Below are 115343 nucleotides of genomic sequence, written 5' to 3' on the forward strand. Positions count from 1 at the left end.
CGCCGGGGTCCCGTCGGAGGCCCCCGCGGCGCGCAGCAGTCCGGCGGTCGCCTGATCGGTCACGACGATCACGAGCACGCCGCGCGCCGCGACCTGCCGCACCTCGCCGAACCAATCGCGCGGATCGCCGCCGTGCCGCTCGGGCGAGGTCAGCACGAGCGCCTCGACGCCGTCGCGCAGCAGCGCCAGCTCGCTGAGCAGCCGGATGCGCGCGGCAGCCGGCAGCGCCCGCATCGGCGTGCGCGCGTGGTCGGCGAGGCCGTGCTGGGTGAGCACCGCATCCACGGATCGTCGGCCCGAGCGCAGACCTGCGAAGGCGAGCTCCTCGGCCACGACCGTGCGCACGGCGACGCCGGGGCTCGGCTCGCTCGTGCCGGGGGTGTCGACCAGGGCGACGCGGCGGCGCAGCGCCGCGGTGTCGTCGTCGCCGTCGATCAGCACGGCGCCGTCGGTGGGCTTGAGGCGTCCGCCGAGCAGCAGCGAGAGCAGCTGCGGACGCTCGGCCGTCTCGACCGCCACGGCGACGGGGGCGGCCGGATGCGCGGACGACGTCGCGGCGACCAGATCGAGTGCGGGCACCTCGGCGCCGAGTCCGGTGCCGAGGGCGAGGTGGCGGGCGGCGATCCTCATCGGGCGGCTCCTTCGGGGGCGGTGCCGGAGGCGTCGGCGGCCGCGGCGTCGGCCACCACGTCGATCGCGACGGTCGGCGGCCACAGCGGGTCGACGCGGGCGGGCGCTGCCACGAGGTCGGGGTCGGCCGCGATGAGCTCGGCGGCGTCGCGCCAGCCGAGGCCCGCGGTCGTGAGTGAGAGCGAGACGACCAGGCGGCGGCTCTCGGCGTCGGACAGCCCGTCGCGCACGCTCGCCGCGAAGACCGCGAGCGCGGCGTCCTCGACCAGCCGCGCGAGCAGGGGAGCGGGGATGTCGTCGCGCAGACGCCCGGCGGCGGCGCCCTCGTCGAGGGCCTCGGCGATGCGGCGGCGCAGCGGGGTGAGGGCCGCATCCACGATCTCGGCGCGGGGGCCGCGCACCGTGGTGACGGCCATGACGCGCACGCCGGCGATCTCATCCCAGGCGCGCACGGCGATGAGTGCGAGGCGGCGCACCGGGTCGGCCTCGTCGACGCTCGCGATCGCGGCGACGACGCGCTCGCTGCCGCGCTGGGCGAGGGCGTCGAGCAGGGCGTCGCGGTTGGGGAAGTGGCCGTAGACCGTGCGGCGGGTCAGGCCGGCCTCGGCGGCGATGGCCTCGAGCGAGGCGCCCGGCTCGCGGTTGAGCAGCACGCGGGCGGCGTCGAGCAGCGCCTCGCGGTTGGCGGCCGCGTCGCGGCGCGGGGCTCGGTTCTCTCTCACGACGCCCATCGTACGATCTTGCACACCATTGTGCAAGATAAGCGGATGCGTCGCGCGAAGTCGAGCGCCGCGCATCCACCCGCCGAACCTGGACGCGCGGTCACCGGCCCGAAACACGAGCGTTGATAGGGTGGGGTGTAATCCCTCCGAACGAATGGGAGATCGGCATGCCCGGAATCGTGCTCATCGGCGCTCAGTGGGGAGACGAGGGGAAGGGCAAGGCCACCGACCTCCTCGGCAGCCGCACCGACTACGTCGTCAAGTTCAACGGCGGCAACAACGCGGGCCACACGGTCGTGGTCGGCGACGAGAAGTACGCCCTGCACCTGCTGCCCAGCGGCATCCTCACCCCCGGTGTCACGCCCGTCATCGCGAACGGCGTCGTCGTCGACATCGCCGTGCTGTTCCAGGAGCTCGAGGCCCTCTCGAGCCGCGGCGTCGACGTGTCGAAGCTGCTCGTCAGCGCCAACGCGCACGTCATCACGCACTACCACCGCACGGTCGACAAGGTCACCGAGCGCTTCCTCGGCAAGCGCCAGATCGGCACCACGGGTCGCGGCATCGGCCCCGCCTACGCCGACAAGATCAACCGCGTCGGCATCCGCATCCAGGACCTGTTCGACGAGAACATCCTGCGCCAGAAGGTCGAGGGCGCCCTCGACCAGAAGAACCACCTGCTGGTCAAGGTCTACAACCGCCGGGCGATCGAGGCGAACGAGATCGTCGACGACCTGCTGAGCTACGTCGACCGCCTCGCGCCGATGGTCGCCGACACCGGTCTGGTGCTGAACCAGGCTCTGGATGCGGGCAAGACCGTGCTGTTCGAGGGCGGCCAGGCGACCATGCTCGACGTCGACCACGGCACCTACCCCTTCGTCACCTCGTCGAACGCGACCAGCGGCGGAGCCGCGACCGGCTCGGGCGTCGCCCCGACCCGCTTCGACCGCGTCATCGCGGTCGTCAAGGCGTACACGACGCGCGTGGGCGCCGGACCGTTCCCGACCGAGCTGTTCGATCAGTGGGGCGAGTTCCTCAGCGACCGCGGCGCCGAGTTCGGCACCACGACCGGCCGCCGCCGTCGCACCGGCTGGTACGACGTGCCGATCGCCCGCTACTCGGCGCGCATCAACGGCGTCACCGACTTCGTGCTGACCAAGCTCGACGTGCTCACCGGCCTCGAGACCATCCCGGTCGCCGTCGCCTACGACGTGGATGGCGTGCGTCACGACGAGCTTCCCGTGAACCAGAGCGACTTCCACCACGCGAAGCCGATCTACGAGGAGTTCCCCGGCTGGAGCGAGGACATCTCGGGTGCCCGCGCGTTCTCCGACCTGCCGAAGAACGCGCAGGACTACGTGCTCGCGCTCGAGGAGCTCAGCGGCTCGCGCATGTCGGCGATCGGCGTCGGCCCCGGCCGCGACGCGATCGTCGTGCGCCACGACCTGCTCGACTGAGGCGCGTCGGGCCCGGCGCGGGTCCGCGCGTGCGCCGTCTCGCCGGGCGTCTCGCCGGGCGTGCGTGCGCGCGCGCCGTTGCGGATGCGGCGCGTGGTCGAGCCTCTGTGCGGCTTGGCGGTGCGCTCCATCCGAAACTGCTGACGCCGACCGGCGTCCTTGCGTGGATGGCGCGGCCCGGACTCGTCGATGCACGGATCGTCTCGCGTGCGCCGTTGCGGATGGGGGACGTGTTCGAGCCCGAGGGGGGCTTCGCGGTGCGCTCCATCCGAAACCGCTGACCGCGAGACGGGCCAGTGGATGCGCGGTGGCCCGCCGCGCGATTCGCGCGCCCGGCGCATCCCTCGCCAGGATGGACGGGTGACCGCGACCCGCCCCGCCCCGACCGTGCTGACCGGCCGCTTCGTGCGGCTCGAGCCCTTCGACGCCGACGCCCACACCGACGGGCTGTTCGCGGCGCTGGCGAAGCCCGAGGTGTTCGCGGGCGGCTTCGGCGGCGGCCCCGCCGGACTCCCCGCCGATCGCGCGGCCTTCGGCGACTGGGTCGCGGGCTACGGCAACGCGGACAACGCGCGCAAGTTCGTCGTGCGCCTGGTCGGCGGACCCGACGCCGACACGATCGTCGGCGCATCCACGCTCGGCGACCTCGACGAGCACCGCGAGGAGACGCAGCTCGGCTGGACGGGCTATGATCCCCGCGTCTGGGGGACGCAGGTGAACCCCGAGACGAAGCTGCTGCTGCTCGGGCACGCCTTCGCCAGTGGATACGGGCGCGTGCGCATCCAGGCCGACAGTCAGAACGAGCGCTCGCGGGCGGCGATCCTCAAGCTCGGCGCGACCTTCGAGGGCGTGCTGCGCCGTGACCGCGTGCGCGCCGACGGCACCTTCAGCGGAACCGCCGTGCACTCGATCCTCATCGACGAATGGGATGAGGTGCGCACCGGTCTCGAGCAGCGCCTCGCCCGCTTCGACGCCCCCGTCGCGCTCGGCTGAGCGGGCGGCGACCGCAATAGGCTGACCGCATGCTGCGCCACGTGCTGATCTTCACCCTCAAGACCGACGACCCGGCCGAGAAGGCGGAGCAGATCGCCGAGATCCGCACCCGCCTCGTGGGGCTGATGGACGTCATTCCCGAGATCAAGCGCATGGAGGTACCGGCCGACTCGACCGGCATCGACCGCAACGGCGACTTCGCGATCGACTCCGACTTCGACGACGAGGAGGGGCTGCGCGCCTACGTCGTGCACCCCGCGCACGTCGAGGTGGCGCAGTTCATCGGCTCACTCGTCGCGAGCCGCGCGGCGATCGACTTCACGGTCTGACCCGCGCCGACGGCGAGTGGATGCACGGCTCCCGCCGCGCACCCCGCCCGAACGCAACTCAGGAGAATCGCCCCGATCCCGCACGTTCGGCGGCGGATCCGGCCGATTCTCCTGAGTTGTGAACGTGCGCCGCGGGCGCCGCGCCTCAGCCGCGCGCGGCCGTGAGCTCGGCCACGAGCGAGCGGGCGTTCGGCTCCCACCCGAGCTCGCTGCGCGCCTTCGTGCCGCGGGCCTGCTGGTCGAGCAGCAGCGCATCCGCGAAGGCCTCGCCGAGGCGCTCGTGCGCCGACTCGACCGTGCCGGACGTCACCGAGCCGGACGAGCCGACGATCGCCTCGCCGAGCTCGCGCACCGTCGGGTTCTGGCCGTTGGCGCCGATGTAGGTCGTGTGTCCGTCGCTGCGCTCGAGCGCGATGACGTAGAGCTCGGCGAGGTCGCCGACGGCGACGGTGGTCCAGTGCTGCTCGCCCGAGCCGATCAGCTCGAGCGCGCCCGACGCGTCGCGCGGTCCATCGGCGAGCAGCGACGGGATGCCGTGGCCGCCGGGGCCGTAGACGATCCCGGGCGCGATGAGCGTCGCCTTCACGTCGGAGCCGAGGATGCGTCCCTCCGGCCCGGCGCGCCAGGCGGTGATCGCGGGCGGGTTCTGCGCGTCGTCCTCGCTGATGTCGGCGGCGGAGCCCCAGACCCAGATGCCGCCGGTGTGCACGTAGGGCTTGTCGGTCGGTCCGAACGCGGTGATCACCGCATCCACGACCGCGTCGTCGAGGGCCGGGCCGGCGTTGTCGGTGGCCAGGTGGATCGCGCCGTCGACGTGGCGCAGCTGCGCGCCGAGCCAGTCGCGGTCGGTGAGGTCGCCGATCACGGCGGTGGCGCCGGCGGCCGAGACCTTGGCGGCGGACTCGCTGCTGCGCACGACGGCGACGACCTCGTGGCCGGAGTCGAGCAGGGCGGCGAGGGTGGCGGTTCCGATGAGGCCGGTTCCCCTGGTGAGCAGGACGCGCATGGTGTTCCTTCCGTTGCGTACCCGAGGGGCAACGGGATGCGCGGCCGCGCGATTCCCGTGCGTCGCCGCGTGACGGGGTCGGGGCCGGTCAGCGACGGCGCATCTCGACCGTCGCGCCGCTCGGGCGTCATCCCCGCGGACGAGGCCCGGGGGATGACGCGCGCCGCCGAGACCCGACTCGGCGCCGACGCGGGCGGGTGTGCATCCGCGTGGGATGGGGGCATGACCTCACCGATCAGCTCCCCGGAACCCGGACTCGCGGCGACCGCACCGTCCGCGCCTGCAACGGCGGCCGCGGCCGCGCCCGCGCCGTCCGCCCCCGCCGTACCGCCCGCCGACCTCTACCCCGTGCTCACCGCGCGCGGCCTGCACAAGACCTACGGCCCTACGGCGGCGCTCGCGGGAGTCGACCTCGAGGTGCGCCGCGGCGAGTCGATCGCGATCATGGGCGCCTCGGGATCGGGCAAGACGACGCTGCTGCACTGCCTGGCCGGCATCGTCGTGCCCGACCTGGGCGGCATCCGCTTCGCCGGCCCCGGCGGATTCGTCGAGATCGCCGGGCTGCCCGAGTCCGAGCGCTCGCGGCTGCGGCGCGAGGCGTTCGGCTTCGTGTTCCAGCAGGGGCTGCTGGTGCCCGAGCTGACGGCGATCGAGAACGTCGCGCTGGCGCTCATGGTGGGCGGAGTGCGCCGCGCCGCGGCCGAGCAGCAGGCCGCGGCCTGGCTCGCCGACCTCGGGCTCGCCGGACTCGAGCAGCGCCGCATCGGCCAGCTCTCGGGCGGGCAGGCGCAGCGCGTCGCGATCGCCCGCGCGGTCGTGACCGGCGCCCCGGTGATCTTCGCCGACGAGCCGACCGGAGCCCTCGACTCGCACACCTCGCGCGAGGTGATGGATGCGCTGCTGCGGATGACCGTCGACTACGGCCGCACCCTCGTGGTCGTCACCCACGACGCCGACGTCGCCGCGCGGTGCTCGCGCACCGTGCACATGCGCGACGGGCGGATCGTGGCGGCGGACGCCGCCCCCGCCGCGACCGCCCCCGCCGCGGCCGCCCCCGCGTCCGGGGCCGGCCGATGATCGCCCGCCTGACCTGGATGCTCGCGCGCCCAGGCCGCGCCGGGCTCGGCCTGACCTTGCTGCCGATCGTGGCCTTCGCGGTCGTGACGACCCTGCTGCTGACCGTGATCGGCGGGGCCCAGACGCTCTGGACCCTCGACAACGACCTGCAGGCGATCTACCAGCTGCTCACCGTGGTGGCGCTCGCCCTGCTCGTGGTCCCGCTGCTGTCGCTCGGCGGCGCGGCCGCCCGGCTCGCGGCCCGGCGCCGCGACGACCGCCTCGCGACCCTGCGTCTGCTCGGCGCGAGCTCGGGCACGGTCGGCGCCGTCGCCGTGCTCGAGTCGGGGGCGCTGGCGCTGGCCGGCGCGCTGCTCGGCGGAGTGCTGTCGCTCGCGGTCGCCCCGCTCGTCGGGCTCATCCCCTTCGCCGGCGCTCCGCTCGGCGCCGCGAACGTGCTCGTGTCGCCGTGGGGGGTGGTGCTGGTCGTGGCCGGCATCGTGCTCGTCGCGATCCTGTCGGCCGTGCTCGGACTGCGTCGCGTGGTGCTGTCTCCGCTCGGCGTGCGGATGCGCAGCGACGCCCCGAAGCAGGGCTGGATCGCCGTCGCGGTCGGCGTGCTCGGCATCGCGGGCGCCTCGTTCGCGTCGTCGGTGCTCGGCGCGGCCGGGTCGGTGGTCGTGATGATCGTGCTCGCCGGGGCGGCGTTCGCGGGGGCGCTCGCGCTGATGAACCTGGTCGGACCCTGGCTGATCGCCGTGGTCGCCCGCCGGCGCGTGCGCAGCGCATCCACGCCGGAGCGGCTGCTGGCGGCCCGCGTGATCCTCGAGTCGCCGAAGGCCGCGTGGCGGCAGGTGAGCGCGAGCGCCACCGCAGCGTTCGTGGCCGTGTTCGCGGGCACCGGGGCGGCGCTGCTGAACCTGATGAACGCGGGGGATCTGCGTGATCAGGATGCGCTGCTCGCGCTCGACATCCGCACGGGCGTGATCGTGACGGTCGTGGGCACGTTCCTCATGGTCGCGTGCGCCGTCGGCGTGACGCAGGCCGCGACGATCCTCGACCGCGCCGAGGTGAGCCGCAGCCTCGGGCACCTCGGCGTGCCGCTCGCGGTGATCGAGCGGGCGCGGGTGGGCACGGTGCTCGTGCCGCTGCTGACGACGTCGATCACGTCGGCGGTCGTGGCCGCGGTCGTCGTGCTGCCGCTCGCCGGTCTCGCTCTCGTGCTCGCGCCGGTGTCGGTCGGGATGATCGTCGCCGCCCTGCTCGCGGGCCTCGGGCTCGTGCTGCTCGGACTCCTCGCGACCCGCCCCCTGCAGAGCCGGGCCCTCGCGACCGAGCCGCGCGTCGCATCCTGAGCCTGCTCGCTAGGCTCGGGGCATGACGGATGCGGTGCCCACTCCCGATGAGAACGCCGACGCCGAGCGCGCCGCGGCCGAGCGCGCCGACGCCGAGCGCGTCGAGGCGATCGAGCAGCTGGCCGGCATCCGCCTCTCGATCGACAACATCGACGCGGCGCTCGTGCACCTGCTCGCCGAGCGGTTCAAGTTCACGCAGAACGTGGGCCGGCTGAAGGCGAAGCACGGCCTGCCGCCGAGCGACCCCGAACGCGAGCGCACGCAGATCGCCCGCCTGCGCGAGCTGGCGCTGGCGGCGCAGCTCGACCCCGCCTTCGCCGAGAAGTGGTTCAACTTCGTGGTGGCCGAGGTCATCCACCACCACGAGCGGCTGCAGGCGGAGGCCTGAGCGGCGTCGCGGCGCGCGCGGCGACAGCGACACCTGACGACCCCGTCGGCTTCGGCCGGCGGGGTCGTCCGCGTGTCGGCGGCGGGCGCGCGCCCATGTCGGCGGCGGATGCGACGGTCATCCCGAGTTCACGGATGCGGGCTTGCGCGTTCATTATTCCGCGGCGTATATTCCACATGGAATAACCGAGAAGGGGCATCCATGTCCGAGCTGACACCGCTCGCGATCACCGCACTCGCGCTGCTGCGCGAGCACTCGATGCACCCCTACGAGATGTTCCAGCTGATGGTGCAGCGGCACGACGACCGCCTCGTGAAGGTGCGTCCCGGTTCGCTCTACCACACGGTCGATCGCCTGGCCCGGCAGGGTCTCGTGCGGGCGACCGGCACCGAGCGCGCGGGCAACCGACCCGAGCGCACCACCTACGAGATCACCGACAGCGGGCGCGCGGCGCTCGCCGACCGGCTCGCCGGCCTGCTCGGCCAGCGCGTCGAGGAGTACCCGCTGTTCCCCCTCGCCCTCGCCGAGGCGCACAACATCGAGGCCGACGAGGTCGCTCGTCTGCTCGAGAACCGCCAGCTCCAGTCGCGCGAGCGGCTCGAGCAGCTGCGCGGCGGTGTGCGCAAGCTCGGCGCCCGCGAGGTGCCCGAGGCCTACTGGATCGACGTCGCCTTCGCGATCCGGATGGCCGAGGCCGAGCTCGACTGGCTCGACGGCCTGATCGACCGGCTCCGTTCCGGCGACGTGGCGTGGGACCACCACGACGTCGACTGGAACCCCTTCGACCCTGACTTCACCCGACTCATCAAGGACACACCATGACCACCACCCCTGGCGCCCCGTCCGGAGCTCCCGGCGGCCCGGCCGCCCCCGGCGCGCACGGCGCCGCCATCGCCAAGCCCTGGCCCGCGCTCTGGTCGCTCGTCGTCGGCTTCTTCATGATCCTCATCGACACGACGATCGTCTCGGTCGCCAACCCGAAGATCATGGAGGGCCTCGACACCGACATCAACGCGGTCATCTGGGTCACGAGCGCCTACCTGCTCGCCTACGCGGTGCCGCTGCTCATCACCGGCCGCCTCGGCGACCGCTTCGGACCGAAGAACCTCTACCTGGCCGGCCTGACGGTCTTCACGCTCTCCTCGCTCTGGTGCGGCTTCGCCGGCAGCATCGAGATGCTCATCGTGGCCCGCATCGCGCAGGGCCTCGGCGCCGCGCTCATGACGCCGCAGACGATGGCCGTGATCACCCGCATCTTCCCGCCCGACAAGCGCGGTGCGGCCATGGGCATCTGGGGCTCGGTCGCCGGCGTCGCCACGCTCGTCGGCCCGATCCTCGGCGGCGTGCTCGTCGACGGCCTCGGCTGGGAGTGGATCTTCTTCATCAACATCCCCGTCGGCGTGATCGGCTTCGTGCTGGCGATGCGCTTCGTGCCGAAGCTCGACACCCACCAGCACAGCTTCGACATCCTCGGCGTCGTGCTCAGCGCGATCGGCATGTTCTTGCTGGTGTTCGGCATCCAGGAGCTGGGCAGCGACGATCTGTCGACCGGCGCCAAGTGGGGCATGATCGCGGGCGGCATCGTGGTGCTCGTGCTGTTCGTCGTCTGGCAGGCGCTGAACCGCAAGGAGCCGCTGCTGCCGCTGAAGCTCTTCCGCGACCGCAACTTCTCGCTCGCGAACGGCGCCATCACGGCCGTCGGCTTCACGGTGACCTCGCTGTCGCTGCCGCTCGTGTTCTTCTTCCAGGTCGTCTACGGCTTCAGCCCGACGCAGTCGGCGCTCATGCTCGTGCCGATGGCCGTCATCTCGACCGGCCTCGCGCCGTTCGTCGGCCGCCGCCTCGACACCATGAACCCGCGCAACTTCGCGATCATCGGAACCGGGCTGCTCTCGGTCGCGCTCTTCCTCTACTCGTGGATGCTCGGCCCCGACGTCAGCTGGGGATGGCTGCTCATCCCGAGCGCGATCATGGGCGTCGCGAACGCCTTCATGTGGGCGCCGATCTCGAACACCGCGACCCGCAACCTCGCCCCGCAGCAGGCGGGCGCCGGATCGGGCGTGTTCAACACGACCCGCCAGATCGGCGCGGTCATCGGCTCGGCGTCGATCGCCGCGCTGATCGAGTCGCGTCTCGCGGCCGAGCTGCCGGCGATGCCCGGCGGCGGGCAGTTCAGCGAGGCCAGCCTCGGCAGCGGCGCCCTGCCCGATGTGCTCAAGGAGGGCTTCACGAACGCCATGTCGCAGGCTCTGCTGCTGCCGGCGTTCGGGGCGCTCGTCGCCGCGCTGGTCGTGGTGTGGTTCGCCAAGCCGAAGCGCCGCGAGGGCTGGGGCGCCGGTGCCGGCAACCGCACCGGATCGCTGTCGCTGACGGATGCCGCGGTCGAGACCGCCGGTCAGCCGGTCGTCGGCGGGGCCGGCGCGGCCGCCGCCGGAGCCGCCCCGGTCGAGGCGGTCGAGGCCGTCACCGGGTCGCACGACCTGACGAGCAAGGGCTGACGGCACGCACCGATCGGCCGCGGCTGATCGGGCGCGACTGATCGCCGCCCATGTGAGCGGGTGACTCAGGAGGGCGCGGGGCCTGCGGGTTCCGCGCCCTTCGTCGTGCCGCGGCGACGCGGCGCAGGCGATCACCCCCTGTTCCGGGGGAACACGGATAGCCGGGTGAGGCATTCTCGGAGTACTGTTCCGCGCATGAGGCCCGCGTGCCGGTCGACCCGACGACCGCTCGCGCTGCTGATCGCGGCGTCCCTCGCGTTCGCGTCCACGGCAGCCACGAGCGTGATGCTCAGCGCCTCGGCCTACGCCGAGGCCTCCGACGGATCCCCCGATTCCGTCGCGACGCCCGAAGGCGTCTCCCCCGATTCCGTTCCCGCGACCGACGGCACCGCCGCAGCTGAGGCGCCCGCGGGCTCTGCGGGCGCGCCCGCCGAGCCCGCTCCGCCCGTCGATCCGCCCGCGCCGACGCCCGCACCCGCGGCCGACACGCCCTCGGATCAGCCGGGGGCGTCCTCGCCGGGACAGGGCCCGAGCGAGGGCACCTCGTCGACCCCGCCGGCGGGTGGTCCGAGCGGTCCGAGCGCACCGAACGGCACCGTCGACGCGCCCGCGCCGACCGCACCCCTCGCACGGTCGTCCGAGCGCGCCGCTGCCGCCGCGGACGCCGCCGAGCTGCTCTCGAGCGACTCGACGCTGCAGGTGCTCGGCATCCACGACGCCCCCGGCGCGACGCTCTCGCCCGCCTTCGACCCCGCGACGACCTCCTACACGCTCACCCTTCCGCCGGGCACGAGCGAGTTCGTGATCGAGACCGTCGCGGCCGACTCGTCCGCGTCGATCACGGTCGGCGGCGCCGGCAGCGGCAGCACGAACTGGCAGTACGTTCCCGTGCCGCTCGGCATCACCGACGTGCCCGTCGTCGTGAACGCTGCGGACGGCACGGCGACCACCTACGCGGTGCGGGTGAACCGCATCCCCTCGGCGGATGCGGCGCTCGACTCGCTGCACATCGCCCCGGCCGGGCTGAGCCCCGCCTTCGATCCGACGGTGTTCGACTACACGCTCGCGGTGCCGTGGTGGGAGAGCTTCGCCTGGGTCGACGGCGAGGTCATCGCCCCGGGCGCGAGCGTCGAGCTGGCGGTGTCGAACGAGGTCGTCGCGAGCGGACGCTTCGTTTTCGCGGCGGTCGATCTCGGCACCGGCGACACGGAGGTCACGCTGAGCGTGCTCGCGCAGGACGGCACCACGGCGCTGACCTACCGCATCACGATCACGCGCGAGAAGCAGCCGACGTCCGGCCCCTCGGGCGCCCCGAGCGGGAGCCCGAGTCCGAGCGGCCCGCCGAGCGTGCCGCCGTCGGAGGAGCCGAGCGAGCAGCCCAGCGAGGAGCCGAGCGAGGAGCCGTCCGAGGAGCCCAGCGCGACGCCGAGCCCGAGCGCTTCGCCCAGCCAGGGCGTCGACGCGAGCGAGGTGACGCCCGACGACGACGCGACGCCGTCGGTGAGCGGAACCGCCGCCGGCACCGATCCGAGCCGCGCGCGATCGACACTCGCCGCGACCGGCGTGAACAGCGACCGGATGGGCGTGATCGCCGCGGTGCTCGCGCTCGCGGGCGCCGTGCTGGTGCTGGTCCCCTGGCGGCGGCGCGCGATCGAGAGCCGACGCGCCGCGGACGGCGCCGACAGCCGCGACGCCGACTGACGCATCCACCTGATCGCGGGGGATTCCGGGCGCCCGAACGGCCTGGAATCCCCCGCGCGGAGCAGGCTCCGCAGCAGCGTCGGGGGTACGACGCCGCCGTCGCGCGCGATTGGATGCCGCCGGTCGCGCGAGGGTGACGGCGTGGGCGGCCGATGCCTCGGCCCGCCGTCGTCGACGACGTCCGCCGGACCCGATCCGTGCGTCGTCGTCATCCCGCCGCGACCGTCTGGAGGGCGGTCGGGCGGTGGTCTGTGGAGTTGTGGTGTGGTCCGGCGCCGCGGCTGGGCCCGCGACGCCGGGGTCGGTGGGGAGGCGCGGCGCCGGCCGCGCATCCCGGATCAGTGGCCGGCGGCGCGGTGCGCGGTCACCTGGGTCTGGGTCAGCGCGGTCGAGTAGACCGCGGCGCTGTCGATCGAGCCGACGAAGCCGCCGACGGCCGGGGCGCCCGGCCAGCCGCTGATGTTGTCGAGGCCGACACGCCAGAAGCCCGTCGTCGCCTCGGAGGTGAGGTACGTCGTGTTCGATGCGACGAGCGCGCCGTCGACGTAGAGCTTCATGCCGGTGCCGGTCAGGCCGAGCTGGCTGCCGTCCATCGTGGCGACCACGTGGTGCCACGCGCCGTCCTTGAGCGACGCCGTGCCGGCGATCGTCCTGTACCCGCCGTTGTAGGTGCCGAAGACGATCTGGCCGTTCGTGTTCAGGTAGATCATGCGGTCGTAGGAGCTCGAGGTGCCCGTCTGCGAGTTGCCGAAGCCGAGGATGCGGCCGCCGGTCGAGGTGGTCGGCGCCAGGATCCAGGCCTCGAGGCTGTAGACGTAGGGGGTCGCGTTCGCGGTCGCCGACGTCGGGTTCACGCTGCCGGAGCCGTTGAGCGTGACGTACGACGAGGTGCCGCTCGTGCAGCTGCCGCTCGTGCGGGTGACGTTCGTCGTCGAGCTGAGCGTGCCCGTGCGCGCGTTCGCGCCCGAGTCGGCGGCGGTCGTTCCGCTGCCCTCGTTGAAGCGCCACGAGAAGGTCGGCGAGTCGAGCACCGCCGCGCTGCCGGGGACGCCCGCGCACCAGTCGTTGCCGACGGCCTGCGCCACGAGCGTGTTGGTCGGGTTCGCGGTCGGAGTGGCGAAGGCGGCGTGCGCCTGGCCGGCGACGAGCATCCCCGTCGTGGTCAGCAGCACGGCGATGCCGACGGCCAGGCGGGCGGTGGCGCCACGGCGGCGACGGCGCGGACGGCTCATCGGCACGTCGTTCTCGTCGCGACGGCGGCGCAGGTGGCGGTCGCAGCCGGCGAGCGCCACGAGCGCGATGACGCCGAGGGCGGCGGCGGCATCGAGCATCCAGCGGTGCTCGGCGGTCCAGACGATGGGCAGCGCGACCATCGGCGCGCGCAGCACGGCGACGCCGTGGATGGCGGAGCGGGTGACCGACGACGAGTCGGCATCGGGGTTCGCGTCGCCCTTGGTGAAGTACTGGCCGTCCTCGACCCGCACGAGACGGTGCATGCGCAGGCGGCCCTCGTGGTCGGGGTCGTCGACCAGGATCACGCGGCCGGGAACGAGCTCGCTGGTGCTGACCGGCATCGAGACGACGACGTCGCCGGCGAAGAGGCGGGGCGCCATCGAGTTGCTCATGACGGTGGTGCTGGTCAGGCCGAAGAGCGAGGGCACCGCGGTCCAGAGCAGGGCGCCGACGATCGAGAAGATGATCGTGCGGGCGAGGGTCGCGAGCACGAGGCGGGTCCAGTCGGCCCAGGCGATCTGCCGGCGCTCGGAGCGCACGCGCACGGCGGCGACCGGGAGGGCCGCGGTGCTCGGTGCGCTGGTCATGGTGTCCTCGGGTGGATCGGGTGGTGCGTTCAGGTGCGGTGCAGAGGTGGCCCGCGCGGCGACAGGGGTGCCGCGCGGGCCGGCTGGGACGAGATGGGTCCGGTGCCGGATCGGGATGTCGGCAGGCCGGGTGAGGGAGAGGACCGGGACGGGTCCGCTGCGCTGATCTCCTCCGCATCCGCCGTCTCTCCCGGGCGGCGGATGCGGAAGGAGTGTCAGCGGGTCCGGCGGCGACCTCCCTCTGCGTCGCCGGACCCGGTCAGAACAGGGGTCAGCTGTTCTGGGCCTCCCAGGTGAAGCCGAGCGCGGCCGTGCCGCCCTGCGCCGAGTTCGGCGTTCCCGACTGCACCGTGTAGGTGAACTGGTAGGCGCGGGTCTCCGAGGCGGCACCCGTGGTGGTCCAGCTCGAGACGCCGTTCGAGTAGCTGCTGTAGCTGCTCGCGAAGTTGGCGAGCGTGCCCGAGTAGACCGACGAGCCGGTCGCGAGCGGGGTGAAGCCGGTGCAGCTGGCGTTGGTCGCGCCCGAGCCCTGCGTGATCGTGAGGTCGATGTAGCTCGAGAGGCCGTTGGTCGTCGCCGACGCGGTGCCGTAGAGCTTGACGAGCGAGGCGAGCGAGCCGGTCGAGGTGACCAGGATGCACTTGGTGCCGGTCGAGCCGGGCTTCAGGTTGGTCGCGGTGAAGAGCGCCGTGTTGCTGTCGTCATCGGTCAGGGCGACGGTGCCGGCGGTCCAGTTATTGGTCGGGTTCGAGGTCGTGGCCGAGAAGGCCGAGTACGACCCGCCGGCGACGGCGGCACCCGAGATGAGCACGGCGGCCGGGACGGCGATCCACGCGGCCAGCTTGGCGGCGCGGCGGGTGGGACGGGCGATGTGACGGGACATGGTTCGGTTTCTCCAGATGGTCTATGTCGGGCCGGGAATGGGTTCGATCCGTTCGGCGGCTCGATCCCCCAGTGTTCTGCTCGGCCGATAATCCCCCGGTCGAGTAGCACGACGATCAAGTTATCTGGTGAGTCGATAGTCGGATAGGTGGATAGTGTCCCCAGTGAGGGGGTGATCTCCCGTCTCGCCCGTGATCACGGGGATCTGCTGTGTCAGAGTGAGAGCACGAGGGCGCTCCGCGACCCTCGGCGAGCTTCTGGCCGACAGCCGTCGGCGAGATCATCCGAACTGCATACGTCACCGGAGGGGACCCATCGTGAGCGACGCATATGCGATCGACGAGACTGAGGGCGCGACGCCCCAGCTCCATCTCGTCGACGCCGAGAACGGCGAGCAGCACGCCATCGGCGACGTCATGAACGCCTTCGCGGTGCTGCGCTTCCAGAACGCGCGGCTCATCACGAACCTGGCGGCGAGCTGCGGCATCACGCCGACCGACTTCCGGGCGCTGTTCTTCATCGCCGGCTCCGACGAGGTCACGCCCAAGCGCGTCGCCGAGCACCTCGGCTTGACCACGGGCGCGATGACCAGCCTGGTCGACCGCATCGAGGCAGCCGGGATGCTGACCCGCTCACCGCATCCCAGCGACCGTCGCAGCTACCTGCTCGAGATCACCGAGGCCGGGCAGGCCGTCGTCGACCGCGGCGGCGCGATCTACGCCGACGCCTTCAGCTCGGCGATCGCCCCCGGCGACCTCGAGGCCGCGCACCGCTCGTTCGCCGGACTGTCGCGCACACTCGGCGCCGCGGCGGACCGCCTGGCCTGAGCCGCCGGGCGGCATGCCGCCCGGATCGCGCGGCCCGAGCTGAGCGCTCAGGGCCGCGCTGCCGTCAGATGCGGGTCAGGCGAAGGTCGCCGACACCGTCGTCCACGCGTCGCGCAGCTCGCTCACCGAGGCCGAGAAGAGACCCTGCACCTCGAGCTCGCCCTCGCCGCGACCCGCGCCCGCGTCGGTCACGCCGATGCGCAGCACCGGGAATCCGCGACCCTCGCACAGGCGCGTGAACTTCACGTCCTCCTCGCGCGGCACGGCGACCAGCACGCGGCCGGTCGACTCGCTGAACAGGGCGGTCGCCGCATCCACGCCGTCGCGGGCGATGAGCTCGTCGAGGAACACGCGGGCGCCGACGCCGAAGCGCAGCACGCTCTCGGCCAGCGCGATCGCGAGCCCGCCGTCGGCGAGGTCATGCGCGGCGTTGAACAGACCCTCGTGCGCGGCCGCGGCGAGCAGCTCGCCCAGTTCCTTCTCGCGGGTCAGATCGACCTTCGGCGGGCGACCGCCGAGGTGGTCGTGGATGCTGCCGGCCCACGCCGAGCCGTCGAGCTCGAGCGCGGTCGTGCCGAGCAGGTAGAGGTTGTCGCCCGAGTCCTGCCAGCCCGAGGGCACGCGACGCGCGACGTCGTCGATCGTGCCGAGCACCGCCACGACCGGGGTCGGGTGGATCGGCACGTCGCCGGTCTGGTTGTAGAAGCTGACGTTGCCGCCGGTGACCGGGATGCCCATCTCGAGACAGCCGTCGGCGAGACCCTCGACGGCCTTCGAGAACTGCCACATCACCTCGGGATTCTCGGGGCTGCCGAAGTTCAGGCAGTCCGAGACGCCGACCGGGGTCGCTCCGGTGACGGCGACGTTGCGGTACGCCTCGGCGAGGGCCAGCTGCGCGCCCTGGTACGGGTCGAGGTAGCAGTAGCGGCCGTTGGCATCCGTGGCCACCGCGAAGCCGAGACCCGACTCCTCGTCGACGCGCACCATGCCGCCGTCGTCGGGGTAGCTGAGGGCCGTGTTGCCGAGCACGTACTTGTCGTACTGGCTCGTGATGAAGCTCTTGTCGCCCAGGTTCGCGCTGCCGAGCAGCTGCAGCACCTGCGCCTTGATCGCCGGGCCCTCGGTCGGGCGCGCGAGCAGCGCCGCACTGTCGGCGTTCACCGCGTCGAGCCACTTCGGGTAGACGACCGGGCGCTCGTAGACCGGGCCGTCGACCGCGACCGTGCGCGGGTCGACATCGACGATGACCTCGCCGCGCCAGTCGATGATCAGGCGACCCGTGTCGGTGACCTCGCCGAGCACGCTGGTCTCGACATCCCACTTGCTCGTCACCGCGAGGAAGCCCTCGAGCTTGTCGGGCGACACGACGGCCATCATGCGCTCCTGGCTCTCGGACATGAGGATCTCCTCGGCCGTGAGCGACGGGTCGCGCAGCAGCACGTCGTCGAGCGAGATGCGCATGCCGCCGTCGCCGTTCGACGCGAGCTCGCTGGTCGCGCACGAGATGCCGGCGGCGCCGAGATCCTGGATGCCCTCCACGAGCCCCTGCTGGAACAGCTCGAGGCAGCACTCGATGAGCACCTTCTCGGCGAAGGGGTCGCCGACCTGCACGGCCGGGCGCTTCGTCGGGCCGCCCTCGGTGAAGGTGTCGGAGGCCAGGATGCTCGCCCCGCCGATGCCGTCGCCACCGGTGCGGGCGCCGAACAGCACGACCTTGTTGCCCACGCCGCGCGCGTTCGCCAGGTGCAGGTCCTCGTGCTTGAGCACGCCCACGGCGAGCGCGTTGACGAGCGGGTTCGCCTGGTAGATCGGGTCGAACCAGGTCTCGCCGCCGATGTTCGGCAGGCCGAGGCAGTTGCCGTAGAAGCTGATGCCGCTCACGACGCCGGGCAGCACGCGGTGCGTGTCGGGGTGATCGGCCGCACCGAAGCGCAGCGCATCCATGACCGCCACCGGACGCGCGCCCATCGAGATGATGTCGCGCACGATGCCGCCGACGCCGGTCGCGGCGCCCTGGAACGGCTCCACGTAGCTGGGGTGGTTGTGGCTCTCGATCTTGAACGTGACCGCCCAGCCCTCGCCGATGTCGATCACGCCGGCGTTCTCGCCCATGCCGACCATGAGGTTCTTCTTCATGTCGTCGCTGACCTTCTGGCCGAACTGGCGCAGCCAGACCTTTGACGACTTGTAGGAGCAGTGCTCGCTCCACATGACCGAGTACATCGCCAGCTCGCCGCTCGTGGGGCGGCGGCCCAGGATCTCGCGGATGCGCTGGTACTCGTCGTCCTTCAGCCCGAGCGCGCCGTAGGGTTGCTCCTTCTCGGGAGTCGCGAGCGCGTTCTCGACCGAGTCGGGGGCGGGGATGGCGGGGGCGGTCGAGGTGTCGGACACGCGACGAGGCTCCGTTTCGCAAGGGGAGGCGCCCGCCTGCGCGGACCCGCCCATCCTACCGGCGCGGCCGCCCGCCCTCCGGCCGCGCGCTCGCGCCCTGCGCGGGTCCTGTGCAGGGCGCGAGGGTGGCCACGAATGCACACGACGCGCCGCCGGCGCCGTGCATTCGCGGCCACCCGCGCCACTCGGGTTCTCGAGGGTGGCCAGGAATGCTCGCGACGCGCCGTCGGTTGCGGTCATTCGCGGCCACCCTCGTCAGCCGTGAGTTCGAGGGTGGCCAGAAAAGCTCGCGGCACGCCGGGCGAAGCGGTCATTCGTGGCCACCCATGGGTGTCGTCGATCGGAGATCGACGATCGGCGGGACGAGTGCCAGCAGTCAGGCGCGGGAAGCGCGCAGCGCCTTCTCGATCGACAGCACCGCAGGCGTGGTCGCCGGATACAGCTGCCGCGTGCGGAACCGCAGCACTCGATACCCCGCCTCGGTCGCCCGATCGAAGCGGATGATGTCGCGGTCGTACTGGACCGGATCGGTGCGGTGCTGGTCGCCGTCGTATTCCGCGACCACCCGGTGTCGTCGCCAGATCAGGTCGAACCGGCCGATCTCGTCGCCGACGGCGTCGTGCAGCATCCCGTTCAGCTCGGCCTCGGGGAGTCCCGCTCGCACGGTCGCGAGCCGAAGGCGGGTCTCGGCAGGAGAGTCGCTGCCCTCGCGCACCAGATGCATCGCCCGCCGCGCTCGCGCCGAGTCGGGCGTCCGCGCTCGCCGGACCGCCGAAGTCAGATCGGCGAGCGGCACCCAGGGGCGCGGATCGTCGGGCTGCTGGACGGGCGGGTCTCGCACGAGAGCGTCGCCGACCGCGACCAGATCGTCGAGGTCGAGAACGCTCGCCAGTTCGAGGAACAGCCGGATCGGCTCGCTCACGGGGATGCCGTGTCGCAGGATCGCGCGATCATGCGCGGAACGGTGGCCGATCACGCCCGGCCTGCGGGTGCGGTTGCTCTCGATGGGTGCGCTGACGTGGATGGGCGGGCCGGCTGATTCGAGCCAGCTCGGCAGTGGGAGCGGCCACAGACGCGCCGCGGTCGAGTGGCTGAAGCGGTCGCCGACGCGGAGTGCGGGAAGCAGATCGACCGCGGTGTCGACGTCGCGCCACATCGGGGCGCGAATGCCGTGATGAGGCCGGTCGAGGTGCCGAGCATCGCGCTCACGCCGACTCAGCCCGGATCGCCGGGCGTCGCCGACCGAGAATGCGGTCTGCTCGAGCGGATCATCTCGTCGCATCGCCCCAGCATCCGAGTTCGCGAATCGGCTCGCGCCGTTCATCCACAGCCCTCTCGAGAGTGGCCACGAATGCACGCGACACGCCGCCGGCGCCGCGCATTCGTGGCCACCCTCGCAGCGCAGGCCTCGAAGGGTGGCCGAAAACGCAGGCGACACGCCGCACCAATCGCGCATTTGTGGCCACCCTCGGAGTGCCGGCGTTCGAGGGTGGCCACGAATGCATGCGACGCGCCGGGGACGCCGTGCACGAGTGGCCACCCTCGGGGCCGGATCGAGCGCGCGGCGGGGCGCAACCCCGGGCGCGTGAACGTCACGCACGGGGCTCATGGAGGAAACATGAGCGTCACACGTCGCTCGTACCCTCAACGGGGGTAGTCCGCCCGTGCGGCCCCCAGTACGACACCCGTCAAACCCCTTCCGTTAACCCCGCGTTCGGGGGACTCTGGCTGTCTACTCAGGAATCCCCGAATCCCTCCCAAGGAGAGTCATGCCATCGCTCCGTGCCGGTGTGCTGAGAGGTGCGGTCGCATCCGCTCTCGGCGCCGCACTCGTCGCCTCCGCGGCCCTCACCGCGACCCCCGCCCTCGCCAGCACCGACGGCACGGGTGTCGTCATCAACGAGGCCTACCTCAAGGGCGGCAGCGCTAACGCGCCGTTCAACAAGAAGTTCGTCGAGCTCTACAACGGCGGGGATGCGGCGGTCGACCTCAGCACCTGGTCGATCCAGTACCGCAAGGCCGACGGCACCGGAGCGGCGACCTCCTCGATCGGGCTCACCGGCACGATCGCCGCCAAGGACTACTACCTGGTGCAGTTCAACGGCAACGCCGCGACGGGATCCGCGCTGCCGGGCTTCGACCAGGACGGCGGGGCGTTCCAGCCGAGCGGCACCAACGGCACGCTCTTCCTCGCCAAGACGGCGACCCGGGTCGACCCGGGCACGGGTGCCGTCGCGGCGAACGACCAGATCGCCGACCTGATCGGCTATGGCACGTCGGCGACCTTCGAGGGAGCGGCCGCGTCGACTGCCAACTCGAACTCGATCCAGGACGCGATGACGCGTTCGGTCGACCACAAGGACAGCGACAACAACGCCGCTGACTTCACCGCGGTCACGACCCCGACCCCGCAGAAGTCGGGCTCGACGGGCACGCCGACCGACCCGACGGATCCCACCGACCCGACGGACCCCACCGACCCGGGCACGCCGACCGACCCCGGCGCCCCGACCGTCACCGCGATCGCCGACATCCAGGGCGCCGGCGACACCTCGCCGCTGAACGGCCAGACGGTCACGACCCAAGGTGTCGTCACCGCGACCTACGCGACCGGCGGCTTCAACGGCTACACGATCCAGACCGAGGGCACGGGCGGCGCGCTCGACCTCGCGACCCACACGAAGTCCGACGCGATCTACGTCTACTCGTCGAGCACCGTCGGCAGCGTCGCGATCGGCGACTTCGTGCAGGTCACCGGCGCCGTCAGCGAGTACAAGGGCTCGACCGATGCGCGCAGCCTCACCGAGATCACGGTGGCGAGCGCATCCGGCCTCACCAAGCTGACGACCACCCCGAAGCCGGTCACCCCGGCGACGGTGGGTCTGCCCCGCACCGACGACCAGCGCGAGTCGCTCGAGAGCATGCTCGTGCTGCCGCAGGGCGACTTCACGGTCAGCAACACCTACTCGACCAACCAGTACGCCGAGATCGGCCTCGCCTCGGGCACCACCCCGCTGATCACCCCGACCGAGATCGCCCGCCCCGGCACCGCCGACTACACGGCCGCGGTGGCCGAGAACGCGGCCCGCGCGGTCACGCTCGACGACGGCGCGAGCATCAACTTCCTCGGCTCGACCGCGAACAAGAGCATCGCGCTGCCGTGGCTGACCGCCTCGAAGCACATCAGCGTCGGCGCGGCCGCCACGTTCGCCTCGCCGGTGATCTTCGACTGGCGCAACAACACCTGGAAGTTCCAGCCCACGACGCAGCTGCTCGCCGGCGCGACCGAGCCGGCCACGTTCAGCGACGTGCGCCAGGCCGCGCCGAAGACGCTCACGGGCGACGTGCGCATCTCGAGCTTCAACGTGCTCAACTACTTCCCCACCACGGGCGCCGAGCTCGACTGCGCCTCGGGCTACACCGACCGCGCCGGCAACAAGATCACCGTGAACAGCTGCGGTGATGCGGGCCCCCGCGGTGCCTGGGATGCGGCGAACCTGAAGCGCCAGCAGGACAAGATCGTCACCGCGATCAACAAGCTGACCGCCGATGTCGTCTCGCTCGAGGAGATCGAGAACTCGGTCAAGTTCGGCAAGGACCGCGACTTCGGCCTCAAGACCCTGACGGATGCGCTGAACGCGGCCGCCGGCACCGACGAGTGGGCTTACGTGCCCTCGCCGGCCGCCGACAAGCTGCCGGCCGTCGCCGACCAGGACGTCATCCGCACCGCCTTCATCTACAAGAAGGCCACCGTCGAGCCGGTCGGCGACTCGGTCGTGCTCGTCGGCGACAGCGCCTTCGTGAACGCCCGTCAGCCGCTCTCGCAGGAGTTCAAGCTCAAGGGCGGCGCCGACAGCACCGCGTTCCTGGCGATCGTCAACCACCTGAAGTCGAAGGGCTCGGGATCGGGCGCTGACGCCGACCAGGGCGACGGACAGGGCGCCTCGAACCAGTCGCGCATCAACCAGGCCACGTCGCTCGTCGCCTTCGCCAAGTCGCGCCAGGACGCCACCGGCGTCAAGCGCGTCTACCTGCTGGGCGACTTCAACGCCTACAGCAAGGAGGACCCGATCAAGGTCCTCGAGGATGCGGGCTACGTCGACCAGGGATCGAAGACGGGCAAGCACTCCTACTCGTTCAGCGGACAGAGCGGCTCGCTCGACCACATCCTCGCGAACACCGCGGGTGATCTGGCCGTGACCGGCGCCGACATCTGGAACATCAACTCGGGTGAGTCGATCGCCTACGAGTACAGCCGCTACAACTACAACGCGACGAACTTCTACACGGCCGACCAGTACCGCGCGAGCGACCACGACCCGGTCATCGTCGGACTGTCGCTGAAGGCCGCGCCGATCAAGCTGAACCTGCTGAACATCAACGACTTCCACGGTCGCATCGACAGCAACACGGTGAAGTTCGCCGGCACGATCGAGCAGCTGCGCGCCGCGGCCGGAGCGGGCAGCACGCTGTTCCTCTCCGACGGCGACAACATCGGCGCCTCGCTCTTCGCCTCGTCGTCGCAGCAGGACCAGCCGACGATCGACGTGCTCAACGCGCTCGGCCTGCAGGCTTCGTCGGTGGGCAACCACGAGTTCGACGGCGGGTTCAGCGACCTCACCGACCGCGTGATCGGCAAGGACAAGGCGAACGCCGGATGGGCGTACCTCGGTGCGAACGTCTACAAGAAGGGCACCACGACCCCGGCGCTCGACGAGTACAAGATCCTCGACGTCGCGGGCCTCAAGGTCGGCGTCATCGGCGCGGTCACCGAGGAGACCCCCTCGCTCGTCTCGCCCGACGGCATCAAGGACATCGAGTTCGGCGACCCGGTCGAGGCGGTCAACCGCGTCGCGGCGCAGCTGACCGACGGCGACGCCGCGAACGGCGAGGCCGACATCCTGATCGCCGAGTACCACGAGGGCGCCGGCTTCGGCACCCCCGAGGGTGCGACCATCGAGAAGGAGATCGCCGACGGCGGCGCCTTCGCCGACATCGTGACCAAGACCTCGGCGAAGGTCGGCGCGATCTTCACCGGCCACACGCACAAGCAGTACGCGTGGGACGGCCCGGTTCCCGGATCGACGACCGGTCAGACCCGCCCGATCATCCAGACCGGCAGCTACGGCGAGAACATCGGCCAGGTCGAGCTGACGATCGACGGCGACACCCACGCGATCACCTCGTACACGGGCAAGAACGTGGCCCGCACCACGACCGACGACGCGACGCTGGTCAGCCAGTTCCCGCGCGTCTCGGCCGTCAAGACGATCGTCGACAAGGCACTGGCCGACGCGAAGGTCATCGGCAGCCAGGTGATCGGCTCGACCACCGCCCCCATCACGACCGCCTACACCGGCGGCGCCTACACGAACGGCGTCTACACCGGAGGCACCCGTGACGACCGCGGCAGCGAGTCGACGATCGGCAACCTCGTGGCCGACTCGCTCGTCTCGAGCCTCGGCTCGGCCGACCGCGGCGCCGCCACGATCGGCGTCGTGAACCCGGGCGGTCTGCGCTCCGACTTCCTCGCCGCGGGCGACATCACCTACGAGCAGGCCAACGCGGTGCTGCCCTTCGTGAACAACCTGTGGACCACGACCCTGACCGGTGCGCAGTTCAAGACCGCGCTCGAGCAGCAGTGGCAGACCAACGCCGACGGCACGGTCCCCTCGCGGGCCTTCCTGAAGCTGGGTCTCTCGAAGAACGTGACCTACACCTTCGACCCGAGCGCCCAGCGGGGATCGCACATCACGAGCATCCTCATCGACGGCAAGCCGATCGACCCGGCCGCGAACTACCGCATCGGATCGTTCAGCTTCCTGCTCGCGGGCGGCGACAACTTCCGCGTGTTCGCCGACGGAAAGGACACCAAGGACTCCGGTCTGATCGACCGCGACGCCTGGATCTCCTACCTGCAGGCTAACAAGCCGGTGTCGCCCGACTTCGCGCGCCGCTCCGCGGCCGTGACGGGTCTGCCGACCGGCAGCCTGGAGCAGGGCGCCCAGTACCCGCTCTCGATCTCGGGTCTCGACCTGACCTCGCAGGGCAGCCCGGCGAACACCTCGCTCGAGATCAGCTTCACCGGCTCGAAGCTCGCGGCGCAGTCGGTCGCCGTGGCGAACGGGGCGGCGACGCCGACCGTGACGGTGCCGAACGACGTGACGGGCGCATCCACGCTCACGATCGTCGCGAAGACCAGCGGCACCACGATCCGCATCCCGGTCGAGATCGCGAAGCCCGCGGCGACGACGGTCGACCTGAACCTGCTGAACATCAATGACTTCCACGGTCGCATCGATGCCAACACGGTGAAGTTCGCCGGCACGATCGAGCAGCTGCGCAAGGCCGCCGGCGAGGAGAACACCCTGTTCCTCTCCGACGGCGACAACATCGGCGCCTCGCTGTTCGCCTCGGCCTCGCAGCAGGACCAGCCCACGATCGACGTGTTCAACGCGCTCGGCCTGACCGCCTCGGCCGTCGGCAACCACGAGTTCGACCAGGGCTACGCCGACCTCACCGGTCGCGTCAAGAACGCGGCGAAGTGGGACTACCTGGGCGCCAACGTCTACAAGAAGGGCACCACCACCCCGGCGCTGCCGGAGTACAAGATCGTCGAGATCGACGGCCTCAAGGTCGCCGTGATCGGCGCGGTGACCCAGGAGACGGGCACGCTCGTGTCGCCCGCCGGCATCGAGGGTCTCGAGTTCGGCGACCCGGTGGATGCGGTCAACCGCGTCGCCGGCCAGCTGACCGACGGCGACCTCAGCAACGGCGAGGCCGACGTGCTGATCGCGGAGTACCACGAGGGCGCCGGCTTCGGAGCCCCCGAGGGTGCGACGATCGAGCAGGAGATCGCCCGCGGCGGCGCCTTCGCCAAGATCGTGACGCAGACCAGCGCCAAGGTCGCGGCGGTGTTCACCGGCCACACGCACAAGCAGTACGCGTGGGACGGCCCGGTCCCCGGCGTCGAGGGCAAGACCCGCCCCGTGCTGCAGACCGGCAACTACGGTGAGAACATCGGCCAGGTCGTGCTGACGATCGATCCGAGCACCAAGTCGGTGCAGTCGTACACGGCGAAGAACGTCGCCCGCACGACCACGGCGGATGAGGCGCTCGTCGCCGAGTTCCCGCGGGTCGCCGAGGTCAAGACGATCGTCGACAAGGCCCTCGCCGACGCGAAGGTCATCGGCAGCCAGGTGATCGGCAAGACCACCGCCCCGATCACGACCGCCTTCATCAAGGGAGCCCGCGATGACCGCGCCAGCGAGTCGACCCTGGGCAACCTGGTCGCCGACTCGCTCGTGTCGAGCCTCAGCTCGGCCGATCGCGGCGGTGCGGAGATCGGCGTCGTCAACCCGGGCGGTCTGCGTGCGGACCTGCCGGCCGGCGACGTCACCTACGAACAGGCCAACGCGGTGCTGCCCTTCGTGAACAACCTCTGGACCACGTCGCTCACGGGCGCCCAGTTCAAGCAGGTGCTCGAGGAGCAGTGGCAGACCAACGCCGACGGCTCGATCCCGACGCGTCCGTTCCTGAAGCTCGGCCTGTCGAAGAACGTCTCGTACACCTACGACCCCGCCGCCGCGCAGGGCTCGCACGTGACCGCGATCTTCGTCGACGGCGAGCCGATCGACCCGGCGGCGAGCTACCGGATCGGCACGTTCAGCTTCCTCACCTCGGGCGGAGACAACTTCCGTACGCTGGCGAAGGGCACGGCTGCGCGTGACTCCGGTCTCCTCGACCGCGACGCCTGGATCTCGTACCTGCAGGCCAACAAGCCGGTCTCGCCCGACTTCGCCCGCCGCTCGGCGGTCGTGACCGGCGCACCGACCGGCCTGGTCGCCCAGGGAACCGCGTTCACGCTGAACGTCGGCAACCTCGACCTCACCTCGCAGGGCAGCCCGGTCAACACCGAGCTCACCGCCACCTGGCCGGGCTCGGCCGCCGCGCCGCAGACCTTCGCGGTCGCGAACGGGGCGAGCACCGCATCCATCACGGTTCCGGATGACGTCTTCGGCGCGACCCAGGTCGTGCTGACGGCGAAGGAGAGCGGCACGACGGTGCTGGTCCCGGTCGAGGTGCGCGAGGTCGAGATCGGCCAGCCGTCGCAGCCCCCGGTGGGCGCCGACGACAGCGCGCTGACGATCGACCTCGAGGGCAAGATCACGATCTCGGTGGGCTCGGCCGCGCCGGGCGCGACGATCACGATCTCGCTGGGCGCCCAGTGGGCCGGCAAGTGGGTCTCGGCCTGGCTGCACTCGACCCCGATGTCGCTCGGCGGCTGGCAGCAGGTCGCGTCGGACGGCACCATCCAGGTGACGATCCCCGCCGACGCTCCGGCCGGTGCGCACCGCATCGCGGTTCAGGATGCCGACGGCAACGTGATCGGATGGTCGGCCATCACGATCACGGCTGCCGACCCCGGCACCGGTGGCGGCACGGGCTCGGGCACGGGCTCGGCGGGCGGCTCGAACGCCACGGCCTCGGGCTCGCGCGGCCTCGCCGCGACGGGTGTCGACGGCTCGGCCGGCGTGCTCGGCGCCCTCGCCCTGCTGCTGGCGGGTGCGGCCCTGGTGGTCGTGCGTCGCCGCCGCGCGGAGGCGCAGCGCTAGGCGGTCGCCTCGCGCGACACGCAGCACGAGGCGGTCCGTCCCTGCGGGGGCGGGCCGCCTCGGCGTTCCGTCCGGCGGGCGACGGCGCTCGCGGTCCTGCGCCTGAGCGCCGTGTTCCGAGCGGGTGAACATCCCCTCCGCAATCCCTGAACCGCCAGCGTGAGCCGCGGGGCGTTTCCTAGCGTGGGTGTCGATGCCCGACACGATCAGCCCTCTCGCCGCGTCCGCACCCTCCGCTCTCGAATCGCTCGTGGCCTCCGCCGCCTCCGCACCCGCTGCCGCCCCGCTCGCCGCCGCGATCCCGGTGCCCGGCTGGTGGGCCTTCGCGATCGCCGTCGTCGTGGCGATCGTGCTGGCGGTGATCGTGACGCTCGTGCTGACCGTGCCGGTGCGTCTGCTGGCGCGTCGTCGCCGCTGGGAGCCGACCGCGCTGCGCGGCATCCGGCGCCCGTTCCGCATCCTGCTGCTCGTGATCACGCTGTGGATCGCCGTGCAGGTCGCGTTCCCCCTGCGCGACGTGGTCGCCACGATCGAGCACGGGATGCTCATCCTCGCGATCGCCACGACGGCCTGGCTGATCGGCGGCATCGTCGGCGCGGCGCTCGGCGGAATCCTGGCCCGCTACCCGACCGACGTCGCCGACAACCGCCTGGCCCGCCGCATCCAGACCCAGGTGCTGCTGCTGCGGCGCATCGTCGTCGTGGTGCTCGTGATCGTGGCGGCGGGCGCGATCCTGCTGACGTTCCCCGGCGTCGAGGCGGTCGGCACGAGCCTGCTCGCCTCGGCCGGACTGGTCAGCGTCGTCGCCGGCCTCGCGGCGCAGTCGACCCTCGCGAACCTGTTCGCGGGCGTGCAGCTGGCCTTCTCCGATGCGATCCGCGTCGACGACGTCGTGGTCGTCGAGACGCAGTGGGGGCGCATCGAGGACATCACCCTGAGCTACGTGGTCGTGCACCTCTGGGACGACCGCCGGCTCGTGCTGCCGAGCACGTACTTCACGACCACCCCGTTCGAGAACTGGACCCGGCACAGCTCGGAGCTGCTCGGCGGCGTCGAGTTCGACGTCGACTGGAGCATCAGCCCGACCGCGATGCGGAAGGAGCTCGACGCGATCCTCGACCGCACCGAGCTGTGGGACGAGCGCACCAAGGTGCTGCAGGTGACGGATGCGACCGGCGGCGTCGTGCGGGTGCGCGTGCTCGTCTCGGCCCGCGATGCGGGGGAGCTGTTCGACCTGCGCTGCTATGTGCGCGAGCAGCTCGTCGAGTGGGTGCGGCACAGCGATACCGCCGGGCTGCCGCGTCAGCGGGTCGAGATGATCGACCACGCCCCCGCGCGGCGGCGCGAGGTCGGCACCGACACCGGCGGGCTGTTCACCGGCTCGGAGGATTCCGAGCGCCGTGCGCTGAGCTTCACCCAGGCGATCCCGCTGCCGGACCCCGCCGACGTCGAGGCGGATGCGGCGGAGCGTCGCTGAGGCGGCGAACCGCGCCAGTCGCGCCGAGCCGCTGAGCGGTCAGCGCCGGATCAGGCGTTCGCGAGCGTCTGCTGCAGGATCGAGGTGAAGAAGCGCAGGCCGTCGACGCCCGAGCGCATCGCCGCATCCGTGTCGGGGCCGAAGCCCGCCTCGACGGCGTGCTCGGGGTGCGGCATGAGCCCGACGACGTTGCCGCGCGCGTTCGTGAGGCCGGCGATGTCGTTCAGCGAGCCGTTCGGGTTCGTCTGCAGGTAGCGGAACGCGACCTGGCCCTCGCTCTCGAGGCGCTTGAGCGTCTCGGCGTCGGCGATGAAGCCGCCCTCGCCGTTCTTCAGCGGGATCGTGATCTCCTCGCCCGCGGTGAACTGGTTCGTCCATGCGGTGTCGGCGTTCTCGACGCGCAGGCGCTGATCGCGGCAGACGAAGTCGCCGTGGTCGTTGCGGATCAGCCCGCCGGGCAGCAGGTGCGACTCGACCAGGATCTGGAAGCCGTTGCAGATGCCGAGCACGGGCATCCCCGCGTTCGCGGCGGAGACGACCTCGGTCATGATCGGCGACTGCGCGGCGATCGCGCCGCAGCGCAGGTAGTCGCCGTAGCTGAAGCCGCCGGGCAGCACGATCGCCTCGACGCCGTCGAGGTCGTGGGCCCCGTGCCAGAGCGCCACGGGCTCGCCGCCCGCGAGGCGCACGGCGCGCTGCGCATCCCGGTCATCGAGCGAGCCGGGGAAGGTGACGACGCCGATGCGCACGGCGATTACTCCGCGACCCGCACGCTGACGACGTCTTCGATGACGCCGTTGCTGAGCAGGTCGTCGGCGAGCTCGCGGGCCTCGGCGAGCACGGCATCCGTGACCTCGTCGACCGTCAGCTCGAAGCGCTTGCCGATGCGCACGCCGCTGAAGTGGCTGCGACCCTGCTTGCCGAGGGCCGTGGCGACGGCCTTGCCCGCCGGGTCGAGCAGTTCGGCCTTGGGCATGACCTCGACGACGATGGTGGGCACAGATCACTCCGTCAGTTCAGGGCAGGGGGATGCGCCCATCCTACCGGCGCGGCGGCGGTGCGCTGAGCGCGGCGGCGATGCCCCGGGCGAGACGCGCGTAGCCGGCTGCATCGGGGTGGAAGCGGTCGTCGGGGGATGCGCTGCTCCCGTCGATCCCCGGGGCGAGCACCGCGCCCCACGTGCGGCAGACGCGGGCCGCCGCCCGGCGGAGCCCGGCGGCGTGCGCGCCGAGCGCGAAGCGCAGCGGCTGCGGCAGCACGGCGAAGCGCTCGAAGTGCGGCGGCGTGACCACGCACACCCGCCGCCCGAGCCGGCGCGCCTGCAGGGTGCGCACGATGCTCGTCAGGTCGCGGGCGAAAGCGCGCGTGGAGCGCAGCTTCATCGCGTCGTTCCAGCCGACGAGCACGACCACGGTGTCGGCCGAGCTCGCGGACGCCCGGTCGAGGAAGTCGGCGCGGATGTCGGCGGCCGTCGCGCCGTTGCGGCCCAGGGCGAGCGCACGGGTGGATGCGGGCGCCGGCGCATCCCCGGCAGTGGTGGTGCCGTCGATCGGTTCGAGGCCCAGCTCCCGCGCGAGCGCCGCCGGCAGCGCTTCCGCGCCGTCGCGCACCCCCGTGCCGACGGCGGTGGAGTCGCCGAGCACGAGCAGCGCGAGCGCGGGGTCGGCGAGCGCGCGCGCATCCGGTTCGCTCAGCGGGGCGGCGAGACGCGGGGTGGATGCGCTCAGCCGACGCCCCTGCGCCACGACGACCGGCGCGAGCAGCGCCGCCCAGAGTCGCGTCACGCTAGTCCTCCGGGTCCTTCACGGGCTCGATCGGGTCGGAGACCGCGAGCGACCACACCGCCACGCCGTGCAGGTCGCGCTGCTGCGCGAGCTTGACGCGCAGGGCGAGCGAGCGCGCATCCGACCACCACATGACCGTGCCGTCGGGCAGGGTCGCCGTCCACTCGCCGATCTTCTCGTCGAAGGTCGCGACCGCTCCCGCCTCCTCGACGAAGCGCCGCGCCTGCGTGGTGCTGACGGCCTTCGCGCCGACCGGGCCGCCCCAGCGGTAGCCGTAGCCGGCCACCCCGAGCTGCACCTGCTGCGGGTCGACGTGCTTGAGCAGCGCGTTCAGCACCTTGCGCTGCCAGACCAGATCGCCGACGGGGCCGGGGTCGTCGGGCGCCCACGGCCCGTGCAGGTCGTAGGCCATCAGCGTCAGGTGGTCGAGGCTCTTCGCCAGGCGCTCGACGTCGAAACCGCGGTCGCGGTACCCGGCCTTGCTGCTCGCGGTGGCGATCGCCGCATCCAGCCGCACGTCGGGTCCGACGGCCTCCCGCAGCTCCTCGGCGAACTCGGCGTAGTCGTCGGCCAGATCGCCGTCGATCGACTCGATGTCGAGCATGATGCCGCCATCCCAGCGGTACTCGTCGACGTCGTCGGCCAGCTGCTCGGCGACCTTCTTCCGGTTGGCCGCCGACGTGAGCATCTGCTCGGCGAGGCCGCGGCTGAAGCCCTCGCCGGGCCGGGCGTTGATCACGAGCAGCTGCGCCGGGATGCCCAGCTTCTTCGCGCGGTCGCGCTGCGCCAGCACGGCCTCGTTCGGCTTGTCGACGCCGGCACCGCCCTCCTGCAGGTGCACGCCCTGGATGCCCAGCAGCTGGATGCCGTCAGCGCTCTTGTCGATCAGGTCGACGTTCGCGTAGTCCGGCTGGAAGGCCAGCATCTCGAAGCGCGGGGCCGCGATGCCGCACCCCGACAGCACCAGCAGCACCGCGGTCGCCGCGGCGGCGATCAGGGTCGGGCGGGCGGCGCGGCGGCGTCGGATCGGCACTCGTCCATCGTGACCCACGCGCCGGACATCCCGCGCAGATCGCGGGCGATCCGGAGCATCGGCCTTCGCGGGCCGTCCGATCGCGCCGCCTCCATGGCGCCTCTGTGACGCCGCGTTGCGTCATGTGACGCGACCAGGTGCGGGCCCGGGATGCGCGACCTAGAGTCGCACGCACACCGCACGACCCGCATACCGCGACCGCATCGCATCCGCCCGAGGAGGAGAGCATGACCCCCAGCAGCATGACCGGAGTCCTGCCCATCCAGCAGGCCGTCGCGAACGCGTCGCCGAGCGCCTGGCGCGACGGGCTCGTCGTCGAGGCGCGTCAGGGCGAGGTCGTCGTGGCCGCGCTCGACGGCGCGCTCACGACGCTCGCCACTGCGGTGCTGCCCGCGCTCGGCGAGCCGGTCGCGTTCCACCCGGTGGCCGAGCTGCTCGCGGTCGCGGGGGTGCGGTACCCGGCGCGCGCCGCGGGCTAGCCGTCCCGCGACGGTCCGCCCCGCTCAGCGATCGCGGCGGGTGGCGCTCAGCAGCGCGCCGAACAGCAGACGAGCCCGAGGCCTCAGGCCATCGAGCTCATCATCTTCTGGCAGCTGGCGACCATCGCCTCGCACGCCATCATGCAGATGCGGCAGTGCTCGTGCATGTCGGCGTGCATCCGGCACTCGGCGGCGCAGGCCTCGCCCATCGTCATGCAGGCGGTCATCATGGCCGACATGGCGCCCATGTCGTGACCCATCGGCCGCATCATCATGCGCATCATCGTGGTCGCGACATCCGCCATGTTCGAGCACATCGACGAGCAGCGGCCCATGTCGTCGCCCATGTCGGCGTCGGCGCACATGGTCGCGGCCATCGCGGCGGCCGAGCACGCCTCCATGCACTCCTGCATCGCCATCATGTCCATGCTCATGGCCATGTCGGTCTGGGGCATCGACTGCATCATGTCGCTCATCATGCTCATCGGGGTTCTCCTCACGGTCGTGGTGCTCCCGCCGACCGGGGGAGTCGATGCCCCGAACGCTACGCAGTGCGGGCTCGACCCGCCAGACCCCGTCGTCGAGCCCTCAGTGGATGCCCACCCCGGCATCGCGTGCGCTCAGCGCTCGCGCGCGCGACGTCGACCGGGTGCCGACCCTGAGGCGCCCGCGCCCGCTCAGACCGCGGCGTCGGCCGCCACGACCCGGATCGTGTTCGCCCACGGGTCGTCGAAGCTGACCGACCGCCCGTCGTCGCGGGCCTCGACGCCGAAGTGCCGCATCCGCTCGCTCAGCTCGCCGACCGCGTCGGCGCCGGGCACGACGATGTCGACCCGCCCCAGGCCCAGGGTCGGCTGGCGGCGGCCCGCGCCCTTGCTGTTCCACACGTTCATCGCCATGTGGTGGTGGTAGCCGCCGGCGCTCACGAACAGCGCCTGGTCGCCCAGCTCGGCGGTGGTGTCGAAGCCGAGGCGGTCGACGTAGAACTCGCGGGCGGGCGCGATCGACCCGACCGAGAGGTGCACGTGGCCGATCGTGGCGTCGCCGATTCCGGGCGTCGCGAGGCCCTGCTCGGTGAGGTGCTGCTGCAGGAAGCGGTTCGGGTCGAGGTAGAGGGTGTTCATCTCGACGCGGCCGTGGGTCCAGCTCCACTCGCTGCGGTCGCGATCCCAGTAGAGCTCGACGCCGTTGCCCTCGGGGTCGTCGAAGTAGAAGGCGTTGCTGACGAGGTGGTCGCTCGAGCCGCGGAAGGTGTCGGGATGCCGCTGCGCGACCCCGTAGACGGCGGCGGCGAGGGCGGCCTGCGAGTCGAACAGGATCGCGGTGTGGAACAGCCCGGCCTCGCGCGGCCCGGCGTGCTTGAGTGCGGGCGCGTGGTGCAGCGTCAGCAGCACGCGGTCGCCGCGGCCCAGGTCGACGCGGTCGCCGGCGGCGCCGATCAGGTCGAGGCCGACGGCGTCGCGGTAGTACGCGGTCATGGTGTCGAGGTCGGCGACATCGAGGGTGACGGCGCCCATCGCGGTGTCGGCGGCGAGGCGATCGAAGGTCATACGCGACGCAACCTCGATGCGTACGCATTGATTCCCGGATGCGTGCTGCGAGCATCCCGGTCGACCCGACCCGACCCGACCCGACCGCCCGCCGACGCGACAGGGGCGCCGCGGCCGAAGCCGCCGACGCCCCTGTGTCTCCCGCTCGGGTCGAGCGGAGCCGAGATCAGCTGAGCTTCGTCTCGTAGGTGATCGCGCCGTCGTCGCCGATCTTCAGCGTTCCCAGCATGTTGATCGAGCGCACGTCACCCGACGAGGTCCCGACGCCGGCGGCGCTCGAGGCGTCGGCCGTCACGCTGAAGTGGCCGTTGAACAGGCTGACGACCGAGAAGCCCTCGCCGTCCCAGTCGCCGATGTCGGGGTCGGGACGCTCGACGACGGTCCACTTGATGTTCGTGTAGGTCACGCCCGGCGTGCCGCGGATGCTGAAGCCGCATCCGCCGGTCGGGGTGAGCGAGCCCTGGTCGAAGCACGACTGGAAGAACGCGTCGATCGCCTTGTCGGCGGCCTCGACACCCGAGTCGCTCAGCGCGACCTCGAGGTTCGCATCCAGGCCGCTCACCCCCGCCGAGATCGTGCTGAGGCCCTTGACCTCGACCTTGCCGGTCTCCCACTGCAGCAGGTCGACGCCCTTGCCCTCGTAGTCGAAGGTGTAGGTGCCGGGCAGCGAGACGAACTCGTAGTCGCTCGTGGTCGCGTCGTCGTCCGACGGCTTCAGCTCCTTGCCGTTGACCGTGAGCTTCAGGTTCGACGGGCCCGAGGCGGTCGCCGTCACCGTGGGCAGCGAGTCGCCCGCGACGACGTAGTTGTCCCAGATGAAGTCCTTGCCCTTGGCGGTGACCTTGAACGTCTCGGTCGAGCTGTCGCCGCTCTTATAGTTGACGCGGGCGGTGACGGTGGTGCCGCTCGTGCGATTGATCGAATACGACGAGACCTGGCCCTCGGCCTTCTTGTACACGTCGTCGTCGATCAGGGTGAGGTCGCCCTCGGGCTGCGGCGACATCGTCTTGACCGCGGCCTCGGCCTGGCCGGCCTTGAGCTTGTCGAGGAACGCGCTGACCGCGCTCGCGGGCGAGTGGGTCGCGTTGCCGACGTTCACGACGACGACGGCCGCCACGATGATCAGGATGAGCGCGGCGCCACCGGCGATGAGGCCGACGAGCAGCTTCTTCGACGACTTCTTCGCCGGCTGCGGCTGGCCGAATCCGGGCTGGCCGGGCTGGCCGGGGCCGCCGTTCCATCCGCCGGCGCCGGGAGCACCGGGAGCGCCGGGCGCGGTGGCGTAGGGCTGCTGGCCGGTGGTGTTCTGGGCGTACTGACCCGCCGTGGCTCCGGCGGCGCCCGCGGCGCCGTAGGCGCCGGCCTGGCCGTACTGCGCCGTGGCGGCGTTCGGGTCGGCGTTCTGCACGGGATGCTGCGGGCCGGTCTGCTGCGGAGCGGCGGGCTGGCCATACTGCGGCTGGCCGTAGGCGGGCTGCTGACCGTGCTGCTCGGGAGCGCTCGGAGCGGGCTGGCCGGGCTGCTGGCCGTACTGCGCCGTCGGCTGTGCGCCGGTCTGGTTCGGCTGAGCGTAGGGCGAGGCCGGCTGCTCGGGCTGCTGCGGCGCCGCGGGCTGCTGCGCCGACCAGCTCTGCTGCGGCTGCTGCGGGGCGCCGTACTGCGGGGCCCCGTACTGCTGGTTGCCGTACTGCTGGCCGCCGTACTGGGGCGAGCCGTACTGCGGTGCGGCGGGCTCCTGCGGCTGCGGCGACTCGGGCTGCGCCGCCGCGGCGCCGCCGCCGTCGACGACGGGCTGGTCGCGGGTGCTCACGTCCGACGGCGAGAAGTCGTCGGCGGGACGCTGGGGCAGGCGGGCGGTCGTGGGGCGATCCTCGGGGGGCAGGTCGTCGTCAGACGGCTGCACCGGCGGGTCGCTGGGCTTGTCGGTCATGAGAGATCCCCTTCCGGCGCCATGGGGTGGGTGTGCAGAACGCGCCGAGACTCGGTTGCCCTCGCACTCTAGCCTCGTGAGGAGAACTCCGACACGGGGACGACTCCCCATTAATCGGAGCGTTACGCGGGGGCGATGTCGCGATCCCGCGCGGCTCAGCCGGCGAGGCGCTCGATCAGCTCGCGGTAGCGCGCGGCCGTGCGCTCGACGATCTCAGCGGGGAGCATCGGAGGGGTGCCCTGCTTGTCCCAGTGGGCCGAAAGCCAGTCGCGCACGATCTGCTTGTCGAAGCTCGCGAGACGGTCCGGTCCGCCGGCGGCCCAGCCCGCCGCATCCCAGTACCGGCTGGAGTCGCTCGTGAGCACCTCGTCGGCCAGCACGATCTCGCCGGTCGCGGCGTCGCGGCCGAACTCGAACTTGGTGTCGGCGACGATCACGCCGTGCTCGCCGGCGAGCTCGGACGCGGCCGAGAAGATGCGGACGCTGAGGTCGCGGATCGCCGTCGCATCCGCCTCGCCGACCAGCTCGACCGTGCGCTCGAAGCTGATGTTCTCGTCGTGCTCGCCCATGGGCGCCTTGTAGGCGGGGGTGTAGATCGGCTCGGGCAGGCGGTCGCCGTCGCCGAGGCCGTCGGGCAGCGGGATGCCGCACACGGTGCGGGACTGCTGGTACTCGACCCAGCCCGACCCGGTGAGGTAGCCGCGCACGACCGCTTCGATGGGGAACATGTCGAGCTCGCGCACGAACATCGCGCGCGCGGCGACGTCGGCCGGCAGGTCGGCGGGCAGCCCGGCCGGGTCGAGGTGGTTCGGCACGTCGAGACGCGCGAACCACCAGCGGCTCAGCTTGGTCAGCTCGGCGCCCTTGCCCGGGATGCCGGGCTCGAGCACGAAGTCGAAAGCGCTGACGCGGTCGGTCGCGACCACGAGCATCCGGTTCGGATGGGCGTCGTGGCGGTAGAGGTCGCGCACCTTGCCGGAGTAGACGTGAGCCCAGCCGAGTTCGGCGAGGCGCGGGTCGCCGCCGGTCGGGATGACAGCGCCCGCGTCGGCCGTGCCCGCGCCGTCGCTCACTGCGCGACCCGGGCCGCGATGTCGGTGCGGAAGTGCCCGCCCTCGAGGTCGAGGCGGCCGAGCGCGGCGTAGGCGCGCTCGCGCGCCGCCGCGAAGTCGGCGCCGCGGGCGACGACGCTCAGCACGCGCCCGCCGGTGGCGACGTACTCGCCGTCGACGAGCGTGGTCGCCGCGTGATCGACCGTGACGCCCTCGGGCAGCTCGGCCTCGAGCGCCGCGAGACCGCGGATCGGGCGACCCGTGATCGGGTTCTCGGGGTAGCCCTCGCTGGCCAGCACGACCGTGACGGCGACCTCGGGGCTGAACTTCGGATACGGCAGACGGCCGAGGCCGCCGGTCGCCGCCGCCGTGATGAGCTCGGCGAGCGAGCTCTCGAGGCGCGGCAGCACGACCTGCGTCTCGGGGTCGCCGAAGCGGGCGTTGAACTCGATCACGCGGATGCCCTCAGCCGTGATGATGAGGCCGCAGTAGAGCAGACCCACGAAGGGCGTGCCCTCGGCCTCGAGCTGGCGCACGGTCGGGAGGGCGACGCGATCGACGACCTCGTCGACGAAGTCGGCCTCGCTCGGCCAGCGGTCGCTGAGCCACGGCAGCGGGGAGTAGGCGCCCATGCCGCCGGTGTTGGGGCCGGCATCCCCGTCGAAGACGCGCTTGAAGTCCTGCGCGGGGCTGAGCGGCAGCACGTCGTGGCCGTCGGCCAGCAGGAACAGCGAGACCTCGGGGCCCGACAGGTGCTCCTCGATCAGCACCCCGCCCTGCTGCAGGTAGAAGGAGGCGTGGTCGATCGCCGCCTGACGGTCGTCGGTGACGAGCACGCCCTTGCCCGCGGCGAGGCCGTCGGCCTTGACGACGTGCGGGGCGCCGAAGCGGTCGAGGGCCTCGGCGACCTCGTCGATCGTGTCGGCGTGCACGGCGCCGCCGGTCGGCACCTGAGCGGCCTGCATGATCCGCTTCGCGAAGCTCTTCGAGCCCTCGAGCGCGGCGGCCGCCTTGTCGGGGCCGAAGACGGGGATGCCGTAGCGGCGCAGCGCGTCGCCGACGCCCGCCACGAGCGGGGCCTCGGGCCCGATGACGACGAGGTCGACCTCGGAGTCGCGGGCGTAGTCGGCCACGAGGCGGCCGTTCGACGCGTCGAGCTTCACGGTCTCGACGAGCGCCGCGATGCCGGCGTTGCCGGGGGCGGCGATCACCTCGTGGGCAGGGCCGTCGGAAGTCTGGTCACGCAGCAGGGCACGCACGATCGCGTGCTCGCGCGCCCCGGAGCCGAGAACGAGGATTCGCACCGGCACAGCCTAACGGCGCACGCCGATACGCTCGAACCCATGAGTGATGCGCGGGGCTCGCACGTGCGGGCGCCCGAGACCTGGCTGCTTCTCGTGCACACCGAGGGGGCGTCGTCCGACCGCAGCCGGCCCAAGACGCTGCAGCCGTGGTTCGCCGGGCATCGCGCCTTCCAGGCCGGGCTCGTGGACGACGGTCTGCTCGTGGCCGCGGGATCGCTGCCGGGCGCCGACGGCGAGGAGCTCACGCTCGTGCGCGGCATCGACGGCGCCGCGCTGCTGGCCCGCGCCCAGGCCGACCCGGCCGTCGCCGAGGGGCACCTGCGCGTCGAGGTGCGCCCCTGGGTCGTGGTGCAGTCGGCGCTGCCGCGGCTCGACTGAGCCGGCACGGGGCAGTGGATGCGCATCCACCGGGCTAGCGTGGACGCATGGCTCGAGCCCGCATCACCGCCTCCGACGGCGAGGCCGCGGTGCGCGCCGTGACCGCCGCTGCGACTGCCGCCGACGGCGCGGACGCGGCGCCCGTCGAGCGCGACACCACGGCACTCGCCGTGCGCTACCTGCTGCAGCTGCTCGCCGACACGGCCCCGGGCAACAGCGTCGAGGTGCGCGTGCCGCCCTTCGGCGCGACCCAGGCGATCGAGGGGCCGCGTCACACCCGCGGCACGCCGCCCAACGTGGTCGAGATGAGCGCATCCACCTGGATCGCCCTCGCCACCGGGGCGCAGAGCTGGGATGCGGCGCTCGCCGCCGCGGAGGTCTCGGCTTCGGGCTCGCGCGCCGACCTCACCGAGGTGCTGCCGCTCGCCTGGGGCGGCTCCGCCGTCTGATGGGCGACCGCGCGTGGTCAGAGCGCCCAGCGCGGTCGGCGACAATGGAGGCGTGACCGACCCGCGCGACGACTCCAGCCCGGCCGAGCCCGCGGCTCCCGCCGAGCAGCGGGTGCGCATCCGCCGGGCTCCGAAGCTCAGCGTGTTCATGGGTCTCGGCGCCATCGTCGGCGTGCTGGTGTCGCTGATCCTGACCAGCACGCAGAAGGCCGACCCCTCGGTCGGCTTCGCCGCCACGGCCGGCTACTTCGCGATCTACGGCGTCACGCTCGGCGTGCTCGTCGGCGCGATCGTCGGCCTGATCGCCGACCGCGTCTCGCGTCGTCGCGCGCACTACGTCGTGGTCGAGCACGAGGTCGTCGACCTGCCCGACGAGGCGGACGAGGAGCCCGCCCTCGACGCGACGGCGGCATCCGCGACTCCGACCTCCGCCGAGATCGAGCCCGGAACTCAGGCCGACCCGGCATCCGGGACCGAGCCCGCCGCCGACTCCGGCGACGAGCCCCGCTCCCGCTAGGCCGCGCTCGCCGTCCAGTCGCCGTTGTAGGCGGCGATGTGGATGATCGACGGGCCCGCCACGAGGGTCACCGTCTTCGACACCGAGTCGATCTCGTTGAGCAGCAGCTCGTGGTCGCCGGCCGTCGTGACCTGCTCGACGATGAAGTTGCTGTCGCCCGTGTACTCGAGCGCCCAGTCCTCGCCGGCGCCGTCGTAGGCGAACACGATGTCGCCGCGGCCCGATGCGGGCAGCGCCGCGGGCTTCGCGGTCGAGATCGGCGAGATCGTGACCGTCCAGGTGCCGGTGGTGCCGGAGATCTCCAGGGTGTCGGACTGGCTGCCGTAACTGCGGGTGCCGTAGACCGAGGTGCCGTGGTACTCCCCCTGGCTCGACATGACCTCGTCGACGTAGTTGCCCGCGTCGTCGTAGGTCGCGGCCTGCAGCAGCCGGTCGCCGTCGTAGTCGATCGTCACGAGACCCGAGTGCGCCTCGTCGGGGATGTCGATGGTCGCGTCGCCGATGCCGGTCTGGGTGATCGGGGTGAAGTCGCCGAAGGTGTCGGCGAGGCTGCCGCCGTTGAAGTCCGGTCCCTGGCCCGGCGTCGAGCCGGTGTAGGGGCTGCTCGACGAGGTGTAACCGGGATCCTGGTCGGGCAGCGACCCGATCCAGCTCGAGAACCCGACGGTCCACAGGATCGAGGCCGTCATGCCGAGCACGCCGAGCACGGTGCCGACGATCGCGAGCGAGCGGCGGAAGCGCAGGCGGATGATGCCGATCACGCCGAACACGATCGCGAGCAGGGCGGGCAGCCCGGCGACGAAGTGCACGAACGGGATGACGCCGGTGACGATCGCGATGATGCCGCAGATCAGCGCCGTGAGGCCGAGCCACGAGCTCTCGCCCGAGCCGCGCGAGGCGACCGCGTAGGCGGGCATGGGGTACGCCGTCGGGGCGACGCCGCCGTAGGGCGAGCCGTAGGCGCCGCGCGCTCCGTAGGGAGCGGGTCCGCCGGGCGCACCGTAGGGGTTGCCGGCCGCGGAGCCGTACGGGCTGCCGTAGGGCGCGGGCTGTCCGGGGGCTGCGGCGTAGGGCGAGGCTCCGGATGCGCCGCCGAGGTACGGCGGGCCGCCGTAGCCGCCTGGGGCAGTCGCGCCGCCGCCGTATCCGGGGACGTAGGGGCTGCCGGCCGCGGCGCCGGCGCCGGAGCCGCCCGACGTCGGCGCCGCCGACGCGTCGTTCTCGGCATAGGGATTCGGGCCGGGATCGCGTCGTCCGGGCGCGGGCGCTCCGGTCGCGGGGCCCTCGGCGGGGGCGCTCGCGCCGTAGCCGAAGCCCGGCGGGGCGAAGCCGGGCGTGCCGGCGGCGTCGGCGGGCTGGCCCGGCTGACCGGGCGAGGGCGCGGGAGCGGCGGGCGCGTCGTACGGCGAGCGTGGGCGCACGATCGTCGGCTCGGGCTCCGCAGCCGCGTCGGAGCCCGGGGGCGTCACCGGCGGACGGAACTCGGCGTCGTCGTTCGCGCTGCTGTCGGGCATCCCGCTCCTCGTCTGCCGGCGGACCCGCTGCCGCATCCGCCCGGGCCGATGCCGGGCCGGCGCGAGGCCGCCGAGTCGACCCTAGGCAATGCCGCCGACGGGCGCGATGGTGAGTGCTCCCCGAGTTCGGGGGCGCGCATCCGGAGCCGGCTCAGCTGAGCTGGTTCGCCTCGACCCACTCGAGGTACTCGGGGGTGACGGTGCCGGTGATGTACTCGCCGGTGAAGCAGCTCTTCTCGAGCGCCTCGATGTCGGAGCCCTCGAGGATGGCCGACTCCATGTCGGCGACCTCCTGGTAGATCAGGTTGTCGGCGCCGAGCTCGAGCGCGATCTCGGGGATCTTGCGGCCCGAGGCGACGAGTTCCGCGCGGCTGGGCATGTTGATGCCGTAGACGTGCGGGTAGCGCACCGGCGGGGCCGCGCTCGTGAAGGTGACCGAGTTCGCGCCGGCCGCGCGGGCCATGTCGACGATCTCCTTCGACGTCGTGCCGCGCACGATCGAGTCGTCGACGATCAGCACGTTCTTGCCCTGGAACTCGCTCGACATCGCGTTCAGCTTCTGCTTGACGCTCTTCTTGCGCTGCTCCTGCCCCGGCATGATGAAGGTGCGGCCCACGTAGCGGTTCTTGTAGAAGCCCTCGCGGTACTCGATGCCGAGCTTGCGGGCCACCTGCATGGCCGCCGGGCGCGACGAATCCGGGATGGGCATGACCACGTCGATGTCGCCGGCCGGGGCGTGCGCCGCGATCGTGTCGGCCAGACGGTCGCCGAGGCGCAGGCGCGCGTCGTAGACCGAGATGCCGTTCATGACCGAGTCGGGGCGGGCCAGGTAGACGTATTCGAACGAGCAGGGGATGAGGCGCGGGTTCTCGGCGCACTGGCGCGAGAACATCTCGCCGTTGCGGGCGATGTAGATCGCCTCGCCGGGAGCGACGTCGCGCACGAACTCGTAGCCGCCCGACTCGAGCACGAGCGACTCGCTCGCCACGATCCACTCGGTGCCGACGAGGCTCTCGCTGCGCTTGCCCAGCACGAGCGGGCGGATGCCGAAGGGGTCGCGGAACGCGAGCAGGCCCTGCCCGGCGATCAGCGCGATCGCGGCGTAGGAGCCCTCGACGCGCTGGTGCAGCGTCGAGATCGCGTCGAACACCTGGCCGGGGTCGAGCTCGGTGCCGCGCACCTGCGCCTGCAGCTCGTGCGCCAGCACGTTCACGAGCAGCTCGGTGTCGGAGCTCGTGTTGAGGTGGCGGCGGTCGATACGGAACAGCTCGTCGGTGAGCTCGCGCGTGTTCGTCAGGTTGCCGTTGTGCACCAGCACGATGCCGTAGGGCGCGTTGACGTAGAAGGGCTGCGCCTCCTGCTCCTTCGACGCGTCGCCGCGGGTCGCGTAGCGCACGTGGCCGAGGCCCATCGTGCCGAGCAGCGAGCGCATGTCACGCGTGCGGTACGCCTCGCGCACCTGGCCCTTGGCCTTCTGCACGTGGATGATCGAGCCCTCGCTCGTCGCGATGCCGGTCGAGTCCTGCCCGCGGTGCTGCAGCAGCGAGAGGCTGTCGTACACCTGCTGGTTGACGGGGCCGGAAGAGACGATGCCGACGATGCCGCACACGAGGGATGCAACTCCAGATGGACGCGGGATGACGCGTACCCGGCTGGGTACGGTCGATTGTCTCATCCATTCCGGGCGGCCGCTGTCACGCGCATCCGGGGTGCTCGGCGGGGTGCGGCGAGGACCGGTCCGCGGGCTTGGCGGCGGGTCGGACGGGTCCGTAATCCGACTCGCCCCGCTTCAGATGGGCCGGCTCAGACGGGCGGGGCGACGTCGCTCGCGCTCGGCACCAGCCGCTCGACGATCGGCGCGAGCGCGGCCCGGTAGTCGTCGGGCTTCTCGCGCAGCAGCTCGTCGACCGCGATCGCGGTGTCGCCGATCCACCAGATGCCGGCGGTGGTCAACGGCAGCACCTCGATGCGCAGGTCGAAGTCGGCGTGCGTGCCGGCCGCGGCCTCGCGCTCGGCGACCAGCTCGGTCAGCACGAGCGCATCCGCGTCGCCGGTCTCGCCGCTGAACGACCGCTCGGCCAGGCGGATGCCGTACTCCTGGTGCGCCACGTCGGCCCAGGTGCGCGCGTCGTCGAGGTGCCTGCGCACGGCCGACTCCCACGCGGGCGTCGCGTGCTCGGGCAGGGCCGGGATGCGCGAGTCGGGCTCGACCACCGACACCCACCACCGGATCCACGCCCATCCGGTCATCTCGTCGGCCGGCGTCGGCGCGGCCGGCAGCCCGGTGCCGAGCAGGCGCGGCAGGCCCGACGGGTCGACGACGCCGAGCGCGTCGCGCAGATAGAGCGCGACCAGCACGTCGCGCGAGGCGTCTTCGCGAGCGCGCCAGGTGCTGCGGCTGCCCTCGGTGTGCATGCCGCCAGCGTAGGCGGGGCGGGCGACGCGGCGGCGGGGAGTTCGCCCGCGGCAGAAGCGGGCGGGGGGCGGGCCGCATCCCGCGCCCCGGTACCCTGGATGCCGTGACGGAAGCCACCGCGAACCCCTACGCCGCCGCCGGAGTCGACACCGCCGCCGGCGACCTCGCCGTCGAGCTGATGAAGTCGGCCGTGGCCCGCACGCACGGACCCGAGGTGCTCGGCGGAGTCGGCGGCTTCGCCGGTCTGTTCGACGTGTCGTTCCTCAAGGCCTACGAGCGCCCGCTGCTGGCGACCTCGACCGACGGCGTCGGCACCAAGGTCGCGATCGCGCAGGCGATCGACAAGCACGACACGATCGGGCAGGACCTCGTCGGCATGGTCGTCGACGACATCGTCGTGGTCGGCGCGAAGCCGCTGTTCATGACCGACTACATCGCCTGCGGAAAGGTCGTGCCGCAGCGCATCGCCGACATCGTCGCCGGCATCGCGCGCGCCTGCGCCGACACCGGCACCGCCCTCGTCGGCGGCGAGACCGCCGAGCACCCGGGCCTGCTCGGGCCCGACGACTACGACGTCGCCGGCGCCGCGGTCGGCGCGGTCGAGGCGGATGCGGTGCTCGGCGCCGACCGCGTGGTCGACGGCGACGTGGTCATCGCGATCGAGTCCAGCGGGTTCCACTCGAACGGCTACTCGCTCGTGCGCCACATCCTCGCCTCGCGCTCGATCGGCTTCTCCGACACCTCCGCCGAGCTCGGCGGCGTCGTCGGCGAGGTGCTGCTCGAGCCGACGCGCCTCTACACCTCGCCGCTGCTCAAGCTGCTCGCCGACCCGGCGCTCGGGTCGAGCATCCACTCGATCTCGCACGTCACCGGCGGCGGCATCGCGGCGAACCTCGCGCGCGTGCTGCCCCGCGGATCGTGGTCGGAGCTCGACCGCGCCTCGTGGTCGCCGGCGCCTGTGTTCCGTGTGCTCGCCGACCTGGGCGGCCAGAGCCTCGAGAGCACCGAGGGCACCTGGAACCTCGGCATCGGCATGTTCGTCGTGGCCGCGCCGTCGGCCGCCGAGGGCATCATCTCGGCGCTCGCCGCCGACGGGATGCCGGCCTGGGTCGCCGGTCGGGTCAACTTCGGCGAGACCCCGGCCGTGTCGGGCGGCGCGGGATCGGGATCCGACGCGTTCGAGCAGGGCGCCAAGGGCGTCGACGGCGGCGCCGTGCGCCTCGCAGGGGCGTACGCGGGCTGAGCCCCGCCGCACGCGTGCGCGTGCGCGGATTCGGATGGGTGCGGGTCTCGAGCTCTCCGAGGCCTCGGCGTCGCCCCTCATCCGCAACGAGGGGCGCGCCATCCGAAACGACGAGCGCGCCACGAATCCGTGTGCGTGCGCCGTTTCGGATGAGCCCGGACGCCGGGCTCCGCTGAGCCTCGGCGTCGCCCCTCATCCGAAACGAGGGACGCGCCATCCGAAACGACGAGCGCGCCACGAATCCGTGTGCGTGCGCCGTTTCGGATGAGCGTGGACGCCGGGCTCCGCTGAGCCTCGGCGTCGCCCCTCATCCGCAACGAGGGGCGCGCCATCCGAAACGACGAGCGCGCCACGAATCCGTGTGCGTGCGCCGTTTCGGATGAGCGTGGACGCCGGGCTCCGCTGAGCCTCGGTGTCGCCCCTCATCCGCAACGAGGGACGCTCTTCGCGTGTCACAGCAGTCGGCGCTGTCGCAAGGTGTCGCGTCGTGTCGCGGATCGGGGACAACGGCCCCGCGACGTGGATGCGCTTCCTAACGTCGGCGGCATGACCGACACGAACGCCCCCGCTGTCGCCAACGCCCCCGCGAAGAAACGGAGCTCGAAGGGGCGCGCGAGCGCCGCCGTGCCCGAGACGGGTGCGAGCGCCGTCACCGAACCGGCCGCGCCCATCTCGAACGCTCAGCCGGCGGACGCGATCCCGAGTCCCCAGCCCGCCGCATCCACGCCGCTGCCGCTCGTCGCGACGGCGCTGCCGCCGACCACTGCGCCGGCCGCCGCATCCGCCGCGCGCTCGCGGGCGATGGGCATCGCGAGCATGGTGCTCGGCATCATCGCGTTCTGCGGGTTCGGGCTCGTCGCTCCGATCGGGCTCGTGCTCGGCGCCGCGTCGTGGCGCAAGGAGCCCACCGGGAAGGGGTTCGCGATCACGGGCCTCGCGCTGAACGTGCTGTCGATCCTGACCTGGATCGTGGTCGCGATCGTCGTCGTGATCGGCTTCGCGCTCGCCGGCTACGGCGTCACGATCCGCTGAGGCTCAGCCGGCCGACTTCTAGCCGACCGGGCAAGTCAGCCAGCCATAGGGCCCGGCCCAGCCAGCTGACGACGGCCAGCCGGGCGCCCGCCGGCGCGGCTCAGCCCTCGTGCGGCTCGAGCACGAAGACCTGGATGAGGCGGTCGGTCTTCTTCTGGTACTCGGTGAAGTCGGGCCAGGTCGCGACCGCGCGCTCCCACCACTCGGCGCGCTCGGCGTCGTGCACCTCGCGGGCCGTGTAGTCCTTCTTGACGTCGCGGTCCTGCAGCTCGACGTGCGGGTTCTTCTTGACGTTGTAGTACCAGACGGGCGGCTTCGGGGCCCCGCCGAGCGAGGCGATCACCGCATAGCGGCCCTCGTGCTCGACGCGCATGAGCGCGGTCTTGCGCAGCATCCCCGACTTGGCGCCGACGGTCGTCAGCACGATCACGGGGCGTCCGCGGTTCTCGTTGCCCTCGGCGCCTCCCGACGACTCGATCAGCTCGGCCTGCTGGCGGGCCCAGTCAGAGGTGGACGGTGCGTACTCTCCGGTCAACGGCATGACGAGGGCAACCGGGTGGATGCGGCGGGCATTCCGCGAGCAGGGATCCGGGTCATCCGGGGTGCCGGCGACGAGCCCGACGACGAGCATCGGCCGAACATCCCGGGCACGACAAAAGCGCCGGGCAGATGCCCGACGCCGCAGTCGTGGAACCGCTCAGGCGGTCCTGGACTCGTCCTCGTCGAGGTCGTCGTCACCGGCCGCGTACTCCGGCCACTTCTCGAGGTCCTCCTCGAGACGCGGGTTTCCGGAGAGCTCGCGCTCGAGAGCGCCGTAGTTCGTGTCTGGGCTGAAGTACTTCAGGTCGCGAGCGACCTTGGTGTGCTTCGCCTTCTGACGGCCCCGCCCCATGCGCGACCCCCTCGGTTTCAGATGGTGGATGAGTACTGCAAATCTGACCGGGAGTTTACCATGACGGTTTCCTCACGCCGCGCTGGGAGCGGGCCGCAGAAGGCCGCCGGGGCGGGGCCGTCGAACCGGCGGGAGGCCCCGCATCCACTGCCGTCTCTCGCCGCGCTCGCAGGCGACGACTGACTACTCTGGTGCGGTGACCGGCCAGCCCTTCGACACCTCCGTGGTGATCGTCGGGGCGGGTCAGGCCGGTCTCTCGGTCGCGTTCTATCTGCGACGTCTCGGGCTCGATGCCGGCAACGACTTCGTCATGCTCGACCGCGGGCCCGGAACGGGCGGCGCGTGGCAGTTCCGCTGGGAGGCGCTGCGCCTCGGCTACGCGCACCGCGTCAACGACCTGCCGGGCATGGACGAGCTCGGCCTCAGCTTCGACACGGCCGACCGGCAGGCGCCGGCGAAGGACGTCGTGGCCGACTACTACGCGCAGTACGAGCAGCACTACGGGCTGCAGGTCGTGCGCCCCGCGAACGTGACGCGCGTCGACGGGATGATGGACGGCTTCACCGTGAGCTTCGACGACGGCGTCGGAGCCCAGCAGGTCTCGACGCGCATCCTGGTCAACGCGACCGGCACCTGGGGCGCCCCGTTCATCCCCTGGTACCCGGGGCTCGACACCTTCCAGGGCCGCAAGGTGCACACGAGCGACTACCGGGATGCGGAGGACTTCCGCGGGCAGCGGGTCGCCGTGGTCGGCGGCGGCACCAGTGCGATCGGCTTCCTCATGGAGCTGGAGAAGGTCGCCGGCGAGGTCACCTGGTTCTCGCGGCGGCCGATCGAGTTCCTCGAGGAGCAGGAGCTGAACATCGAGGCCGGCAGCTCGTCGGTGCGCCAGCAGGACGAGGCCGCGCGCCAGGGTCGTGCGCTGCCGAGCATCGTGTCGACGACGGGCGTGCCGCGCAGCCGGCGCATCCAGGCGGCCATCGACCGCGGGCTGCTCGTGGCTCAGCCGATGTTCACCCGCGTCGAGCCGCACGGCGTGCAGCTGCCCGACGGACGCTCGCTGCCGGTGGATGCGATCATCTGGGCTACCGGGTTCCGGCCCGAGCTGCGCCACCTGGCTCCGCTGAAGCTGCGCGAGAAGGCGGGCGGCATCACGGTCGGGCAGGGCGCCTCGTGGCGCAACTCACGGGTGTTCTTCGCGGGGTACGGGCCCGCCGCATCCACCATCGGGGCGAACCGAGCCGGGCGCACGATCGCGCGTCAGGTCATCGCGACGCTCTCCTCGCTCGACTGAGCCGGTCGGCCGACCGATCTCGTGCCGGCATCCCCGGGGGAGCCGCGTCGTCGCCGCACGATCTCGGTTTCGCTGCGCGATATCGTGCGGCGAAGCCCGGATCGCCGCGCGATCCTGCACAGGCAGGGCTCGCTCAGACGCCCGCTCAGTCGCCGTTCTGCAGGCGGTCGGCGGCCGACTCGGCCGCCTCGCGCTCGGCGTCGTGCACCGAGGTCGGGTCGTCCCAGCGCATCGGACGCGTCGCGGTGATGGTGGGGTCGTTGCGGCGGGCGCTGGCCTCACGGCGCTGGGCGGCGTCCCGGCCCGTGCGCAGACCGGCGGGCGGCAGCGGGCGGCGCGGGGCGACACCGCGGCGCGGCTCGCCGCGGCGCACGTCACCGGGCAGCGCGCGCGAGCGGCGGCCGTAGATCAGGTCGGAGCTGTCGAGCAGCCACGGCACGATCGCCACCATCACGCCGTGCACGAGCATGAGCTTCTGGCGGATGCGGCGGGCCTTGTGATTGTGCAGCAGCGCCTCCCACCAGTGGCCGACGATGTACTGCGGCGTGTAGACGGTGACGACCTCGGCGCCGTGCTCGGCCCGGTGCCTCTTGATGTACTTGATCAGCGGCAGGCTGATGTCGCGGTACGGCGACGAGAGCACCGTCAGCGGCACCTCGATGCCGTGCTCGGCCCACTCTCGCTCGAGCTGCCGGCTCGACTCGTCGTCGATCGACACGTGCACGGCCTCGATCGAGCCGTGACGGGCGGCGATCGCGTAGTCGAGGGCCTTGAGCACGGGCTTCTGCATGCGCCCGACGAGCACGATCGCGTGGTCGCCGGTGGCGCCGAAGGTCGTGTCGGGATCGACCTCGACCTCGCGCTCCACGTCGCGGTAGTAGCGGTTCACGCCCATCATCAGCAGGAACAGGATGGGCATGACGATGTAGACGAGATAGGCGCCGTGCGTGAACTTCGTGATCGTCACGATCACGAGCACCGAGAAGGTCACGAGCGCACCGACCGCGTTGACCGCCAGGTAGAGCGGGATCGGCCCCTGCCCCGTGGCCCCGTCGCGGAGCAGCCCACGCCAGTGCTTGATCATGCCGATCTGGCCGAGGGTGAACGAGACGAAGACGCCGATGATGTACAGCTGGATGAGCTGGGTCACGTTCGCCTGGAACACGATCATGATCACGGATGCCGCGACCGCCATCGCGATCACGCCGTTGCTGAAGATGAGGCGGTCGCCGCGGGTGCCGAGCGACTTGGGGGCGTACTTGTCGCGGGCCAGAACCGAGCCGAGCAGCGGGAATCCGTTGAACGCGGTGTTGGCCGCGAGCAGCAGGATCGCCGCCGTCGCCGCCTGCACCACGAAGAACAGGATCGAGTTGTTGCCGAAGGTCGCGGCCGCGATCTGCGCGATCATGCTGCGCTGCGGGGTGCTCTCGCAGTCGACGAAGCCGACCAGGTCGCAGGCGCGCTCGGCGTAGTGCACGCCCGAGATCAGCGCGAGCGCGGTGAGGCCGATGAACAGGGTGATGGCGATCGAGCCCATCATCACCAGCGTGCGCTGCGCGTTCTGGATCTTCGGACGGCGGAACGCCTGCACGCCGTTCGAGATCGCCTCTACGCCCGTGAGGGCCGAGCATCCACTCGAGAAGGAGCGCAGCAGCAGCATCAGGATGGCCGCCTGCGTGAGCTCTTCGCCCTTCACCGTGTAGTCGGCGCTCTCGGCGACAGGCGCGTCGCCCAGCAGCGTGCGCACCAGACCGGTGACGATCAGCACGACGATGCTCGCGACGAAGAGGTAGGTCGGCACCGCGAAGGCCTTGCTCGACTCGCTGACGCCGCGCAGGTTGACGGCGGCGAGCACGATGATGAACCCCACGGCGATCTCGACCCGGAACGGATTCAGCTCGGGAAACGCCGAGATGATGTTGTCGACGCCCGACGAGACCGACACGGCGACGGTCATGATGTAGTCGACCAGCAGCGCCGAGGCGACGACCAGTCCCGCCTTCTCGCCCAGGTTCGTGGAGGCGACCTCGTAGTCGCCGCCGCCCGAGGGGTAGGCCTTGATGAGCAGGCGGTACGACACCACCACGATCAGCATCAGCAGCACGACGGCCGCCGCGACCCACGGCGTGAACGCCAGGAAGCTGAGCCCGCCGAGCAGCAGGATCATCATGAGCTCCTGCGGGGCGTAGGCCACTGACGAGAGCGCGTCGCTGGAGAAGATCGGCAGGGCGAACTTCTTCGGCAGCAGCTGGCCCTCGATCTTGTCGGAGGGGAGCGGCTCGCCGATGATCCAGCTCTTGGGAGACCGATGTTCCTCGGCACTCGCGTCAGTCACGAGGGGAGACAGTACTCCGCCCCGGTTTCGCGTCAAAGCCCGTGTTCCGGGCCGTGCGGCGGGTGTGCGGCTCGCGTTCAGGTTGCGGATCGGGCCGCGGGCCGGATGCGCGACACCCGTCGTCGGCGGCGGCGGGTGCCGCGCGGCTCAGCGCAGGGTGCGGCGCAGGTCGGCGGCGAGGGCCGCGAGACCCGTGCGGAGCGCATCCACGGTGTCGGCGGCGAGCTCGCCCCGGGCGGCGGCACGACGCAGATCGGTGCGCAGCTGCTGCCGGAAGTCGGTGATCGCCGCCTCGGCCTCGTGCAGGTGCGCCTGGGATGCGCTGCGCGCGTCGACGCGACCGGCGGTGCTCGTCGTGGCGGAGCCGCCGGCGGTACCCGCGCCCGAGTCTGCGTCGGCGCTCGTGCCGGTCGCGGTCGCCGCCCCGGAGCTGCCCGTCGTGCCGGCCCGGTCGCCGAAGCGCGCCTGCCACTCCGCATCCCGGTTGACGTACCCGGCCGAGCGGGCATCGGTGCGGGCCTCGCGTGCGGCGGCGGCGAGCTCGGCGCGCAGGCTCTTCATGGCGCCGTCGACGCTCGAGCGCACCTCGTCGGCCAGCCGGCGCACGGTGTCGGTCACGTCGTTCTCGACCTGGTCGAGCTCGTGCTCGCGCTCGGCGAGCTCGGCGCGGCCGGCGTCGGTGATGGCGTAGACGGTCTTGCGGCCGTCGGGCTGCTTGGTGACCATGCCGTCCTCCTCGAGCTTCGCGAGGCGCGGGTAGATGGTGCCGGCGCTCGGCACGTAGGTTCCGCCGAAGCGGTCGCTGAGCGCGTGGATGAGCTCGTAGCCGTGCATCGAGCGCTCGGCGAGCAGGCTCAGCAGGTAGAGGCGCAGGTGTCCGTGCGCGAAGACGGCGGGGCTCACGCGTCGGCCTCCGGGTGCTGGTCGGGAGCGGCGGCGGTGTCGTGCGCGGCGTCGGCGGTCGCAGTTGATGCGGTGGCGGCGGATGCGGTGGCATCGGCGGGGGCGGCGGCCGACTGGGCCGGGGCGGTCGTCGCCGCGACGCGGTGGACGACGTCGATCGCGCCGCTGACCGTGTTGACCTTCACATCGACCCAGCGGCGGTCGAGCTCGCCGTAGCGGCCGACGTAGCGGCCGCGCACGCCGGTGATCTCCGACTGGTCGAGCTGCAGGCGACCGCTCACGGTGCCGATCGTGTACTGCGCGGGGACCCCCGCATCCAGTCGGGCGGCGACAGCGCCGCTGACCGTGTTGATGCGCACCTGGTCGGGGATGCCGGCGACATCCACGTAGACGTCGGCCGAGACGCTGTCGGCGCCGAGCGAGGCGAGCTCGCCCGCGACCGTGATCTCGCCGTTGACGGTCTTGGCGTTCACGCGACCGTGGTGGTCGCGCACGCTGATCTCGCCATTGACCGAATTGAGGCTGATGTCGCCCTCGACGCCGTCGACCACGACGTCGCCGTTGACGGTCGAGAGGCTCGCGTCGTCGCGGATGCCGCTGATCAGCGCGGTCGCGTTGACCACGCCGAGCTTCAGGGCGACCTGGCGGGGGACCATGACGCTGACGTCGGCCCGGTCGCGCTCGTGGAAGCTGCGGAAGACGTCGAGGAAGTTGTCCCAGCCGAGCTGCGGGTGGTCGATCTCGAGACGGTCGCCGTCGATCGAGATCTTGAGCGGCTTGCCGTCGACCGAGTGCACCTCGATGCGGGCGCCCGGCTCGTCGTGGGCGACGATGTCGACCTGTCCGCCGATGAGTCCCACCTTGAGCGCGCGGACGCGCTCGATGTCGATCGTCTTGGGGCCGTCGACGAGCCACTTCTCCTGGGCCATGCGCCCCGTCCTTTCGAGATATATCGCGTATGCGGTGAGGTCACGATATATCGCGTCTCGGTGGTGCGCAAGCCGTTCGCCAGCATTCGCTCGTCACCGGGGTTTGACGTTGACGCAACGTCAACTCCTAGCGTGAATGCACGACAAGCAGGAAGGAGCGCGGCGATGGAGTGGAGCATCCAGCAGATCGCCCGGCTCGCCGGGACCACCAGCCGCACCCTGCGGCACTACGACCAGATCGGACTGCTGCGGCCGACGCGCGTCGGCGCGAACGGCTACCGCTACTACGGCGACGCCGCGCTCGTGCGGCTGCAGCGCATCCTGCTGCTGCGCGAGCTCGGGCTCGGCATCCCGGCGATCGCGGCGGCGCTGCAGGGCGACGACGTGGATGCGCTGCGCACCCACCGCGGATGGCTCGAGCAGGAACGCGAGCGCCTCGACCGGCGCATCGCCGCGGTCGAGCACACGATCCGCGCCCGAGAGAGAGGAGAGCCGCTGATGGCGGAGGACATGTTCGACGGATTCGATCACACGCAGCACCGCGAAGAGGTGGAGCGGCGCTGGGGTGCCCGCGCCGCGGCCGACTCGGCGGCGTGGTGGGAGTCGAAGTCGCCGCAGGAGAAGAAGGACTGGCAGGCACGTCAGGCCGCGCTCGCCGCGGACTGGACGGCGGCCGCCGCGGCCGGCATCGACCCCGCGTCGGCCGAGGCGCAGGCGCTCGCGGCACGTCACGCCGACTGGCTGGCCGGCATCCCGGGCACGCCCGGCTACCCCGACGGCCCGTCGCCGAAGTACCTGACGGGGCTCGGCGAGATGTACGTCGCCGACGAGCGCTTCGCCGCGAACTACGGCGGGGATGCGGGTGCCCGGTTCGTGCGCGACGCGCTCGCCGCGTATGCGGCGGGGGTGCGCGGGGAGGTCTGAGCCCCGAGCGCGACTGAGCCGAGCGCGCTACTGAGCGGAGAGAGGTCGGAGGGGCGGATCCCTGCACGGTCCGCCCCTCCGGGTCGGGATGCGCGGCGCGCGCCCGCCCGCGACGGACGAGAGCGCGCCGCGCCGGCTCAGGCCGGGTTCGTGCTCGGCCGCGCGGTTCCAGCGGCGGCCTGCTCGACGGCCGCCTCGGTGGCGAGTTCGGCGGCGGAAGACGCGGCCGATGCCAATCGGGGGTCCGCCGACGCGACGGCGGCGCCGCCCTCGGGCTCGGGCACGCGCATCCGGGGCAGGAAGATGCCGATCAGCGGTCCGATCAGCACCGCGAACGCGATCGTGCCGATGCCCACGTTGCCGCCGAGCAGCCAGCCGACCGCCACGACGACGACCTCGATGCCGGTGCGCACGATCCACACGGGCCATCCGGTGCGCGCGACGAGGCCGGTCATGAGCCCGTCGCGCGGTCCCGGTCCGAGACGGGCGCCCACGTAGAGGCCGGTCGCGATCGCCAGCACGACGAGTCCGGCCGCGAACAGGGGAATGCGAATCCACAGCGAGCCGAGCGACGCGGTGTCGAGCACGGGGATGAGCGCGAAGCCGACCTCGGCCGAGAGGCCGACGAAGACGATGTTGACGACGGTGCCGATGCCGGGCTTCTGCTTGATCGGGATCCAGAGGGCCAGCACGATCGCGCCGACGATGATCGTCAGCAGGCCGAAGGCGAGGCCGGTCGTGCGGGCGAGGCCCTGGGTCAGAACGTCCCACGGGGCGACGCCGACGCCGGCGCGCACCATCATCGCGATCGCGATGCCGTAGAGGAAGACGCCGACGCCCAGCTGCACGAAGCGGCGCACCCAGATGGCGCGGCGCGTGCGGGGCAGCAGCGGGCGGCGGGATGCGCGGGTCGCGTCGGCGTCGCCGGCCGCCACGGGGCGGGCGTCGTCGCGGGGGTCGGTCGAGGTCATGGTGGATATCCAATCCCGGCATTGGCCTGGTGATCCATAGCCAATTGCTCTACCGTGGCGGCATGGCGACCCTGTCCGCGCGCTCTTTGGCCACCTTCCTGACCGGCTGGCGTCTCTCCGGTGCCGGTGCGGCGTACCAATCACTGGCCGACCGCATCCGGCTGCTCGTCGTCGACGGGCGCATCCCGCTCGGCACCCGCCTGCCCGCCGAGCGCGAGCTCGCCCACGCGCTGAGCGTCTCGCGCACGACCGTGTCGAGCGCCTATGCGGCGCTGCGCGAGAGCGGCCACATCGAGAGCCTGCGCGGCTCGGGCAGCGTCGCTCGCCTGCCGCATCCCTCGGCCACGACCGCACCCGAGCCGGCCGACGACCTGCTCGACTTCTCGAAGGCGACGCTGCCGGCCATCCCGGGCGTCGCGACCTATGCGAACCGGGCGACCGCCAAGCTGCCCGGGTTCCTCGGCGAATCGGGCTACGACCCCTACGGCGTGCTCGCGCTGCGCGAGCAGATCGCCCGCCGCTACGAGCGCCGCGGACTGCCGACCAGCCCCGACGAGGTCATGGTCACGATCGGCGCGCAGCACGCCATCTCGCTCGTCGCCCGCGCCTTCGTCGCGCGCGGCGATCGCGTGCTCGTCGAGTCGCCCAGCTACCCGCACGCCTTCGAGGCGATGCGCGCCGCGGGCGGCCGCCTCGTGCAGGTCGCCGTGACGAGCGACGACGGCTGGGACGAGCCCGCGCTGCAGCAGGCGCTGCAGCGCACCAGCCCGAGCCTCGCCTACCTCATGCCCGACACGCACAACCCGACCGGACGCCGGATGCCGCTCGACCAGCGTCAGCGCCTGGTCGCCACCGCGGCGCGGCAGGGCACCCGCCTCGTGGTCGACGAGACGATGGCCGAGATGGAGCTCGACGGCACCGTCTCTCCGCCGCCGTTCGCCACGCTCGGCGACGCGATCACGATCGGCTCGGTCGGCAAGAGCGTGTGGGGCGGGCTGCGCATCGGGTGGATCCGCGCCAGCCGCGACGACCTGCAGCGCATCGCGCGCATCCGCTTCTCGGGCGACCTCGGCACGCCCGTGCTCGACCAGCTCATCGTCGCCGAGCTCATGCCCGACATGGATGGCATCCTCGCCGGTCGCCGCGCCCAGCTGCGCGCCGGCCGCGACCAGCTCGCCGCGCAGCTGCGCCGCAAGCTGCCCACCTGGCGCATGCCCGAGGTGCCCGGCGGGCTCACCGCGTGGGTCAGCCTCGGCGCGCCGATCAGCTCGCAGATCGCCCTGGCCGCCCGCGCGGAGGGGCTCATCATCGCCGCCGGACCGCGCTTCGGCATCGACGGGGTGTTCGAGCGGTTCCTGCGCATCCCGTTCTCGTATCCGCCCGAGGAGCTCGAGCGGGGCGTGGATGCGCTGGCCCGCGCCTACGCGTCGGTCTCGCGCAACCCGATCGCGCTCGGTGCGGAGGAGCTGGCCGAGATCGCGTGAGCTCGTGAGCGGGCGCGCCGATGCGTGGGTGGCCGCGAATGCACGCGACACGCCGCCCGCGGTGGGCATTCGTGGCCACCCTCGGGCGCGCGCGTCTCGTGGGTGGCCAGGGATGCACGCGGCGCGCCGGTGCGAGCGGGCATTCGTGGCCACCCTCGGGTCCAGTGGATGCGAACCCCGCGAGCGAACGGACGCGGCGAGACTCACGGGGCGCGCGCAGAGGGCGGGGCTAGCGTGCGCGCATGAGCGACGAGCCGCAGCGACCCGCCTCCGCCGGAACGACCCCGTCGACCGCCCGCCGCGCCGGCGCCGCGCTCGGCCGCGCCGCGGGCTCGGCGTTCGTCGGCGGGCGCGAGGCGATCCGCCGCAACCCGAAGGCGGACAAGGTCTACCGCACGGGCGTCGGCGTGGTCGGCGGCACGACCGTCGCGCTCGGCGTCGTGATGATGCCGCTGCCCGGACCGGGCGCGCTGATCGCGCTCGGCGGCCTCGGCATCCTCGGCAGCGAGTTCGAGGGGGCGCAGAAGGTCAACCGCCGCGCGACGAAGGTGGTCCGCAAGGCCGCCGGCGCCGCGAAGAAGGCCGTCGACCGCCGCCGCCAGGCGCGCGCCGCCCGCGAGGCTCCCGCCACCGACTGACCCGAGAGCGCCGCACGATCTCGGCGTCGCCGCACGATATCGCGCGGCGAAACCAGGATCGCCGCGCGATCCTGCCGACGAAGCCGCGCATCCACCCCAGCCGGGATCATCCTGGGGGAGTACGTGCCGTTCCACCGTGGCGCGGATACTGGAGGGGCGCGCGGCGCCGTGCGCATCACCACCGCCGGCGACCTGGGAGTCACCCCCGTGCATCTGCTGTCCGTCTTCAGCCTGCGCAATCGCGCCCTCATCGCGCTGCTCACGATCGTGATCGGCATCTTCGGCGGCATCTCGCTGACCACCCTGAAGCAGGAGCTCATCCCGAGCCTGTCGCTGCCGCAGCTGTTCGTGCTGACGCAGTACCCGGGGGCGAGCCCCGATGTGGTCGAGAAGAATGTGTCCACGCCGATCGAGCGCGCCCTGCAGGGCATCGAGGGTCTCGAGTCGACGACGGCGACCTCGAACTCGGCCGTGTCGACCGTGTCGGCGTCGATGACCTACGGCACCGACATCGTGAGCACCGAGCAGAAGGTGCAGCTGGCGATCGGCCGCATCGAAGACCAGCTGCCGAGCGGCGCCGACCCGCAGGTCATCACGGGCTCGATCGCCGACCTGCCGGTGCTGGTCGTCGCGGTGACGAGCGACAAGTCGGCCGCCGATCTCAGCGACGCGCTGCGCGGCAGCACGATCACCGAGCTGGAGAAGACCGACGGCGTGCGCGAGGCGAGCCTGCTCGGCGACAGCGGGCAGCGGGTCACGATCACGCCCGACCTGCCGAAGCTGTATGCCGCGGGGCTGACCAGCCAGAGCATCCGGGATGCGCTGAAGGACAACGGCGTGCTGCTTCCGGCCGGCACGATCACCGAGAACGACTCCACCCTGGTCGTGCAGGAGGGCACCCGTCTGACGACGACGGCCGAGATCGCGGCGCTGCCCCTGCTGGGCGGCTCGGGCTCCGCCGGTCAGGCGCCGCCGACGCTCGGCGACCTCGCCGAGGTGAAGGTCGAGTCGAACCCGGTCACCGGCTACTCGCGCGTGAACGGCGAGGACTCGCTGTCGATCTCGATCACGAAGAAGCCCGACGGCAACACGGTCGAGGTGTCGCAGCTGCTGCGCGACAAGCTGCCCGAGCTGGAGAAGTCGCTCGGCGACGGCACGAAGTTCACGGTCGTCTTCGACCAGGCGCCGTTCATCCAGCAGTCGATCGACAGCCTCGCCACCGAGGGCCTGCTCGGGCTCGCCTTCGCGGTGATCGTGATCCTGATCTTCCTGTTCTCGATCAGGTCGACGCTCGTGACGGCGATCTCGATCCCCGTGTCGGTGCTCATCACCTTCATCGGGATGCTCGCCGCCGGCTACTCGCTCAACATCATCACCCTGGGTGCGCTCACGATCGCGATCGGCCGCGTCGTCGACGACTCGATCGTCGTGATCGAGAACATCAAGCGGCACCTGGGTCTCGGCGAAGACAAGCTGACGGCGATCAAGAAGGCCGTGCGCGAGGTGGCGGTGGCGATCACCGCATCCACGGTCACGACCGTCGCGGTGTTCCTGCCGCTCGCACTGGTCGGCGACATCACGGGCGAGCTGTTCCGTCCCTTCGCGCTGACCGTGACGATCGCGCTCGCCGCGTCGCTGTTCGTCTCGCTCACGATCGTGCCCGTGCTCGCGTACTGGTTCCTCGGGCGCAAGGAGCACAAGCACGCCGAGGTCGCCACCGCCGCCGAGGAGGACGAGCTCGACAAGCCCACCCGGCTGCAGCGGATGTATCTCCCGGTCATCCGCGGAACGCTGCGCCGCCCCGCGATCACGATCGTCGCGGCCGTGCTCGTGCTGGCGATCAGCGGCGTGCTCGGGGGGATGTTCCTGCAGACGAACTTCCTCAGCGACTCGGGGCAGAACACGGTCACCGTGACCCAGACCATGAAGGCCGGCACGAGCCTCGAGGCCAAGGACGACGCCGCCAAGAAGGTCGAGGCCGCCCTGCGCGACATCGACGGCATCGACACCGTCGCGACCACGCTCGGCTCGAGCGGCAGCAGCCTGCAGTCGGCGTTCACCGGCGGCGGCGACGCGACCTTCAACATCACGACGGATCCGGATGCCGACCAGGAGGAGCTGCGGCAGCAGGTGCGGGATGCGGTGGCCGACCTCGACGACGTCGGCGACGTCTCGGTCGCGGCCTCGGGCGGCGGATTCGGCTCGAGCGACATCGAGATCGACATCCTCGCCCCCGACGCGCAGAAGCTGGACGACGCCTCCGACGCGATCCTGACGAAGGTGCGCGACCTGGATGTGACGGCCCAGGCCGAGAGCAACCTCGCCTCCACGCAGCCCTACATCGCGATCGAGGTCGACCGGGCCAAGGCGGCGGCCGCGGGGCTCAGCGAGATCGCGGTCGGCGGAATCGTGGCCGACGCGATGCTGCCCGCATCCATCGGCACCGTGGTGATCGACGAGAAGTCGCTCGACGTCTACATCGAGAACACGACCTCGCCGACGACGCTGCAGGAGCTGCGCGACTTCTCGATCCCCACGGCGACCGGACCCGTGCCGCTGACCTCGCTCGCCACGGTCGAGCAGCGCGACGGACCCACCTCGGTGACGACCGTGCGCGGCGTGCGCAGCGCGACCATCACGATCACGCCGAACGACCAGAACACGGGCGCCGCCTCGGCCGCCGTGCAGGCGGCGGTCGACGACACCAAGCTGCCGGCCGGCGCGACCGCGACGCTCGGCGGCGTGACCGCCGACCAGAACGACGCCTTCTCGCAGCTCGGGCTCGCGCTGCTCGCGGCGATCCTCATCGTCTACACGGTCATGGTCGCGACGTTCCGCAGCCTGCGGCAGCCGCTGCTGCTGCTCGTCTCGGTGCCGTTCGCGGCGACCGGCGCGATCCTGCTGCAGCTGGCGTCGAACATCCCGCTCGGCGTCGCGTCGCTGATCGGCGTGCTCATGCTGATCGGCATCGTCGTCACCAACGCGATCGTGCTCATCGACCTGGTGAACCAGTACCGCGAGCGCGGGATGCGGGTGCGCGACGCGATCGTGCACGGCACCTCGCGGCGACTGCGGCCGATCCTCATGACCGCGGCGGCGACGATCTTCGCGCTGCTGCCCATGTCGCTCGGCATCACCGGGCACGGCGGCTTCATCTCGCAGCCGCTCGCGATCGTCGTGATCGGCGGACTCGTGTCGTCGACCGTGCTGACGCTGATCGTGCTGCCGACGCTCTACTGGCTCGTCGAGGGCGCGAAGGAGCGGCGCGGCGACAAGCGTGCGGCGAAGGCGGGTGGCACGAAGGCGGGCACCGACGTGCCGGTGACGGTCGAGCGCACCGCCCTGCGTCCGATGTCGGATGCCGGCTCCGATGCGGCGACGTCGGCGGGCCCGGATGCGGGAGCGGCTCCGACTCAGCCCTGACCGGCGCCCGCGCCCGGCTCGACCACGGTGCCGTCGTCGGCCGTGTCGTCGCCCGGGGCGGGCGCGACCGGCTCGGCCGCGGGAGGGGCATCCCGCAGCTTGGTGTCGAAGAACTCGACGATGCGCGCCCGCAGCGGATCGTTGTCGGCGAGCATCGCGATCGAGTGCAGGGCGCCCTTGACCTTCACGAAGGTCGTGTCGACGCCCTTCGCCCGCAGCTTCGTGACGAAGCGGTTGGCCTGCTCGAGCGGGATGCGCTCGCGGATCGAGTGCGCCACGAAGAACGGCGGGTCGGTCGCGTCGATGTACGAGGTGGCCGACGCCTCCTTCGCGGCCGGGCAGTCCTCTTCGCTCGCGCAGCCGAGGTAGGCGAGCTGCACGGGCACGAAGTCGGGCGTGACCGCGACGCCGGTGAGGTCGATCGGTCCGCTGAGCTCGACGACCGCGCTGACGCGCGCGTTCTCGTCGGTCGGCCCGCTGCCCTTCGTGCCGAGCAGCGAGACGAGGTTGCCGCCGGCCGAGCCGCCGAAGGCGCCGATGCGCTTCGGGTCGATGCGGAAGCGCTTCTGCTGCGCGTCGAGCCGCATCCAGCGCACCGCCTGCTGCACGTCGTCGATCGCCGCGGGGAAGGTGTGCTGCGGGGCGAGGCGGTAGTCGACGTTCGCGACCACGTAGCCGGCCTTGGCGAGCCACTGGCAGAGGCTGCGCCAGGTGATCTCGGCCTTGTCGCCGCGGGCCCAGCTGCCGCCGTGCACCATCACGATCGCCGGCTGCGGCACGTCGCCGGCGGCGGTGGGGGTGGGGCCGGTGCTCGGGTCGGCGGTGGGGCTCGCACTGTCGTCGGCGTCGGCGTCGGCGTCGGCGGCGGAACCGTCGGCGCCCTCGGGGAGCGTCTGGCCGTCCTTCGTGTCGTAGCCCGTGGGCGGCAGGCAGACGTCGAGCTTCAGCTGCGTGCCGTCCTGCGCCGTGCCGTAGATCTGGTCGGCGACGACCGGCACGTCGGGGTCGGTCGCGAATCCGGGGAACGCCGGGCGCGTCGGCGGGGTGTTCACCTCGGCGTCGTCGCCCGTCGGCGTGCACCCGGCGACCAGCATCAGCGCCGTGACGACGGTCGCCACGACGCCGGACGCTCGCACCGCTCGGGAGTTCAGCCGCATCCCCTCCACCCTAGGTCGGGTCGGCCGCGCGCTTCCGGTGCGCGGGGTCGGGGCGCGACCGGGGTTCAGCCGGCGGGGCTCGATCTCGCGGGTGGTTCGCGACCATCTCAAGGAGTTGCTGTGACTCGTGAGGCGGGTGAGCAACATCCGCCACTCCCGTTGCAGTAACTCCTTGAGACGGTTCGGGGCGGGCTGCCGGGGCGGAGTTCGGCGACCGGATGAGCGGCCCGGGGTGCGGGGTCGGGATGAGGGGGTCGTGTTCTGCGCGCATCCCGCGTACACTTGCTCGGTCGGCTCTCGACATCACGGTTTCCACGCCGTGCGCATCACTTGTTCTGTCGTGCGGGCCGGATCGTCGCCATATCGGGCGACGAGGACTCATCTGCTGAGCAGCGGCCCCCGGTCAAAGAGTGCCCGGGTTCCCCAAACGCGTGTCTTCTCGCGCGTCGTTCACGAAACCCTGGAAGTAGCACCATGCCCAAGAACTCGGGCGCGTACTCGCGCGCCGGAAAGTCCAACGCTCCCCGCGGCGGCTCCGCCTCCGGCGGCCGCACGGGCGGCCCCAGCCCGAAGCACCGCGGCTACCGCCCCGACGCCGAGGGCGCCGGCCGCGGCGGCAAGAAGCCCCGCTGGTCGGGCGAGCAGCGCGTCGCGCGCGGACACTCGTCCGAGCGCCCGCGCGGCGGCGAGCGGGATGCCCGTCGCGACGCCCCGGCCGACGGCCGCCCCAACTGGGAGCCCCGCAACCGCAACGGCGAGACCGCCGAGCCCGGCTACCGCGGCGGCCGCAACGGCGGCGCGCGCGGCGGACGCGACTTCGGCGGCGACCGCGGCGGTCGCTTCGACCGCGACCGCGGCCCGCGCGAGGACCGCTTCGGCGACCGTCCGCGTCGCGACTTCGGCGACCGTGACGACCGCGGCTTCCGCGGCGACCGTGACGAGAACCGCGGTGGATTCCGCGGTGACCGCCGCGACAATGGCGGCGACCGCCCTCGTCGTCAGTGGGAGGACCGTCCCGCCCACGACGGCGGCGACCGCGCCGAGCGCGCTCCGCGTCGCGACTACGGCGACCGCGACGGCGGCTTCCGCGGCGACCGCGACCGCGGTGACCGCTTCGACCGCGGCGACCGGGGCCCGCGCGAGAACCGCTTCGACGGCGCCGGCCGCAGCGAGCGCGCGCCGCGTGCCCTGCGCCACGACCACACCCCGTTCCGCGAGGACCGCGGCGACCGCCCGGCCCGCGACGACCGTCCGCGCCGCGACTTCGACCGCGAGGACCGCGGTCCGCGTCGCGACTTCGGCGACCGCGATCGCGACCGCGCGCCCCGCCGTGACTTCGGCGACCGCGACGGCGGCTTCCGCGGTGACCGCTTCGACCGCGACCGCGGCCCGCGTCGCGAGTTCTCCGACCGTCCGCGCCGCGACTTCGGCGACCGCCCGCGTCGCGACGACGACCGCGGCTACCGCGGCGACCGCGAGACCACCTCGCACTACGGCCCGAGCCGCGACCGCGTGCCCGGCGCCGGCATCCCCGACGACGTCGTGCTCGAGCGTCTGACCGCCGAGGCGATCAACGTCGACGACATCCAGGCGACCGGCTTCGCCGACCTCGGCCTCGGCGGCAACATCGTCAGTGCCCTGGCGGAGATGGGCGCATCCAGCCCGTTCCCGATCCAGGCCGGCACGATCCCGGTCGTGCTCGAGGGCCGCGACGTGCTCGGCCGCGGACGCACCGGCTCGGGCAAGACGATCGCCTTCGGCGCGCCGCTCGTCGAGCGCCTGCTGCGCCTGAACGCCGAGAAGTCGAGCAACGAGCGCCGCAAGCCCGGCCGTGCGCCGCGCGCGATCATCCTCGCGCCGACCCGCGAGCTGGCCCTGCAGATCGACCGCACCGTGCAGCCGATCGCCCGCAGCGTCGGCCTCTTCACCACGCAGCTCTACGGCGGCGTGCCCTACGCCCGCCAGTACGGCGCGCTGCAGCGCGGCGTCGACATCGTGGTCGGAACCCCCGGCCGCATCGGCGACCTGGTCAGCCAGGGTCGTCTCGACCTCTCGCAGATCGAGACCGTCGTGCTCGACGAGGCCGACCACATGTGCGACCTCGGGTTCCTCGAGCCCGTGCAGGACCTGCTGCGCCGCACCCCCGAGACCAGCCAGAAGCTGCTGTTCTCGGCCACGCTGGATGCGGCGGTCGCCGCCCTGGTCGACGAGTTCCTGCGCGAGCCCGCCGTCTACGAGGTCGCCGGTGAAGACCAGGACGCCTCGACGATCGAGCACCGCGTCTTCCTGCTCGACCAGCGCGACAAGCAGGCCGTGCTGGCCGAGCTCGCCGCCGGCCCGGGCAAGAAGCTCGTCTTCGCCCGCACGCGCGCCTTCGCCGAGGACCTGACCGACATGCTCGAAGACCACGGCATCCGCGCGGTCAGCCTGCACGGCGACCTCAACCAGTCGCGCCGCACGCGCAACCTCGAGAAGCTGACGAGCGGTCGCGCGACCGTGCTGGTGGCGACCGACGTCGCCGCCCGCGGCATCCACGTGGATGCCGTGACCCTGGTCATCCAGGCCGACGCGCCCGACGACTACAAGACCTACCTGCACCGCGCCGGCCGCACCGGCCGCGCGGGCAAGGACGGCATCGTCGTCACCCTCGCGCCGTTCAACCGCCGCCGCCGCACCGAGTCGCTGCTGCAGCGCGCTGAGATCGACGCCGAGTGGACCGAGGTGCGTCCGCGCGACGAGCTGGTCGGCGTGATCGCCGACCGCGCCAACGGCTACGACGACGCGAGCGCGTCGGACGAGCCGGCGGAGTCGCCCGAGGACTGACCTCGCGCCGCGCGCCTCGCGCTGATCGAGAGCCGCGCATCCCTCCGGGGGTGCGCGGCTCTCGTCGTCTCGGCGCGCGAGGTTCGCGAGTTGCCCACTTCTGTCGGACTCCGGGCCGAGAACCCCGCAGAAGTGGGCAACTCGCGAACGAGAACGAACAGCGATCGGGTGCGCGGGTCACGCTGGTCGGGGTGTGCACGCGCGGGACGGTGCACCCCTCGGTCTAGGTAGCCTGGTGGGATGCGCATCCGCCCCTTCGCCCCGGCCGATACCGAGACCGTGGTCGACATCTGGACGCGCTGCGGACTCGTGCGCCCCTGGAACGACCCGCGCAAGGACATCGCCCGCAAGGCCGAGGTGCAGCCCGAGCTGTTCCTGGTCGGCGAGCTCGCCGTCGCCGGGGCTCCGCGCATCGTCGCGACCGCGATGGCGGGCTACGACGGGCACCGCGGCTGGGTCAACTACCTCGCGGTCGACCCGGCGTCGCAGCGGCAGGGACTCGCCCGCGAGCTGATGGCCGAGGTCGAGCGGCTGCTGCTCGCCCGTGGCTGCCCCAAGGTCAATCTGCAGGTGCGCGAGGGCAACGCAGCCGCGCTCGGGCTCTACATCGAGCTCGGCTACACGATGGATGCGAGCGTCTCGCTCGGCAAGCGGCTCATCGTCGACGGTCCCGGGCCGGGAGTGACGCCCGCGTCCTGAGCGCGCGGGCGCCGGCTCGACCGTCAGCGCGTCAGAGCCCCAGCGCGTCAGAGCGTCGGGCGCGCCCCCGCGGCCGGCGGCTCGGGTCGCCGTCGCACCTGATCGCGGATGCCCGCCACGACCGCGTCGTCGGCGCCGAGCGTCGCCTCGGCCGCCCGCAGCGCGCTCTCCGCGGCCTCGCGCTGCGCCCGCGCGATCGTCTCCGTCACGAGCCGCCCGAGGTCGGCGGGGCGCAGCTCGACGGCGTCGTCGCTGAAGCGCACCTCGCGCACCGCGCCCGAGGGCTCCGCCGTCACCTCGACCTCGCCGCGCAGCGAGCGCGCGGTCGCGCGCACCGCATCCACCTGCTCGGCCAGGGCGTCGATCGCGGCGGCGCGGGCCTCGGCGGCGGCGACCTGCTGCTGCACGGTCGCGCGCACCTGCGCGGGGCTGCCGTAGGGGTCGGCGGGGGCGGGGCCGGGGGCGGTCGGATCGGTCATGGCGTCCTCGATGGTGTCGTGCGGGGTGCGGGGCGGCAGGCGTGGTGGGCCGGATGCGCGGCGGCGCGACCGGGCCGGACTCGGCGTCTCACTCGTGGAACTCGTGGAACTGCTGGTCGACCACCCGGCCCGTGATCAGCGCGCGCACGTCGGCCGCCGCATCCGGGTTCGCGGCCTCCCAGGTGGCCACCGACTGCGTGTAGTTGTCGTTGTTGTGGGTCTCGAAGGGGGCCCAGCCCGAGGGCGGGTTCGGCAGCTTCACGTTGGTGCGGTTCGGGTCGGATGCGGTGGAGTCCGTGTACTGCCCGTCGGCCGCCGGCACGGGGTCGGCCGCGTGCTCGAAGCTGACGATGCGCGTCGTCGGCGGGATGTCGAAGGTGCCGATGGGGGCGCCGTTGGTGATGATCGCGTCGGTCACGTAGGTGCGGTCGTGCTCGGCGATCGACGCCGCCATGATGCCGCCCTGACTGAACCCGGTGTAGACGACGTGCGCGCCGGGCGGCACGCCCGCATCCTGCATCGCCTGCATCACGGCCCGCTCGTACTGCGTGCGCGCGGCCGGGTCGTCCATCGTGACGAGAGCGACGTTCGTGTCGAGGTCGCCGAGCGAGCCCTGGTCGACCTTGCCGGGGAAGTTCCAGTCCTGTGTCGAGGGCAGCGAGACCACGAAGCGCGTCTGGCCGTCGTCGCCGACGATCTGCTTGATCGCGACGACGCTGCGCTCGGTCGCGCCCATGCGATCGACGAAGCCGTTCTGACGCACCGCGTCGGCGAGCGTGTCGAGCCGCGTCACATCGCGGGCGTCGGCGTAGGCGCCGCGCTGCGTGTCGGTCGTCAGCAGCGACGGGTCGAGATCGGTGACCCGCAGGTCGGGCTGGATGAGGTCGGCCGCCGCGCCGCCGAACAGGCCGCCGACGAAGGCGCCGCCGGCCGCGCCGAGGGGGCCCGCCGCCGAACCGATGCCGGTGCCGATGCCGATCGCGGCGACGTGGACCATCTTGGCCAGGATCGGCCGCAGGCTCTCGACGATGTCGGCGATGACCGGGGCGAGCGCGTCGAGCAGCTGCTTCAGCTGCTCGAAGGCGGTCGTCATCCGGTCGATGAGCTGCCCGATCACGCGGATGAACTCGCCCGCGCGGTTGACGAGCCGCTTCAGCTCGTCGACCTTGTCGAAGGGGTTGAGGGTGAAGCCGAAGAGCTCGACGACCAGACCCGCGAGCTCGCTCAGCGCGCCGATGATCGCGTCGTGCACGGCCGTCACGATCGTGGAGGCCAGCTCGAGCGCCTTCGCCGCGGCATCCGACCAGTCGCCCGCTTCGACGAGCGCGCCGTCGATGTCGTCGAGGCGCTTGCGCACGGCGCGCGCGGTCTGGCCCTGCTGCTCGCTCATGCGGCCGCGGGCGGTCACGACATCCTGCTGCGCCTCGCGCAGGGTGGATGCGACACCGGTCCAGGTCTGCGCGAAGGCGCTGACCTGCGCCCTGTCGCCGGTCAGCGCATCCAGCCAGGTGTCGAGGGGATGCACGTACTCGAGCGCCCACGTCACGATGCGCACGGTCGTGCCGCCGGGGTCGGCGAACGCGACGCGGAACGCCTCGGCGCCGCCCTGCGCCCACGAGCTCGAGGCGAGCTGGGCGGCGATCTGCGCGGCCTGGCCGGCGGCGGCCGTGGCGGCGTCGCCGAGGGGGCCGGGCACGCCGAGCGGTGTGGGCACGCCGAGCGGGGTGGGGGCGATGAGCGTCATCGCAGGATCGCCCGTCCGCTGGTGGCGTCGAGGCCGTCGGGGCCGCTCAGGCCGGCGGGCGTTCCGGGCGTGCCGGAGGCGCCGGGCGTGCCGTCGAGCTGCTGGCCGAGCGAGCCGAGCCCCGACACGATCGTCTGCTCGTTGCGCTCGAAGTCGCCGGCCGAGGCCTCGGTGGCCGCGCCGACCGCGGTCGCCAGCTGCGCCGTGACCTGCACGACCTCGGCGGTGTGCGAGATGAGGGCCGAGATCGGCGGCGCCATCCACGCGTTCATGAGCCCGAAGGCACCCGGGGCGATCGGGTTCGAGCGGATGCGCGCATCCACCTCGCCGACCCGCTCGCCGACGGCCGTGAGCTCGCTCGCGACCTTGTGCAGGATCTCGGGGTCGATCGCGATGATCTCGGTGCCGTCTGCCATATCTCCCCCGGAATGCGTGGTGCTGACTACACCGTAGGGAAACCTCAGGTTGCTTGTCACCCGTTCGGGGGTGAAATCTTCGGGCTCGGGATGCGCGGCCCCGGTGAGCGGGGTCGTGCCCGGATGCGCTGTCTGGCTCAGCTCACGCTGGTGTGATCGACCGAGTCGAGCCAGGCGTCGAAGGTGAGCGCCGCGCGATCGGCGTCGTCGGTGCCGGCCAGGGCGCCCGAGGCCATGCCGCGCCCGAAGGCGCCGGGCAGGCGCACCTCGAAGAGGCGACGCGGAACGCCGTCGTGGCGCAGCATCCGGCGCATCTGCTCGACCAGCACGCCCGGCTCGGGGCCGACGAGGTCGCGAGCGCGGCCCACGGCCGGCGCGGCCGCGAGCTCGATCAGCCGGGCGCCGACCTCGCGCGCCGCGACCGTGCGCACGGTGGCCTTCGGCACCAGGTTGAGCGGACCGATGCGTCCGCTCACCAGGGTCTGCTCGGCGAACTCGTGGAACTGGGTCGCGCGCAGGATCGTCCACGGCACGGCGCCGCTCTCGCTCGTCACGATGCGCTCCTGCGCGAGCTTGCCCGCGTAGTAGCCGTCGTCGATGTCGTCGATGCCCACGATCGACAGCGCCACGTGGTGCGTCACGCCCGCGAGACGCTCGGCTTGCAGCAGCGCGCGCGACGCCGGCTCGAAGAACGCGACCGACTCGCGCGCCTTGATGGTGCCGACGCTCGTGACGTCGACCAGCGCATCCACCCCCTCGAGAGCCGCGGCCGTCGCGGTCGCATCGAGGATGTCGTGCCCGGCCGAGCGGGAGAGGGCGACGACCTCGTGCCCGGCGGCCTCGGCCGCGCTGACGGTATGCCGGCCGACGACGCCCGTGGCGCCCGCGATCGCGATCTTCACGAGTCCAGCGTGGCAGGGGCAGAGGACATGCGCGAGCGCGGGACGCGCGCGGGGCCGTGCCGGACGCGGGCGAGGTGCCCGCTCAGTCGGAGTTGCGGCCGGCCTTCCAGTAGCCGCAGAACGTGACGTTCTTCTTCGAGATGCCGAGCTCGCTCACGAGGTAGCGGCGCGTGCCGGTCGCCAGCGCGGCCTCGCCGACCGCGAAGGCGTAGGGCACTCCCTCGGGGAACGGCAGGTCGCGCACGTGCTCGAGGGCGAGCTCGCCGACCTTCCGCCCCTCGGGCCGGATCACCCAGTGCAGGTCGACGCCGTCGGGCGCATCCACGTGCTGGGCGTCGTCGAGGCTGTCGAGCTCGACGATCGCCAGACCGCGGGCGTCGCGCGGCAGATCGCGCAGGATGCCGGCCACGGCGGGCAGGCCCGACGGGTCGGCGACCAGCAGGAACCAGTCGGCGTCGTCGACCGGCGACCAGCCGCATCCCTGATCGATGAAGGCGATCTGCTTGCCGGGCGTCGCGACCTCGGCCCACGGCCCGGCCACGCCGTCGGTGCCGTGCACGACGAAGTCGATGTCGAGCTCCTGCGCCTCGGGCCGGTAGGCGCGCACCGTGTAGTTGCGGATCACCGGACGCGTCGCCTTCGGCATCGTCAGGTACTTGAGGTAGCCCTTCATGTCGATGCGGTCGGGCAGTCGGTCGAATCCGGGGTGGCTTTCGTCGACCGGGATCGCGAGGCGGAACCACTGGTCGAAGCCCTGGTAGGTCCAGCGCTCGAGGTCGGGTCCGGTGACGGTCACACGCTGGAAGTGCGGCGAGATGCGCTCGCTGCGCACGACCTCGGCGCGCACGAGCCCGGCGACGCCGTGCGTGATCTCGATGTTGCTGATGGATGCCACGGGACTCCGATCGGGATGCTCAGGTTAGGTGAGCCTAACCTGTCGCGGTTCGCGATGGGTTCGCGCGGCGTCGCGGGGCGTCGCGGTGTCGCGCGCTCAGGCGAGGGCGAGCATCCCGGCCGCCGCGAGGGCGAGCGCCAGGCCGATCCACTGCACGCGGGTGATGCGCTCGCCCAGCACGACCGCCGCGAGCAGGATCGTGCCCGCCGGGTACATCGCCGTCAGCACGCCCATCACGCTGAGGTCGCCGAGGCGCAGGCCGACCAGGATGAGCGCGTTCGCCGTCGTGTCGAGCGCTCCGCCCAGCGCGGCCAGCAGCAGGGTGCGGCGGGCGAGCAGGGGTGCCGGGGCGACGCGGGCCCGGGGGAGGGTGTCGGACTCGAGGGAGTCGAGGGACTCGACGGAGTCGGCAGTGTCGCCGGCCGTGCGCTCCCGGGCGCGCCGCCGCATCCGCGTCAGCAGCACGGCGGCGACCGGCCAGAGCAGCAGCATCATGCCGGCGCGGTTGACGGCCAGCGGCACGACGCCCGAGTCGTCGGGGGTCTGGTCGAAGATCACGATGAACACGCCCAGCAGCAGGCCGGCGGCGGTCGCCGCGAGCAGGGCCTTCAGGCTCGGGCGCACGAGCGGCAGGCGGCGTCCGGGATGCGCGGGGTCACGCGGCGGCGGCACGAACCCGACCAGCACCACGGCCACGAGTGCCGCCCCGAGCGCGACCGGACCCAGCGGACCGAGCCGCTCGCCCTGCACGAGGCCCCACGCCATCGGCACGATCGCGCCGAGCAGGGCGGCCAGCGGCGACACGATGCTCATCGGGCCGAGCGCGAGCGCTGCATAGAGCAGCGGCAGCGCGGTCGCGCCGACGAGCGCGCTGACGGCGCCCCAGAGCACGGCCTCGGGTGACCAGGTGCCGCCGAGCAGCGGGAGGGCGATCGCGCTCACCACGATGAGCCCGGCGGTCGCGCTCAGCGCGGTCACCACGGCGACCGGCAGTCGGCGGCCGGCGACGCCGCCGACGAAATCCGCCGCTCCGTAGACGAGGGCGACCGTGAGGCCGACGATCACCGTGAGCACGGTCGCCACCGTAGCCGGTCGGCGGGGTCGGCTGGCGAGCCGGTCGGCGCTCCTCCCCAGTGCCGCGTGCGGGATGCGCATCCACATCGAGGCTCCGGGCGCGGCGCAGGTCGGTGCCGCTCCGTACAGTTGACGGCATGACGATCGCCGCCGGCCTCGCCCCGCTCGAGGTGCTCGAGAAGGTCTTCGGGTACGACGAATTCCGCGGGCAGCAGGGGGCGATCATCCAGCGTCTCGTCGACGGCGGCGACGCGCTCGTGCTCATGCCCACCGGCGGCGGCAAGTCGCTCTGCTACCAGATTCCGTCGCTGGTGCGACAGGGCACGGGCGTCGTCATCTCGCCGCTCATCGCCCTCATGCAAGACCAGGTGGATGCGCTGACCGCCGTCGGCGTGCGCGCCGAGTTCCTCAACTCCACCCAGCTGCCGGATGAGCGGCGCCGGGTCGAGCAGGCGCTCCTGGCCGGCGAGGTCGACCTGCTCTACCTCGCACCCGAGCGGCTGCGCATGGAGTCGGCGCTCGCGCTGCTCGACCGGGTCGACGTGGCGCTGTTCGCGATCGACGAGGCGCACTGCGTGTCGCAGTGGGGGCACGACTTCCGCCCCGACTACCTGCAGCTGTCGGTGCTGCACGAGCGCTGGCCGAGCGTGCCGCGCATCGCCCTCACGGCGACCGCGACCGAGCAGACCCGGCACGAGATCGCGCAGCGTCTCGACCTGGGCGACGCCGAGTGGTTCGTGTCGAGCTTCGACCGGCCCAACATCCAATACCGCATCGACGCGAAGGCGCAGCCGGTGCAGCAGCTGCTGCGGCTGATCCGCTCGGAGCACCCCGGCGACGCCGGCATCGTCTACTGCCTCTCGCGCAAGTCGGTCGAGTCGACCGCGGCCGCGCTCGTCGCCGAGGGCATCCCGGCCCTGCCGTACCACGCGGGTCTCGACGCGACCGTGCGTCAGCGCAACCAGTCGCGCTTCCTGCGGGAGGACGGCATCGTCATGGTCGCGACGATCGCCTTCGGCATGGGCATCGACAAGCCCGACGTGCGCTTCGTCGCGCACCTCGACCTGCCGAAGAGCGTCGAGGGCTACTACCAGGAGACCGGGCGCGCCGGCCGTGACGGGCTGCCGTCGACCGCCTGGCTCGCCTACGGCCTGCAGGACGTGGTGCAGCAGCGCCGCATGATCGACGACAGCGAGGGCGACCGCGCCCACCGTCGCCGCATGCAGACCCATCTGGATGCGATGCTCGCCCTCTGCGAGACGATCGACTGCCGTCGCGTGCAGCTGCTGGACTACTTCGACGAGCAGACCAAGCCCTGCGGCAACTGCGACACCTGCCTCGCCCCGCCCGAGGCGTGGGATGGCACGGTCGCCGCCCAGAAGCTGCTCTCGACGATCGTGCGGCTCGACCGCGAGCGCGGGCAGAAGTTCGGCGCCGGGCACCTGATCGACATCCTGCTCGGTCGCAGCACCGAGCGGGTTCGGCAGCAGCGGCACGACGAGCTGAAGACCTTCGGCATCGGCACCGAGCTCAGCGACGGCGACTGGCGCGGGGTCGTGCGGCAGCTGCTGGCGCGCGGCATCCTCGTGGTGCAGGGGGAGTACGGCACGCTCGCGATCGGCGAGGCCGCCCGCGGCGTGCTCGACGGCTCGGCCCCGGTGCGGCTGCGGCGTGAGGCGCCGAAGCCGGCCGGCCGCGGCCGCGGCGGCTCGGGTTCCGGCGCGAAGCGCACCGTCTCGGAGCTGCCCGAGGGCTCGCGCGACCTGTTCGAGGCGCTGCGCGAGTGGCGCGCGGGCGAGGCGCGTTCGCAGGGCGTTCCCGCCTACGTCGTCTTCAACGACGCGACCCTGCGCGGCATCGCCGTCACCAAGCCGACCTCGCGCGCCGAGCTGGGCGAGATCAGCGGCATCGGCGAGAAGAAGCTCGACACCTACGCGGATGCGGTGCTCGCCGTCGTCGCCGGCGACCCGGTCGCCGAGGGTTCCGGGGTCGCGGCCGGTGCGCGTGCGGCGGAGTCGAGTGCGGCGGCACCGCATACGGCGGAATCGAGCGCCGCGGAGTCGAGCTCGGCCGGGTCCGCCGGAGCGCGGTCGACGGCGCGCCCCGCGGCGCGGACTCGCACAGCCGCTCCTCGCACAGCCGCGCCGCGCACACCGTCTCCCGCGGCACGCCCCCTCACGACCGAGCCCGAGCCGCCGCCTTTCCTCGACGAGGAGCCGCCGCCGTTCTGGGACGAGGAGCCCCCGCCGCCGGACGACTGGCGGTAGAGGTCCGCCGGTCTCGTCGCGCGCGGTGCCCAGGATGAGTCGATCGGAGCCGCCCGAGCCGCGCATCCCGAGGCTTCATATGCCGTCACCCGCATGGATGAGCGACTCGCACGGCCCGGCTGTGACAGGCTGAGGCGATGTTCGCCTCGGTCGCCCGCCGCCTCGCCGCCCCGATGGCGAAGGCGACGTTCCGGCCGAAGGTCGAGGGCAAGCGCAACGTGCCGAAGCGCGGCGCCGTCATCCTGGCCAGCAACCACCTCTCGTTCATCGACAGCGTCGTGATCACGCTCGTCGCGCCGCGCACCGTCGCGTTCCTCGCCAAGTCGGACTACTTCGCCGGCGCCGGCGTGAAGGGCGCGCTGAGCAAAGCCTTCTTCAGCGGAGTCGGCGCCGTGCCGGTCGAGCGCGGCGCGGGTGCGGCGGCGCAGGCGGCCCTGGATGCGGGGCTCGAGATCCTCGAGAACGGCGACGCCTTCGCGATCTACCCCGAGGGCACCCGCTCGCTCGACGGCCGGCTCTATCGCGGACGCACCGGCGTCGCGTGGCTGGCGATGACCGCGGGCGTGCCGGTCGTGCCGGTCGGTCTGATCGGCACCGACCAGCTGCAGCCCGTCGGCTCCAACCGCATCCGCCGCGCCAAGGTGACGGTGCGCTTCGGCAAGCCGCTCGACCTCGGCACCTTCGGCCCCGCCACCTCGGGTCGTGCGCGCCGCCAGGCGACGGATGCGCTCATGGCCGAGATCCAGAAGCTCAGCGGCCAGGAGCCCGCGGGTCGCTACAACGAGCCGCCGGCCGCGAACGTGGTCGAGCGGGTCAAGCGCGCCCTGAGCCCCGAGCGCCTCTAGCCCCGCGCGTCGGTCCCACCCGCTCCGACCCCGCATCCCGCGCGTCGCCCGTTGCGCATCGAGGGTGGCCAGAGATGACCGCGACACGCCGGGCGGGCGTGCACTTGTGGCCACCCTGCGCCGTCCGCTCGTCGAGGGTGGCCGGGGATGCACGGGACACGCCGCGCCTGGCGTGCATTCGTGGCCACCCGCGCGCGGGCGTGCACGGAAACCGGCGGAGAGTGCCGTCGAGTCGCAATGGAGCTCGGCGCTGCTGCTGGCCGGTTTCCGTGCACACGAGCCCCGTGCGCACGAGCGCCGCAGGCGAGGCTGCCGCGCCCGCGCTCTTGTGCCGAGCGCTGAGCCCCGCGCACGCGCGGCTGCCGCGCCCGCGCTCTTGTGCCCGTGCACCGACAGGTCTAGTCTCGGCGCCCTACGGGCACGCCCGGCTGCTCCCCCACGTGCCGACGCCCGAACCCGAGAAGGCAGTCATGCCGTTCCGCATCCCGCGCACCGATCCGGGCGCCGTCACCTTGACTGACGGCGGACTCGAGACCGACCTCATCTACGGCGCCGGCTTCGACCTGCCCGATTTCGCGGCGTTCCCGCTGCTCGACGACGAGCACGGCCGCGAGGCGCTCGCCGCCTACTACCGGCTCGCGATCGAGACCGCTCAGGATGCGCACGCCCCGTTCAGCCTCGACACCGTGACCTGGCGGGCGAATCCCGACTGGGCCGCCCGACGCGGGTACGCGGGCGCCGAGTTCGAGCGCATCCTGCGCGCGTCGATCGCGTTCGCTCACGAACTGCGCGCCGAGGCGGTCGCCGGCGGAGCCCGGCAGCCGATCCTGGTGAGCGGCGTGCTGGGTCCGCGCGACGACGGCTATTCTCCGGCGACGCTGATGTCGGCGGACGAGGCCGCGGACTACCACCGCCGGCAGCTCGAGATCTTCGCCGACCCGAGCTCGGGCCCGATGGCCGGCACTGCGCTGGGCGGCGGGCGACCCGCCGCATCCGGCTCCGACGCAGTCGGCCGCGACTCGGCCCGCGCCGCGGCCGGCACCCGCGCCGCCGCCGACGCGCTCCTCGGCCTCGCCGGGGGCGGAGGGACGCCCGGAGCCCCCGCCCCCGTCGACTACGCCGCCGCGCTCACCCTGACCTACCCGGCCGAGGCGATCGGCATCGCCACCGCGGCGCGCGAGATCGGCATCCCGATCGTGATCTCGTTCACGGTCGAGACCGACGGGCGGCTGCCGGGCGGCCAGTCGCTGCGGGATGCGGTGGCCGAGGTCGACGGCGCCACGGACGGCGCGCCCGCCTACTTCGGGGTCAACTGCGCGCATCCCGATCACCTGCCGGCCGACCTGGCCGAGCCGTGGGGCGGGCGCGTCGCGGCGTTCCGTGCGAACGGTTCGCGCCGCAGTCACGCCGAGCTGGATGCGCTCGACGTGCTCGATCCGGGCGACCCCGCGGACCTCGGCCGGTGCTTCGCCGAGCTGCACGAGCGGATGCCCGGCCTCACGGTGCTCGGCGGATGCTGCGGAACCGACGACCGCCACATCCGCGCGATCGCGCGCGCCGTGCTCGGTGCGCCCTGACGAGCCGCGCCCTGGCGCGCCCTGACGATCCGCGCCCCGGCGCGCCCTGGCCGGCCGACCCCGCCGCGCCGCGCCGCGCCGCCGCGCCCCGGCCCGCCCGATCCGCCCCTGGTCGCCCCGCATCCCCGGCGCTAGCCTCGGCGCATGACCTTCGATCCGAACTCGGATATCAGCAAGGGCCGCGTCAGCAAGCGCGGTCGCAATGCCGGGATCGGCGTCGGCGCGGGCGCCGGCGGTCTGGTGATCGTGGCGCTGCTCATCCAGGCGTTCACGGGCGTCGACGTGAGCCAGTTCCTCGGCGGCGGCACGGGCGGCGGCGCCACGAGCGACGAGAGCGCGCTCAGCTGCTCGGCGCAGCAGGCCAACGACGACATCGACTGCCGGGTGCAGGGGGCGGCCGCCTCGCTGCGCGCCTACTGGCCGCAGCACGTCGACGGCGCGACCGACCCGAAGATCATCATCTTCGAAGACCAGACGAACACCGGATGCGGCGGCGCGACGGCCGCGGTCGGCCCCTTCTACTGCCCCGCCGACCAGCAGATCTACCTCGACACGAGCTTCTACGACCAGCTGCGCTCCCAGTTCGGCTCGACCGCCGGACCGCTCGCCCAGCTGTACGTGATCGGGCACGAGTGGGGCCACCACATCCAGCACATCACCGGCATCACCGACGGCAAGGACCTGCGGGCGACCGGCCCCGCGAGCGACAGCGTGCGCCTCGAGCTGCAGGCCGACTGCTTCGCGGGCGCCTGGCTGGGCGCGGCCGCGCAGGGCGACGACCGCATCCTCGAGCCGCCGACGCGGCAGGAGATCGACGACGCGCTGAACGCCGCGGCGACGGTGGGCGACGACAACATCCAGGAGAAGACGCAGGGGCAGGCGACGCCCGAGAGCTGGACGCACGGCTCGAGCGCGGCGCGGCAGAAGTGGTTCCTGACCGGGTACAACGGCGACCCGCAGTCGTGCAACACCTTCGACGTGAGCGCGGCGCAGCTCGGCGACAGCTGACCCGCGCCGGCTCGGCGCACTCGGCGCACTCGGCTCCGTCCCGCAGCCCGACCTGCCGCATCCTCTAAGGGCGGTTGCTCAGGATTGTGGAACCCGCACAACGGCGTCGCCCACGTCGGAAGCGCGTTTCGTGGGCCTCCGACCACGATCTCGCCGCCGCGCGCACCCGCGCCTAGCGTGACCCGGGTAGGGCGAGCGGAGCTGCTGGGAGCCTCCGCGCCCGGACCGGAGGAACCAGCATGAGCGTGATCGACGAGCCCGCCACCGAGGCCCTTCCCGCCGGCGGAGCAGCCGACGCCAAGGACGCGAAGAGCATCGACGGCAAGCACGGCGAGAAGCACGGCGAGAAGCACGGCAAGGGCGGCGGCACGCCCGACGCGGGCCCCATCGACACCGTCTGGCTCGGCGAGTACCTGCTCGGCAAGTGGGCCGAGGATCGTCGCACCAGCCGCGAGCAGCTGAAGGATGCGCGCTACCACCGCATCGACGCGCTGCCGATGCCCGAGCACCGCGAGCGCGTGCTCGGCCAGCTGCACCAGCTCGTGGCCGACAAGGCCGTGCACCGGGCCTTCCCGAAGCGCCTCGGCGGCGAGGACAACCACGGCGGCAACATCGCCGCCTTCGAGGAGCTGCTGCTCGCCGATCCCTCGCTGCAGATCAAGTCGGGCGTGCAGTGGGGCCTGTTCGGCGCCGCGATCCTGCACCTCGGCACCGAGCGCCACCACGATGCCTACCTGCCGAGCGCGATGTCGCTCGAGATCCCCGGCGCCTTCGCGATGACCGAGACCGGGCACGGCTCGGATGTCGCGGCGATCGGCACGACGGCGACCTACGACCCCGAGGCGCAGGAGTTCGTCATCCACACCCCGTTCCGCGCGGCGTGGAAGGACTACCTCGGCAACGCGGCGAAGGACGGCCGCGCGGCGGTCGTGTTCGCGAAGCTGATCACGCAGGGCGTCGACCACGGCGTGCACGCCTTCTACGTGCCGATCCGGGATGCCGACGGCGCGTTCCTGCCGGGCGTCGGCGGCGAGGACGACGGCCTCAAGGGCGGACTCAACGGCATCGACAACGGCCGTCTGCACTTCGACCACGTGCGCATCCCGCGCCTGGATCTGCTCGACCGTTACGGCCAGGTCGCCGAGGACGGCTCCTACACCTCGCCGATCGCGAGCCCGGGCCGCCGCTTCTTCACGATGCTCGGCACGCTCGTGCAGGGCCGCGTCTCACTCGACGGCTCGTCGACGCTCGCCTCGAAGGTCGGCCTGACGATCGCCCTGCGCTACGCGAGCGAGCGCCGCCAGTTCGCCGGCGCAGATGCCGAGAACGAGGTCGTGCTGCTCGACTACCAGCGCCACCAGCGCCGGCTGCTGCCGCGTTTGGCCGAGACCTATGCCATGTCGTTCGCGCACGAGCGCCTGCTCGAGAAGTTCGACTCGGTGTTCTCGGGCGCCGGCGACACTGATGAGGACCGCCAGGATCTCGAGACCCTCGCCGCCGCGCTGAAGCCGCTCAGCACCTGGGCGGGCCTCGACATCCTGCAGGAGTGCCGCGAGGCCTGCGGCGGCTCCGGCTTCCTCGCCGAGAACCGCTTCACCCAGCTGCGCGCCGACCTCGACGTCTACGTCACCTTCGAGGGCGACAACAACGTGCTGCTGCAGCTCGTCGCCAAGCGACTGCTGGGCGACTACGCCGCCAAGCTGTCGAAGGCGGATGCGGGCGACATCGCCGGCTTCGTCGCCGGTCAGGTCGGGGATGCGGCGCTCAACCGCTCGGGGCTGCGCAAGGTCGCCCAGGCGGTCGCCGACTTCGGCTCGACCGCCCGGTCGGTCGGCATGGTGCGCGACGAGGCCTCGCAGCGTCAGCTGCTCACCGACCGGGTTCACACCATGGTCGGCGAGGTCGCGCTGCGCCTGCGCGGCGCATCCAAGCTGTCGAAGGAGCAGGCCGCCGAGCTGTTCAACGCGAACCAGGACGAGCTGATCCAGGCCGCGCGCGCCCACGCCGAGCTGCTGCAGTGGGAGTCGTTCACGGATGCGCTCGGCTGGATCGAGCACCCGGGCACCAAGCAGAAGCTCACCTGGCTGCGCGACCTGTTCGGCTTCACGCTGATCGAGAAGCACCTGGCCTGGTACCTGATGCACGGGCGCCTGTCGGCGTTCCGCGCGCACGCGATCACCGACTACATCGACGACCGCCTGCTGCCGCGCCTGCGCCCGCACGCGCTCGACCTCGTAGATGCCTTCGGTCTCGCCCCCGAGCACCTGCGCGCGCCGATCGGCACGGGCGCCGAGAGGGCGCGTCAGGACGAGGCGCGGGCGTACTACGCCGAGCTGCGCGCCTCGGGCCAGGCGCCGACGCCGGAGAAGTCGCCGAAGAAGCGCTGACGCATTCGGCCCGCTCCGCCGGGCGCGTCACCGCGCCCGGCTCGCGCATCCGCGAGTTCGATCGTGCTCGCGACCCCTCACGGATCTGTCAGACCGCGAACGGGGCCTCGCGCAGGCCGAAGTGGTCGCGCAGCGCGGTCGCGGCGGCGTACCAGCCGTTCATGCCATGCGTCGAGGGGCCGGGCGGCGTCGCCGCCGAGCCGAGGTAGAGGCCCGCGACAGGCGTGCGCCACGGCGTCGCCGACAGCACCGGACGCGCGATCAGCTGCGGGATCGTGACCGCGCCGCCCATCATCTCGCCGCCCGGATCGTTCGGGTTCTCGTGCGCGAGCTGCGCCGCCGAACGGTGTGCGCTGGCCAGGATCGTGTCGCGGAATCCCGGGGCGAACCGCTCGATCTGGGCCGTGATGGTGTCGCTGAGGTCGGCATCCGACCCGGCGGGCACGTGCGTGTAGGCCCACACGGTGTGCCGGCCCTCGGGCGCGCGGCTCGGGTCGATCACGGTCGGCTGGGTCAGGAGGACATAGGGGCGATCCGGGATGCGCCCCGCCGCCACCTCGGCCTCGGCCGCCGCGATCTCGGCCCGCGTTCCGCCCAGGTGCACCGTGGGGGCGGCGCCGACGCGCGCATCCGCCCAGGGGATCGGCGCGCTCGTCGCGAAGTCGACCTTGGCGACGCCGTCGCCGCGGCGGTAGCGGCCGAGCGCGCGGCGGTATCCCGCCGGAAGGCGATCGCCGGCGTAGGAGGCCAGGAACTCAGGGCTCGTGTCGAGGATCACGACCCGGCTCGGCTCGATGTCGCCGGGCCCCGAGACGTGCTCGCCGAGGCGGATCGTGCCGCCGCGCTCGACGACGTCGGCGGCCAGCGCGTCGGCGATCGCCTGCGATCCGCCGACCGGAACCGGGTAGCCGACCGTGTGGCCGAACGCCGCCAGCAGCAGCCCCGCGCCGGCCGTGCCGAGGCGGTCGAGGCGGGCGACGGTGTGCGCCGACGTGCCGGCGCTGAGGGCCGAGCCGGCCTCGGTCGCGAAGCCGAGGGCCCGGGGCGAGGCCGTGCCGGCGCCGAATGCGGCGAAGCGCAGGGCGCGCATCCCGTACAGCGTCGCGGCCGTCAGATCGCTCGGCCAGCGCAGCAGCGGGCCTCCGGTGAAGTCGGAGACGCCGGCGAAGTGCTCGACGAGCGGCCCGACGAAACGCCGCCAGCCCGGGCCGTCGGGGCCGAGCTCGGCGACCGTGCGCTCGAGGTCGAGGTAGGCGATCGCGGCCGGGCGGTCGTCGAGGGGATGCGCGTACGACGCATCCGGAACCGCCATCGCGACCCGGCGCTCGAGCCCCCAGGAGCGGAAGAACGGCGAGGCCAGGGCACCCGGATGCACGGCCGAGCACACGTCGTGCACGAAGCCGGGCAGCGTCAGCTCGGCCGACGACATGCCGCCGCCCACCCGCTCGGAGCGCTCGATCAGCTGCACCTCGAGGCCGGCGGCGGCGAGGGTGACGGCGGCGGCGAGGCCGTTCGGTCCGGCCCCGACGACGGTGGCGTCGATCATCGCGTGCTGCTCCCCCGGTGGTGCTGTCGTGCTCGGTGCGGCGCGCGCCGCGGGCTCATTCCAGAGTAGAGGTCAGTTTGAGCGCGGCTTCGCGCGGAGCCGCGCGGGGCCGCACTCAGACCGGCGCGATCAGCCCCGCGTCGGCCGGGTCGACGGCGCGCGAGCTGTTCACGCGGCGGTCGACCTCGTGGGCGCGCACGGTCGTCGCGACCTGCTCGCTCGACGCGAGCAGCGCATCCACCAGGGCCTCGGTCTCGCCGCCGGGCGCGAGCTTCGCCGGGCTCAGCCATTCGTCGCGCAGCTCGGGCGTGAGGAAGGCGGGCATGCGGTCGTGCACCTCGCCGCTCGCGTCGCGCGCCTCGCGGGTGATGATCGCGGCCGACAGCACCCACTCGCCGTCGACCTTGCGCACCGTGCAGAGACCGGCCGCCGCGAGCAGCGGGGCGGCGGCGTCGGTTCCCGGCTCGGCGCCGCCGTGGATGAACCACGGGGTCTTCGATCCCTTGTCGCCGGTCCACTCGTAGTAGCCGCGCATGGGCACGAGCACCCGGTGCGCCGCGAAGGCGCCCTTCCACATGCCGTTCGTCGCGACGGTCTCGATGCGGGCGTTGAACTGGGGGCGGGTGTGGCTCTTGATGAACGAGGGATGGAAGTCCCACGCGGCCTGCTCGACCGTGCGGCGCACCTCGCCGTCGCTGTGCGCGCGCTCGCGCACGACCGGGATCGCCTCCGTCGGCGCGATCGAGTACGACACCGACCAGTCGCGGTAGTCGTTGCCGTCGAGCACGAACTCCTCGATGAGGTCGTTCGTCTCCTTGTCCATCGCGAACCGCCCGCACATGCGGGCAGGCTACGCCCGGCCGCCGACATCCGGCGTTCGAGGCGGGCTGTCGGATGCGGTGCGTACGCTGGGATCACGGAGTGCGGATTCCGTCGTGTTTCAGCGATGTTTCCTGCTGATTCCGCATCATCGGCTTGGATTCGGCGACGGATTCCGGCACACTGGATGCCGTGCGGCCGTCCCGCCGCGACCCGATCCGCATCCCGGAGGACCCCCTCATGCCCAGCGCCCAGCGCCTCGACCGCGACGTCGTGATCATCGGAGCCGGCGCATCCGGTCTGACCGCCGCGAACGCCCTGCGCGCCGCCGGCCACAGCGTGGTCGTGCTCGAGGCCCGCGACCGCGTCGGCGGCCGCCTCTGGACGCGCGACATCGACGGCGCGATGCTCGAGATCGGCGGCCAGTGGGTCTCGCCCGACCAGGATGCGCTGATCGACACGATCGCCGAGCTCGGCCTCGAGACCTACTCGCGCTACCGCGAGGGCGACAGCGTCTACATCGGGCCGAGCGGAGCGCTGACCCGCTTCACCGGCGAGATCTTCCCCGTCGCGCCCGCGACCGCGGCCGAGATCGAGCGTCTCATCGCGCTGCTCGACGGCCTCGTCGCCGAGGTCGACCCGGCCGCGCCGTGGGCGCACCCGAAGGCCGCCGAGTACGACGCCGTGTCGTGGAAGCAGTGGCTGGCCGACCAGAGCGACGACGTCGAGGCGCGCGACAACATCGCGCTGTTCATCGCCGAGGCCATGCTCACCAAGCCCTCGCACGCGTTCTCGCTGCTGCAGGCGCTGCTCATGGCCGCCTCGGCCGGCAGCTTCAGCCACCTCGTCGACGCCGACTTCATCCTCGACCAGCGCGTCGTCGGCGGCCTGCAGAGCGTGCCGCTCGCGCTCGCCGAGCGCCTCGGCGACGACGTCATCCTGAACGCCCCGGTGCGCCGGCTCGAGTGGACCGGCGGCGCGGACGCGTCGGGCCCCGACGGCACGGCACCCGAGGGCGTCGTCGCCTACGCCGACGGCGGCCTCGAGGTGCACGCCCGCCGCGCGATCGTCGCGCTGCCGCCGAACCTCTACTCGCGCATCGACTTCCAGCCCGCGCTGCCGCGACTCAGCCAGCAGATGCACCAGCACCTCTCGCTCGGCCTCGTCATCAAGGTGCACGCGGTCTACGACCGTCCGTTCTGGCGCGAGCAGGGGCTGTCGGGCACCGCGTTCAGCCCCTACCGACTCGTGCACGAGTCGTACGACAACAGCAATCACGGGGATGCGCGGGGCACCCTGGTCGGCTTCGTGAGCGACCAGAAGGCCGACGACGTGTTCCGCCTGCCGGCCGAGGAGCGCAAGGCGCGCATCCTGGCCTCGCTCGCCGACTACTACGGCCCCGAGGCGCTGACGCCCGAGGTGTACTTCGAGTCGGACTGGGCCGCCGAGGAGTGGACGCGCGGCGCCTACGCCGCGAGCTTCGACCTGGGCGGACTCAGCCGCTACGGCGCGATGCAGACCACGCCGGTCGGCCCCATCCACTGGTCGTGCAGCGACTTCGCGCCCGAGGGCTACCAGCACGTCGACGGCGCCATCCGCATGGGGCGGCGCACGGCGGCCGACATCGTGGCGGCGCTCGCGAGCTGAGGCCGGGGTGCCGGGTCGGACGTCTCCCGGAGCCGGGTCGTGCGCGGCGCTGTTCGCCGAGGGCTGTGCACGGGTGGCGGCGGCGCATCCCGAATCGCGGGAGGATTGAAGCCCGAGCGCAGAAGGAGCGACGTCGATGCGGTTCATCGTCGGCTACACCAGCACCCCGACGGGGCGCGACGCCCTCGCCCTCGGCGCGCGCCTGGCGAAAGCCGCGGATGCGCAGCTCGACCTCGTCCTCGTGCTGGGGCGATCGGAGGCCGTCGGCACCGCCGACTACCAGGCCAAGCTGCACGCGACGGCGGAGGGCTGGCTCGCCGAGGCCGCCGCAACCGTGCCCGGTGATGTGCGCATCCAGACGCACCTGATCGACGCCGAGTCGTTCGCCGAGGGACTGCTCGACGCCTCACGCGAGCTCGAAGCCCGCTTCCTGGTCATCGGCGCCGCGCACGGCGGACTGCTCGGCCGGGTCTCGACGGGCAGCGTCGCCGGAGCCCTGCTGCACTCGGCCGAGGTGCCCGTCGTGCTGGCTCCGTCGGGATGGGCCTCGCGCCCCTATGCCATGACCGTGCCGATCTCGCGGGTGAGCTGCGCCATCGGCACGCGCAGCGGCGCCCAGCACCTGCTCGAGGAGGCGATCGGCGTGACCCGGCGCCTGGGAGCGCCGCTGCGCCTGCTCTCGCTCGTCGCGCTCGACCGTGCCGGCAGCGTCGCCCCTCCCGAGGCCGTCGAGGCCGGTCGCGAGCACGCCGAGTCGCTGCTCGCCGCCGCGACCGAGGTGCTGCCGGCCGACATCGAGGTGAGCACCGAGGTCGCCGCCGCGCCCGGCGTCGAGGCGGCCGTCGCCTCGATCGACTGGGACCCCGACGAGGTCGTGCTGCTCGGTTCGAGCCGCCTCGCCTCGCCCAAGCGCCTGTTCCTCGGCGCCACCGCCGCGCAGATGCTGCGCGAGCTGCCGGTGCCGGTCGTCGTCGTGCCGAGCGCGCCCGCGAAGTAGAGGAGTCGACGGGAGCGCGACGCGCTTCCAGGGGTCCGTGCCGCGCGCCCGGGCCCACGAGACGCGCATCGTTCGCCCGGGTCGGCGTCGCATCCCGCGCGTCACTCGTCGAGGGTGGCCAGAGATGCCCGCGACGCGCCGCGCTGGGAGTGCATTCGTGGCCACCCTGGGCTGTGTGCTCGTCGAGGGTGGCCAGAGATGCACACGGCACGCCGCGGCGAGCGTGCATTCGTGGCCCATCGACGGCCGCCGCGCACCGCGCGTTCACCTGCGCGACACCTGCCGTGCGCACGGACTCGACAGGGTGACCGAGGGTCCGCCACCGCGTACGCGACGTGATCGCCGCGCTCGGCCGGACCCGCGCATCCCCGCCCAGTGACTCCGCGCCCCGTCGGAGTCCGGACCGAGAGAGACCCCGTGCTGCGTATGCTCATCCGCGCCGGCGGAGCCGCCGCGATCGCCACCGCCGTCGGCGGTGCCGCCCTGATCGCCCCGGCCCCCGCCCGTGCCGCCGAACCGATCGTCGACGACGTCCCCGCCGCATCCTGCGCCGCCGGCGGCGTCACCGACCCCTACCTGTGCGCGCCCGTCGGCGACCTGCTCGAGGTGCGCATCGGCGACGTGCACCCCACGCAGCCGTCGCTCGGCTACGACGAGGTGTTCTACAAGCTCGGCCGCTACGAGCAGGGCAAGGTCAGCCAGGACGAGGTCGGCAAGGGCTTCGGCGACTGGTGCGAGGCCAACGGGCAGACGGATGTCGTGTCGGCCCAGGCGGGCGCGACGATCCTCGACCCGAGCACCTTCGAGTGCGAGGTCCCGGTCGGCGACGAGACCGCCGACTCGATCGAGCCGATGAAGACGGTCGTGATCGGCCCCGGCGGCGTGCCCTACCTGACCGACGGGCACCACACCCTGACCAGCTTCGCCGAGACCCTCGGCGGCGGACTCGACGTGCACGTGCGCCTGCGCGTGCTCGGCAACCTCAGCGGACTCAGCGAGGCCGACTTCTGGCAGACCATGCAGACCAACAAGTGGGTCTGGCTGAGCGACGTGAACGGCGACCCGATCCAGCCGGTCGACCTGCCCTCGAGCGTCGGGCTCGCGAACTTCGACGACGACCCCTACCGCAGCATCCTCTACTTCGGTCGCGACATCGGCTACGTCGCCAACGGCGAGATCCCGTTCCAGGAGTTCTACTGGGGCGAGTGGCTGCGCGGCCGCACCGACATCGACGTGAAGAACTGGAACCAGGACGACCCCGCGGCCACGCTCGCGCTCGTGAAGAAGATCACGCAGGCGCAGGTCGCGCTCGGCGACGACCAGGTCGTGGCCGGCGGCTTCACCGCGAAGCAGCTCGGCAAGCTCGCCGCCTGGAACGACGGCAAGAAGGAGACCGGCGGCGAGTTCGGCAAGCTCTCGAAACCGTACAGCGACGACAAGCCCGGCAAGGTCGCGCACATGGCGAACTACCGTGCCTCGGCTCGCCCGCTGACCGTGCCGGCGACGCCGGCGACTCCGACCGCCGCGATCGGCCCCGAGGCGGCGTCGGATGTGCTCGTCACCTGGACCGCGCCCGCGACCGGACGCCCGGTCGGCTACACCGTCGTGCTCACCCCGACGGCGTCCGGTGCGCTGCCGCGCACCGTGCAGGTCGACGGGGATGCGACGAGCCAGCTGTTCGAGGGCGTCGCCCCCGGCGATTACACCGCCACGATCACCGCGTCGAACAAGGTCGGCGAGTCGGAGCAGTCGCCCGCCTCGGCGCCCGTGACGGTCGCCGAGGAGACGGACCCGACCGACCCGACCGATCCCTCTGACCCGGAGAACCCGGCCACGGGTGACGAGAAGCTCGTGATCTCGGGCTCGCTCACCGCCGGCGGATCGATCATCGTCGACGGCACCGGCTTCCGCGCCGGCGCGGTCGTCACGCTCGAGCTGCACTCCGACCCGGTCGTGCTCGGCTCGGCTATTGCGGACGACCAGGGCGCGCTGCGGCTCGCGGCGAGCATCCCGGCCTCGACGCCGGGCGGCGCCCACACGGTCGTCGCGCTGATCGACGGCGTGCAGGTCGCCGGCCAGGCCGTGCAGATCGCGGCGGCGCCCGGCGCCGGTGCGGGTGCTGCGGCATCCGACCCGTCGCTCGCGAACACGGGTGTCGACACCCTGCCGGCGGCTGCGCTCGCGGCGCTGACGCTCGCGGCCGGCGTGGTGCTGCTGCTCCTGCGTCAGCTGCGCCGCGGCGCGCGCCGTTCGGCCGCCGCCGACACCGCCGACAGCGAGGTCTGAGCACCGAGGCCGAGGCTGCTGCCGCCATCGGCGCGAAACGCGCGGGCGGTAGCCTCGGCCCATGCTCCAGCCGGCACTCGAACCGCACCACGACGGCTCACCGCTCTACGTCTCGAACGGGCATCCGCAGCTCGGCGAGGTCGTGCGGGTTCGGGTGCGCATCCCGCGGGCGTGGGGGGATGCGCGGCGCGTGCTGACCCGCTCGAACCCCGATCACGAGCCGCGGTACACCGAGGCGGAGATCGTGGCGGGCGGCGCGGCGGCGATCGGCACAGGCCGCGCATCCACTGACGCCGTCTGGTGGGAGGCCGACCTGACGGTCGAGAACCCGATCCACGGCTACCGCTTCCTCATCGAGCGCGCGGACGGCACCGCCTGGTGGCTGAGCGCGCGCGGGCTGTCGCGCACCGAGGCGCGCGACATGAACGACTTCCGGCTCGTGACCTATCCCGAGCCGCCGGAGTGGGGTCAGAGCACCGTGCTCTACCAGGTGTTCCCCGACCGCTTCGCGCGCAGCGAGCTGGCCGACCGGCGCGACCTGCCCGACTGGGCCGAGCCGGCCGCGTGGGGTGACGAGGTCATCCACGTGGGGCCCTCGACGGCGACGCAGTTCTTCGGCGGCGACCTCGACGGCGTGCGCGAGAAGCTCGACCACCTGGTCGGCCTCGGCGTGACGATGATCTACCTGACGCCCGTCTTCCCGGCGCGGTCGAACCACCGCTACGACGCCTGGTCGTTCGAGGAGGTCGACCCGCTGCTCGGCGGTGACGAGGCCCTCATCCGCCTGGTCGAGGCGGCGCACGAGCGCGGACTCAAGGTGATCGGCGACCTCACCAGCAACCACTCGGGGGATGCGCACGAGTGGTTCCGCGCCGCGCACGGGCAGCCCGGCGCGGCCGAGAGCGACTTCTACTACTGGCTCGACGACGAGCAGCAGGGCTACGTGTCGTGGCTGGGCGTGCCGAGCCTGCCGAAGCTGAACTGGCACTCGCACGAGCTGCGGCGACGCTTCATCGAGGGGCCGCGCTCCATCGTCGGGCGCTGGCTGGCCGAGCCGTACAGCCTCGACGGCTGGCGCATCGACGTCGCCAACATGACCGGGCGCTACCTCGACGACGACCTCAACCAGGAGGTGCGTCGCATCATCCGCCAGACGATGATCGACGTGAACCCCGACACCCTGCTACTCGGCGAGTCGACCAACGACGCCGCGAGCGACTTCACCGGCGACGCCTGGCACGGCGCCATGACCTACGCCAACTTCACGCGTCCGCTGTGGAATTGGCTGCGCGAGCCCGGCTCGCCCGCGCCCGGCGGCATCAACGTCACGCTCGGACGCACCGAGGACTTCAGCGGCCTCGAGTTCTGGGACCAGCACCGCCGCTTCACCGCCGAGCTCGCCTGGCGGGTGCGGCTGCACACCATGAACGCCCTCGACACGCACGACACCCCGCGCTTCCTCACGCACGCGCGGCCCGGAGCCGTGCCGGTCGCGTTCGGCCTCGCGGTCACGCTGCCCGGCATCCCGGTCGTGTTCGCGGGCGACGAGTTCGGGCTGGTCGGCGACGACGGGGAGCACTCGCGCACGCCGCTGCCGTGGTCTGACGTGGATGCTGCTGCCGACTCGATCTCGCTCTATTCGACGCTGATCGGGCTCAAGCGCGCGCATCCCGCTCTCAACGGCGGCGGGCTGCGCTGGCTGCACGTCGCCGACGACGCCCTCGTGTTCGTGCGCGAGGCGGCGGAGGAGACCGTGCTCGTGGTCGCGGCCCGGGCGGACGCGCGCGTGGAGCTCGGAGCGGGGGCGCTGCCGGGCGGGGTGGCGGCTGCGCTGCCGGATGAAGCGACGGCTGGGGCGGACGCCGTTGCAGATGAGGGCGGAGTTCGAGCCCCCAGCGAGCTCGATGCCCCCACCCATCCGAAACGCGGCACCGGCGTCGAGCGCATGTTCGGCGCGGCCGAGCTCGAGCTCGCGGACGACGGGAGCGCGCGCATCCACTCGATCGGCATGGCGTTCACGGCCTGGCGCCTGCCCGGTGTGGCGCTGCCGGACTTCCACCGTCCGGCCGACGACGCGGCCACGCTCGCCGGCTCGGGCGACGTGACTCCCGAGCTCGCGCCCGAGGTGTTCGAAGACTGACCCGGCGGTTGCCCTCCGTGGGTGGCCACGAACGTCCGCGACGCGCCGACGCGGGCGTGCGTTTGCGGCCACCCTCGAAGCGTGAGATGTCGAAGGTGGCCACGAATGCCCACGACACGCGGGTCGGGACGTGCGTCTGTGGCCACCCGTGTCGCGAGATGTGGCGAGTGCGGCCAGCAATGCTCGCGACTCGCCGTCGCGGGCGCGCGTCTGTGGCCACCGTCGAGCGCGACGCTCACGTGTGGGCCCTGCGTCGGGGTGGGCGGCGGCGCGCGGAGTTGCAACGCCCCGCGGCCTCGCCGGGACGCGCGGTCCTCCCCACCGTGCCTAGAGCGTCAGGCACAGGAGCGCGGCCGAGTCGGGCGGCAGCGTGATGACGCCCTCGGCGGGCGAGACGACGTCGTCGCTCGTGCGGAACAGCAGCTCATCGGCCGGCAGCGAGTAGTCGCCGAGGCCGAGGTTCACCGCGACGACGAGACCCCGGATGCGCACCGCGAGCGTGCGCGCCTGCTCGTCGACCGTGGCCGACAGCTCGTCGAATGTCGTCGACCCGAACTCGGGCAGCTCGTGCCGCAGGCGGATGAGCTCGCGGTGCAGCTCCAACAGGTCGCGGTGCTGCGGCGCATCCCGCTCGCTCCAGTCGAGCTTCGAGTTCGCGAACGTCGCGGGGTCCTGCGGGTCGGGCACGACGTCGGGGTCCCACCCCATCCGCTCGAATTCGGCGATGCGCCCCTCAGCGGTCGCGCGGCCGAGTTCGGGCTCGGGGTGCGAGGTGAAGAACTGCCAGGGCGTCGTCGCGCCCCACTCCTCGCCCATGAACAGCATCGGCGTGAACGGCGAGAGCAGGTTCAGCACGGCCGCGACGGCGAGGCGGCGCGGGGTGAGGGATGCGGTGAGCCGGTCGCCGGCGGCGCGGTTGCCGATCTGGTCGTGGTCTTGCGCGAAGGTCACGAGCGCCGAGGTCGGGGCGTCGCTGGGGATCGGCTTGCCGTGCTCGCGGTCGCGGAACGACGAGAAGGTGCCGTCGTGGAAGAAGCCGCGCGACGCGGCCTTCGCGAGCGCGCCGAGCGGGGCGAAGTCGGCGTAGTAGCCGTCGGTCTCGCCGGTCAGCGCGACGTGCACGGCGTGGTGGTAGTCGTCGCTCCACTGGGCGGTGAGGCCGTAGCCGGACGGCGCGGCTGTACCGGTCTCCCCGCCTGCCGAAGCGCCGCCCGCCGAAGCGTCGCCCGACGCGGAGTCGCTAGAGCCCGCATCCCGCGCCGTGAACATGACCGGGTCGTTGAGATCCGACTCGGCGATGAGCGTGATCGGGCGGCCGAGCGAGGCCGAGAGCTCGTCGCCGATCGCCCCGATCTCGGCGAGGATGTGCGGCTCGCGCTCGTCGAGCAGCGCGTGCACCGCATCCAGTCGCAGCCCGTCGACGCCGTACTCGGCGATCCAGAGGCGCACGTTGTCGAGGATGTAGTCGCGCACGGCCTGCTCGTCGAGGTTGACCGAGTCGCCCCAGGTGTTGCGCGAGCCGGTGCGCAGATACGGGCCGAAGCGCGGCAGGTAGTTGCCGCTCGGGCCGAGATGGTTGTAGACGACGTCCTGGATGACGGCGAGCCCGCGTTCGTGCGCCGCCGCGACGAAGCGGCGGTAGCCTTCGGGCCCGCCGATCGCCTCGTGCACCGTGTACCAGGCGACGCCGTCGTAGCCCCAGTTGTGCGTGCCGTTGACGCCGTTGACCGGCAGCAGCTCGACGAAGTCGATGCCGAGCTCGACGAGGTGGTCGAGTCGCTCGATCGCCGCGTCGAGCGTGCCCTCGGGCGTGTAGGTGCCGATGTGGAGCTCGTAGATCACGCCGCCGGCGAGGGCGCGACCGTGCCAGGGGTGTCCATCGGGGCCAGCGCCGGCGGGGCTGCCGCCCGCGGCGCCGGCGAGGGGATGCGCATCCACGACCTCGCTCGTGCCGTGCACGCCGTCCGGAAGCCGCCGCCCCCGCGGATCGGGCAGCGGCGTCGTGTCGTCGTCGAGCAGGAAGCCGTAGCGGGCGCCGACCGGGAGCGGGGCGCCGGTCCAGGCCCACCAGCCGTCGCCCTCGCTGCTCGGGCCCTCGCGCTCGAGGTCGCCGGCGTCCGCGCCGTCGAGGTGCAGCCGAACGCGCTCGGGGATCGGCGCCCAGACCCGCGGGCGGAACCCGTCAATCGTGCCGCTCTCGCCATCGATCTCGGGCATCTCAGTCCTCCTCGAGTCGGGTGAGCAGCGCGACGGGATAGGTGTCGAGCAGCTCGGCGACCGCGAGCTCGCCGCCCGGGACGATGCGCCCGGTCAGCACGTCGACGAAGGTCGAGTTCTCGACGATCACCGTCGTATCGCCCCAGCCGCCCGCGGCATCCAGCCCGAGCGGAAGCCGCGTCGCGATCGTGATCGCACCGCCCCGGTCGAAGCCGACGACGTGCGCGGCGGCCGTGCCGAGCGCGGGCAGCGCGGTGTAGCGCTCGAACAGCTCGGGGCGGTCGCGCCGCAGCCGCAGCGCGCGCGAGACGACGAGCAACTTGGCGGCGCCGCTCTCGTCGACCAGCGGCAGGGCCCCGGCGTCGATCGCGGCGAGCTGCGCGCGGCGCTCGCCGAAGTCGACCGGACGCCGGTTGTCCGGATCCACGAGCGAGCGCTCCCAGCCCTCGCTGCCCTGATAGACGTCGGGCACGCCCGGCGCGGTCAGCTGGATGAGCTTGGCGGCGAGCCCGTTCGCGTAGCCGGCGACGCGCATCCGCTCGACGATCTGCTCGACATCGGCGGCGACGGCCGCGTCGTCGAAGAGGTCGTCGATCAGGGCGTGCAGTCGCGACTCGAAGGTCTCGTCGGGGTCGTTCCAGCTGGTCGAGACGCCCGACTCGCGGGCCGCCTTCTCGGCGTAGCCGTGCAGCGCCTCGCGCTCGCGGGGCCACGCGCCGACGATCGACTCCCAGAGCAGGTTCTCGAGCGCGCCGTCGCCGAGCGCCCGCCGTTCGCGGCGGCGCGCGATGAACGCGGCCCACTCATCCGGGATCTCGCTGATCACGGTGATGCGCGCGCGGGTGTCCTCGCCGCGCTTCGTGTCATGCGTCGACAGCGTCGTCATGGATGCCGGGAAGGTCGCGAGGCGCGTCTGCTGCCGCCCGTGGAATTCGTCGACCCCGATCGAGAACTCGCTCGGATCGGCGCCGACCTCGGTCAGCGACGCGAGCCGCGAGGTGCGGTAGAACGCGGTGTCTTCGACGCCCTTCGCCATGACCATGCCCGAGGTCTGCTGGAAGCGCAGGGCGACGGGATGCGCGGGGTCGCCGAGCGCCGCGTGCAGCTCGTGGATCGGCGCCGCGAGGTCGGGGCGCCGCACGAGCGCCGCCTCGGCGGCCTCGTCGAGGTGCTCGGCGCCGAAGGGCAGGTAGCTGCGGTAGACGGGGAAGCAGGCCAGCAGCTCGGCCATCGCATCCACCAGCTGCTCGGGCTCGGCGCCGGGCGCGCCGTCGGGGCCGGCTCCGGCACCGGCCCCGCGCTCGGCGAGGTGCTCGCGCACGAGCCGCCGCACCTCCGAGCCGAGGATGCCATCGGCGATGCCGCGCTTGGTGGCGTGGATGAGGTCGGCCCAGGCGACGCTGCCGCCGCGCCGCAGCGACGCATCCAGCTTGTCGAGCGCCACCCGGCCGGCCGGGTCGACGAGCACGCGGTCGATCTCGGCGAGGGCGTCGTAGCCGGTCGTGCCGGCGGCCTTCCAGAACGGCGGCAGGCTCTCGCCGTGCTTGAGGATCTTCTCGACCAGCACGTAGGTGTCGTCGGTCGCGGCGGCGAGGTCGTCGAGGTAGCCGCCGGGATCGCGCAGGCCGTCGGGATGATCGACCCGGATGCCGTCGACGAGCCCCTCGCGCACCCAGCGCACGATCTCGACGTGCGAGTCGTCGAACACCTGGCGGTTCTCGACCGTCAGGGCGGCGAGCTCGTTGACGGCGAAGAAGCGCCGGTAGTTGAGGTCGGTGTCGGCGCGGCGCCAGTCCATGAGCTCGTAGTTCTGGCGGGCGACGATCGCGAGCAGTGCATCGGCATCGAGGGCGCCCGCGTCGAGCCCGGCCGCTCCGTCGAGGCTGCTCGGCGCGAGCGGGAAGCGGTGGTCCCAGTAGCGCAGCTCGGGCGTCGACTCGTTCGATCCCTCGGCCCCGCCCTCGATCCGCAGCGCGCCCGACGCGGCCGCCTCCTCGAGGGTCTCGCCGAGCACCGGGATGCGCAGCTTGCCGTCGCCGGCCTCCCAGTCGATGTCGAAGTGGCCGGCGAACGCCGAGTCGCGGCCGTGCGTCAGCACGTCCCACCACCACACGCTCTCAACCGGCTTCGACACCCCGACGTGGTTCGGCACGATGTCGACGAGCACGCCGAGTCCGTGGTCGCGGGCGGTCGCCGCGAGGGCGTCGAGCCCCTCAGCGCCGCCGCGCGACGCATCCACGATCGAATGGTCGACGACGTCGTAGCCGTGCATCGAGCCGGACGTCGAGGCGAGCAGCGGAGACAGGTAGAACCAGTCGGCGCCGAGGTCGCGCAGATAGCCGGCGAGCTCGGCCGCATCCGCGAGCGTGAACTCCGGCGAGATCTGGAGTCGGTACGTGGATGCGGGGATCCGGCTCATTTTTTCGACGCCTCCTCGGCGGTGTCGGCATCGGTGTCGAGTGCGTCGACGTCGGGCGCGGCGCCGGTGTCGAGTGCGTCGACGTCGGGCGCGGCGCCGGTGTCGGCGTCGTCCGTCTCAGCCGTAGCCTCGCTCGCATCCGCTCCCGTCGTCTGCGCCGACTCCTCCGCCACCTCCTCCGCGCTCGCCGCGGCCGAGTCGACCGAGGTCGTGCCGACGGCGGCCGATCCGCGCGACGCGTTCTCACGCTGGGCCGAGCGGCTCGACAGGGACGCGCTGACCGAGTCGTCGGCGGCAGGCTCGTCTTCGTGCTCCTGCAGCACGACGAGGGCGTGGGCGCCGAGGTCGAAGGTGTCGCCGGCGCGCAGCACGCCCCGGTCGACCCAGCCCTCGTGCCCGGCGGTGTCGACCACGACATCCCAGGCGCCCGCCTCGTCGCCGGGGATCGTGATCGTGACGGGCTCGGTGTGGGCCGAGAAGTAGACGAGGAAGCTGTCGTCGGTGATGCGCTGCCCGCGCTGGTCGACGCCGCGGATGCCCTGGCCGTTGAGGAAGACGCCGATCGTTCGACCGAAGCCGGCCGACCAGTCCTCGGGCGCCATGACGGTGCCGTCGGGCTTCAGCCACTCGACGTCGGGCAGGCGCTCGCCTTCGCCGCGGCGCACCGGACGCCCGTCGAAGAAGCGGCTGCGCCGGAAGGTGGGATGCTCGCGCCGCAGTCGCGCGAGGGCCGCCGTGAACTCGATCAGGGGCTCGTCGGCGTCGTCCCAGTGCACCCAGCTGAGCTCGCTGTCCTGCGCGTAGACGTTGTTGTTGCCGTCTTGCGTGCGCCCGAGCTCGTCGCCGTGGGCGATCATCGGCACGCCCTGGGCGAGCAGGAGGGTGGCGAGGAAGTTGCGCTGCTGCCGCGAGCGCAGCGCCAGCACGGTCGCATCCTCGGTGGGGCCCTCGACGCCGCAGTTCCAGGAGCGGTTGTCGCTCTCGCCGTCGCGCCCGTCTTCGCCGTTGGCGTCGTTGTGCTTGCCGTTGTAGCTGACCAGGTCGCGCAGGGTGAAGCCGTCGTGCGCGGTGTGGAAGTTGATGCTGGCGACCGGGCGCCGCCCATCCTGCTGGTAGAGGTCGGCGGAGCCGGTGATGCGCGAGGCGAACTCGCCCAGCGTGGCGGGCTCGCCGCGCCAGAAGTCGCGCACCGTGTCGCGGTACTTGCCGTTCCACTCGGTCCACTGCGGGGGGAAGTTGCCCACCTGGTATCCGCCGGGGCCGACATCCCAGGGCTCGGCGATCAGCTTCACCTGCGACACGATCGGGTCCTGCTGCACGAGCTCGAAGAACGCCGACAGGCGGTCGACCTCGTAGAACTCGCGGGCGAGGGTCGCGGCCAGGTCGAAGCGGAAGCCGTCGACGTGCATCTCGGTCACCCAGTAGCGCAGCGAGTCCATGATCAGCTGCAGTGTGTGCGGGTTGCCGACGTTGAGGCTGTTGCCGGTGCCCGTGTAGTCCATGTAGTACTGCGGGTCGTCTTCGACGAGGCGGTAGTAGGCGGGGTTGTCGATGCCGCGCATCGAGATCGTGGGGCCCTGGTGATTGCCCTCGGCGGTGTGGTTGTAGACCACGTCGAGGATCACCTCGATGCCCGCCTCGTGCAGCGAGCGCACCATCCCCTTGAACTCCTGCACCTGCTGGCCGAGGTCGCCCGACGAGCTGTAGCCGGCGTGCGGCGCGAAGAAGCCGATCGTGTTGTAGCCCCAGTAGTTGCTGAGCCCCTTCTGCTGCAGGGTGTCGTCGTTGACGAACTGGTGCACGGGCATCAGCTCGATCGCGGTCGCGCCGATGCGCTTCAGGTGGTCGATGACGGCGGGATGCGCGACCCCGCTGTAGGTGCCGCGCTGCTCTTCCGGCACGGCCGGGTGCAGGGCGGTGAGGCCCTTGACGTGGGCTTCGTAGATGACGCTCTCGGCGTAGGGGCGGCGGGGTCGCCGGTCGCCGGTCCAGTCGAAGAAGGGGTTGACGACGACGCCGAGCATCATGCTGGGCCCGGAGTCCTCGTCGTTGCGCTTCTCCGGCTCGCCGAAGGTGTACGAGAACATCGGCTGGCCCCAGGCGATGTCGCCGCAGGTCGCCTTGGCGTAGGGGTCGAGCAGCAGCTTGGTCGGGTTCGCGCGCAGGCCCTTCTCGGGATCCCACTCGCCGTGGACGCGGTAGCCGTAGCGCTGCCCCGGCTGCACCGTGGGCAGGTAGGCGTGCCAGACGTAGGCATCCACCTCGGTCAGCTCGACGCGCTCCTCACCGCCGTCGGCGTCGATGAGGCAGAGCTCGATCCTGTCGGCCGCTTCGCTGTAGATCGCGAAGTTGGTGCCGCTTCCGTCGAAGGTCGCACCCAGGGGGTAAGGGGTGCCGGGCCAGACCTGCATGAGGGCCTTCCGCTGTGGTGTGGGGCTCGAAGAGGTGGTGCGATTCCGTGCGCTTCACGCTACCGGCGGGGCGGCCGGCTCGGGAGTGCGGAAGGCGTGGATGTGCAGAGTTGAGGGTTGTGGAGAAGCGCGCGGAACGAGGCAGTGGCGCGGGGCGTCCGTGACGCTCGGGATGCGCATCCCGAGCGGGTCTCGAGTGACGCAGAATGCCCGATCGCAGCGCCCGCGAATCAGCCGGCGCGGCGGATCGACGACACGTTGTCGGGGATGTCGTCGCTCGCCTCGGCGAGCTCGCGCATGGCCGGCCCGAGCGCGTGGAACTGGCCGACCTCGACCGACCACGCGTAGACCGAGCCCTGCAGCGCGACCCACAGGGCGCCGGCGCCCTCGACGAAGCCGAGGATGCGATCGCCGCGCGACACCTGGTAGATGGTCGCGCTGATCGGCGTGACGACGGTGTCGCCGGCCGCGCCGAGCGAGGGGTGGGCGGGGATGTCGACGGGCACCGTGGCCGGGTGGGCGATGACCTCGGCGGTGCGGCCTGCGTCGTTCCGAGCGTCGATCGTCTCCGTGGTCTGCGTGGTCTTCATGTTGAGCCTCCCGATTGCTCGACGCCGTATTACTAGTCTGTCTAACTAGTTGGGCGGGAGCCCGGCAACCCCTGGACGTCGACCCTGGGCGAGCGCACAGGATGCCGACATCTGCCGGTCATCCCGCCGTCATCGCGGGTGGGCTCCGCCCTCGCTCGGGGGTGCGCATCCCGGTTCGAAACGGGCCGCGCGCGATGCTAGAGTGCTCTGGTGCCCGCGGCCATCAGGCCTCGAGTGCGCGCCCCGATAGCTCAGTGGTAGAGCACTTCCATGGTAAGGAAGGGGTCGTCAGTTCAATCCTGACTCGGGGCTCCGTCTACCGGCGCTGCACTCCACTGCTCGCGTCGGCAGACCCCGGCGGGGTAGCTCAGGTGGTTAGAGCACACGGCTCATAATCGTGGTGTCGCGGGTTCGAGTCCCGCCCTCGCTACTTCTCATTAGTTCCAGGCTTCCTGCGCCTGTTCGCCCGCGTCGTCGTGATCGATTGCGGTCCGTTTGGACACCAAATGGCCACGTCTGAAACGGTGCCGACTCGACCCGGCTGGGCGACCGGGCCACGGCCCTCCGACCGGCTCTGTCGCGCGCATCCACTCGCTCTCTAGTGTCGCGAGCACGATCGAGTGACGGAGGTGCCGATGATCGCCGCGACGCTTGTGCCGGTGCTGCTGACGTATGCGATCGGCACCGCCAGCCCGGGGCCCGCGAACATGTCGATCATGACCGTCGCCGCGCGCGACGGACGCCGGCCGGCGTTGACGTTCGCGGCCGGGGTTCTGCTCGGCGGACTCACCTGGGCGATCCTCGCCGCCACCGGCATCACCGCGCTGCTCACGAGCTTCGCCGAGGCGCTCACCGTGCTCAAGGTGCTCGGCGGCGCGTACCTGCTGTACCTCGCGGCGAAGAGCGCGATCTCCGCGATCCGGAGCCGGGACCGGAGCCGGAGCCAAGGCCGCGGCGCGCGACCCGACCATCCGGCCCCCGCCGAACCCCCGGTGTCCAACTTCGTCCAGCTGCACCGCGGCTACCTCCTCCACCTCACCAACCCGAAGGGCATCCTGGTCTGGGCCGCGACGATGTCGATCGGCCTGCACCCCGGCGCCGAGCCGTGGATGCCGGTGCTGATCGTCGCCTGCTGCGAGGTCTGCGGCATCCTGATCTTCGGCGCCTACGCGCTGCTGTTCTCGCTCGCTCCGATCGCGCGTCTGTATCGACGGGCGACCCGGATCGTGGAGGCGGCGGTGGCGGTCGTGTTCGCCGCGTTCGGCGTCCGGCTGCTGCTCAGTCCGCTGCGCGTCTGACGGCGAGCCGCCCCGCGAACCCGCCGAGCGCGCCCCTACTTCACCCCGCGGATCGGCAGCACCGCGAGCCCGCCGAGCACACCGCAGACGATCGCCGCGATGAACAGCGCCGTGTAGTTCTCGCCCCCGCCGCCGATGGCGAGCAGCGGGATGGCGAGCACCGGCACGAGCACCTGCGGCACCTGGTACGACAGCGAGACGATGCCGAGATCCTTGCCCGCCTCGGTGAAGGTGGGCAGCACCTCGGTCATCATCGCGATGTCCACCGACACGAACGCGCCCTGCGCCGCGCCGACCAGCGTGAGCGCGATCAGCAGCGTCGTCAGGTCGGGCGCGAACACGGCCACCGCGAGTCCGGCGGCCGACAGCAGCGCCGACACCCAGACGATCGCCTTGCGGCGTCCGGTGCGGTCCGAGATCCAGCCGAAGACGAGGGTGGTCAGGATGCTGGCCGCCGTGAAGCAGATGATGCCGGTCGCGAAGGTGCCCGACGCGAGCTCCTTGGGCACGCCCATCCGGTCGATGATGTAGAAGAGCAGGTAGGTCGTGACCGTGAAGATCGACATCGTCACGAGCAGCCGGCACGCCCACGCCCAGAAGAAGTCGCGGTAGCGCACCGGGTTCAGCCAGTAGGTCGACAGCACGTCGCGCCAGCTCCACGGCGCCGCACGCTCGGTGCGCACGATGTCGCGCAGGCCGAAGAACAGCAGCCCGCTGAGCACCGCGCCGATCACGCCGGGCACGACGAACCAGCTCCACTGCGCGTCGTTCGGCAGCGCCGCGATCATCAGCGCGCCGGTGATGAGGGCGAGCGCGTTCGCGGCGCTCGCCGCCGCCGACACCCGGGCCCGGATGCGCATCGGGATCTGGTCGGCGAGCAGCGCGTGCACCGCGGCGTTGGTCGCGCCGAAGCCGGCCTGCACGATCGCCCAGCCCACGATCACCTGCCACAGCGTGGTCGACACGGCGAGCACGCCCACGCCGACCAGCCCGGCGAGTGCACCGCCGAGGATCCAGGGCCGGCGCATCCCGAGCCGCGACATCGTGCGGTCGCTCAGCCGCCCGAACAGCGGGGTGATCACGATCACGACGACCCCGCCGACCGCCGCGACGATCGACAGGTTCACGCCCTTCGTCGCGTCGTCGAGGAACGCGAACACCTTCGGGATCGACCCGCCGCCGATGATGCTCAGCGCCAGGCTCAGCCCGAACCAGGCGAGCACGAAGAACGGCAGGAACACCCGCGGCTGCGGCGAGCCCGGGATCTCGTCGGGGGCGACGTCACCGGGGGAGGTGTCGGCGGGGATGGCGTCGGTGGCGCCGCTGCTGGTCGGGTCGAGCGGGTCGAGCATCGTGTGGGACATCGTCGTCTCCTGGTCGGTGCGGGGTCGGTGCGGGTGAGGGTGTGGGCGCTCAGCCCACGCGGTACGCGGCGCGCAGCCGCTGCGAGTGCTCGCGCTGGAACTCGACGGCCGCCGGCGAGACCCCCGTCTGCCCCGGGCTGCCGTGCAGGTGCCCGGCGCCGAAGTAGACCTCGGTCGGCACCCCGGCGGCGGCGAGCCGGTCGGCGTACTGCGTTCCCGAGTCGCGCAGCGGGTCGTATTCGGCGACGAGGATGAGGTGCGGCGGCAGTCCGGTCAGGTCGGCCACGTCGAGCGGCGCGATGTAGTCGTCGGCGGCCCCGTCGGGTCCGGCGTAGAGGTGGATGATGTGCTCGACCCCGTCGAGCCCGAAGCCGGTCGCGAACTCGACGGCCGAGTCGCCGACGGGCGGCATCGCCGTCGGCGGCACTTCGAGCGTGACGTGCCGCAGCTCGACCCCGGCGTCGCGGGCGTGCAGGGCGGTGCTGGCCGCGATCGCGGCGCCGGCCGAGTTGCCGCCGATGCCCAGACGCGCGGTGTCGACGCCGAGCCGGTCCGCGTCGGCGATCAGCGCTGCGACGGCGCCCAGCGCATCCTGGATCTGGGCCGGATAGTGCGCCTCGGGTGCCAGGCGGTACTCGAGCGACACGATCTGCACGCCGCTGTCGAGCGCGCGGCGGGCGCTGAGCCGGTCGTTGAGCACCTCGTCGATCGTTCCCGCGAAGAACCCGCCGCCGTGCAGCCAGAGCTGGGTCGGCATCGGGCCCTCGACGCCGGCCGGGCGATAGCGGCGCGCGGGGCGTCCGCCGAGCACGAGGTCGTCGAGCTCGACGCCGTCGGGGATCGGCAGGGTGCAGTCGACGGCGAGCAGGTCGGAGAGCTCGCGGGCGGCGACGCGCTGCACGGCCGGATCGGTGCTGGCCAGGTCGGGCAGGCTCGGCGCGAGCGCCTCGATGCGGTCGATCCAGACGCGGATGCCGGGCTCGAAGTCGATGTCGGCGATGTTCACAGGGATGCTCCGATCTGCGGGTACGCGACGGGATCGTCGTGCAGGGTGCGCAAGGTGGCGACGATGTCGCGGTGCTGGTGGTCGGACATCGGCACCGCGCGGCGGTAACCGGCCGATCCGTGGTTCTGGCCGATCATGCGCACGCACGAGACGGGCACGCCGGCCTCGCTGAGGGCGCGGGCGTAGGCCTCGCCGTCGCCGCGCAGGGCGTCGAGCTCGGCCGTGTAGATGACCGCGGGCGGCAGCCCGGCGAACGACGCCGCCCGCAGCGGCGAGGCGTAGGGGTTGCGGCGCAGGGCGCGATCGCGGCCGAGATACTGGGTGACGAGCGTGCGCGCGAGCTGCCAGAACACGAGCCTCGGGATGCCGGGCTGACTCTTCAGATGCGCGCCGGTCAGGTCGAGCAGCGGCACCTCGAGCAGCTGCAGCCGCACGGGCCGGTTCGCCCGGTCGCGATTCATCAGCAGGGTCGCGGCGGCGAGGTTGCCGCCGGCCGAGCCGCCGCCGATCGCCAGGCGCTCGGGGTCGCCGCCGAGCTCACGGGCGTGCTCGGCCGCCCACTCGAAGACGGTCCAGCACTGCTCGGCCTGGGTCGGGAACTTCCGCTCCGGCGCGTGCGAGTACTCGCCCGCGACCACGATCACGCCGGCGTCGCGGGCCCGCTCGCGGAACGACGCATCCCACCACACCCAGTCGATGCCGGCGATCTCGAAGCCGCCACCGAAGAAGTAGACGAGGATCGGCAGGCCGGCCGCGCCCTCGGCGGTCGGGGCGGGGCGCTCGGTCGTCGGCCAGTAGACCCGCAGGCGCGCATCCGGATGCCCGGCGACAGCGAGGGTGTGCTCCTCGGTCGCGAGGTCGACGGGGCCGATGCCGAGCTCGGCGCACATGATCGGGTCGAAGGCCTCGGCGTTCGCGCGGCGCTGCTGCGCGGTCTTGCCGGGGGCAGGGGCTCGCGACTTCAGCCGCCCGTCGACCGCGCGGGCGAAGGCGTCGAGGCGGGGCTTGGTGAACGACATCGGTGTCGCCTCCTCTGGTCTGTCCCGAACATCCTGAGCGGATCGAAGAGCTTCGATGAAGTACTTTTTTCCGCATGTCGAAGGTGACGATCTACACGGTCGCCGAGCGCGCGGGCGTGAGCATCTCGACGGTGTCGCTCGCGATCAACGCGCCGCACCGGGTGAGCGAGCGCACGCGGGCGCGCGTCGTGGCCGCTGCGGGCGCGCTCGGGTACCGCGCATCCGGGGCCGCCTCGCACGCGAACGCCGGCACCCGCATCGCGGTCGCGGCGCCGTTCAGCACCTACTCCAGCTACTTCCGCCGGTTCTCGGGGATGCTCGTGCGCGCCCGCCAGGCCTCCATCGACCTGGCCGCGCACGACCTCGAATCGGCGGCCGAGGTCGACGCCCCGCTGCTGGATGCGCTGCCCGCGCGGAGGGGGATCGACGGGCTGATCGTGATGGGCGTGCCGCTCGGCAGCGCCGCCCTGCGCGCGAGTCGCGAGGCCGCGCTCCCCCTCGTGTTCATCGACATGCGCCGTGCGCGTCCGGTCGGCGACGACGTGCCGGTCGTGCTCATCGACGACGAGCTCGGCGGCCGGCTGATCGGCGAGCATCTGCGCGCGCGGGGGCACGAGCGGGTCGTCTTCCTCGGCGAGATCCAGCGCTCGGAGGACTACATCTCGGCCGGCATGCTGCGTCGGCAGGGGCTGCTCGAATCGCTCGAGATCGTCGACGTGCGCGGCCCGCTCGGCACCGATCCGACGCCCGCGCTGCTCGAGGTGCTGAGCGGCCGGGATGCGCCCACCGCCGTCGTCGCGAACCACGACGAGCTGGCCGCGCAGGCCTGGCGCGGTCTCGCGGCGGCCGGACGCTCGGTGCCCGACGACGTCGCGATCGTCGGCTACGACGACGGACCCCTCGGCGCCGCTCTCGGTCTGACGACCGTGCGGCAACCGCTCGAGGAGTCGGGCGCCGCCGCGCTCGACCTCATCCTCGGCGCGATCTCGGGCACCGGCGCGGCCGTGCGCAAGGTCGAGCTGACGCCGACGCTGGTGGTGCGGGCGAGCGGGTGAGGGTGTTCGGCGCGCGCCTTTCAGCGTCGGGTTGACATTGTCAACCGTCGCGACGTAGGTTGACAACGTCAACCTGGAGGTAGCGATGACGACAGTCCTGATCACCGGCGGCCACTCGGGCATCGGCCTCGTCGCCGCGCGCGACCTCGCGCGAGCCGGCGCCGATCTCGTGCTCGCCGGCCGGTCGCCCGAGCGGATGCGCACCGTCGCCGACGAGCTGGCGGCGGACCACGGCGTCATGGTGTCGCTGCTGAAGCTCGACACCTCCTCGCTCGCCTCCGTGCGCGAGGCCGCTGCCGAGGTGGGGCGCTGGCGCGAGGCCGGCGCGATCGCCGAGCTCGACGCCGTGCTCTGCAACGCGGGTGGGCGCCACGACGGCCCGATCGGCTACAGCACCGAGGGCTACGAGCTGACGTTCGCGACCAACCACCTCGGCAACGTGCTGCTCGTCGACCTGCTGAGGCCGCACCTCAGCGCGACGGCGCGGGTGATCGTGACGGCGAGCGGCACGCACGATCCCGAGTCGGTCGACGGCCGACTGGTCGGCGCCGCCGTCGAGCCCGATGCGACCGTGCTCGCGGTCGTCGGCAAGGATGGCGCCGAGCCGCTCGGTGCGGGCAAGCGCTACTCGACCTCGAAGATGTGCGCCGTGATGTACATCTACGAGCTCGATCGGCGTCTGCGCGCCGAGGGGAGCGCGGTGCAGTCGATCGCCTTCGACCCCGGGCAGGTGCCCGAGACCGGGTTCCTGCGCGACATGCCCCGCGCCGTTCAGCGGATCGCCACGACGTCGCTGTTCGGCTGGATATCGAAGCGCATCGGCGGGGTCGTCTCCGATGTCGCGTTCTCGGGCGGATCGCTCGCCCGGCTCGCGATCGATCCCGAGTTCGCCGACCGCACCGGGGAGTACTTCCAGGCGAACGACGGCGTGCTGTCGGCCGTGCGCTCGGCGACGCTGACCTACGACCGCCGCCGCGCGGCGAAGCTCTGGGACGACTCGATCGCGCTGATCGAGCAGGCGGTTCCCGGCGCGATCGCCGCGGCCCGGTGAGCGGGGGCCCGATGGGCGCCGGGCCGATGGGCGCCGGCGCGATCAGCACCGCCGACCGGCTCGTCGACGCGGCGGCGCGACTGCTCGACGACGGCGGCCAGTCCGCCGTCACCCTGCGCGCCGTCGCGACGGCCACCGGCCTGTCGCACAACGCGCCCTACAAGCACTTCGACGGGCGCGACGCCCTGCTCGCCGCGGTCGCCACCCGCGACCTCATCCACCTCGCCGAGCTGTGGCGCGGGGTGCGCGCAGGCGCGGCCGGCGGCTGGGCACGGCTTCTCGATGCCGTGGATGTGATCGTCGCGTTCGCGCGCGACCATCCGGCGCGCTATCGGCTGGTCTTCGGCTCGCCGGATCCCGCACCCCGGCACGCCGACCTCGATGCGGCGGCCGAGACGGCCCTCCAGGCGTTCGTCGACATCGTCGTCGACTGCCAGGAGGACGGATCCTTGCCGGTGTCGCCGAGCGACAACCTCGGCATCACCCTCTTCGCGACCGTGCACGGCCTGATCGACGCCGACGCGAGCGGTCGCCTGCGCGCCCGGACCGGCTGGGGCGACATCCGCACCGGGATGGAGTTCCTGCTCGGGCTGCTCGGCGATCGAGCCGCGTCCTAGGCGAGGTCGGCGCTCAGCCCCCGAGCCGCGCCGCGAGCCCATCGAGCACGATCTCGAGCTGCAGCGTGAAGCGGGCGCTCGCATCCCCCGACCGGGCGTGGCCCGCGGCGGCGGTGATCGGCGCGTCGGGGCCGAGTGCGGCATCCCGGGCCTCGATCGAATAGCGGTCGGGGCCCGACTGGGCGCGCTCCTGCTCCTCGATCACGAAGCCGACGACGAAGGCGGTGACGAGCTCGCCGGCGAGGGCGACCATCTCGATCGGCACGTCGCTCGTCTCGGTCCAGCGGCGCATCCACGGCTCCTGTGCCTTCAGCACCTCGGGGTCGGTGATGCGGGTGCCGCTGAAGGCGCGGGCGCCGTCGCGGTGCGCGAGGTACTCGGCGCGCAGCACGTTCGCGAAGGTCGTGAGTCCCTCGCGCCAGCCGAGCTCGCCGCGGCCGCGCAGGGCGGCGACGACGCGGCGCTCGATCTCGGTGCCCATCTCGTCGAGCAGGGTCTGCTTGTCACGGATGTGCCAGTAGAGCGCCGGCGCGCGCACGCCGAGCCGTTCGGCGACGGCCCGCACGGTCACGCCGTCGATGCCCGCCTCGTCGAGTCGGTCGAGCGCGGCCTGCACGATCGCCGCTTTGGTGATGCCCTTCGCCACGCTTGACACCTTAACAAAGTTAAGCGACGATCGGCTCGTCAATTGAACTTAGTTAAGGAGTCGAACATGCGCGCCGTCACGATCTCCCGAGCAGGTGCTGCGCCCTTTGCCGCCGAGTTCCTCGAGCCGCCGACCTCGGCCGGTAGCCCGGTGTTCGAGCTCGTCGCGGCGGGCGTGCATCCCGTCGTCACGTCGCGCGCCTCGGGCGCGCACTACAGCGCCGGCGACGTGTATCCGATGGTGCCGGGCGTGGATGCGGTGGCCCGCGACGCCGACGGGCGCCTCGTCTACACGGGCTGGACGCCCGAGCCCTGGGGCACGATGGCCGAGCGGATGACGGCGCCCTTCGGCGCGCCCCTCCCTGAGGCCGCCGACCCGCTCGCCGTCGCCGCAGGGATGAACCCGGCGATGTCGGGATGGCTGCCGCTCGCCGCCCGCGCCGAGGAGGTCGGCGCGCTCGGCACCGTGCTCGTGCTGGGCGCCACCGGCATGGCCGGCGGGCTCGCGGTGCAGGCCGCGCGGGCGCTCGGGGCCGAGCGCGTGGTCGCAGCAGGGCGGTCGGCATCCGGGCTCGCGGCGCTCACCGCCGAGGGCGCGGTGGTCGCGTCGCTCGCGAGCGGCGGCGCCGACGCCGGCGCCGGCGGTGACGCGAGCGCGGATGCGCTGACCGTCGCCCTCGACGGACACGCCCCCTCGATCGTGCTCGACTTCCTCTGGGGTCCGGTCGCCGAGGCCGCCTTCGCGGCGCTCGGCCGGGCACGCGGGGCCGACGAGAGCGCCGACATCGCCTACGTGCAGATCGGGTCGATGGCCGGCGCGGAGGCGTCGGTGCCGGCGGCGCTGCTGCGGTCGCGGCGCCTGCGCATCACGGGCAGCGGGCTCGGCTCGGTGCGGCGCGAGCGCCTCGTCGCGACGATGCCGCACGTGATGCAGGCGATCGCCGACGGCGTGCTGACGCCCCAGGCGGTGCCGTTCGGGTTCGAGGATGCGGCGGCCGCGTGGACCTACGCCGGCCCGGGTCGCGCGGTGGTGGTGCCCGACGCGCACACCGGCACCGGCACCGACGCCGGCGCAGCCGCCGGGACGGCCGCGTGATCCTCGAACTGCTCGAGGCGACCGGCCGCCTGCAGGAGGTCGGCGCGCTGCTCTACGTCGTCTACACGATCGTGCAGGAGCTGCGGTGGCGTCCGGTCGAGACGGCGATCGAGTGGCGCGTGCCCGGCGTCATCGGCCTGATCGGCGTCGTGAGCCTGACTAATACCGGACTCCTGCCGCCGACGGGCGTCGATCTCGGGCTGCTGGCGATCGCGGTCGTCGCGGCGCTCGGCTCCGGGGCGGCGGCGGGGACGCTGACCCGGCTGCGTCCGCTCTCGGATGCGACGCGCGCGAAGCTCGAGGCGCGACGGGCCCGCGGCGGACGCTGGGCGCGAGCGGGCATCCCGGAGCTGGAGGGCCGCACCGGCTGGATCGGCGCCGCGCTCTGGGTCGTGACGCTGGCGGCGCGCTACGGCACCGAGCTGCTGGGCGAGCACCTGGATGCCGCGATCGCCGAGACGACGGGCCTCGCCCTGGTCGTCGTCGCCCTCTACGAGATCGGGCGCACGGGCGGGGTCGCCTGGCGGGCGCGGCGCTCCGTCTCGGCTGAGACGTCGGCCTGATCGGCGGACGAGACGATCGATCGCGAACCGCCCTGCTCCACGGGCGCGACTCGCGAGACGGCCGCCGGCGGCATCCCGACGGCCGTCTGCAGGTCGACGCGACGCCGACCGCAGGCGTCGCAGCGCACGTAGACCACGCGCCCCTCGCTGGTCGCGTGGCTCGACTCGGTGCGCCAGCCGTGCTCGTGCGAGTCGGCGGTCATCCCCTCCGGACGGGAGGCTGCGAGGCGGGTTGAGACGGCGGATGAGGGAGTGCGGATGCGGTTCACTCCTCCAGCGTGATGTCATGGTCTTATGCATCTCAACCCTTACGGCGAGTACGCCGTGCTGATCGCCGCCTCGCTGGCGAACGACTGGCCAGACGACGCCGCGGGGATCGAGCAACGCACGCGCGACTTCGGCATGACGATGGAGTTCCGCGTCACGGCGGCCGAGCATCCCCGCACCCGCGCGGTGATCGACGACTGGCTGCGCGTCGTCGACGCCGCGACCGACGACGAGCGGGCCGCGGCCCTCAACGCGCAGATGGCGGCCGCCGCCGCGTACCCCCGTCTGACCGACCACGACGGCGAGGGCTGGCATCTGCACTACCGCGACCGCGACCAGTCGCTCTCGCACGTGCTCGCCGCGGTCATCTCGGTCGGCACCGCGCTGCACCTGAGCACCCGCGGGATGCACCGGCTCGGCCGCTGCGCCGCGGGACTCGACGCCGGCGACAGCTGCCGCAACGTGGTCGTCGACGTCACCCGCAACGGACGCCAGCGCTACTGCTCGGTGCGCTGCGCGAACCGGGCCGCCGTGCGGCGGCACCGCGCGCGGCTCGGCTGAGGCCGGCACGACGGGCCCCGGCCTCCCGCGGCGGCACGTGGCGAATCGGCGCTCTGCGCGCCCGCCGTGCTGATCCTCGACCAGGCCGCGCTGGCCGACGAGATCGTCGTGCTGGATGCGGGCCGCATCGTCGAGCGCGGCCCGCACGCCGCGCTGCTCGAGAACGGCGGCGCCTACCGCGGGCTCTGGGGCGCCTGGGGCGCCTGGGGCGACGATGGGGCGGTCGCCACCTCCGGCGCCGACTCGCCGGCCGGCACCGCGACCGCGCCCGCCGAATACGGCACGAGCCCCTCGGTCGCCGCCCACGACGCGAGCAGCCGCAGCCGCTCGGCCGACGGCGAACCCGGCTCGGCCGAGTAGATCATCAGGATCGACCCGGGCTCGGCCGTGATCGCGAGCTCCTCGTAGGCGAGCTCGAGGGCGCCGACCACGGGATGCGCGAAGTGCTTCATGCCGGCCCCGTGCTGCCGCACGTCGTGCCGGCCCCACAGCGTGCGGAACACCTCGCTGCGGGTCGACAGCTCGCCGACCAGCTCCTGCATGGCGCGGTCGTGCGGGTCGCGGGCGGCCTCGGCGCGCATCACGGCGACGCACATGTCCGCGAAGCGATCCCACTCGGGATAGAAGTCGCGCGCGGCCGGGTCGAGGAACTGGAAGCGCGCCAGGTTCGGCACCCGCCCGCCGTCGCCGATCACCGGCGCGTAGAAGGCGCGGCCGAGCAGGTTCGTCGCGAGCAGGTCGTGGTGCGAGTCGCGCACGAAGGCGATGCCGTCGGTCACCGCATCCAGTGCCCAGGTGAGCGCGGGGCGCGGCGCCTCGGCGCGCACCGGGCGCCGGCGCTGACGACCGGAGGTCGGGATGCCGTCCTGCGCCCGGGCGAGATCGAGCAGGTGCGCGCGTTCGGTGTCGTCGAGCTGCAGAGCCGTGCCGATCGCATCCAGCACCGCCGCGGAGGCGCCGCCGATGTCGCCGCGCTCGAGCTTGGCGTAGTACTCGGGGCTGAGGCCGGCGAGCGTCGCGACCTCACTGCGGCGCAGGCCGGCGACGCGGCGGTTGCCGCCGCCGATGAGCCCCGCCTGCTCGGGGGAGATGCGCGCGCGACGGGTCATCAGGAACTCGCGCACGTCGCCTCGGGTGTCCATGCATCGAAACTATGCCCGCCGCATCCACCCTGGGGTGCTCTCTCAGTACCCCCTTCGTCAGGCAGTCCCGGCGTCCAGGTGCGCTGTGCTCTGCTGGAGGCCAACCACCACCCCGCGATCCGGATGGAGACCCGTGCTCACCGTCAGTGCCTACGCCGCCACCGCGGCCACCGAGCCCCTCACCCCCACCACCATCGAGCGCCGCGACGTCGGCCCGAAGGATGTGCTGATCGCCATCCGCTACGCCGGCATCTGCCACTCCGACATCCACACCGTGCGCGGCGAGTGGGGCGACATCGCCTACCCGCAGGTCGTCGGCCACGAGATCGTCGGCGAGGTGACCGAGGTCGGATCCGAGGTCACGAAGCACGCCGTCGGCGACCGCGTCGGCGTCGGCTGCATGGTCAACTCGTGCCGCGAGTGCGAGAACTGCCGCGCCGGCATGGAGAACTACTGCCTCAAGGGCAACACCGGCACCTACACCTCCGTCGACCGCGACGGCACGATCACGCAGGGCGGCTACTCGACCCACATCGTGGTCGACGAGCACTTCGTGCTCACGGTGCCCGAGTCGATCCCGTATGAGGCCGCCGCGCCGCTGCTCTGCGCCGGCATCACGACCTACTCGCCGCTCGCGCACTGGAACGCCGGCCCGGGCAAGCGCGTCGCCGTGATCGGCATGGGCGGCCTCGGTCACATGGCCGTCAAGATCGCCGCCGCGATGGGCGCCGAGGTGACCGTGCTGTCGCGCACCCTCGCCAAGCAGGAGGACGGCCTCGCGTTCGGGGCGTCGCACTACTTCGCGACCGCCGACGACGCGACCTTCGACGAGCTGGCGAACCACTTCGACCTGATCGTCAACACGGTCAGCGCGCCGCTCGAGCTCGACCGCTACCTCAAGCTGCTGCGCCTCGACGGCACCATGGTCAACGTGGGCGCCCCGGCCGAGCCGCTGCCGATCACCGTGTTCACGCTGTTCGGCAACCGCCGCTCCTTCGCCGGCTCGGGAATCGGATCGATCGCCGAGACCCAGGAGATGCTGGACTTCTGCGCCGCGCAGGGCATCGCGCCCGAGATCGAGCTGATCAGCGCCGAGCAGATCAACGACGCCTACGAGCGCGTGCTGTCGAGCGACGTGCGCTACCGCTTCGTGATCGACACCGCGACGCTCTGATCGTCGGCGACTGAGCGTGGATGCGCGGCGCTCGCCGACCGCGCTCGCTCGCGCACCGCATCCGCACAGGCCGACGGCCCGCCCCGCACTCGCGTGCGCGGCGGGCCGTCGGTCGTTCGCGTCCCGCGTCAGCCCCCGATCACGGCGCCCACGGCGCCGCGAGGGTGAAGCTGCTGTCGGCCGACAGCGCCTGCGGGCGGTCGAAGCCGCTGTCGCCCGCGCCGCTCGCCCGCCACACGGCGGAGTCGTAGTGCCGCACGAACGAGCCGGCGAAGTTGTACGACTCGAGCGACACCCCCACTCCGTTCAGTCCGGGTCGCGAGCACCAGGTCGCGTCGGCCCGCATGAGCGCCGAGCCGTCGTCGCTCGCGAGCCGCAGCCGGCTGTCGGCGTGCCGCAGATACTGACCCGGGTAGTTGACCGACTCGAACGAGTAGCACGACGAGTCGGCGAGGCCGCGGCGGATCGTGAACGTCGCATCCGCCTTGAGCGTCGCGCTGCTGCCCGAGGTCACGACCTCGGTGCTGGCCAGCGAGTTCGCGTGCCGCACGTAGCGGTTCGTGAAGCCCCAGGTCGTGACCTGCAGCGAGCGCCGCGCATCCTGCGGCAGCAGCGCCGAGCTGCGCCAGAGCGCCGCTCCGCTCACGTCCCAGGTGGCGTCGGCCGCGAAGCCGGTCGCCGTGTCCCAGGCGTTCGCGCCGCCGCTGCGCGCCAGGTAGACGTTGTCGGCGTAGTGGCGCAGGTACGAGCCGGGGAAGTTCAGTGACTCGAACGAGGTGCCGCCGGCGGCGAGTCCGGTGCGGGCGCACCAGGTCGCATCCGCGGCGAACGAGCCGCCGGTGTTCGCGTCGATGCGCACCCGGCCGCTGGCGTGGCGCAGGTACTTGCCCGGGTAGTCGACCGACTCGAAGGAGTAGCAGCGCGCGTCGCCGAGGCCCGGCACGGTGCGGAACGAGGCGTCCTGTCGTGCCACATCGGAGCTCGCGGTCGTGAGCACGTCGGTGCGCGCCAGCGAGTCGGAGTGCCGCAGGTAGCGGTCGGTGAACCCGGGCGTCGTCACCTTGAACGAGCGCGTGTGCCCCACCGTCAGCTGCACGGGGGAGTTGAGGGCCCGGGATGCGGCGATCAGGTCGGCGTGCGCCGAGCGCAGCTGGTTCGTGTCGACCTTCTGCACCTGCCGGTCGTAGGTGAAGAGCCCGTTGTACTCGCCCTCCACATCCGTGATCTCGGTGTAGACGTAGGCCGAGACCCCCTTCGTGGTCATGAGCTGCTTCACGTCGCGCACCATGCCGGTGTAGCGGTCGTTGAGCTGCGCGGCGCTCGACATCTGCTCGTAGGCGAAGAACTGCCCGTCGGGGCTGTACTCGTGCCCCGGGGTGCGGAGGCCGAGCCCGCCGAACTCACCGAGCACCGACACCCGCGTCGAGGTCGGCCGTGGCGCATCCGGCCCGGTGTAGATGTGCCAGTCGAGGATGTCGCCCGTGTTCGGGTCGCCCTTGGATGCGCAGCAGTTGTATCCGCTGTGCGCATTGAGCAGGCGGCTCGGGTCGTACTGCTTGAGCGAGCTCGCGATGCGGGTGGTCTCGCTGAGGTTCCACTCGCCCCAGCCCTCGTTGAAGGGCACGTAGGTGATGACGGCGGGCGAGAAGCGGTGCTCGTCGACGATCTCGCGCGCCTCGGCCTCGAACTCGGCCGCCTGCGCCGGGGTGCGGTTGGCGTCGAAGGCCTGCGTCGACGGGATGTCCTGCCAGACCAGCAGCCCGAGCCGGTCGGCCCAGTAGTACCAGCGGGCCGGCTCGACCTTGATGTGCTTGCGCACCATGTTGAAGCCGAGGTCCTTGTGCTTCTGCAGGTCGGAGGCGAGGGCCGCATCCGTCGGCGCCGTGGAGAGCCCGTCGGGCCAGAAGCCCTGGTCGAGCGTGCCGATCTGGAACACGAACTGCCCGTTGAGCGTCGGGCGCAGCACGCCGTTGATCATCTTCGTGCCGACCTCGCGCATGCCGAAGTAGTTCACGACCTGGTCGACGCTCGCGCCGCTGCCGTTGCGCAGCGTCACGCGCAGGTTGTAGAGGAACGGGTCGTCGGGCGACCACCACCGCGCGTTCGGCACGGGCACCGTGAACTCGGTGAAGCCGCCGGTCGAGCTGCCGACGACGGTCGTGCCGTTCATCGCCTCGGCGAGCACGCTGTAGCCCGACACGCTGCCGCGGGTGAAGACCTTCACCCGAGCCGTGTTGTTCTGGATGTTCGGCGTGATGTCGACCGAGTAGATCGAGGATGCCGAGGTCGGCTCCATCCACACCGTCTGCCAGATGCCCGACGACGGCGTGTAGAAGATGCCGGTCGCGTTGTTGGTCTGCTTGCCGATGGGCTGCTTCTCGCCGCGGCCGTCGGTGGGGTCGTAGACCCGCACGATCACCTCGTTCGAGCCGGAGCGCAGCGCCGACGTGATGTCGGCCTCGAAGCGGTCGTAGCCGCCGCGGTGGAAGGCGACCTGCGTGCCGTTGACCCACACGGTCGCCTCGTAGTCGACGGCGCCGAAGTGCAGCTGCACGTTGCGTCCGCTCCAGCCCGCCGGAACCGTGAAGCTGCGGCGGTAGAACATGAGGTCGCGGTTGTCGTTGCGCATGATGCCCGACAGCGCCGACTCCACCGGGTACGGCACCAGGATGCGCTCGGGCAGCGTCTGCCCGATCGGCGGCGCGGCGTTGCGGTTCACGCTGCCGTCGGCCGCGGTGGCGGGGTTCAGGAACTCCCACTCGCCGTTGAGCGACTGCCAGTCGGGGCGCGTCATCTGCGGGCGGGGGTATTCGGGCAGGGGGTTGGTCGTCGACACCTGGTTGGTCCAGGGCGTCGTGAGCGGCGGCGTCTTCGGTGTGACGGCCGCGGCGGCGGGGGTCGCGGCGGCGACGGCGATCAGGCTCGCGACGGCGGAGACCGCGGCGAGGAGGATCGCGGTCGACCGGCGCGGTCGAGGGCGTGCGTGCATGGTGGTCTCCCGAACTTCATTGGTCGAGGGGCTGGATTGCGGATCATCAGACCGTGCCCGCGCACACCGCGTCAAGAGTTTCCTATGAAATTCCGCACAGATTTTTGAGACACCGGATGCGAGCGGGTGCAGTGAGCGCGTAATGGGCCGGTCAGCAGCCGGATGAGCGGCGCTCGACTCGCGCAGCGTCACGCGAGATCACCCGCCCTCACCCCGTCGCTCGACGCGGCCGCCCCGCTCGCGGTCAGCGCGACTCAGCGCGCTTCAGCGCGGCTCAGCGCGCTCAGCCGCGCGGCGGCAGCCGCACGAGCTCGACGTCGCGCAACTCGCCCGCATCCGCGGTCGCGGTGAGGAAGGTGCAGAACGGCTGACGGCGGCGGTCGGTGGGGGAGCCGGGGTTGAGCAGGCGCATCCCGTTCGACGCGACCGTGTCCCAGGGGATGTGGCTGTGCCCGAAGACGAGCACGTCGGCATCCGGGATCGCCTGCTGCATGCGCTGCTCGCGCCCGCCGGCCGGGCCGGTCTCGTGGATGACCGCGAACCGCAGTCCGTCGATCTCGCGCCGTGCGATCTCGGGCAGCCGGGCGCGCAGCCCGGGGCCGTCGTTGTTGCCCCACACGCCGAGCACCTCGCCGAGACCCTCGAGCTGGTCGAGCGTGGCCTCGTCGACCCAGTCGCCGGCGTGCACGATCAGGTCGGCGGCACGCGCCGCGGCGACGACCTCGGCGGGCAGGGCCTTCGCCCGCTTCGGCAGATGCGTGTCGGCGAGCAGCAGCAGACGGGTCGGCACGGTGACCTCCGGATGCGCGGCGGGAGCAGGATGCGGACCGGCGCGACCGCGACGCCGCCCCGGACATGCGAAAGGCGGAGGGAATCCCTCCGCCTGTTAAAGAGTATCCGCGCGAGGGGGACTTGCCGCAAGACCCCGGTGCGGGTGCAGGATCGTGCACCGTGCCCGCCGATCACACCTCCTCCGCCGTCCCCTCGTCCGCCGATCCCGCCCGCCCGGCGGTTGCCGCATCCGGCCCGACCCCCGCATCCGCTGCCTCCGCATCCAGCCCGGCCGCCGCATCCGGCCCCACCTTCGCGCCCTCCGTCTTCGACCTCCCGACCGCCTCGCCGCGAAGCGCGACCCGCGCCTGATCGCCGCCGACGAGTCGCACTTCGCCGCGATCGCGGCGGAGCTCGCCCGCCAGCGCGCCGACCTCGAGAGCCGTCTCGCGACGACGCTGCGCCTGCCGGGCGGCAGCGGTCAGGAGGCCCTCGACCGCGATCAGGAGGTGCACCGGCTGACCGCGCGCCTGCGCCAGCTGAGCCGCTTCGGCCTCGACCTGTGCCTCGGCCGCATCGTGCCCGCCGACGGGTCGGCGCCGGTCTACATCGGGCGCCTCGGGCTCACCGACCGCGACGGCGAGCGCCTGCTGATCGACTGGCGCTCGCCCGCCGCCGAGCCCTTCTTCGGCGCGACGCACGCCGCGCCGCTCGGCCTCGCCAGCAAGCGCCGCTACCGCTGGGCGCACGGACGCGTCAGCGACTACTGGGATGAGGTCTACCGCGGCTCCGACCTCGAGCAGACCGCCGCGCTCGACGACCAGTCGGCCTTCATCGCGAGCCTCGGCGGCGAGCGCTCGGGGCGGATGCGCGACGTGCTGGGCACGATCCAGGCCGATCAGGATGCGATCATCCGCGCCGACTCGCGCGGCGCCCTCGTCGTCGACGGCGGCCCCGGCACGGGCAAGACCGTCGTGGCGCTGCACCGCACCGCTTACCTGCTCTACGCCGACCCGCGCCTGTCGCGCAGCCACGGCGGCGTGCTGTTCGTGGGCCCGAGCGCGCGCTACCTCGACTACGTCAGCGACGTGCTGCCGAGCCTCGGCGAGGACGGCGTGCACATCGCCACGCTCGCCGACCTGGTTCTCCAGGGTGATGTGGCGGTGCGCGAGGGCGACCCGGCGGTCGCGGCGCTGAAGGCATCCGCTGCTCTCGTCGACGCGGTCGAGGCGGCCGTGCGGCACTACGAGCGCCCGCCGCGTGACGGCATGCTGGTGCGCACCGACTGGGTGGATGTGGAGCTCGAGCCCGACGACTGGGCCGACGCCTTCGCGGCCGCCGACCGCGGCACCCCGCACAACGAGCAGCGCGACCAGGTGTGGGAGGAGCTGCTGACGATCCTCATCGACAAGGTCGGCGAGGAGGTGCCGCCGCACATCGCGCAGCGTGCGATCACGACGAACGAGGAGCTGCGCGAGGCCTTCGCGCGCGCCTGGCCGCTGCTCGATCCGGCCGGTGTCGTCGCCGATCTGCTCAGCGTGCCGGCCTACCTCCGCGCCTGCGCGCCCGGCCTCCGGCCCGACGACGTCGCCCGCCTGCAGCGCGCCGACCCGCGCGCCTGGACGACGAGCGACCTGCCGCTGCTCGACGCCGCCCGCCTGCGCATCGGCGACCCCGACGAGGCGAAGCGCCGCCGCGAGCGCGAGACGCTGCTGGCGCGCGAGACCGAGCAGCGCGAGACCGTGCTCGACGATCTGCTGAGCTCGGGGATGCTCGACTCCGATACCGACAGCGAGGGCCTCCTCTCGATGCTGACCGGCGAGTACGGCGCCGATCTGCGCGAGAAGCTGATCGACACCGGCGCGCTGCCGGCCTCCGACCCGGACGCGCTCGCCGGACCCTTCGCGCACATCCTGGTCGACGAGGCGCAGGAGCTGACCGACGCCGAGTGGGCCATGCTCCTGCGCCGCTGCCCCTCGCGCAGCTTCACGATCGTCGGCGACCGCGCGCAGGCGCGCCACGGCTTCGCCGAGTCGTGGGAGCAGCGGCTCGCCCGCGTCGGGATCAGCTCGGCGACCGCTCCCGTCGAGCTCGCCTCGCTCACGATCAACTACCGCACGCCCGAGGAGGTCATGGCGGCGGCCGAGCCGGTCATCCACGCGGTGCTGCCCGACGCGAACGTGCCGTCGTCGGTGCGGGCGAGCGGCATCCCGGTCACGACGATCCCGATGAGCGAGCGGGATGCGCTGCTCGACGCCTGGCTCGACGAGCACGCGGAGGGCGTGGCCGTCGTGATCGGCGACGCGTCGTTCGCGCCGCGGGCCCGGGTCGCGTCGCTCACCTCCGAGCTGGCGAAGGGCCTCGAGTTCGACCTGGTGCTGCTGGCGGAGCCCGACGAGCAGCCCGATTCGCGGGCCGCTGCGGCGGCGGACGACGCGTCGCGCGCCGACGCGGCCCGCGTCGAGGCCGCTGTCGACCGCTACGTCGCGATGACCCGCGCGACGCAGCAGCTCGTGCTGCTCGCGCCCTGACCCGTCTCGCCCGCTACAGCGCGGCGTCGATGAGCGTCGCGGCCGCGCGGCGCGCCTGGCCGGCCGCCTCCCCCGACCCGGCGATCGCGGCGGTGGTCTGCGCGCCCTCGGCCAGGATCGCGAGCTGGGCGGCCAGGTCGGCGCTGCCGCCCGCCGCATCCACGAGCGAGGCCATGTACGACTGGAACGACGCCTTGTGCTCGCGCGCCGCCGCCGCGACGGCGGGCGATGTGGCGCCGAGCTCGCCGAAGGTGTTGATGAAGCCGCAGCCGCGGAAGTCGTCGTCGTCGAACCAGACGGCGAGGTAGTCGTAGGTGGCGAGCAGCTTCTCGCGCGGGCTCGCGACGGCGGCGACGGCCTGGGCCAGGCTCGAGGTCCACAGCTCGTGGCGGCGCCGCAGCACCTCGAGCACGATCGCCTCCTTCGAGGGGAAGAGGCCGTAGAGCCGCTTGAGCGAGACCCCGGATGCGCTGCGCAGGTCGTCCATGCCCACGGCCTGCACGCCCCGCCCGTAGAAGAGCGCGTCGGCGACCTCGACCACGTGCGCGCGCAGGGCGGGCTCGGCAGGAGTCGCGACGGTGTCCATGTCGCCAGTGTAGTTGCGCGAGAACGATCGTTCCCGTAACGTGGCCGACGAGCGAGAACGATCGTTCTCGCCTCCCCCGATCGTCAGGAGCACCACATGCCCACGCGTACCGCCCGCACCGCCTGGAACGGCTCGCTCGAGGCCGGCGGCGGCCAGGTCGAGCTGACCAGCTCGAAGGTCGGCACCTACGACGTCTCGTTCCCGAAGCGCGCCGCCGACGACGCCGACGGCACCACGAGCCCTGAGGAGCTCATCGCCGCCGCCCACTCCGCCTGCTACGCCATGCAGTTCTCGGCCCTGCTCGGCGGCGCCGGCGGCACGGTCGAGCAGCTCGACGTGAAGGCCGACGTCTCGCTCGGGCCCGACTCGTCCGACGGCGGCTTCAAGCTCACCGGCATCGTGCTCACGGTGGAGGGCGAGGTCTCCGGCATCGACGAGGCCACCTTCCTCAAGGCCGCCGAGGATGCCAAGGCCGGCTGCCCGGTCAGCAAGGCCCTCAGCGGCGTCGAGATCACGCTCAACGCGACCTTCGTGAGCTGACCCGGTCGAACGCGACACAGAAGAAGGGGTGGATGCGCGCATCCACCCCTTCTTCTCTGCCCGGCGTCGGCCGGGCGCTCGTCGCTACGAGCCCTGCTTCGTGGTCTTCTCGACGCTCATCACGAGCACGACGCGGTCGGCGGAGTCGGCCGGAGCCTGCGGGTCGGGCATGCCGTAGCGCTCGGCCAGCTCGACGTAGAACGCGCCGGTCGGGTCGGGCACGACCTCGGTCAGGCGACCGCGCACCTCGAGGTAGCGCAGCGGGTTCTCGGGGTCGACGACCGAGAAGGCCATCGACGGGTTCTGCTGCAGATTGCGGAACTTGCCGCGCTTCGTCGTGTGCGTGAAGCGCACGCGCTCGCCGTCGAACAGGAACCACATCGGGTTCACCTGCGCCGCGCCGTCGGGGCGCACCGTCGCCAGATGCGCATAGAGCGGCAGGTCGAGCAGCGGGCGGAAGGCGGCGGGGATCACATCGTTCTGGTCGGTCACCCGAACATGCTGGCACGCCCCGCCGACGCGTCGCCGGTGCGCTCGGGCGCCGGCTCACCGCTCCCGACGCTCGCCCCGCGATCCCGGTATCGTCGCCCGGCGAGAGAGAGGCACCGCATGCTGCGCACCGTGCTCGGCGGCAAGATCCACCGCGCCACCGTCACCCAGGCCGACCTGCACTACGTCGGCTCGGTCACGATCGACCGCGACCTCGTGCGCGCGGCCGGCATGGTCGAGGGCGAGAAGGTGCAGATCGTCGACATCACGAACGGCGCCCGCATCGAGACGTACGTGATCGAGGGCCCGGCCGGCGGCGGGGGCATCTGCATCAACGGCGCCGCGGCGCACCTGATCGAGCCGGGCGACCTCGTCATCCTCATGTCGTTCGTGATCGTCGACGAGGTCGAGCTCGCGAGCCACGAGCCCAAGATCGTGCACGTGGATGCGCGGAACCGCGTCGTCGCGCTCGGCTCCGACCCGGCGCAGGCCGTGCCCGGGTCGACCGACCAGATCTCGTCGCGCGACGTGGTCTGACGCGAGCGCGGCCCCGCGCGGGCGTGGTCTCACGCGAGCGGGTCTGCGAGGATCGACGACGTGACCGATCCTCGCGATG

92 protein-coding genes, 2 tRNA genes and 2 pseudogenes (2 of these 96 cut by a window edge) are annotated in these 115343 nt (G+C 72.4%); 49 read left to right on the plus strand and 47 right to left on the minus strand.

Features of this window, described 5'->3' with window-relative positions:
- Together FJ658_RS02925 and FJ658_RS02930 are read right to left on the minus strand one after the other, a co-directional pair.
- Positions 1–630, minus strand: the start of a protein-coding gene (locus tag FJ658_RS02925) for a YhgE/Pip domain-containing protein (RefSeq protein WP_255447521.1). Its footprint begins 2154 nt before the window's first position; only the first 630 of its 2784 coding nucleotides appear in the window; the start codon lies at positions 628–630; its stop codon lies beyond the left edge, outside the window.
- Positions 627–1352 carry a TetR/AcrR family transcriptional regulator gene (locus FJ658_RS02930; RefSeq protein ID WP_255447522.1) on the minus strand — a complete coding sequence of 242 codons (726 nt, stop codon included), beginning with the start codon at positions 1350–1352 and terminating at the stop codon, positions 627–629. Before FJ658_RS02930 ends, FJ658_RS02925 begins: the two co-directional genes overlap by 4 nt.
- 167 nt (positions 1353–1519) lie before the next feature.
- Between FJ658_RS02930 and FJ658_RS02935 the strand changes: the two genes are divergently transcribed.
- From FJ658_RS02935 to FJ658_RS02945, 3 genes are all read left to right on the plus strand, one after another.
- Positions 1520–2806: an adenylosuccinate synthase gene (locus tag FJ658_RS02935; RefSeq protein WP_141143876.1), complete on the plus strand. Its 1287-nt coding sequence runs from the start codon at positions 1520–1522 to the stop codon at positions 2804–2806.
- 360 nt (positions 2807–3166) lie between these two features.
- Positions 3167–3799 (plus strand): GNAT family N-acetyltransferase, encoded by a 633-nt coding sequence (locus FJ658_RS02940; RefSeq protein WP_141143877.1) that lies wholly within the window; start codon positions 3167–3169, stop codon positions 3797–3799.
- A 29-nt stretch (positions 3800–3828) separates the two neighbouring features.
- On the plus strand, positions 3829–4128 hold the full coding sequence (locus tag FJ658_RS02945) for a Dabb family protein (RefSeq protein WP_141143878.1): 300 nt from the start codon (positions 3829–3831) through the stop codon (positions 4126–4128).
- Between the two features lie 145 nt (positions 4129–4273).
- On the opposite strand, the gene FJ658_RS02950 is transcribed toward FJ658_RS02945, so the two are convergent.
- Positions 4274–5134, minus strand: coding sequence for an NAD-dependent epimerase/dehydratase family protein (locus tag FJ658_RS02950; RefSeq protein WP_141143879.1), 861 nt, complete (start codon positions 5132–5134; stop codon positions 4274–4276).
- A 222-nt stretch (positions 5135–5356) separates the two neighbouring features.
- On the opposite strand from FJ658_RS02950, the gene FJ658_RS02955 reads away from it, so the two are divergent.
- The 6 genes from FJ658_RS02955 (at position 5357) to FJ658_RS02980 (ending at position 12132) form a co-directional block, all read left to right on the plus strand.
- Positions 5357–6211, plus strand: a complete 855-nt coding sequence (locus FJ658_RS02955; RefSeq protein WP_141143880.1) for an ABC transporter ATP-binding protein — start codon at positions 5357–5359, stop codon at positions 6209–6211.
- Positions 6208–7545 carry an FtsX-like permease family protein gene (locus FJ658_RS02960; RefSeq protein ID WP_141143881.1) on the plus strand — a complete coding sequence of 446 codons (1338 nt, stop codon included), beginning with the start codon at positions 6208–6210 and terminating at the stop codon, positions 7543–7545. Before FJ658_RS02955 ends, FJ658_RS02960 begins: the two co-directional genes overlap by 4 nt.
- Before the next feature lie 22 nt (positions 7546–7567).
- The gene (locus FJ658_RS02965; RefSeq protein ID WP_141143882.1) at positions 7568–7933 is read left to right on the plus strand and encodes a chorismate mutase; all 366 of its coding nucleotides are present in this window, start codon (positions 7568–7570) and stop codon (positions 7931–7933) included.
- A 201-nt stretch (positions 7934–8134) separates the two neighbouring features.
- A complete protein-coding gene (locus tag FJ658_RS02970; RefSeq protein ID WP_141143883.1) occupies positions 8135–8755 on the plus strand; it encodes a PadR family transcriptional regulator in 621 nt (206 codons plus the stop codon).
- Positions 8752–10431 (plus strand): MDR family MFS transporter, encoded by a 1680-nt coding sequence (locus FJ658_RS02975; protein ID WP_141143884.1) that lies wholly within the window; start codon positions 8752–8754, stop codon positions 10429–10431. Before FJ658_RS02970 ends, FJ658_RS02975 begins: the two co-directional genes overlap by 4 nt.
- A 195-nt stretch (positions 10432–10626) precedes the next feature.
- A complete protein-coding gene (locus FJ658_RS02980) occupies positions 10627–12132 on the plus strand; it encodes a cadherin-like beta sandwich domain-containing protein (RefSeq protein WP_141143885.1) in 1506 nt (501 codons plus the stop codon).
- Positions 12133–12470: 338 nt separating this feature from the next.
- On the opposite strand, the gene FJ658_RS02985 is transcribed toward FJ658_RS02980, so the two are convergent.
- Positions 12471–13952 carry a LamG-like jellyroll fold domain-containing protein gene (locus FJ658_RS02985; RefSeq protein ID WP_141143886.1) on the minus strand — a complete coding sequence of 494 codons (1482 nt, stop codon included), beginning with the start codon at positions 13950–13952 and terminating at the stop codon, positions 12471–12473.
- A 271-nt stretch (positions 13953–14223) separates the two neighbouring features.
- On the minus strand, positions 14224–14835 hold the full coding sequence (locus FJ658_RS02990; RefSeq protein WP_255447523.1) for a CalY family protein: 612 nt from the start codon (positions 14833–14835) through the stop codon (positions 14224–14226).
- Positions 14836–15151: 316 nt separating this feature from the next.
- Between FJ658_RS02990 and FJ658_RS02995 the strand changes: the two genes are divergently transcribed.
- Positions 15152–15661: a MarR family winged helix-turn-helix transcriptional regulator gene (locus tag FJ658_RS02995; protein ID WP_141143887.1), complete on the plus strand. Its 510-nt coding sequence runs from the start codon at positions 15152–15154 to the stop codon at positions 15659–15661.
- A 75-nt stretch (positions 15662–15736) separates the two neighbouring features.
- Here FJ658_RS02995 and purL read toward each other — a convergent pair whose 3' ends face one another.
- Both purL and FJ658_RS03005 read right to left on the minus strand, forming a co-directional pair.
- Positions 15737–18106, minus strand: a complete 2370-nt coding sequence (gene purL / locus FJ658_RS03000; protein ID WP_181408300.1) for a phosphoribosylformylglycinamidine synthase subunit PurL — start codon at positions 18104–18106, stop codon at positions 15737–15739.
- A 322-nt stretch (positions 18107–18428) separates the two neighbouring features.
- Complete coding sequence (locus tag FJ658_RS03005; RefSeq protein WP_141143889.1) at positions 18429–19661, minus strand: DUF559 domain-containing protein; 1233 nt, start codon at positions 19659–19661, stop codon at positions 18429–18431.
- A 160-nt stretch (positions 19662–19821) separates the two neighbouring features.
- On the opposite strand from FJ658_RS03005, the pseudogene FJ658_RS16730 reads away from it, so the two are divergent.
- From FJ658_RS16730 to FJ658_RS03015, 3 genes and pseudogenes are all read left to right on the plus strand, one after another.
- A pseudogene (locus FJ658_RS16730) lies at positions 19822–23898 on the plus strand (ExeM/NucH family extracellular endonuclease); the annotation flags it as partial.
- A gap of 405 nt (positions 23899–24303) precedes the next feature.
- Positions 24304–26142 (plus strand): annotated as a pseudogene (locus FJ658_RS16735) (bifunctional UDP-sugar hydrolase/5'-nucleotidase); the annotation flags it as partial.
- Positions 26143–26860: 718 nt separating this feature from the next.
- Complete coding sequence (locus FJ658_RS03015; protein WP_141143891.1) at positions 26861–28144, plus strand: mechanosensitive ion channel family protein; 1284 nt, start codon at positions 26861–26863, stop codon at positions 28142–28144.
- 50 nt (positions 28145–28194) lie between these two features.
- Here the strand turns inward: FJ658_RS03015 and purQ are convergent, their stop codons facing one another.
- From purQ to FJ658_RS03035, 4 genes are read right to left on the minus strand one after another with little or no spacing between them, the layout of a single operon-like run.
- The gene (gene purQ / locus FJ658_RS03020; protein WP_141143892.1) at positions 28195–28893 is read right to left on the minus strand and encodes a phosphoribosylformylglycinamidine synthase subunit PurQ; all 699 of its coding nucleotides are present in this window, start codon (positions 28891–28893) and stop codon (positions 28195–28197) included.
- Positions 28894–28898: 5 nt separating this feature from the next.
- Positions 28899–29144: a phosphoribosylformylglycinamidine synthase subunit PurS gene (locus tag FJ658_RS03025; RefSeq protein WP_141143893.1), complete on the minus strand. Its 246-nt coding sequence runs from the start codon at positions 29142–29144 to the stop codon at positions 28899–28901.
- Positions 29145–29184: 40 nt separating this feature from the next.
- Positions 29185–29928 carry a GDSL-type esterase/lipase family protein gene (locus FJ658_RS03030; protein WP_141143894.1) on the minus strand — a complete coding sequence of 248 codons (744 nt, stop codon included), beginning with the start codon at positions 29926–29928 and terminating at the stop codon, positions 29185–29187.
- 1 nt (position 29929) lies between these two features.
- Entirely contained in the window at positions 29930–30961 is a 1032-nt protein-coding gene (locus tag FJ658_RS03035) for a glycosyl hydrolase family 18 protein (RefSeq protein WP_141143895.1), read from the minus strand.
- A 227-nt stretch (positions 30962–31188) separates the two neighbouring features.
- Here FJ658_RS03035 and FJ658_RS03040 point away from each other — a divergent pair, with 227 nt between their 5' ends.
- A complete protein-coding gene (locus tag FJ658_RS03040; RefSeq protein WP_141143896.1) occupies positions 31189–31440 on the plus strand; it encodes a nuclease in 252 nt (83 codons plus the stop codon).
- 83 nt (positions 31441–31523) lie between these two features.
- On the opposite strand, the gene FJ658_RS03045 is transcribed toward FJ658_RS03040, so the two are convergent.
- The 5 genes from FJ658_RS03045 to purD all read right to left on the minus strand — a co-directional run bounded on the left by FJ658_RS03045 (position 31524) and on the right by purD (position 37276).
- Positions 31524–31925 (minus strand): aldehyde dehydrogenase, encoded by a 402-nt coding sequence (locus tag FJ658_RS03045; protein WP_181408301.1) that lies wholly within the window; start codon positions 31923–31925, stop codon positions 31524–31526.
- Positions 31926–32117: 192 nt separating this feature from the next.
- On the minus strand, positions 32118–32990 hold the full coding sequence (locus FJ658_RS03050) for a VOC family protein (RefSeq protein WP_255447524.1): 873 nt from the start codon (positions 32988–32990) through the stop codon (positions 32118–32120).
- Between the two features lie 166 nt (positions 32991–33156).
- Positions 33157–34920 carry a hypothetical protein gene (locus FJ658_RS03055; protein WP_141143897.1) on the minus strand — a complete coding sequence of 588 codons (1764 nt, stop codon included), beginning with the start codon at positions 34918–34920 and terminating at the stop codon, positions 33157–33159.
- A 155-nt stretch (positions 34921–35075) separates the two neighbouring features.
- Entirely contained in the window at positions 35076–35954 is an 879-nt protein-coding gene (locus tag FJ658_RS03060; protein WP_141144004.1) for a phosphoribosylaminoimidazolesuccinocarboxamide synthase, read from the minus strand.
- Positions 35955–35989: 35 nt separating this feature from the next.
- The gene (purD, locus tag FJ658_RS03065) at positions 35990–37276 is read right to left on the minus strand and encodes a phosphoribosylamine--glycine ligase (RefSeq protein ID WP_141143898.1); all 1287 of its coding nucleotides are present in this window, start codon (positions 37274–37276) and stop codon (positions 35990–35992) included.
- 39 nt (positions 37277–37315) lie between these two features.
- On the opposite strand from purD, the gene FJ658_RS03070 reads away from it, so the two are divergent.
- From FJ658_RS03070 to FJ658_RS03080, 3 genes are read left to right on the plus strand one after another with little or no spacing between them, the layout of a single operon-like run.
- Positions 37316–37654: a YciI family protein gene (locus FJ658_RS03070; protein WP_141143899.1), complete on the plus strand. Its 339-nt coding sequence runs from the start codon at positions 37316–37318 to the stop codon at positions 37652–37654.
- Between the two features lie 47 nt (positions 37655–37701).
- On the plus strand, positions 37702–38103 hold the full coding sequence (locus FJ658_RS03075; protein ID WP_141143900.1) for a sterol carrier family protein: 402 nt from the start codon (positions 37702–37704) through the stop codon (positions 38101–38103).
- 52 nt (positions 38104–38155) lie between these two features.
- Entirely contained in the window at positions 38156–38620 is a 465-nt protein-coding gene (locus tag FJ658_RS03080; RefSeq protein WP_141143901.1) for a hypothetical protein, read from the plus strand.
- On the opposite strand, the gene FJ658_RS16945 is transcribed toward FJ658_RS03080, so the two are convergent.
- The 3 genes from FJ658_RS16945 to FJ658_RS03095 all read right to left on the minus strand — a co-directional run bounded on the left by FJ658_RS16945 (position 38617) and on the right by FJ658_RS03095 (position 42549).
- Complete coding sequence (locus FJ658_RS16945; RefSeq protein WP_141143902.1) at positions 38617–40134, minus strand: DUF4190 domain-containing protein; 1518 nt, start codon at positions 40132–40134, stop codon at positions 38617–38619. The genes FJ658_RS03080 and FJ658_RS16945 overlap by 4 nt on opposite strands.
- Positions 40135–40285: 151 nt before the next feature.
- Positions 40286–41743 carry an amidophosphoribosyltransferase gene (purF, locus tag FJ658_RS03090; protein WP_141143903.1) on the minus strand — a complete coding sequence of 486 codons (1458 nt, stop codon included), beginning with the start codon at positions 41741–41743 and terminating at the stop codon, positions 40286–40288.
- Between the two features lie 194 nt (positions 41744–41937).
- The gene (locus tag FJ658_RS03095; protein WP_141143904.1) at positions 41938–42549 is read right to left on the minus strand and encodes a hypothetical protein; all 612 of its coding nucleotides are present in this window, start codon (positions 42547–42549) and stop codon (positions 41938–41940) included.
- Between the two features lie 104 nt (positions 42550–42653).
- Here FJ658_RS03095 and purM point away from each other — a divergent pair, with 104 nt between their 5' ends.
- Both purM and FJ658_RS03105 read left to right on the plus strand, forming a co-directional pair.
- Entirely contained in the window at positions 42654–43793 is a 1140-nt protein-coding gene (gene purM / locus FJ658_RS03100; protein ID WP_141143905.1) for a phosphoribosylformylglycinamidine cyclo-ligase, read from the plus strand.
- 546 nt (positions 43794–44339) lie between these two features.
- The gene (locus FJ658_RS03105; RefSeq protein WP_141143906.1) at positions 44340–44825 is read left to right on the plus strand and encodes a DUF4190 domain-containing protein; all 486 of its coding nucleotides are present in this window, start codon (positions 44340–44342) and stop codon (positions 44823–44825) included.
- Between the two features lie 100 nt (positions 44826–44925).
- Here the strand turns inward: FJ658_RS03105 and FJ658_RS03110 are convergent, their stop codons facing one another.
- Both FJ658_RS03110 and FJ658_RS03115 read right to left on the minus strand, forming a co-directional pair.
- The gene (locus FJ658_RS03110; protein WP_141144005.1) at positions 44926–45366 is read right to left on the minus strand and encodes a nitroreductase family deazaflavin-dependent oxidoreductase; all 441 of its coding nucleotides are present in this window, start codon (positions 45364–45366) and stop codon (positions 44926–44928) included.
- 156 nt (positions 45367–45522) lie between these two features.
- Positions 45523–45717 (minus strand): DUF3073 domain-containing protein, encoded by a 195-nt coding sequence (locus FJ658_RS03115; protein WP_141143907.1) that lies wholly within the window; start codon positions 45715–45717, stop codon positions 45523–45525.
- A gap of 196 nt (positions 45718–45913) precedes the next feature.
- Between FJ658_RS03115 and FJ658_RS03120 the strand changes: the two genes are divergently transcribed.
- Positions 45914–47011, plus strand: coding sequence for an NAD(P)-binding domain-containing protein (locus tag FJ658_RS03120; protein WP_141143908.1), 1098 nt, complete (start codon positions 45914–45916; stop codon positions 47009–47011).
- Positions 47012–47156: 145 nt separating this feature from the next.
- On the opposite strand, the gene FJ658_RS03125 is transcribed toward FJ658_RS03120, so the two are convergent.
- From FJ658_RS03125 to FJ658_RS03135, 3 genes are all read right to left on the minus strand, one after another.
- Entirely contained in the window at positions 47157–49346 is a 2190-nt protein-coding gene (locus tag FJ658_RS03125; protein WP_255447525.1) for an APC family permease, read from the minus strand.
- A gap of 147 nt (positions 49347–49493) precedes the next feature.
- Complete coding sequence (locus tag FJ658_RS03130) at positions 49494–50249, minus strand: PadR family transcriptional regulator (protein WP_141143909.1); 756 nt, start codon at positions 50247–50249, stop codon at positions 49494–49496.
- Complete coding sequence (locus FJ658_RS03135) at positions 50246–51178, minus strand: DUF4097 family beta strand repeat-containing protein (RefSeq protein ID WP_181408303.1); 933 nt, start codon at positions 51176–51178, stop codon at positions 50246–50248. The genes FJ658_RS03130 and FJ658_RS03135 overlap by 4 nt, the downstream gene beginning before the upstream one ends.
- 165 nt (positions 51179–51343) lie before the next feature.
- Here FJ658_RS03135 and FJ658_RS03140 point away from each other — a divergent pair, with 165 nt between their 5' ends.
- Positions 51344–52102: a MerR family transcriptional regulator gene (locus FJ658_RS03140; protein ID WP_141143910.1), complete on the plus strand. Its 759-nt coding sequence runs from the start codon at positions 51344–51346 to the stop codon at positions 52100–52102.
- 137 nt (positions 52103–52239) lie between these two features.
- On the opposite strand, the gene FJ658_RS03145 is transcribed toward FJ658_RS03140, so the two are convergent.
- The gene (locus FJ658_RS03145; protein ID WP_255447537.1) at positions 52240–52905 is read right to left on the minus strand and encodes a YitT family protein; all 666 of its coding nucleotides are present in this window, start codon (positions 52903–52905) and stop codon (positions 52240–52242) included.
- Between the two features lie 230 nt (positions 52906–53135).
- Between FJ658_RS03145 and FJ658_RS03150 the strand changes: the two genes are divergently transcribed.
- The 3 genes from FJ658_RS03150 (at position 53136) to FJ658_RS03160 (ending at position 58618) form a co-directional block, all read left to right on the plus strand.
- The gene (locus tag FJ658_RS03150; protein WP_141143911.1) at positions 53136–54557 is read left to right on the plus strand and encodes a PLP-dependent aminotransferase family protein; all 1422 of its coding nucleotides are present in this window, start codon (positions 53136–53138) and stop codon (positions 54555–54557) included.
- Between the two features lie 242 nt (positions 54558–54799).
- Complete coding sequence (locus tag FJ658_RS03155) at positions 54800–55195, plus strand: PGPGW domain-containing protein (protein ID WP_141143912.1); 396 nt, start codon at positions 54800–54802, stop codon at positions 55193–55195.
- 207 nt (positions 55196–55402) lie between these two features.
- Positions 55403–58618, plus strand: coding sequence for an efflux RND transporter permease subunit (locus FJ658_RS03160; RefSeq protein ID WP_141144008.1), 3216 nt, complete (start codon positions 55403–55405; stop codon positions 58616–58618).
- Here FJ658_RS03160 and FJ658_RS03165 read toward each other — a convergent pair.
- Entirely contained in the window at positions 58609–59775 is a 1167-nt protein-coding gene (locus FJ658_RS03165; protein ID WP_141143913.1) for an alpha/beta hydrolase, read from the minus strand. The two genes, FJ658_RS03160 and FJ658_RS03165, sit on opposite strands and share 10 nt — an antisense overlap.
- Before the next feature lie 474 nt (positions 59776–60249).
- Between FJ658_RS03165 and FJ658_RS03170 the strand changes: the two genes are divergently transcribed.
- On the plus strand, positions 60250–62598 hold the full coding sequence (locus tag FJ658_RS03170) for a DEAD/DEAH box helicase (RefSeq protein WP_141143914.1): 2349 nt from the start codon (positions 60250–60252) through the stop codon (positions 62596–62598).
- Between the two features lie 240 nt (positions 62599–62838).
- The gene (locus FJ658_RS03175) at positions 62839–63297 is read left to right on the plus strand and encodes a GNAT family acetyltransferase (RefSeq protein WP_141143915.1); all 459 of its coding nucleotides are present in this window, start codon (positions 62839–62841) and stop codon (positions 63295–63297) included.
- A 47-nt stretch (positions 63298–63344) separates the two neighbouring features.
- Here the strand turns inward: FJ658_RS03175 and FJ658_RS03180 are convergent, their stop codons facing one another.
- The 6 genes from FJ658_RS03180 to FJ658_RS03205 form a co-directional block, all read right to left on the minus strand.
- Positions 63345–63776: a YbaB/EbfC family nucleoid-associated protein gene (locus FJ658_RS03180; RefSeq protein WP_141143916.1), complete on the minus strand. Its 432-nt coding sequence runs from the start codon at positions 63774–63776 to the stop codon at positions 63345–63347.
- An 88-nt stretch (positions 63777–63864) separates the two neighbouring features.
- Positions 63865–65520 carry a hypothetical protein gene (locus FJ658_RS03185; RefSeq protein WP_141143917.1) on the minus strand — a complete coding sequence of 552 codons (1656 nt, stop codon included), beginning with the start codon at positions 65518–65520 and terminating at the stop codon, positions 63865–63867.
- Positions 65517–65936: a hypothetical protein gene (locus FJ658_RS03190; RefSeq protein WP_141143918.1), complete on the minus strand. Its 420-nt coding sequence runs from the start codon at positions 65934–65936 to the stop codon at positions 65517–65519. Before FJ658_RS03190 ends, FJ658_RS03185 begins: the two co-directional genes overlap by 4 nt.
- Before the next feature lie 137 nt (positions 65937–66073).
- The gene (locus FJ658_RS03195) at positions 66074–66838 is read right to left on the minus strand and encodes an SDR family oxidoreductase (RefSeq protein WP_141143919.1); all 765 of its coding nucleotides are present in this window, start codon (positions 66836–66838) and stop codon (positions 66074–66076) included.
- Positions 66839–66920: 82 nt separating this feature from the next.
- Positions 66921–67733: a siderophore-interacting protein gene (locus FJ658_RS03200; RefSeq protein WP_370454749.1), complete on the minus strand. Its 813-nt coding sequence runs from the start codon at positions 67731–67733 to the stop codon at positions 66921–66923.
- Between the two features lie 96 nt (positions 67734–67829).
- The gene (locus FJ658_RS03205; protein WP_141143920.1) at positions 67830–68807 is read right to left on the minus strand and encodes an EamA family transporter; all 978 of its coding nucleotides are present in this window, start codon (positions 68805–68807) and stop codon (positions 67830–67832) included.
- A gap of 137 nt (positions 68808–68944) precedes the next feature.
- On the opposite strand from FJ658_RS03205, the gene recQ reads away from it, so the two are divergent.
- From recQ to FJ658_RS03230, 5 genes are all read left to right on the plus strand, one after another.
- Positions 68945–71074, plus strand: coding sequence for a DNA helicase RecQ (gene recQ / locus FJ658_RS03210; RefSeq protein ID WP_141143921.1), 2130 nt, complete (start codon positions 68945–68947; stop codon positions 71072–71074).
- A gap of 137 nt (positions 71075–71211) precedes the next feature.
- On the plus strand, positions 71212–71919 hold the full coding sequence (locus tag FJ658_RS03215) for a 1-acyl-sn-glycerol-3-phosphate acyltransferase (RefSeq protein ID WP_141143922.1): 708 nt from the start codon (positions 71212–71214) through the stop codon (positions 71917–71919).
- Positions 71920–72389: 470 nt separating this feature from the next.
- The gene (locus FJ658_RS03220) at positions 72390–73496 is read left to right on the plus strand and encodes a homocysteine S-methyltransferase family protein (RefSeq protein WP_181408304.1); all 1107 of its coding nucleotides are present in this window, start codon (positions 72390–72392) and stop codon (positions 73494–73496) included.
- A 144-nt stretch (positions 73497–73640) separates the two neighbouring features.
- On the plus strand, positions 73641–74504 hold the full coding sequence (locus tag FJ658_RS03225; RefSeq protein WP_141143924.1) for a neutral zinc metallopeptidase: 864 nt from the start codon (positions 73641–73643) through the stop codon (positions 74502–74504).
- A gap of 239 nt (positions 74505–74743) precedes the next feature.
- Positions 74744–76891: an acyl-CoA dehydrogenase gene (locus tag FJ658_RS03230; RefSeq protein ID WP_141143925.1), complete on the plus strand. Its 2148-nt coding sequence runs from the start codon at positions 74744–74746 to the stop codon at positions 76889–76891.
- An 88-nt stretch (positions 76892–76979) separates the two neighbouring features.
- Here the strand turns inward: FJ658_RS03230 and FJ658_RS03235 are convergent, their stop codons facing one another.
- Together FJ658_RS03235 and FJ658_RS03240 are read right to left on the minus strand one after the other, a co-directional pair.
- A complete protein-coding gene (locus tag FJ658_RS03235; protein ID WP_141143926.1) occupies positions 76980–78437 on the minus strand; it encodes an NAD(P)/FAD-dependent oxidoreductase in 1458 nt (485 codons plus the stop codon).
- Between the two features lie 115 nt (positions 78438–78552).
- Positions 78553–79278, minus strand: a complete 726-nt coding sequence (locus FJ658_RS03240; RefSeq protein ID WP_141143927.1) for an SOS response-associated peptidase — start codon at positions 79276–79278, stop codon at positions 78553–78555.
- A gap of 218 nt (positions 79279–79496) precedes the next feature.
- Here FJ658_RS03240 and FJ658_RS03245 point away from each other — a divergent pair, with 218 nt between their 5' ends.
- From FJ658_RS03245 to FJ658_RS03260, 4 genes are all read left to right on the plus strand, one after another.
- Entirely contained in the window at positions 79497–80903 is a 1407-nt protein-coding gene (locus FJ658_RS03245) for an NAD(P)/FAD-dependent oxidoreductase (protein WP_141143928.1), read from the plus strand.
- A gap of 136 nt (positions 80904–81039) precedes the next feature.
- Positions 81040–81900: a universal stress protein gene (locus tag FJ658_RS03250; RefSeq protein ID WP_141143929.1), complete on the plus strand. Its 861-nt coding sequence runs from the start codon at positions 81040–81042 to the stop codon at positions 81898–81900.
- A 426-nt stretch (positions 81901–82326) separates the two neighbouring features.
- Complete coding sequence (locus tag FJ658_RS03255; protein ID WP_141144010.1) at positions 82327–84186, plus strand: ParB-like protein; 1860 nt, start codon at positions 82327–82329, stop codon at positions 84184–84186.
- A 61-nt stretch (positions 84187–84247) separates the two neighbouring features.
- Positions 84248–86326, plus strand: coding sequence for a glycoside hydrolase family 13 protein (locus FJ658_RS03260; protein ID WP_141143930.1), 2079 nt, complete (start codon positions 84248–84250; stop codon positions 86324–86326).
- A gap of 327 nt (positions 86327–86653) precedes the next feature.
- Here FJ658_RS03260 and treZ read toward each other — a convergent pair whose 3' ends face one another.
- The 4 genes from treZ to FJ658_RS03280 form a co-directional block, all read right to left on the minus strand.
- Positions 86654–88543, minus strand: coding sequence for a malto-oligosyltrehalose trehalohydrolase (gene treZ / locus FJ658_RS03265; RefSeq protein ID WP_141143931.1), 1890 nt, complete (start codon positions 88541–88543; stop codon positions 86654–86656).
- A 1-nt stretch (position 88544) separates the two neighbouring features.
- Entirely contained in the window at positions 88545–90962 is a 2418-nt protein-coding gene (gene treY / locus FJ658_RS03270) for a malto-oligosyltrehalose synthase (RefSeq protein ID WP_141143932.1), read from the minus strand.
- Positions 90959–93373: a glycogen debranching protein GlgX gene (gene glgX, locus FJ658_RS03275; RefSeq protein WP_141143933.1), complete on the minus strand. Its 2415-nt coding sequence runs from the start codon at positions 93371–93373 to the stop codon at positions 90959–90961. Before glgX ends, treY begins: the two co-directional genes overlap by 4 nt.
- Positions 93374–93603: 230 nt before the next feature.
- Positions 93604–93963: a hypothetical protein gene (locus tag FJ658_RS03280; protein WP_141143934.1), complete on the minus strand. Its 360-nt coding sequence runs from the start codon at positions 93961–93963 to the stop codon at positions 93604–93606.
- 240 nt (positions 93964–94203) lie between these two features.
- Between FJ658_RS03280 and FJ658_RS03285 the strand changes: the two genes are divergently transcribed.
- The 3 genes from FJ658_RS03285 (at position 94204) to FJ658_RS03295 (ending at position 95261) form a co-directional block, all read left to right on the plus strand.
- A tRNA-Thr gene (locus tag FJ658_RS03285) sits at positions 94204–94275 on the plus strand.
- A 44-nt stretch (positions 94276–94319) separates the two neighbouring features.
- Positions 94320–94393: transfer RNA gene (locus FJ658_RS03290), tRNA-Met, on the plus strand.
- Between the two features lie 205 nt (positions 94394–94598).
- Entirely contained in the window at positions 94599–95261 is a 663-nt protein-coding gene (locus tag FJ658_RS03295; protein ID WP_141143935.1) for a LysE family translocator, read from the plus strand.
- A 35-nt stretch (positions 95262–95296) separates the two neighbouring features.
- On the opposite strand, the gene FJ658_RS03300 is transcribed toward FJ658_RS03295, so the two are convergent.
- Genes FJ658_RS03300 through FJ658_RS03310 form a run of 3 tightly spaced genes read right to left on the minus strand, consistent with a single transcriptional unit; the run spans position 95297 to position 98650 of the window.
- On the minus strand, positions 95297–96625 hold the full coding sequence (locus tag FJ658_RS03300; protein ID WP_141143936.1) for an MFS transporter: 1329 nt from the start codon (positions 96623–96625) through the stop codon (positions 95297–95299).
- Positions 96626–96674: 49 nt separating this feature from the next.
- On the minus strand, positions 96675–97631 hold the full coding sequence (locus FJ658_RS03305; RefSeq protein ID WP_141143937.1) for an alpha/beta hydrolase fold domain-containing protein: 957 nt from the start codon (positions 97629–97631) through the stop codon (positions 96675–96677).
- Entirely contained in the window at positions 97628–98650 is a 1023-nt protein-coding gene (locus tag FJ658_RS03310) for an alpha/beta hydrolase (protein WP_255447526.1), read from the minus strand. Before FJ658_RS03310 ends, FJ658_RS03305 begins: the two co-directional genes overlap by 4 nt.
- 74 nt (positions 98651–98724) lie before the next feature.
- On the opposite strand from FJ658_RS03310, the gene FJ658_RS03315 reads away from it, so the two are divergent.
- From FJ658_RS03315 to FJ658_RS03325, 3 genes are all read left to right on the plus strand, one after another.
- On the plus strand, positions 98725–99705 hold the full coding sequence (locus FJ658_RS03315) for a LacI family DNA-binding transcriptional regulator (RefSeq protein WP_141143938.1): 981 nt from the start codon (positions 98725–98727) through the stop codon (positions 99703–99705).
- An 85-nt stretch (positions 99706–99790) separates the two neighbouring features.
- A complete protein-coding gene (locus FJ658_RS03320; protein WP_141143939.1) occupies positions 99791–100756 on the plus strand; it encodes an SDR family NAD(P)-dependent oxidoreductase in 966 nt (321 codons plus the stop codon).
- Positions 100753–101373: a TetR/AcrR family transcriptional regulator gene (locus FJ658_RS03325; protein WP_141143940.1), complete on the plus strand. Its 621-nt coding sequence runs from the start codon at positions 100753–100755 to the stop codon at positions 101371–101373. The genes FJ658_RS03320 and FJ658_RS03325 overlap by 4 nt, the downstream gene beginning before the upstream one ends.
- 13 nt (positions 101374–101386) lie before the next feature.
- Here the strand turns inward: FJ658_RS03325 and FJ658_RS03330 are convergent, their stop codons facing one another.
- Positions 101387–102019, minus strand: a complete 633-nt coding sequence (locus tag FJ658_RS03330) for a TetR/AcrR family transcriptional regulator C-terminal domain-containing protein (protein WP_141143941.1) — start codon at positions 102017–102019, stop codon at positions 101387–101389.
- Positions 102020–102085: 66 nt separating this feature from the next.
- Here FJ658_RS03330 and FJ658_RS03335 point away from each other — a divergent pair, with 66 nt between their 5' ends.
- From FJ658_RS03335 to FJ658_RS03350, 3 genes are all read left to right on the plus strand, one after another.
- On the plus strand, positions 102086–103114 hold the full coding sequence (locus FJ658_RS03335) for a zinc-binding alcohol dehydrogenase family protein (protein ID WP_141143942.1): 1029 nt from the start codon (positions 102086–102088) through the stop codon (positions 103112–103114).
- Positions 103111–103677 (plus strand): hypothetical protein, encoded by a 567-nt coding sequence (locus tag FJ658_RS03340; RefSeq protein ID WP_141143943.1) that lies wholly within the window; start codon positions 103111–103113, stop codon positions 103675–103677. The genes FJ658_RS03335 and FJ658_RS03340 overlap by 4 nt, the downstream gene beginning before the upstream one ends.
- A gap of 294 nt (positions 103678–103971) precedes the next feature.
- Entirely contained in the window at positions 103972–104505 is a 534-nt protein-coding gene (locus FJ658_RS03350) for a CGNR zinc finger domain-containing protein (protein WP_141143945.1), read from the plus strand.
- A gap of 173 nt (positions 104506–104678) precedes the next feature.
- On the opposite strand, the gene FJ658_RS03355 is transcribed toward FJ658_RS03350, so the two are convergent.
- A complete protein-coding gene (locus FJ658_RS03355; RefSeq protein ID WP_141143946.1) occupies positions 104679–105647 on the minus strand; it encodes a helix-turn-helix transcriptional regulator in 969 nt (322 codons plus the stop codon).
- Positions 105648–105780: 133 nt separating this feature from the next.
- Between FJ658_RS03355 and FJ658_RS03360 the strand changes: the two genes are divergently transcribed.
- Complete coding sequence (locus FJ658_RS03360) at positions 105781–106821, plus strand: NAD(P)-dependent alcohol dehydrogenase (RefSeq protein ID WP_141143947.1); 1041 nt, start codon at positions 105781–105783, stop codon at positions 106819–106821.
- 139 nt (positions 106822–106960) lie between these two features.
- On the opposite strand, the gene FJ658_RS03365 is transcribed toward FJ658_RS03360, so the two are convergent.
- The gene (locus FJ658_RS03365) at positions 106961–109810 is read right to left on the minus strand and encodes an AbfB domain-containing protein (RefSeq protein WP_141143948.1); all 2850 of its coding nucleotides are present in this window, start codon (positions 109808–109810) and stop codon (positions 106961–106963) included.
- A 283-nt stretch (positions 109811–110093) separates the two neighbouring features.
- Positions 110094–110600: a metallophosphoesterase gene (locus FJ658_RS03370; RefSeq protein WP_141143949.1), complete on the minus strand. Its 507-nt coding sequence runs from the start codon at positions 110598–110600 to the stop codon at positions 110094–110096.
- A gap of 280 nt (positions 110601–110880) precedes the next feature.
- On the opposite strand from FJ658_RS03370, the gene helR reads away from it, so the two are divergent.
- Positions 110881–113112 carry an RNA polymerase recycling motor ATPase HelR gene (gene helR, locus FJ658_RS03375; RefSeq protein ID WP_141144012.1) on the plus strand — a complete coding sequence of 744 codons (2232 nt, stop codon included), beginning with the start codon at positions 110881–110883 and terminating at the stop codon, positions 113110–113112.
- A 13-nt stretch (positions 113113–113125) separates the two neighbouring features.
- On the opposite strand, the gene FJ658_RS03380 is transcribed toward helR, so the two are convergent.
- Entirely contained in the window at positions 113126–113698 is a 573-nt protein-coding gene (locus FJ658_RS03380; protein WP_141143950.1) for a TetR/AcrR family transcriptional regulator, read from the minus strand.
- A 96-nt stretch (positions 113699–113794) separates the two neighbouring features.
- Here FJ658_RS03380 and FJ658_RS03385 point away from each other — a divergent pair, with 96 nt between their 5' ends.
- The gene (locus FJ658_RS03385; RefSeq protein WP_141143951.1) at positions 113795–114238 is read left to right on the plus strand and encodes an OsmC family peroxiredoxin; all 444 of its coding nucleotides are present in this window, start codon (positions 113795–113797) and stop codon (positions 114236–114238) included.
- Between the two features lie 84 nt (positions 114239–114322).
- On the opposite strand, the gene FJ658_RS03390 is transcribed toward FJ658_RS03385, so the two are convergent.
- Positions 114323–114730: a PPOX class F420-dependent oxidoreductase gene (locus FJ658_RS03390; RefSeq protein ID WP_255447527.1), complete on the minus strand. Its 408-nt coding sequence runs from the start codon at positions 114728–114730 to the stop codon at positions 114323–114325.
- Positions 114731–114847: 117 nt separating this feature from the next.
- On the opposite strand from FJ658_RS03390, the gene panD reads away from it, so the two are divergent.
- On the plus strand, positions 114848–115264 hold the full coding sequence (panD, locus tag FJ658_RS03395) for an aspartate 1-decarboxylase (RefSeq protein ID WP_141143952.1): 417 nt from the start codon (positions 114848–114850) through the stop codon (positions 115262–115264).
- Between the two features lie 60 nt (positions 115265–115324).
- Positions 115325–115343 carry the 5' end (the start) of a hypothetical protein gene (locus tag FJ658_RS03400; RefSeq protein WP_141143953.1) on the plus strand. Its footprint extends 434 nt past the window's final position, so 19 of the gene's 453 nt are visible here — the first part of the coding sequence; it begins with the start codon at positions 115325–115327; its stop codon lies beyond the right edge, outside the window.

The sequence above is a fragment of the Schumannella sp. 10F1B-5-1 genome, from assembly GCF_006517535.1.
GTDB lineage: Bacteria > Actinomycetota > Actinomycetes > Actinomycetales > Microbacteriaceae > Schumannella.

Coding starts and splice junctions, on each gene's coding strand:
- FJ658_RS02985 (WP_141143886.1), bottom strand. CDS start 13,952: ATGACCAGCGCACCGAGCACCGCGGCCCTCCCGGTCGCCGCCGTGCGC.
- FJ658_RS03135 (WP_181408303.1), bottom strand. CDS start 51,178: ATGGCCCAGGAGAAGTGGCTCGTCGACGGCCCCAAGACGATCGACATC.
- FJ658_RS03215 (WP_141143922.1), top strand. CDS start 71,212: ATGTTCGCCTCGGTCGCCCGCCGCCTCGCCGCCCCGATGGCGAAGGCG.
- FJ658_RS03175 (WP_141143915.1), top strand. CDS start 62,839: ATGCGCATCCGCCCCTTCGCCCCGGCCGATACCGAGACCGTGGTCGAC.
- FJ658_RS03385 (WP_141143951.1), top strand. CDS start 113,795: ATGCCCACGCGTACCGCCCGCACCGCCTGGAACGGCTCGCTCGAGGCC.
- FJ658_RS03165 (WP_141143913.1), bottom strand. CDS start 59,775: ATGCGGCTGAACTCCCGAGCGGTGCGAGCGTCCGGCGTCGTGGCGACC.
- FJ658_RS03150 (WP_141143911.1), top strand. CDS start 53,136: ATGGCGACCCTGTCCGCGCGCTCTTTGGCCACCTTCCTGACCGGCTGG.
- panD (WP_141143952.1), top strand. CDS start 114,848: ATGCTGCGCACCGTGCTCGGCGGCAAGATCCACCGCGCCACCGTCACC.
- FJ658_RS03380 (WP_141143950.1), bottom strand. CDS start 113,698: ATGGACACCGTCGCGACTCCTGCCGAGCCCGCCCTGCGCGCGCACGTG.
- FJ658_RS03280 (WP_141143934.1), bottom strand. CDS start 93,963: ATGAAGACCACGCAGACCACGGAGACGATCGACGCTCGGAACGACGCA.
- FJ658_RS03300 (WP_141143936.1), bottom strand. CDS start 96,625: ATGTCCCACACGATGCTCGACCCGCTCGACCCGACCAGCAGCGGCGCC.
- FJ658_RS03320 (WP_141143939.1), top strand. CDS start 99,791: ATGACGACAGTCCTGATCACCGGCGGCCACTCGGGCATCGGCCTCGTC.
- FJ658_RS02990 (WP_255447523.1), bottom strand. CDS start 14,835: ATGTCCCGTCACATCGCCCGTCCCACCCGCCGCGCCGCCAAGCTGGCC.
- FJ658_RS16945 (WP_141143902.1), bottom strand. CDS start 40,134: ATGCCCGACAGCAGCGCGAACGACGACGCCGAGTTCCGTCCGCCGGTG.
- FJ658_RS03365 (WP_141143948.1), bottom strand. CDS start 109,810: ATGCACGCACGCCCTCGACCGCGCCGGTCGACCGCGATCCTCCTCGCC.
- FJ658_RS03140 (WP_141143910.1), top strand. CDS start 51,344: ATGGAGTGGAGCATCCAGCAGATCGCCCGGCTCGCCGGGACCACCAGC.
- FJ658_RS03250 (WP_141143929.1), top strand. CDS start 81,040: ATGCGGTTCATCGTCGGCTACACCAGCACCCCGACGGGGCGCGACGCC.
- FJ658_RS02980 (WP_141143885.1), top strand. CDS start 10,627: ATGAGGCCCGCGTGCCGGTCGACCCGACGACCGCTCGCGCTGCTGATC.
- treZ (WP_141143931.1), bottom strand. CDS start 88,543: ATGCCCGAGATCGATGGCGAGAGCGGCACGATTGACGGGTTCCGCCCG.
- FJ658_RS03005 (WP_141143889.1), bottom strand. CDS start 19,661: ATGAGCCCCGTGCGTGACGTTCACGCGCCCGGGGTTGCGCCCCGCCGC.
- FJ658_RS03170 (WP_141143914.1), top strand. CDS start 60,250: ATGCCCAAGAACTCGGGCGCGTACTCGCGCGCCGGAAAGTCCAACGCT.
- FJ658_RS03145 (WP_255447537.1), bottom strand. CDS start 52,905: ATGATGGTGCGCGCCGGCGTCGGCGTCGCCCCGTGGGACGTTCTGACC.
- FJ658_RS02975 (WP_141143884.1), top strand. CDS start 8,752: ATGACCACCACCCCTGGCGCCCCGTCCGGAGCTCCCGGCGGCCCGGCC.
- FJ658_RS03240 (WP_141143927.1), bottom strand. CDS start 79,278: ATGTGCGGGCGGTTCGCGATGGACAAGGAGACGAACGACCTCATCGAG.
- FJ658_RS03105 (WP_141143906.1), top strand. CDS start 44,340: ATGACCGACACGAACGCCCCCGCTGTCGCCAACGCCCCCGCGAAGAAA.
- FJ658_RS03335 (WP_141143942.1), top strand. CDS start 102,086: ATGCGCGCCGTCACGATCTCCCGAGCAGGTGCTGCGCCCTTTGCCGCC.
- FJ658_RS03095 (WP_141143904.1), bottom strand. CDS start 42,549: ATGCACACCGAGGGCAGCCGCAGCACCTGGCGCGCTCGCGAAGACGCC.
- FJ658_RS03315 (WP_141143938.1), top strand. CDS start 98,725: ATGTCGAAGGTGACGATCTACACGGTCGCCGAGCGCGCGGGCGTGAGC.
- FJ658_RS03015 (WP_141143891.1), top strand. CDS start 26,861: ATGCCCGACACGATCAGCCCTCTCGCCGCGTCCGCACCCTCCGCTCTC.
- FJ658_RS02970 (WP_141143883.1), top strand. CDS start 8,135: ATGTCCGAGCTGACACCGCTCGCGATCACCGCACTCGCGCTGCTGCGC.
- FJ658_RS03245 (WP_141143928.1), top strand. CDS start 79,497: ATGCCCAGCGCCCAGCGCCTCGACCGCGACGTCGTGATCATCGGAGCC.
- FJ658_RS02950 (WP_141143879.1), bottom strand. CDS start 5,134: ATGCGCGTCCTGCTCACCAGGGGAACCGGCCTCATCGGAACCGCCACC.
- FJ658_RS03350 (WP_141143945.1), top strand. CDS start 103,972: ATGCATCTCAACCCTTACGGCGAGTACGCCGTGCTGATCGCCGCCTCG.
- FJ658_RS03055 (WP_141143897.1), bottom strand. CDS start 34,920: ATGACCGACAAGCCCAGCGACCCGCCGGTGCAGCCGTCTGACGACGAC.
- FJ658_RS03070 (WP_141143899.1), top strand. CDS start 37,316: ATGAGTGATGCGCGGGGCTCGCACGTGCGGGCGCCCGAGACCTGGCTG.
- glgX (WP_141143933.1), bottom strand. CDS start 93,373: ATGCAGGTCTGGCCCGGCACCCCTTACCCCCTGGGTGCGACCTTCGAC.
- FJ658_RS03050 (WP_255447524.1), bottom strand. CDS start 32,990: ATGACCTTCGATCGCCTCGCCGCCGACACCGCGATGGGCGCCGTCACC.
- FJ658_RS03185 (WP_141143917.1), bottom strand. CDS start 65,520: ATGACGCTCATCGCCCCCACCCCGCTCGGCGTGCCCACACCGCTCGGC.
- FJ658_RS02960 (WP_141143881.1), top strand. CDS start 6,208: ATGATCGCCCGCCTGACCTGGATGCTCGCGCGCCCAGGCCGCGCCGGG.
- FJ658_RS02965 (WP_141143882.1), top strand. CDS start 7,568: ATGACGGATGCGGTGCCCACTCCCGATGAGAACGCCGACGCCGAGCGC.
- FJ658_RS02955 (WP_141143880.1), top strand. CDS start 5,357: ATGACCTCACCGATCAGCTCCCCGGAACCCGGACTCGCGGCGACCGCA.
- FJ658_RS03310 (WP_255447526.1), bottom strand. CDS start 98,650: ATGTCGTTCACCAAGCCCCGCCTCGACGCCTTCGCCCGCGCGGTCGAC.
- FJ658_RS02935 (WP_141143876.1), top strand. CDS start 1,520: ATGCCCGGAATCGTGCTCATCGGCGCTCAGTGGGGAGACGAGGGGAAG.
- FJ658_RS03220 (WP_181408304.1), top strand. CDS start 72,390: ATGCCGTTCCGCATCCCGCGCACCGATCCGGGCGCCGTCACCTTGACT.
- FJ658_RS03295 (WP_141143935.1), top strand. CDS start 94,599: ATGATCGCCGCGACGCTTGTGCCGGTGCTGCTGACGTATGCGATCGGC.
- FJ658_RS03180 (WP_141143916.1), bottom strand. CDS start 63,776: ATGACCGATCCGACCGCCCCCGGCCCCGCCCCCGCCGACCCCTACGGC.
- FJ658_RS02945 (WP_141143878.1), top strand. CDS start 3,829: ATGCTGCGCCACGTGCTGATCTTCACCCTCAAGACCGACGACCCGGCC.
- FJ658_RS03190 (WP_141143918.1), bottom strand. CDS start 65,936: ATGGCAGACGGCACCGAGATCATCGCGATCGACCCCGAGATCCTGCAC.
- FJ658_RS03260 (WP_141143930.1), top strand. CDS start 84,248: ATGCTCCAGCCGGCACTCGAACCGCACCACGACGGCTCACCGCTCTAC.
- FJ658_RS03235 (WP_141143926.1), bottom strand. CDS start 78,437: ATGATCGACGCCACCGTCGTCGGGGCCGGACCGAACGGCCTCGCCGCC.
- FJ658_RS03040 (WP_141143896.1), top strand. CDS start 31,189: ATGACCCCCAGCAGCATGACCGGAGTCCTGCCCATCCAGCAGGCCGTC.
- recQ (WP_141143921.1), top strand. CDS start 68,945: ATGACGATCGCCGCCGGCCTCGCCCCGCTCGAGGTGCTCGAGAAGGTC.
- FJ658_RS03155 (WP_141143912.1), top strand. CDS start 54,800: ATGAGCGACGAGCCGCAGCGACCCGCCTCCGCCGGAACGACCCCGTCG.
- FJ658_RS03230 (WP_141143925.1), top strand. CDS start 74,744: ATGAGCGTGATCGACGAGCCCGCCACCGAGGCCCTTCCCGCCGGCGGA.
- purL (WP_181408300.1), bottom strand. CDS start 18,106: ATGGGCGGGTCCGCGCAGGCGGGCGCCTCCCCTTGCGAAACGGAGCCT.
- treY (WP_141143932.1), bottom strand. CDS start 90,962: ATGAGCCGGATCCCCGCATCCACGTACCGACTCCAGATCTCGCCGGAG.
- FJ658_RS03075 (WP_141143900.1), top strand. CDS start 37,702: ATGGCTCGAGCCCGCATCACCGCCTCCGACGGCGAGGCCGCGGTGCGC.
- FJ658_RS03045 (WP_181408301.1), bottom strand. CDS start 31,925: ATGAGCATGATGAGCGACATGATGCAGTCGATGCCCCAGACCGACATG.
- FJ658_RS03110 (WP_141144005.1), bottom strand. CDS start 45,366: ATGCCGTTGACCGGAGAGTACGCACCGTCCACCTCTGACTGGGCCCGC.
- FJ658_RS03255 (WP_141144010.1), top strand. CDS start 82,327: ATGCTCATCCGCGCCGGCGGAGCCGCCGCGATCGCCACCGCCGTCGGC.
- FJ658_RS03225 (WP_141143924.1), top strand. CDS start 73,641: ATGACCTTCGATCCGAACTCGGATATCAGCAAGGGCCGCGTCAGCAAG.
- FJ658_RS03355 (WP_141143946.1), bottom strand. CDS start 105,647: ATGGACACCCGAGGCGACGTGCGCGAGTTCCTGATGACCCGTCGCGCG.
- FJ658_RS03115 (WP_141143907.1), bottom strand. CDS start 45,717: ATGGGGCGGGGCCGTCAGAAGGCGAAGCACACCAAGGTCGCTCGCGAC.